Annotated in this window: 105 protein-coding genes, 3 tRNA genes and 3 pseudogenes (1 of these 111 only partly in view); 75 read left to right on the top strand and 36 right to left on the bottom strand. The window is 64.4% G+C overall.

Annotated features, from left to right (window positions below):
* On the top strand, positions 1-108 hold the 3' portion of the coding sequence (locus AruCF_RS25155; protein WP_080977324.1) for a hypothetical protein. Its footprint begins 141 nt before the window's first position; the window shows 108 of its 249 coding nt (coding positions 142-249); the start codon falls outside the window, past its left edge; its stop codon occupies positions 106-108.
* A gap of 247 nt (positions 109-355) precedes the next feature.
* Here the strand turns inward: AruCF_RS25155 and AruCF_RS25150 are convergent, their stop codons facing one another.
* Both AruCF_RS25150 and AruCF_RS25145 read right to left on the bottom strand, forming a co-directional pair.
* A complete protein-coding gene (locus AruCF_RS25150; protein WP_049071802.1) occupies positions 356-691 on the bottom strand; it encodes a virulence factor in 336 nt (111 codons plus the stop codon).
* Positions 692-1,030: 339 nt separating this feature from the next.
* A complete protein-coding gene (locus tag AruCF_RS25145; RefSeq protein WP_049071803.1) occupies positions 1,031-1,534 on the bottom strand; it encodes an ASCH domain-containing protein in 504 nt (167 codons plus the stop codon).
* Positions 1,535-1,726: 192 nt separating this feature from the next.
* On the opposite strand from AruCF_RS25145, the gene AruCF_RS25140 reads away from it, so the two are divergent.
* Both AruCF_RS25140 and AruCF_RS25135 read left to right on the top strand, forming a co-directional pair.
* Complete coding sequence (locus AruCF_RS25140; protein WP_049071804.1) at positions 1,727-1,927, top strand: hypothetical protein; 201 nt, start codon at positions 1,727-1,729, stop codon at positions 1,925-1,927.
* A gap of 47 nt (positions 1,928-1,974) precedes the next feature.
* Positions 1,975-3,174 (top strand): amidohydrolase family protein, encoded by a 1,200-nt coding sequence (locus AruCF_RS25135; RefSeq protein WP_049071805.1) that lies wholly within the window; start codon positions 1,975-1,977, stop codon positions 3,172-3,174.
* Positions 3,175-3,215: 41 nt separating this feature from the next.
* Here AruCF_RS25135 and AruCF_RS25130 read toward each other — a convergent pair whose 3' ends face one another.
* On the bottom strand, positions 3,216-4,094 hold the full coding sequence (locus AruCF_RS25130) for a LysR family transcriptional regulator (protein WP_049071807.1): 879 nt from the start codon (positions 4,092-4,094) through the stop codon (positions 3,216-3,218).
* Positions 4,095-4,252: 158 nt separating this feature from the next.
* Between AruCF_RS25130 and AruCF_RS25125 the strand changes: the two genes are divergently transcribed.
* From AruCF_RS25125 to AruCF_RS25115, 3 genes are all read left to right on the top strand, one after another.
* Positions 4,253-5,380 carry a mandelate racemase/muconate lactonizing enzyme family protein gene (locus tag AruCF_RS25125; RefSeq protein WP_049077506.1) on the top strand — a complete coding sequence of 376 codons (1,128 nt, stop codon included), beginning with the start codon at positions 4,253-4,255 and terminating at the stop codon, positions 5,378-5,380.
* A 13-nt stretch (positions 5,381-5,393) separates the two neighbouring features.
* Positions 5,394-6,302: a dihydrodipicolinate synthase family protein gene (locus AruCF_RS25120; protein WP_049071808.1), complete on the top strand. Its 909-nt coding sequence runs from the start codon at positions 5,394-5,396 to the stop codon at positions 6,300-6,302.
* An 84-nt stretch (positions 6,303-6,386) separates the two neighbouring features.
* Positions 6,387-7,367: a Bug family tripartite tricarboxylate transporter substrate binding protein gene (locus AruCF_RS25115; protein WP_083036949.1), complete on the top strand. Its 981-nt coding sequence runs from the start codon at positions 6,387-6,389 to the stop codon at positions 7,365-7,367.
* 232 nt (positions 7,368-7,599) lie between these two features.
* Here the strand turns inward: AruCF_RS25115 and AruCF_RS25110 are convergent, their stop codons facing one another.
* The 4 genes and pseudogenes from AruCF_RS25110 to AruCF_RS29340 all read right to left on the bottom strand — a co-directional run bounded on the left by AruCF_RS25110 (position 7,600) and on the right by AruCF_RS29340 (position 9,827).
* A complete protein-coding gene (locus AruCF_RS25110; protein ID WP_083036948.1) occupies positions 7,600-8,562 on the bottom strand; it encodes a tyrosine-type recombinase/integrase in 963 nt (320 codons plus the stop codon).
* 56 nt (positions 8,563-8,618) lie between these two features.
* Positions 8,619-8,732, bottom strand: a pseudogene (locus tag AruCF_RS30205) (helix-turn-helix domain-containing protein); the annotation flags it as partial.
* Between the two features lie 80 nt (positions 8,733-8,812).
* The gene (locus tag AruCF_RS29600) at positions 8,813-9,349 is read right to left on the bottom strand and encodes an HAD domain-containing protein (RefSeq protein ID WP_167385896.1); all 537 of its coding nucleotides are present in this window, start codon (positions 9,347-9,349) and stop codon (positions 8,813-8,815) included.
* 202 nt (positions 9,350-9,551) lie between these two features.
* Entirely contained in the window at positions 9,552-9,827 is a 276-nt protein-coding gene (locus AruCF_RS29340) for a hypothetical protein (protein ID WP_157130057.1), read from the bottom strand.
* A gap of 167 nt (positions 9,828-9,994) precedes the next feature.
* On the opposite strand from AruCF_RS29340, the gene AruCF_RS25095 reads away from it, so the two are divergent.
* From AruCF_RS25095 to AruCF_RS25050, 13 genes are all read left to right on the top strand, one after another.
* Complete coding sequence (locus AruCF_RS25095; protein WP_083036945.1) at positions 9,995-10,186, top strand: hypothetical protein; 192 nt, start codon at positions 9,995-9,997, stop codon at positions 10,184-10,186.
* Between the two features lie 58 nt (positions 10,187-10,244).
* Complete coding sequence (locus AruCF_RS25090) at positions 10,245-10,802, top strand: hypothetical protein (RefSeq protein WP_083036943.1); 558 nt, start codon at positions 10,245-10,247, stop codon at positions 10,800-10,802.
* 2 nt (positions 10,803-10,804) lie between these two features.
* Positions 10,805-11,701: a hypothetical protein gene (locus AruCF_RS25085; protein WP_083036942.1), complete on the top strand. Its 897-nt coding sequence runs from the start codon at positions 10,805-10,807 to the stop codon at positions 11,699-11,701.
* Positions 11,701-13,260 (top strand): hypothetical protein, encoded by a 1,560-nt coding sequence (locus AruCF_RS25080; protein WP_157130056.1) that lies wholly within the window; start codon positions 11,701-11,703, stop codon positions 13,258-13,260. The genes AruCF_RS25085 and AruCF_RS25080 overlap by 1 nt, the downstream gene beginning before the upstream one ends.
* Positions 13,260-13,694 carry a GNAT family N-acetyltransferase gene (locus tag AruCF_RS29335; RefSeq protein ID WP_157130055.1) on the top strand — a complete coding sequence of 145 codons (435 nt, stop codon included), beginning with the start codon at positions 13,260-13,262 and terminating at the stop codon, positions 13,692-13,694. Before AruCF_RS25080 ends, AruCF_RS29335 begins: the two co-directional genes overlap by 1 nt.
* On the top strand, positions 13,666-15,144 hold the full coding sequence (locus AruCF_RS25075) for a hypothetical protein (protein WP_157130054.1): 1,479 nt from the start codon (positions 13,666-13,668) through the stop codon (positions 15,142-15,144). Before AruCF_RS29335 ends, AruCF_RS25075 begins: the two co-directional genes overlap by 29 nt.
* Positions 15,144-17,576, top strand: a complete 2,433-nt coding sequence (locus tag AruCF_RS25070) for a lytic transglycosylase domain-containing protein (protein WP_083036938.1) — start codon at positions 15,144-15,146, stop codon at positions 17,574-17,576. Before AruCF_RS25075 ends, AruCF_RS25070 begins: the two co-directional genes overlap by 1 nt.
* 213 nt (positions 17,577-17,789) lie before the next feature.
* Entirely contained in the window at positions 17,790-19,028 is a 1,239-nt protein-coding gene (locus AruCF_RS29330) for a hypothetical protein (RefSeq protein WP_157130053.1), read from the top strand.
* Between the two features lie 3 nt (positions 19,029-19,031).
* A complete protein-coding gene (locus tag AruCF_RS25065) occupies positions 19,032-19,412 on the top strand; it encodes a hypothetical protein (protein ID WP_083036936.1) in 381 nt (126 codons plus the stop codon).
* A gap of 20 nt (positions 19,413-19,432) precedes the next feature.
* Positions 19,433-19,738 (top strand): hypothetical protein, encoded by a 306-nt coding sequence (locus AruCF_RS29325; RefSeq protein ID WP_157130052.1) that lies wholly within the window; start codon positions 19,433-19,435, stop codon positions 19,736-19,738.
* Positions 19,739-19,747: 9 nt separating this feature from the next.
* Entirely contained in the window at positions 19,748-20,011 is a 264-nt protein-coding gene (locus AruCF_RS29715) for a DUF7940 domain-containing protein (RefSeq protein ID WP_083036935.1), read from the top strand.
* The gene (locus AruCF_RS25055) at positions 19,983-20,447 is read left to right on the top strand and encodes a lysozyme (protein WP_083036933.1); all 465 of its coding nucleotides are present in this window, start codon (positions 19,983-19,985) and stop codon (positions 20,445-20,447) included. Before AruCF_RS29715 ends, AruCF_RS25055 begins: the two co-directional genes overlap by 29 nt.
* Positions 20,444-20,701 (top strand): hypothetical protein, encoded by a 258-nt coding sequence (locus tag AruCF_RS25050; protein ID WP_254431153.1) that lies wholly within the window; start codon positions 20,444-20,446, stop codon positions 20,699-20,701. The genes AruCF_RS25055 and AruCF_RS25050 overlap by 4 nt, the downstream gene beginning before the upstream one ends.
* 480 nt (positions 20,702-21,181) lie before the next feature.
* Here AruCF_RS25050 and AruCF_RS25040 read toward each other — a convergent pair.
* Positions 21,182-21,272 (bottom strand) — tRNA-Ser (locus AruCF_RS25040).
* 255 nt (positions 21,273-21,527) lie between these two features.
* On the opposite strand from AruCF_RS25040, the pseudogene AruCF_RS30265 reads away from it, so the two are divergent.
* The 3 genes and pseudogenes from AruCF_RS30265 to yaaA form a co-directional block, all read left to right on the top strand.
* Positions 21,528-21,674, top strand: a pseudogene (locus AruCF_RS30265) (cation:proton antiporter domain-containing protein); the annotation flags it as partial.
* Positions 21,675-22,056: 382 nt separating this feature from the next.
* Positions 22,057-22,839: a 3-hydroxybutyrate dehydrogenase gene (locus tag AruCF_RS25030; RefSeq protein ID WP_049071820.1), complete on the top strand. Its 783-nt coding sequence runs from the start codon at positions 22,057-22,059 to the stop codon at positions 22,837-22,839.
* Between the two features lie 16 nt (positions 22,840-22,855).
* Complete coding sequence (gene yaaA, locus AruCF_RS25025; RefSeq protein WP_049071823.1) at positions 22,856-23,626, top strand: peroxide stress protein YaaA; 771 nt, start codon at positions 22,856-22,858, stop codon at positions 23,624-23,626.
* A 79-nt stretch (positions 23,627-23,705) separates the two neighbouring features.
* Here the strand turns inward: yaaA and AruCF_RS25020 are convergent, their stop codons facing one another.
* Positions 23,706-25,928: an FUSC family protein gene (locus AruCF_RS25020; RefSeq protein WP_049071825.1), complete on the bottom strand. Its 2,223-nt coding sequence runs from the start codon at positions 25,926-25,928 to the stop codon at positions 23,706-23,708.
* 494 nt (positions 25,929-26,422) lie between these two features.
* Between AruCF_RS25020 and AruCF_RS25015 the strand changes: the two genes are divergently transcribed.
* From AruCF_RS25015 to pssA, 4 genes are all read left to right on the top strand, one after another.
* Positions 26,423-28,138, top strand: coding sequence for an acetolactate synthase 3 catalytic subunit (locus AruCF_RS25015; protein WP_049071827.1), 1,716 nt, complete (start codon positions 26,423-26,425; stop codon positions 28,136-28,138).
* Between the two features lie 10 nt (positions 28,139-28,148).
* Entirely contained in the window at positions 28,149-28,640 is a 492-nt protein-coding gene (gene ilvN / locus AruCF_RS25010) for an acetolactate synthase small subunit (RefSeq protein ID WP_006389117.1), read from the top strand.
* Between the two features lie 68 nt (positions 28,641-28,708).
* Positions 28,709-29,725, top strand: coding sequence for a ketol-acid reductoisomerase (gene ilvC / locus AruCF_RS25005; protein WP_049071830.1), 1,017 nt, complete (start codon positions 28,709-28,711; stop codon positions 29,723-29,725).
* Positions 29,726-29,972: 247 nt separating this feature from the next.
* The gene (gene pssA / locus AruCF_RS25000; RefSeq protein ID WP_006389119.1) at positions 29,973-30,746 is read left to right on the top strand and encodes a CDP-diacylglycerol--serine O-phosphatidyltransferase; all 774 of its coding nucleotides are present in this window, start codon (positions 29,973-29,975) and stop codon (positions 30,744-30,746) included.
* 60 nt (positions 30,747-30,806) lie between these two features.
* On the opposite strand, the gene AruCF_RS24995 is transcribed toward pssA, so the two are convergent.
* A complete protein-coding gene (locus tag AruCF_RS24995) occupies positions 30,807-31,325 on the bottom strand; it encodes a hypothetical protein (RefSeq protein WP_049071833.1) in 519 nt (172 codons plus the stop codon).
* Between the two features lie 318 nt (positions 31,326-31,643).
* On the opposite strand from AruCF_RS24995, the gene rpsO reads away from it, so the two are divergent.
* The 4 genes from rpsO (at position 31,644) to AruCF_RS24975 (ending at position 36,326) form a co-directional block, all read left to right on the top strand.
* Positions 31,644-31,913, top strand: a complete 270-nt coding sequence (rpsO, locus tag AruCF_RS24990; RefSeq protein WP_006223612.1) for a 30S ribosomal protein S15 — start codon at positions 31,644-31,646, stop codon at positions 31,911-31,913.
* A gap of 90 nt (positions 31,914-32,003) precedes the next feature.
* Complete coding sequence (gene pnp / locus AruCF_RS24985) at positions 32,004-34,160, top strand: polyribonucleotide nucleotidyltransferase (RefSeq protein WP_049071836.1); 2,157 nt, start codon at positions 32,004-32,006, stop codon at positions 34,158-34,160.
* 204 nt (positions 34,161-34,364) lie between these two features.
* Positions 34,365-35,093 carry a hypothetical protein gene (locus AruCF_RS24980; RefSeq protein WP_049071840.1) on the top strand — a complete coding sequence of 243 codons (729 nt, stop codon included), beginning with the start codon at positions 34,365-34,367 and terminating at the stop codon, positions 35,091-35,093.
* Between the two features lie 15 nt (positions 35,094-35,108).
* Complete coding sequence (locus AruCF_RS24975; RefSeq protein WP_049071842.1) at positions 35,109-36,326, top strand: threonine ammonia-lyase; 1,218 nt, start codon at positions 35,109-35,111, stop codon at positions 36,324-36,326.
* Position 36,327: 1 nt separating this feature from the next.
* On the opposite strand, the gene AruCF_RS24970 is transcribed toward AruCF_RS24975, so the two are convergent.
* The 5 genes from AruCF_RS24970 to AruCF_RS24950 form a co-directional block, all read right to left on the bottom strand.
* The gene (locus AruCF_RS24970) at positions 36,328-36,951 is read right to left on the bottom strand and encodes a PIN domain-containing protein (protein WP_372363309.1); all 624 of its coding nucleotides are present in this window, start codon (positions 36,949-36,951) and stop codon (positions 36,328-36,330) included.
* A gap of 68 nt (positions 36,952-37,019) precedes the next feature.
* Entirely contained in the window at positions 37,020-37,973 is a 954-nt protein-coding gene (locus tag AruCF_RS24965; RefSeq protein WP_049071847.1) for an alpha/beta hydrolase, read from the bottom strand.
* Positions 37,974-37,980: 7 nt separating this feature from the next.
* Entirely contained in the window at positions 37,981-40,311 is a 2,331-nt protein-coding gene (locus tag AruCF_RS24960; protein ID WP_167385894.1) for a TonB-dependent siderophore receptor, read from the bottom strand.
* A 224-nt stretch (positions 40,312-40,535) separates the two neighbouring features.
* The gene (locus AruCF_RS24955; RefSeq protein WP_049071853.1) at positions 40,536-41,468 is read right to left on the bottom strand and encodes a DUF4880 domain-containing protein; all 933 of its coding nucleotides are present in this window, start codon (positions 41,466-41,468) and stop codon (positions 40,536-40,538) included.
* Positions 41,461-41,886: an RNA polymerase sigma factor gene (locus tag AruCF_RS24950; RefSeq protein WP_167385893.1), complete on the bottom strand. Its 426-nt coding sequence runs from the start codon at positions 41,884-41,886 to the stop codon at positions 41,461-41,463. The genes AruCF_RS24955 and AruCF_RS24950 overlap by 8 nt, the downstream gene beginning before the upstream one ends.
* A 287-nt stretch (positions 41,887-42,173) precedes the next feature.
* Here AruCF_RS24950 and AruCF_RS24945 point away from each other — a divergent pair, with 287 nt between their 5' ends.
* The 10 genes from AruCF_RS24945 (at position 42,174) to AruCF_RS24905 (ending at position 48,249) form a co-directional block, all read left to right on the top strand.
* Positions 42,174-43,559, top strand: a complete 1,386-nt coding sequence (locus tag AruCF_RS24945) for a phage portal protein (RefSeq protein WP_083036926.1) — start codon at positions 42,174-42,176, stop codon at positions 43,557-43,559.
* Positions 43,549-44,319 (top strand): hypothetical protein, encoded by a 771-nt coding sequence (locus AruCF_RS24940; RefSeq protein ID WP_083036925.1) that lies wholly within the window; start codon positions 43,549-43,551, stop codon positions 44,317-44,319. The genes AruCF_RS24945 and AruCF_RS24940 overlap by 11 nt, the downstream gene beginning before the upstream one ends.
* Positions 44,316-44,690: a head-tail connector protein gene (locus tag AruCF_RS29315; protein WP_157130051.1), complete on the top strand. Its 375-nt coding sequence runs from the start codon at positions 44,316-44,318 to the stop codon at positions 44,688-44,690. The genes AruCF_RS24940 and AruCF_RS29315 overlap by 4 nt, the downstream gene beginning before the upstream one ends.
* On the top strand, positions 44,687-45,022 hold the full coding sequence (locus AruCF_RS24935) for a phage head closure protein (RefSeq protein ID WP_083036924.1): 336 nt from the start codon (positions 44,687-44,689) through the stop codon (positions 45,020-45,022). The genes AruCF_RS29315 and AruCF_RS24935 overlap by 4 nt, the downstream gene beginning before the upstream one ends.
* A gap of 34 nt (positions 45,023-45,056) precedes the next feature.
* Positions 45,057-45,515: a hypothetical protein gene (locus tag AruCF_RS24930; protein WP_157130050.1), complete on the top strand. Its 459-nt coding sequence runs from the start codon at positions 45,057-45,059 to the stop codon at positions 45,513-45,515.
* 11 nt (positions 45,516-45,526) lie between these two features.
* Positions 45,527-46,114, top strand: coding sequence for a hypothetical protein (locus AruCF_RS24925; protein WP_083036921.1), 588 nt, complete (start codon positions 45,527-45,529; stop codon positions 46,112-46,114).
* A 26-nt stretch (positions 46,115-46,140) separates the two neighbouring features.
* Positions 46,141-46,419 carry a hypothetical protein gene (locus tag AruCF_RS24920; protein WP_045952776.1) on the top strand — a complete coding sequence of 93 codons (279 nt, stop codon included), beginning with the start codon at positions 46,141-46,143 and terminating at the stop codon, positions 46,417-46,419.
* Entirely contained in the window at positions 46,416-46,907 is a 492-nt protein-coding gene (locus tag AruCF_RS24915; RefSeq protein WP_083036919.1) for a hypothetical protein, read from the top strand. Before AruCF_RS24920 ends, AruCF_RS24915 begins: the two co-directional genes overlap by 4 nt.
* The gene (locus AruCF_RS24910) at positions 46,904-47,383 is read left to right on the top strand and encodes a hypothetical protein (RefSeq protein WP_254431152.1); all 480 of its coding nucleotides are present in this window, start codon (positions 46,904-46,906) and stop codon (positions 47,381-47,383) included. The genes AruCF_RS24915 and AruCF_RS24910 overlap by 4 nt, the downstream gene beginning before the upstream one ends.
* Positions 47,384-47,706: 323 nt before the next feature.
* The gene (locus AruCF_RS24905) at positions 47,707-48,249 is read left to right on the top strand and encodes a DUF2335 domain-containing protein (RefSeq protein WP_083036916.1); all 543 of its coding nucleotides are present in this window, start codon (positions 47,707-47,709) and stop codon (positions 48,247-48,249) included.
* Positions 48,250-48,261: 12 nt separating this feature from the next.
* Here AruCF_RS24905 and AruCF_RS24900 read toward each other — a convergent pair whose 3' ends face one another.
* The 3 genes from AruCF_RS24900 to AruCF_RS24890 all read right to left on the bottom strand — a co-directional run bounded on the left by AruCF_RS24900 (position 48,262) and on the right by AruCF_RS24890 (position 50,989).
* The gene (locus AruCF_RS24900) at positions 48,262-48,480 is read right to left on the bottom strand and encodes a hypothetical protein (protein ID WP_083036915.1); all 219 of its coding nucleotides are present in this window, start codon (positions 48,478-48,480) and stop codon (positions 48,262-48,264) included.
* Between the two features lie 2 nt (positions 48,481-48,482).
* The gene (locus AruCF_RS24895) at positions 48,483-49,466 is read right to left on the bottom strand and encodes a tyrosine-type recombinase/integrase (protein WP_083036913.1); all 984 of its coding nucleotides are present in this window, start codon (positions 49,464-49,466) and stop codon (positions 48,483-48,485) included.
* Positions 49,467-50,065: 599 nt separating this feature from the next.
* Positions 50,066-50,989, bottom strand: a complete 924-nt coding sequence (locus AruCF_RS24890; protein WP_049071859.1) for a carbon-nitrogen hydrolase family protein — start codon at positions 50,987-50,989, stop codon at positions 50,066-50,068.
* An 86-nt stretch (positions 50,990-51,075) separates the two neighbouring features.
* Here AruCF_RS24890 and AruCF_RS24885 point away from each other — a divergent pair, with 86 nt between their 5' ends.
* A complete protein-coding gene (locus tag AruCF_RS24885; RefSeq protein ID WP_049071862.1) occupies positions 51,076-52,020 on the top strand; it encodes a LysR substrate-binding domain-containing protein in 945 nt (314 codons plus the stop codon).
* A 70-nt stretch (positions 52,021-52,090) separates the two neighbouring features.
* On the opposite strand, the gene AruCF_RS30055 is transcribed toward AruCF_RS24885, so the two are convergent.
* The 4 genes and pseudogenes from AruCF_RS30055 to AruCF_RS24875 form a co-directional block, all read right to left on the bottom strand.
* The gene (locus AruCF_RS30055) at positions 52,091-52,579 is read right to left on the bottom strand and encodes a tetratricopeptide repeat protein (protein ID WP_269879483.1); all 489 of its coding nucleotides are present in this window, start codon (positions 52,577-52,579) and stop codon (positions 52,091-52,093) included.
* Positions 52,580-52,618: 39 nt separating this feature from the next.
* A pseudogene (locus AruCF_RS30150) lies at positions 52,619-52,783 on the bottom strand (tetratricopeptide repeat protein); the annotation flags it as partial.
* A gap of 24 nt (positions 52,784-52,807) precedes the next feature.
* Positions 52,808-53,626 (bottom strand): tetratricopeptide repeat protein, encoded by an 819-nt coding sequence (locus tag AruCF_RS30050; RefSeq protein ID WP_235432744.1) that lies wholly within the window; start codon positions 53,624-53,626, stop codon positions 52,808-52,810.
* Between the two features lie 27 nt (positions 53,627-53,653).
* The gene (locus AruCF_RS24875; RefSeq protein ID WP_253827060.1) at positions 53,654-54,523 is read right to left on the bottom strand and encodes an RDD family protein; all 870 of its coding nucleotides are present in this window, start codon (positions 54,521-54,523) and stop codon (positions 53,654-53,656) included.
* Here AruCF_RS24875 and AruCF_RS30045 point away from each other — a divergent pair.
* From AruCF_RS30045 to AruCF_RS24850, 6 genes are all read left to right on the top strand, one after another.
* Positions 54,522-54,665, top strand: coding sequence for a hypothetical protein (locus AruCF_RS30045; RefSeq protein ID WP_236747502.1), 144 nt, complete (start codon positions 54,522-54,524; stop codon positions 54,663-54,665). The genes AruCF_RS24875 and AruCF_RS30045 overlap by 2 nt on opposite strands.
* Positions 54,666-54,860: 195 nt before the next feature.
* Positions 54,861-55,781 carry a LysR family transcriptional regulator gene (locus tag AruCF_RS24870; protein ID WP_049071864.1) on the top strand — a complete coding sequence of 307 codons (921 nt, stop codon included), beginning with the start codon at positions 54,861-54,863 and terminating at the stop codon, positions 55,779-55,781.
* Between the two features lie 162 nt (positions 55,782-55,943).
* Positions 55,944-57,167 (top strand): CaiB/BaiF CoA transferase family protein, encoded by a 1,224-nt coding sequence (locus AruCF_RS24865; RefSeq protein WP_144419081.1) that lies wholly within the window; start codon positions 55,944-55,946, stop codon positions 57,165-57,167.
* 73 nt (positions 57,168-57,240) lie between these two features.
* Positions 57,241-58,200: a Bug family tripartite tricarboxylate transporter substrate binding protein gene (locus AruCF_RS24860; RefSeq protein ID WP_049071868.1), complete on the top strand. Its 960-nt coding sequence runs from the start codon at positions 57,241-57,243 to the stop codon at positions 58,198-58,200.
* A gap of 29 nt (positions 58,201-58,229) precedes the next feature.
* A complete protein-coding gene (locus AruCF_RS24855) occupies positions 58,230-59,156 on the top strand; it encodes a hydroxymethylglutaryl-CoA lyase (protein ID WP_049071870.1) in 927 nt (308 codons plus the stop codon).
* 64 nt (positions 59,157-59,220) lie between these two features.
* Complete coding sequence (locus AruCF_RS24850) at positions 59,221-60,483, top strand: hypothetical protein (RefSeq protein WP_049071873.1); 1,263 nt, start codon at positions 59,221-59,223, stop codon at positions 60,481-60,483.
* Positions 60,484-60,572: 89 nt separating this feature from the next.
* On the opposite strand, the gene AruCF_RS24845 is transcribed toward AruCF_RS24850, so the two are convergent.
* Positions 60,573-60,660: transfer RNA gene (locus tag AruCF_RS24845), tRNA-Ser, on the bottom strand.
* A gap of 121 nt (positions 60,661-60,781) precedes the next feature.
* Between AruCF_RS24845 and AruCF_RS24840 the strand changes: the two genes are divergently transcribed.
* From AruCF_RS24840 to secG, 3 genes are all read left to right on the top strand, one after another.
* Positions 60,782-61,759: an NAD(P)H-quinone oxidoreductase gene (locus AruCF_RS24840; RefSeq protein ID WP_049071874.1), complete on the top strand. Its 978-nt coding sequence runs from the start codon at positions 60,782-60,784 to the stop codon at positions 61,757-61,759.
* A gap of 128 nt (positions 61,760-61,887) precedes the next feature.
* Entirely contained in the window at positions 61,888-62,634 is a 747-nt protein-coding gene (tpiA, locus tag AruCF_RS24835; protein WP_026382285.1) for a triose-phosphate isomerase, read from the top strand.
* Between the two features lie 21 nt (positions 62,635-62,655).
* Positions 62,656-63,150 carry a preprotein translocase subunit SecG gene (gene secG, locus AruCF_RS24830; protein WP_049071876.1) on the top strand — a complete coding sequence of 165 codons (495 nt, stop codon included), beginning with the start codon at positions 62,656-62,658 and terminating at the stop codon, positions 63,148-63,150.
* Between the two features lie 89 nt (positions 63,151-63,239).
* On the opposite strand, the gene AruCF_RS24825 is transcribed toward secG, so the two are convergent.
* Complete coding sequence (locus tag AruCF_RS24825) at positions 63,240-63,419, bottom strand: hypothetical protein (RefSeq protein ID WP_049071878.1); 180 nt, start codon at positions 63,417-63,419, stop codon at positions 63,240-63,242.
* Between the two features lie 332 nt (positions 63,420-63,751).
* Here AruCF_RS24825 and AruCF_RS24820 point away from each other — a divergent pair.
* Positions 63,752-63,836: transfer RNA gene (locus tag AruCF_RS24820), tRNA-Leu, on the top strand.
* Positions 63,837-63,978: 142 nt separating this feature from the next.
* On the top strand, positions 63,979-64,971 hold the full coding sequence (locus AruCF_RS24815; RefSeq protein ID WP_083036912.1) for a tyrosine-type recombinase/integrase: 993 nt from the start codon (positions 63,979-63,981) through the stop codon (positions 64,969-64,971).
* On the opposite strand, the gene AruCF_RS24810 is transcribed toward AruCF_RS24815, so the two are convergent.
* The gene (locus AruCF_RS24810; RefSeq protein ID WP_035199289.1) at positions 64,968-65,195 is read right to left on the bottom strand and encodes a hypothetical protein; all 228 of its coding nucleotides are present in this window, start codon (positions 65,193-65,195) and stop codon (positions 64,968-64,970) included. The genes AruCF_RS24815 and AruCF_RS24810 overlap by 4 nt on opposite strands.
* An 88-nt stretch (positions 65,196-65,283) precedes the next feature.
* Between AruCF_RS24810 and AruCF_RS24805 the strand changes: the two genes are divergently transcribed.
* The 7 genes from AruCF_RS24805 (at position 65,284) to AruCF_RS24780 (ending at position 76,976) form a co-directional block, all read left to right on the top strand.
* Positions 65,284-67,074, top strand: coding sequence for a phage tail tape measure protein (locus AruCF_RS24805; RefSeq protein ID WP_254431151.1), 1,791 nt, complete (start codon positions 65,284-65,286; stop codon positions 67,072-67,074).
* Between the two features lie 198 nt (positions 67,075-67,272).
* Positions 67,273-68,463 carry a phage/plasmid replication domain-containing protein gene (locus AruCF_RS29310; protein ID WP_144419082.1) on the top strand — a complete coding sequence of 397 codons (1,191 nt, stop codon included), beginning with the start codon at positions 67,273-67,275 and terminating at the stop codon, positions 68,461-68,463.
* A 226-nt stretch (positions 68,464-68,689) separates the two neighbouring features.
* Positions 68,690-70,183, top strand: coding sequence for a recombinase family protein (locus AruCF_RS24800; protein ID WP_144419200.1), 1,494 nt, complete (start codon positions 68,690-68,692; stop codon positions 70,181-70,183).
* The gene (locus AruCF_RS24795; RefSeq protein ID WP_049071880.1) at positions 70,180-71,076 is read left to right on the top strand and encodes a plasmid partitioning protein RepB C-terminal domain-containing protein; all 897 of its coding nucleotides are present in this window, start codon (positions 70,180-70,182) and stop codon (positions 71,074-71,076) included. The genes AruCF_RS24800 and AruCF_RS24795 overlap by 4 nt, the downstream gene beginning before the upstream one ends.
* A gap of 47 nt (positions 71,077-71,123) precedes the next feature.
* Complete coding sequence (locus tag AruCF_RS24790; protein ID WP_235432746.1) at positions 71,124-71,975, top strand: ParB/RepB/Spo0J family partition protein; 852 nt, start codon at positions 71,124-71,126, stop codon at positions 71,973-71,975.
* A gap of 616 nt (positions 71,976-72,591) precedes the next feature.
* Positions 72,592-74,610 (top strand): site-specific DNA-methyltransferase, encoded by a 2,019-nt coding sequence (locus AruCF_RS24785; RefSeq protein WP_049071886.1) that lies wholly within the window; start codon positions 72,592-72,594, stop codon positions 74,608-74,610.
* A complete protein-coding gene (locus AruCF_RS24780) occupies positions 74,607-76,976 on the top strand; it encodes a DEAD/DEAH box helicase family protein (protein ID WP_049071887.1) in 2,370 nt (789 codons plus the stop codon). The genes AruCF_RS24785 and AruCF_RS24780 overlap by 4 nt, the downstream gene beginning before the upstream one ends.
* A 140-nt stretch (positions 76,977-77,116) precedes the next feature.
* On the opposite strand, the gene AruCF_RS24775 is transcribed toward AruCF_RS24780, so the two are convergent.
* The 6 genes from AruCF_RS24775 to AruCF_RS29300 all read right to left on the bottom strand — a co-directional run bounded on the left by AruCF_RS24775 (position 77,117) and on the right by AruCF_RS29300 (position 81,809).
* Complete coding sequence (locus AruCF_RS24775; protein ID WP_080977329.1) at positions 77,117-78,088, bottom strand: site-specific integrase; 972 nt, start codon at positions 78,086-78,088, stop codon at positions 77,117-77,119.
* Between the two features lie 67 nt (positions 78,089-78,155).
* On the bottom strand, positions 78,156-78,521 hold the full coding sequence (locus AruCF_RS29305) for a hypothetical protein (RefSeq protein ID WP_144419083.1): 366 nt from the start codon (positions 78,519-78,521) through the stop codon (positions 78,156-78,158).
* A gap of 144 nt (positions 78,522-78,665) precedes the next feature.
* On the bottom strand, positions 78,666-79,436 hold the full coding sequence (gene istB, locus AruCF_RS24770; protein WP_005013542.1) for an IS21-like element helper ATPase IstB: 771 nt from the start codon (positions 79,434-79,436) through the stop codon (positions 78,666-78,668).
* Positions 79,433-80,443, bottom strand: coding sequence for an IS21 family transposase (gene istA / locus AruCF_RS24765; protein WP_049077984.1), 1,011 nt, complete (start codon positions 80,441-80,443; stop codon positions 79,433-79,435). Before istA ends, istB begins: the two co-directional genes overlap by 4 nt.
* A 449-nt stretch (positions 80,444-80,892) precedes the next feature.
* Entirely contained in the window at positions 80,893-81,258 is a 366-nt protein-coding gene (locus AruCF_RS24755) for a hypothetical protein (RefSeq protein WP_049071890.1), read from the bottom strand.
* Positions 81,259-81,302: 44 nt separating this feature from the next.
* Positions 81,303-81,809 carry a hypothetical protein gene (locus AruCF_RS29300; RefSeq protein WP_144419084.1) on the bottom strand — a complete coding sequence of 169 codons (507 nt, stop codon included), beginning with the start codon at positions 81,807-81,809 and terminating at the stop codon, positions 81,303-81,305.
* A gap of 84 nt (positions 81,810-81,893) precedes the next feature.
* Between AruCF_RS29300 and AruCF_RS24745 the strand changes: the two genes are divergently transcribed.
* Positions 81,894-82,121, top strand: coding sequence for a helix-turn-helix domain-containing protein (locus tag AruCF_RS24745; protein ID WP_049071895.1), 228 nt, complete (start codon positions 81,894-81,896; stop codon positions 82,119-82,121).
* A 2-nt stretch (positions 82,122-82,123) separates the two neighbouring features.
* Here AruCF_RS24745 and AruCF_RS24740 read toward each other — a convergent pair whose 3' ends face one another.
* Positions 82,124-82,633 (bottom strand): hypothetical protein, encoded by a 510-nt coding sequence (locus AruCF_RS24740; RefSeq protein ID WP_049071898.1) that lies wholly within the window; start codon positions 82,631-82,633, stop codon positions 82,124-82,126.
* Between the two features lie 717 nt (positions 82,634-83,350).
* On the opposite strand from AruCF_RS24740, the gene AruCF_RS24735 reads away from it, so the two are divergent.
* Positions 83,351-85,459 (top strand): PhoX family protein, encoded by a 2,109-nt coding sequence (locus tag AruCF_RS24735; protein WP_049071900.1) that lies wholly within the window; start codon positions 83,351-83,353, stop codon positions 85,457-85,459.
* Between the two features lie 144 nt (positions 85,460-85,603).
* Here AruCF_RS24735 and AruCF_RS24730 read toward each other — a convergent pair whose 3' ends face one another.
* Entirely contained in the window at positions 85,604-85,909 is a 306-nt protein-coding gene (locus AruCF_RS24730) for a hypothetical protein (protein WP_049071902.1), read from the bottom strand.
* Positions 85,910-86,430: 521 nt separating this feature from the next.
* On the opposite strand from AruCF_RS24730, the gene AruCF_RS24725 reads away from it, so the two are divergent.
* Together AruCF_RS24725 and AruCF_RS24720 are read left to right on the top strand one after the other, a co-directional pair.
* Complete coding sequence (locus AruCF_RS24725; protein ID WP_049071904.1) at positions 86,431-87,030, top strand: nitroreductase family protein; 600 nt, start codon at positions 86,431-86,433, stop codon at positions 87,028-87,030.
* Between the two features lie 207 nt (positions 87,031-87,237).
* Complete coding sequence (locus AruCF_RS24720) at positions 87,238-87,852, top strand: hypothetical protein (RefSeq protein WP_049071906.1); 615 nt, start codon at positions 87,238-87,240, stop codon at positions 87,850-87,852.
* A 14-nt stretch (positions 87,853-87,866) separates the two neighbouring features.
* Here the strand turns inward: AruCF_RS24720 and AruCF_RS24715 are convergent, their stop codons facing one another.
* Positions 87,867-88,799 carry a hypothetical protein gene (locus tag AruCF_RS24715; RefSeq protein WP_049071909.1) on the bottom strand — a complete coding sequence of 311 codons (933 nt, stop codon included), beginning with the start codon at positions 88,797-88,799 and terminating at the stop codon, positions 87,867-87,869.
* 298 nt (positions 88,800-89,097) lie between these two features.
* Here AruCF_RS24715 and proA point away from each other — a divergent pair, with 298 nt between their 5' ends.
* The 5 genes from proA (at position 89,098) to AruCF_RS24690 (ending at position 100,379) form a co-directional block, all read left to right on the top strand.
* Positions 89,098-95,085 carry an anti-phage protein ProA gene (proA, locus tag AruCF_RS24710; protein ID WP_049071910.1) on the top strand — a complete coding sequence of 1,996 codons (5,988 nt, stop codon included), beginning with the start codon at positions 89,098-89,100 and terminating at the stop codon, positions 95,083-95,085.
* Positions 95,086-95,486: 401 nt separating this feature from the next.
* Positions 95,487-96,215 (top strand): META and DUF4377 domain-containing protein, encoded by a 729-nt coding sequence (locus AruCF_RS24705; protein ID WP_049071912.1) that lies wholly within the window; start codon positions 95,487-95,489, stop codon positions 96,213-96,215.
* Between the two features lie 148 nt (positions 96,216-96,363).
* A complete protein-coding gene (locus tag AruCF_RS24700) occupies positions 96,364-96,891 on the top strand; it encodes a sigma-70 family RNA polymerase sigma factor (protein ID WP_006389156.1) in 528 nt (175 codons plus the stop codon).
* A gap of 6 nt (positions 96,892-96,897) precedes the next feature.
* On the top strand, positions 96,898-97,848 hold the full coding sequence (locus tag AruCF_RS24695) for a FecR domain-containing protein (protein ID WP_049071923.1): 951 nt from the start codon (positions 96,898-96,900) through the stop codon (positions 97,846-97,848).
* 86 nt (positions 97,849-97,934) lie between these two features.
* Positions 97,935-100,379: a TonB-dependent siderophore receptor gene (locus tag AruCF_RS24690; protein WP_049071925.1), complete on the top strand. Its 2,445-nt coding sequence runs from the start codon at positions 97,935-97,937 to the stop codon at positions 100,377-100,379.
* Between the two features lie 24 nt (positions 100,380-100,403).
* Here AruCF_RS24690 and AruCF_RS24685 read toward each other — a convergent pair whose 3' ends face one another.
* Positions 100,404-101,540, bottom strand: a complete 1,137-nt coding sequence (locus AruCF_RS24685; protein WP_302473432.1) for a M48 family metallopeptidase — start codon at positions 101,538-101,540, stop codon at positions 100,404-100,406.
* Positions 101,473-102,648, bottom strand: a complete 1,176-nt coding sequence (locus AruCF_RS24680; RefSeq protein ID WP_049071930.1) for a YjgN family protein — start codon at positions 102,646-102,648, stop codon at positions 101,473-101,475. The genes AruCF_RS24685 and AruCF_RS24680 overlap by 68 nt, the downstream gene beginning before the upstream one ends.
* A 262-nt stretch (positions 102,649-102,910) precedes the next feature.
* Between AruCF_RS24680 and AruCF_RS24675 the strand changes: the two genes are divergently transcribed.
* The 7 genes from AruCF_RS24675 (at position 102,911) to AruCF_RS24645 (ending at position 112,529) form a co-directional block, all read left to right on the top strand.
* Positions 102,911-103,966, top strand: coding sequence for a hypothetical protein (locus AruCF_RS24675; RefSeq protein WP_049071933.1), 1,056 nt, complete (start codon positions 102,911-102,913; stop codon positions 103,964-103,966).
* 185 nt (positions 103,967-104,151) lie between these two features.
* Positions 104,152-104,667 carry a sigma-70 family RNA polymerase sigma factor gene (locus tag AruCF_RS24670; protein WP_313037638.1) on the top strand — a complete coding sequence of 172 codons (516 nt, stop codon included), beginning with the start codon at positions 104,152-104,154 and terminating at the stop codon, positions 104,665-104,667.
* 40 nt (positions 104,668-104,707) lie between these two features.
* Positions 104,708-105,727 (top strand): FecR family protein, encoded by a 1,020-nt coding sequence (locus AruCF_RS24665; RefSeq protein WP_063569298.1) that lies wholly within the window; start codon positions 104,708-104,710, stop codon positions 105,725-105,727.
* Between the two features lie 212 nt (positions 105,728-105,939).
* Positions 105,940-108,783 carry a TonB-dependent receptor gene (locus tag AruCF_RS24660; protein WP_235432747.1) on the top strand — a complete coding sequence of 948 codons (2,844 nt, stop codon included), beginning with the start codon at positions 105,940-105,942 and terminating at the stop codon, positions 108,781-108,783.
* A gap of 312 nt (positions 108,784-109,095) precedes the next feature.
* Entirely contained in the window at positions 109,096-109,431 is a 336-nt protein-coding gene (locus AruCF_RS24655) for a hypothetical protein (RefSeq protein ID WP_049071942.1), read from the top strand.
* 116 nt (positions 109,432-109,547) lie between these two features.
* On the top strand, positions 109,548-112,316 hold the full coding sequence (mgtA, locus tag AruCF_RS24650) for a magnesium-translocating P-type ATPase (RefSeq protein WP_080977333.1): 2,769 nt from the start codon (positions 109,548-109,550) through the stop codon (positions 112,314-112,316).
* Positions 112,317-112,334: 18 nt separating this feature from the next.
* Positions 112,335-112,529 carry a hypothetical protein gene (locus tag AruCF_RS24645; RefSeq protein WP_049071943.1) on the top strand — a complete coding sequence of 65 codons (195 nt, stop codon included), beginning with the start codon at positions 112,335-112,337 and terminating at the stop codon, positions 112,527-112,529.
* The last annotated feature ends 249 nt before the right edge of the window (positions 112,530-112,778 follow it).

The raw sequence follows: 112,778 nt of genomic DNA, 5'->3' as shown, positions 1-112,778 counted from the left end.
CCGTTCAACAGCTTGCACGAAGCGGAACAGGAAAGCCGGCAATTGTTTGAAGAAATAAACGGCGTTCGTTTCAACGGTGAACCGGAGTTTGCGCATGCGTCCGCATAATGGTTGGTGGCGGGCGTCGAGTGCTCCGCGTCGTTGGATCGATCTTGTTCAGGAAGCGCCGCGTTGGGCCGCAGGCAAGCCCGTCACGGTGCCGCAGCAGCCGCCCGCCGTCACGGCGGGCAAACCCGTCCAGGCCCCTGTCGCCTGACGTGCCTTCCCTGGGGTACCGGAAATTACCCTGTGGAAAAAAGGCCACTCGCAAGAGTGGCCTTTGTATTTATTGCGGTGGGCTGGGAGCCCGGCGGCATCAACGGTGCCAGCCGCCGCGGCCGTGATAGTAGCCGCGATCGGGGCCGCGCCAGTGGCCATGCGGACCCCAGTAGCCGCCGCCGCGGATGTAGACCGGGGCCGGATAGACCACCGGGGGCGCCACGTAGACGGGCGCCGGACGGTAGTAGACGGGGGGCGGGGGGGCGTAGACCGGGGCCGGCGCCACATAGACGGGCGCGGGCGCGGCGTAGACCGGCGCCGGGTATACCACCCCGGGCACGCCGATCGAGATGCCGACATCCACCCGGGCCAGGGCGACGCTGGAGATCAGCAGACCCGCGGCACCTGCCCCTGCGATGAGCCATTTTTTCATTTTGCACCTGCCTGCTGCGTGACGCAGCAAAGTTGAGTATTCGTTGAGCCTATTTTCGGTCTTTTCGGATCGCCAGGGGTAAGCGGGTGGCGCTCAATAGCGACAATCCGCAACGGCGGCGGGGCGGGGCACGTATCCCATGCTGCGTCGCGGCAAGGCGGCTTCACTCTGGTAAACCCGCGCCTGAAATCGACTGAAATAAGGTGGAATGCGGTGAAGCGGGGGCGGCGAGTTACAGGCAGTCACGATCCTGGGGCCGGATTTCCCCTGACAGCAACACCGGTGCGCCAGCGCCAGTCGGTTGGCGGCCTGGCGCGGACCGGCAGGGCCGGCGGACGCCTAGGCCTGTTCCGGCTGCTGGCAGCGGAATTCGACCACCCACACCCAGGGGTTGGCGGCCCAGGCGTGCGCGCCATAGCGTTCGCACCAGGTCAGGGCAAAGGCCGTCTGCAGGGGAACGCCCGGCAACAGCGCCGACGATTGGTAAAGCGCCTGGATCCCTTCGGCGCGCGCGTCGGCGTCCGACAGTTTCTGCAGGCGCTGGATGCGCACGCCCACGATTACGGCGGTGGCGAAGGGCTTGCCGGACTCGTCTTCGAGGGTGATGCTTTCGCCCGATCTGCCATAGGGGCAGGTGACCCAGGGCGAGGTTTTCCGCAATTCGGTCGCGCCTTCGCGGGCCGGGCCCATGGCGACCCATTTACCGGAATCCGCCGCATCGGCATACCAGGCGGTCGTCAGCTTGGTGGGCTGCGGTTTGACGATGCGCCGGGTTTGCACCTTATAACCATCCAGGATGGCTTGCTTGAGCGGCTCGCTGAATTGGAGTGCTTGCCTTTTCATACTGTGTTGTTCCCCTCGCGCTCGCCGTGTTGGGCACCCGAAGTGCCACGGCCGAGTCGACGCGTGCCAACATATGGCGGGTTGTCCAAACCTCGCATGAAACAGTATGACGCGTCGCCATCGTCATGTCAGGCAAAGGGTTACTAGTGTGTCTTTTTGAATACGCCCCGGGGTTGTTTGTATACTCGGCACATGAATACTGACCTGCACGATCTCAAGCCCGGTTACTACTGGTACACCATGGCCAACGACCCGCTGGCCGTCATCCATATCCATGACGACGGCGGCGCCACGTTGATGGGCACCGACTATCGCCTCGGCGCCGAAGGCGTGGCGGACATGATCCGCCAGGGCCAGCGCTTCTTCTGGATCGAACCGCCGCAACAGGCCTGATCCGGCACTGCCGCCCGGCGCGGACGGGCGAGGCCGAGGACCTACCCATGACCGATATGTTGTTAAACGACGTTCGACTGCCCGATGGCGCGGCGGTCGACGTCGCGATATCCCGCGGCCATATCGAACGCGTCGGACCGAATCTGCAGGCGCCGGCCAATGTGGCGCGGGAGGCGGGCGCCGGCCTGTTGCTGCTGCCTGGTCTGGTCGAAGGGCACACGCACCTGGACAAGACCACCTGGGAATCCCCCTGGTATGTGAATCAGGTGGGGCCAGCGTTGACCGACCGCATCGACAACGAGCGGGCCTGGCGCGCCGCCAGCGGCCATGACGCCGCCAGCCACTCGCGCGCGTTGGCGTTGGCCTTCCTGCGCGAAGGCACGACGCGCATCCGCAGCCACGTCGACGTCGATACCGATGCCGGGCTGCGTCATCTGGAGGGCGTGCACGCCACGCGCGAGGCGCTGGCCGGCCTGATCGAGATCCAGACCGTGGCGTTTCCGCAGTCTGGGTTGCTGGGGCGGCCAGGCACGGCCGGGCTGTTGGACGAGGCCCTGGCGCAGGGCGCGGATGTGCTGGGCGGGCTGGATCCCTGCGCCATCGATCGCGACCCGGCGCAATCGCTCGACGTGCTGTTCGGCCTGGCCGACAAGCACGGCAAACCCCTCGACATTCACCTGCATGAGCCGGGCGACCTGGGCGCGTTTTCGCTCGACCTGATCCTGGACCGGGTGCAGGCGCTGGACATGCGCGGCCGCGTCGTCATCAGCCACGCCTTCTGCCTGGGCGGCGTGGACGCCAAGCGGCTGGACGGCCTGCTCAAGCGCCTGGCCGCGCTCGACGTGGCGCTGCTGACCACCGCGCCGCCGTCGCGGCCGGTGCCTGCGCTGCGCGCCTGTCGCGAGGCCGGCGTGACGCTGTTCGGCGGCAATGACGGCATCCGCGATACCTGGACCCCCTACGGCAGCCCGGACATGCTGGCGCGCGCCATGATGATCGGCTTGCGCAACGACCTGCGCCGCGACGACGAGATCGGCTGGGCTTTCGACTGTGTCAGCGAGGCCGCGGCGCGAGCCTGTGGCTTCGCGGACTATGGGCTGGCGCCCGGCGCCCGCGCCGACCTGGTGCTGGTGGCGGCCAGCGGCGTGGCCGAAGCCGTGGCGCAGCGCGCGCCGCGTCGCCTGGTGATCTCTGGCGGCAAGGTGGTGGCGCGCAACGGCCAGCTGCGGGCCGACCTGGCGGCATAAGGCGCGGCGGCCGGTGGCCGCATGCATGCCGCGCGGGCCGGTCAGCGCTCCGCCGCCGCCTGGCGTTCCGCCATCTCCACGAACACCCGCATCAATTCCGAGCGCACGCCCGAGCGCGGCCAGATCGCGCCGACGCTGCGCGCCGGACAGGGGCCCGGCAGCGGCCAGCGCCTGACCGGGGCGGATGCGCCCGTGGTGGCCCAGTCGGGCAATAGCGCCACCCCCAATCCTTCCGACACCAGCTTGGCGATCGAGTCGATGCCGTCCAGCTCGAAGCGCACGTGTGGCCGCAGGTCACGGGCGCGCAGGTAGTCGTCGGCCATGCGGCCGCCCACCACGCTGCGGTCGTAGCGGATATAGGGCTCGCGCGCGATCACCGCCAGCGGGTCGCGCACCGCCATGTCGGCCGGCGTCACCAGCACCAGCGGCTCGCGCCGCAGGTCGCGCCAGACGCAGGACTTGGGCAGCGCGAACAGCGGATGCACCAGCAGCGCGCCATCCAGTTCGCCGGCCAGCACCTTGCTGTAGAGCAGGGTGGTGGGCGCGGGTTCGATGTAGATCTCGATGTGGGGATAACGCGCCGCCCAGGTGCGCAGCACCGGCGGCATGATGCCGGTGAGCGCGGTGGGCGTGGCGCCCAGGCGCAAGGGGCCGGCCGGCAGGTCGGACTCGGTGGCGGCCGAACGCAGGTCCCGCAGGTCGCGCAGCACGTTGCGGGCGCGCTCCAGGATGCGGGTGCCGGCGGCGGTGGGCTTGACGGTGCGGCCCGAGCGGGCGATCAGCGCGCTGCCCATGTCCGCTTCCAGCGCGCGCAGGCGCTGCTGCACGGTGGCCGGCGTCAGCCCCTGGTGGCGCGCGGCCTGCGCGATGGAGCCCAGTTCCACCACGTGCACATAGGTCTGCAGGAATCTCGAATCCATCGGCGGGCGCTCATAGAAGATGTTTTTTTCATATTCTAAAGATGGATGAAGATAATTGTTTGTTTCTTTGATGGCGGCAAGAATTCGCTTGAGCGTTGCGCCGGCGCAAGGCGCGCCGGCAGCGCAACCCGCACTATTCCCGTTATCAGGAGCCAGCCGTGCCCATCATTGAATCCATCGACGTTTGCGCCGCCGCGGTGCCCTTGGACAAGGTCACCTCGTTTTCGAACCGCACCGTCTCCACCCGCCATTACGGACTGGTCAAGGTCCGCAGCGCTGATGGCGTCGAAGGCATCGGTTTCTGCTATGTCGGCAGCGCTGGCGGCGCGATCTTCGAGGCCGCCGTGCAGAGCCTGCTGGCGCCGGTGCTGCTGGGCAAGGACTCGCACGCGGTCGAAGGACTGTGGCAGGCGATGTACCAGGAAGCATTGCTGCAGGGGCGCCAGGGCACGGTGATGCGCGCGCTCAGCGCGCTCGACATCGCGCTGTGGGACCTGAACGCCAAGACGGCGGGGCTGCCGCTGCACAAGTTCCTGGGCGCGGTCGAGCTGGAGTCGGTGTCTGCCTACGCCAGCGGCGGTTACTACCTGGACGGCAAGACGCCGCAGCACCTGGGCGAGGAAATGGCCAGCTACGTGGCCAAGGGCTTTGGCGCCGTCAAGATGAAGACCGGGCGCCTGTCGCCGCGCGAGGAAGAGGCGCGGCTGAAGGCGGCGCGCGAGGCCGTCGGGCCGGACGTCGAGTTGATGATGGACTGCAACAACGCCTGGCAGGACGTGACCCAGGCCATGCAGTACATCCGCCGCTTCGAGCAGTACGAGCCGTACTTCATCGAGGAGCCGTTCGGCCCCGATGACATCGACAGCCACGCCAAGCTGGCGCGCCTGACGCACCTGCCCATCGCCACCGCCGAGATCGGCTATGGCCGCTGGTATCACAAGGAGCTGCTGGACAAGGGCGCGGCCGGCATCCTGCAGACCGACGCCGCGGTGTGCGGCGGCATCACCGAATGGAAGCGCATCGCGGCGACCGCCGCCAGCTACGGCGTGGTGGTGTGCCCGCACTGGTTCCACGACGTGCATGCGCCGCTGGTGGCCGCCACGCCCAATGCGCGTTATGTTGAATTTTTCTGGGACGACCAGGTCCTGAATTTCCGCAAGCTGGTGGACCGCCAACTGACCCACAAGCAGGGCCGCGTGGTGCTGCACCAGGAGCCGGGGCTGGGATTCGGTTTCGATGAACGCATGGTCGAACGCTACGGCAAGTGGACCCGCGTCGGCCGCTGACAGGAGAGTCTTCATGAGCACACGCGCCGCTGACCGGCCGCAAGGCGTCTATTCCCCGGTCCTCACGCCCTTCAACGCGGACCTGTCGCCCAGCGCGCCGCGCTTCGTCGGGCATTGCCGCGCCCTGCTGGAACAGGGCGCGGGGCTGGCGATCTTCGGCACCAACTCCGAGGCCAATTCGCTCAGCGTGGCGGAAAAGCGCCATCTGCTGGATGCCTTGCTGGATGCCGGCCTGCCGGCCGCGCGCATGATGCCGGGCACCGGCGCCTGCGCGCTGCCCGATGCGGTCGAGCTGACCCGTCACGCGGTCGAGGCCGGCTGCGGCGGGGTGCTCATGCTGCCGCCGTTCTACTACAAGGGCGTCAGCGACGAGGGCCTGTTCCGCGCCTTCGCGCACGTGATCGAACGGGTCGCCGACGAGCGCCTGCGCATCTACCTGTATCACATCCCGCCGGTGTCGGGCGTGCCGATCAGCCTGGGCCTGATCGACCGGCTGCTGGGCGAATTTCCCGGCATCGTCGCCGGCATCAAGGACAGTTCCGGCGACTGGAACAACACCGCGGCCATGCTGCGCGACTTCCAGCCGCGCGGCTTCGACGTGTTCGCCGGCACCGAAACGGTGTTGCTGGAAACCATGCGGGCCGGCGGCGCGGGCTGCATCACCGCCACCGGCAACGTCAATGCCGGTCCGATCGTCGCGCTGTACCGGTCGTGGCGCGAGGCCGGCGCCGAGGACCGGCAGCGCGCCTTGAACGAGACCCGCGCCATCTTCCAGTCGTACCCGATGATCCCGGCCATGAAAGCCGCGATCGCGCAGCGGCGCAACGATCCGGTGTGGGCCACGGTCCGGCCGCCGCTGGTGGAGCTGGACGCCGCGCAGTCAGCGCAGCTGGCCCAGCGGCTGGCGGCCCCCGCGGCCTGACCGCGTCAGCAGGCCCAGCCGGCCGCGGCGGGCAAGGCTTACCAACAGTCGCCGGGCATGGACCCGGCGCGCGAGGAGACAACCATGCAACGTAGGGAATTCATTACCGGCGCCGCGGCGCTGGGGGCGGCGCTCGTCCTGCCGTCGGCCAGGGCGCAGCAACCGCTGCCGCCGGGCCCGGTCAAGATCGTGGTGGGATTTCCGGCGGGCGGCGGCACCGATGTGCTGGCGCGCCTGCTGGGCCAGAAGCTGGGCGTGATGTGGGGCATTCCGGTGATCGTCGAGAACCGCGCCGGCGCGGCCGGCATCATCGCCGCCGAGCAGGTGGCGCGCCAGCCGCCCGATGGCAACACGCTGCTGATGGCGCACGTCAACAGCCACGGCATCGCGCCCGGCCTGCAGCCCAGGCTGGCCTATTCGGCCGAGCGCGATTTCTCGCCCATCGCGCTGGTGGGCAAGACGCCGACGCTGCTGATCGGCGGCGCGGCGCAGCTGGCCAAGACCCTGCCCGAGCTGGTGGCGCTGTGCCGCGCGCAGCCCGGCAAGATCATCTTCGGCTCGGCCGGCAGCGGGTCGGCGCAGCACCTGGCGCTGGAGATCTTCAAGGCCCGCGCCGGCATCGACGTGCTGCACGTGCCCTACAAGGGCTCGGCGCCGCTGATGAACGACCTGCTGGGCGGCCACGTGCAGTATTGCTTCGAGGGCATGACCACGGCCACGCCGCTGATCCAGTCCGGCAAGGTGCTGGCGCTGGCGCAGACGCTGCGGCAGCGTTCCAGGAGCCAGCCCGACGTGCCGACGGTGGCCGAGCAGGGCTACCCCGGGTTCGAGGCCAGCATCTGGTTCGGCATGGTGGGGTCGGCGAAAATGCCCGTCGACATGGTCGCGCGCATGAACCAGGACATCGACCGCGTCCTGGCCATGGCCGACGTGCAGGACAAGCTGGCGCAGGTCGGCGCGGAAGACGGCGGCGGCAGCGTGCAGCGCTTCGCCGACTTCATGCGCGACGAGCAGCGCAAGTACGCCAAGACCATCCAGGACGCGAAGATCGTGGCCGAGGGGTAGGGACAGGACTTGCGGCAAGAAGGCAAAGAAAAAGGCCAATCCCGGGGGATTGGCCTTTTTTGAATACTGGCGGAGAGGGTGGGATTCGAACCCACGGTACGGGGATACCGTACGCCTGATTTCGAGTCGCATATGCGGCAGGCGCAAGAGGATTCCTCATAGGGGAAATTCAGTGCGGTGATCGCACGGAGTGCCCGGATTGCGCCCTGTCGGTCAAAAATCCCCCCACCACTCAAGCCCGCTTTTTCTGACCCATCTTGGCAATTGCATCGGTCAGCCTGGACTGGTCCAAGTGAGCATACCGCTTAGTGCTGCGCGGGTCCTTGTGGCCCAGAATAGCACCCACGGTGAACAGATCCACATCGGCATTAATTAACGCTGACGCAGTGCTATGCCGTAGCGAGTGGAACGTGACGTGCCCCAAGCCTACCTTCGCACGGCTCACCCTTGACCACTTCTGGATGGTCGACTTTGCGGCCTCGATGGGCCAGCCGTGGCGGTCCATGTAGCGCTTGAGCGTTGGGTGGATAGGCACGCGCTTGATGGCATCCCCATTCTTGGTGTCATAGACGACCAGGCTATCTCCCTCGATCCTGGCGCGCAGCAACTCGGATAGCCGCATGCCCGTGAAGAACCCGGCCACCATGGCCTGGCGTGCGCCCTTGTTGCGGCAGTGGCGGAGTTGGCCTAAGACCTGCTCAAATGTCACGTAGACATGGCGCTCATTGCGAACCGTGGGGACCTGCACACGGGCGCCCGGGTCGTGCTCTCCCTGGTTGTGCTTCTTCCATGCCCAGCGGCCAGCAGCGCGCAGCAGCGAGATTTCGTACTTGATGCTGGCCGGGGCTTTCGCCTGCTTTGCCACTTCCGAGCATATCTCGGGCAACTCATCCAAGAACTTGCCCTGGTAGTAGCCATAGAGCGATGAAAACACCCGCATGACCTCTTTGTAGGTCTTCAGGTGCTTCTTATCCTCCAGGTACAACTCAATCGCCCGTTCTACCGTTGCCCGATCACGCGCAACGCCGGTCGCGACGGCGTAGAGGCGTGCGGATTCCTTCCGGTCATAGGCGTCTGCTTCGGCTCGAGTCCATGCTTTCGGAAGACGGCTACGAGTCCGGACCCTTTTACCCTCGATGGTGCGGTCGAATTCAAAGATGAACTGACCGCGTTTTGTGTCGCGATGGATCGACATGATTGCCTGTACTCCAGCAGATCAGTAAGTTCAAAAGAGATACGCCGACCTACTCGATAGCATGGTATCGGGCCATCAGGGGCGGCGAGATCATAGACACTCCGGGGGGAAACCCCTAGGAGGCGAGCGGCCTCCAGCGCCGAGATCGGTTCTGATACGGGTTGATCCATATCGCCTCCAAAACAAAGCCCGCGCTAGGCGGGCATCCAATACTTGCGTGTGGTCGCAAGAACCTTTTCAATAGCTGCGGTCATTTCAGTAACTGCTTTGCATCCTGGTAGTTCTGGTAGGTCAGGCCGATGGCTGGGTCCACCTTGATAAAGTGGGATAACTGTTCGGGCAGCATGTCGGAGTCATCGTCAATGATGACAAACTTCTCTACGCCTGGATGCTCATTCAGCCACTGCTGAATCTGTGGACCGCGTTCGCCGCCACCGCCCGGCGTTGCGCTACTAATGACGTAGCCCAGAAAGTCGCCAAGTTCCGTGGCACGCTCCTGATCCATGCCAATCCGCCAGTTGGAACTAAGAACCACATGAGCTTCAGTTTCGGCCACCAAACGGGCCATTAGTTTGACGGCCACCTGGTCAAACTTATCCCAGGCGCCGTCCATGTTCCTGTTTCGAGGCCAGGGGCAACCGCCAAATGCCACAGCGGATCGGGTGCTGTTCAGCACCCCATCAATGTCTTTGGGATAGCGGTGCAGCGTGTTGCGGCGCATGTTCTCGGCGAAGCTGATGCACTCGACCTTGTCCGCCGTGATGAGGTCGACGTCGGCGGTGCGCATCCCGGGCTTGAACACGACGATATGGCCAGCAGGCACCGGGCCGTTCTCTTTGACCCATACGAGTTCATGGACACCACGCCAGCGCTTGCTGTTGCTGCCTGGTGCGTCTCCGATCTTCCGCTGCAGCGTGCCGTCCTTGGTGACGCGGTAGCTTCCGACGGGCTGCCATGTGTGCGGGCGGCTTCCGGGCTTGAATCGCGTTTCAACGCTCTTCCCCCCCGGGCTGGAACGACACTCCCTTGTTCCACGGCTCGTGGCCCTTCGGGAACCGGCAGGCCTCTCCGCGCGTTCCGTCGAAGCGGCCGGCATCCGGGCTGGAGAGATAGGCGTTGGATTTCTTCAGCCCCAGGCGCTGCGCCAACTGATAGATCGACGATTCCGAACGCCCGACCGCAGCGGCGATCACCTTGGTCGGGGTGGTCGGGTAGAACTTCGCCACGGCGGCTTCTTCCGCCGGCGTCCACTTTTTGCGCGCCATTCACCCCTCCTGCTGCTGAGAGGCGGAATGAGCGGCGCGGTCCAGGCGGTCGATTTCGGCCAGGATCAGGGCGCCAGCTTTGACCAGCATTTCGCGTGCGGTTCCTTCCTTGAATGTGCCGGGCTTCCATGGCCAGACGTTGAGGGACGACCACTGGAGTGCGTCTGATGCCTATCGAGGTTGTGTCGCGGGTGACCGTGGTCAACCTAGGCGCCAACGCGCTGCTTGTTTATCCGGGCACGGGTGTGCAGATCAACGCCCTGACCGCGACGACTGGCGGATTTTCGGTCCCCGCCGGCAAGGTTGCCGATTTCATCGGTGTTTCGCCGACCCAATGGGTTGCCCTCCTGGGCGCCTGATCTACCGGGGGCTTCGGCCCCCGTTCTTTTTTGAGGCAAACCCTCAAAGGACATAGCAATGAACTTCACGCAGGAAGACCACGCATTTGTCGAGTTCTATATGGATCCGGTGGAATTGACCTACGAAACGGAGGCCCAGGGCCATCCCGTATACAAGGAGGTCGAGCACATCAAGATCATGACCCCGGGCGACCCGCACAACATTATCGAGCGGCGCGCAACGGATGCCGACAAGGTGAAGTATCCGCGTGCATGGGAACGTTTCCTGCGTACCGAACACACTGCGCATGATGGCCTGCCGCTAGAGCAATGGCCGCAGATCAACCGCGCACAGGTCAAGGAAGCCAAATACTTCGAAGTCCATACCGTCGAGCAGATGTCTGGGTTGGCGGATTCCCATCTAGGCAAGATGCCTCCTGGGTTTCGTGAGCTGCGCAGCAAGGCTCAGGCCTATTTGAAAGCCGCGAACGACACTGCCGCGGCGACCGCTCAGGCTGCCGAAGCGGAACGCCTGCGCGCAGAAGTGGCCGACGTTCGCGCCCAACTGGCCGAAATGCAGAAGCAATACGGCGAACCGGCCAAGCGTGGGCCTGGCCGTCCCCCGAAGGCTGAGTGAACATGACCCTTCTCGAACTGATCCGGCAGGCATGCCAAGAAATGGCATTGAGCGTGCCTACTGCGGTGGTGTCTTCGGCAGACCCGCAAACGGTGCAAATGTTCGCCTTGTTGAATCGGTTCGGGATGGATCTTTGCCGTCAGGATGATTGGCAGCGACTGAATCGTGAATACATCATGACGACGGTCGCACAGCAACAAAATGCAACCATCGTCAATGGCAGTCCCGTAATTACGGTGGCGTCTACTTCCGGCATGAACACGAATTGGGGGATCGACGGCACGGGGATCGCGCCATTTGCCCAGATCGTAAGTGTGGATTCGCCTACTCAGGTGACCATGAACATGCCCGCGCAGGCGAGCGGGACATATCTGCTCAACTTTGCCCAAGTTCAATACCCGCTCCCCTCCGATTGGAAGAAGCAGATCCCGCAGACTGAATGGGATCGTACCAATCGTTGGCCCATGATGGGTCCTCAAACGCCTCAGGCGTGGCAATCGTTCAAGTCTGGGATTGTCTACGCCGGCCCGCGTGAGCGCTTCCGAATTCTTGGCCAAACGATGGCGGTTAATCCGCCGCCGCCTAACGGACTGACGTTCGCATGGGAGTACATCAGCAACGCGTTTGTTACGAGCGCTTCCGGAGCAAGGAAAAGCAGCTTTACAGCAGACGATGATACGTGTGTCTTCGACGATTCGCTGATGGTGCAAGGACTGAAAGTCAAGTTCAAACAGGCCAAGGGGCTGGATGTTTCTTTTGAGCTTTCAGAATTCAACGTTCTGCTGGAGCAATGCAAGGCTCAGGATCGTTCCGCCGCGAAATTGAACTTGTCGCCGGCTGATATCACGGTCCTGCTGACAACCAACAACATTCAAGACGGCAACTGGCCGGCAAGCTGATGATCTCGCCCCAGCGTAAACGCGCCATCGGCTACCAGACGGCCGGATCTGTCTCGTTGCCTGCGCCGGTAGGTGGCCTCAATGACCGTGACCCTTTGGCAGCTATGCCAGTCACGGATGCAGTGATCCTTGAGAACTGGTGGCCATTACCCGGAAAGCTGGAGGTCCGCCGGGGATATACGGATTGGGTGACCGGGTTTTCGAATGCTGTAGAAAGCCTGTTCGAATACTCACCACCCAATGGGATCAACCGCATATTTGCGGCATCTTCGGGCGCCATCTACGATGTGACGAACCCCGGGGTGCATGGCGCGCCTTTGGTGTCTGGCCTAACTAGCAACCGTTGGCAGGACGCGCAGATCACCACCCCCGGCGGCAACTTCCTGTATTTGTTCAATGGGGTTGACAAGCCGCTGCTATACAACGGCACGACCTGGGCGTCTATTGATGGGGGCAGTTCACCGATTGCCATTACTGGGGTAACCACGACCCTATTGGTGCAAGGCTGCGTTTTCAAGAATCGCCTATTTATGGTCGAGCGCGATTCTATGCGCGTTTGGTACTTGCCTGTAAACCAAGTTGGTGGGGCAGCTACAAGCCTTGATCTGGGGGCAATTTTCCAGCGCGGCGGGTGGGTGGTCGGCATGTTCACCTGGACGATTGATGCGGGTAATGGGGCTGATGACCATGCCGCCTTTATCTCCAGCAATGGTGAGGTTGCCGTCTATTCTGGCACTGATCCTTCCACAGCGGCGAACTGGAGCCTTATCGGTCTTTTCTATCTTGGTAAGCCTGTCGGGCGCCGGTGTGCTATCAAGTATGGCGGTGACCTGCTGGTGTTGTGTGAGCCTGGCGTGATGCCGATGAGTAAGGCATTGCTTACTAGCTCCATTGATAGGCGCGCCTCGATCTCTGACAAGATCCAGAACAGCATCAACGAGGCCATCGCGTCTTACAGCGCAAATTTCGGTTGGGAGTTGTGCCTCTTCCCGGAACAAAATGCGCTGATTGTCAATATTCCGGCTGGTATGGGCGCGAACTATCAATTCGCGCAAAACACCTTCACTGGGGCCTGGACAAAATTTACCGGATGGGACGCGCAGACGTTCAAGAATACGTCGCAAGGGCTGTTTTACGGCACTTCCACCGCGGTGAGGCGGGCGTGGGTAGGAAACATTGACGGCTCAAGCATGATCGTTGGTGACGCGCTTCAGTCCTTTCAGGATTTTGGCGCATCGGCCCAGAATAAGTACTTCACCATGGTGCGCCCGTATGTGCAGACCAATGGAAATCCGTCAGTTTTGTACTCGGTGAACGGAGACTATCTGCCATCGGACCCCACCGGCACGCTCAATTTCGCGCCGCCAGGTGGCATGGTGTGGGGGTCAATGGTATGGGGCGCGATGACTTGGGGCGGCCAGTTCGTTCAGAACTCGAATTGGAACACGGTTGGTGGCATCTATAGGTCTGCTGCTATCCGGCTAAAGGCTCAAAGCAATTCGTCGATTGTCGAATGGGCTTCGACAAGCTACGTATACCAACAAGGTGGCCTCCTGTAATGCTCTTTGCAGACGATTCTGTGATCGGGCCATGGGTATGCGAGCGGATCGGAGGGAATTGGCCGCAGGGGCGTGGGAAAGCGATCGGGCGTATCAAGGATGGTCGAATCGTTGGCGGGATTCTTTACGAGGACTTCAACGGCGCCAACATCATGTGCCATATCGCGGGAGAAGGATCTCATTGGCTAAACCGTGAGTTCCTGTGGGCAATCTTTCACTATCCATTTGAGTACCTGGGCGCAAGTAGGATGACAGCGCCAGTAGCGAGTGTTAACCAAGCATGCCGGCGCTTTGTGGAGCATCTAGGGTTTACGCAGGAATGCGTAATGGAAGATGCCCACCCGCAGGGCGACATCATCATCTATAGGCTTAAAGCGGAAGATTGCCGCTGGTTGGAGTTAAAGAATGGGCAAAGGATCGTCGAGCACGCCTGAGGTGCCTGATTACGTCGCGGCGGCCAAGGCCACGTCTCAAGGGAATCTTGACCTGGCCAAGTACGCCACGCAGGCGAACCGGGTAAACCAGATTACGCCCTGGGGTTCGCTGACCTGGAGCAATGGTCGCACCTTTAACCAAAGTGCCTACGACCAAGCCATGGACGCATGGCGCAGTCAAGGTGGCACTAACTCAGCGGTCGGGCGCGACACCAGCCCATATGGATACCAGCAGGCCGGCATGCATAACGGGACCGGTCTGTCTTACGTGGACTGGGCGCGCCAGCAACAGCAAACCGCCGGAGCGGGGGCTGGTGGCATGCCGAATCCCCAGGACTACTATTCTGGAGACGGGGATAACTGGACTCAGACGGTATCGCTATCCCCCCAAATGCAAGCTCTGTTCGATCAGAACATGAAGCTTCAGCAAGGATTGTTCGGTGCCCAACCGACTCAGCAGCCTGTGACCGGCGGCCAGCCGCAAGTGCCGTTGCTTCCTGGCCGTTCGGCGCAGGAGTCTTTCACTATTGCTCAGGGCATGGGCTTGCCGGCATATCTCAAGCTGGCGGCGGAGCAGGGCTTTCAGAAGCCTATGGTGGTTGGTGAAGGCGGAACGGTCTACAACCCCAATACGCGTCAAGCAGAGTTTTCGGCCGCTAAGAACGGAATTCAAACTATGTACGGCCCTAATGGGCCTGTCGCCGGCATGGTGCCTGGTTATGGTGCTGCGAATGCGGCCATCCAAGGTATGGAAGCCGGGGCTACTGAAGGCGCCAAAGCAGCGTTTGACCTGGTTGAAGTACCGAACGGCAGCGGCGGGAAGATCCTCATGCCGCGTGCGCAGGCTGCTGCGATGCTTGGCGGCCAGAACCAGGCACCCGTTCAATCGCCTAATCCTGGCCAGCAGGCGGGTGCTCCGGGGGCGCTCGGCACCACTATCAGCCCGCAGATGCAAGAAGCTCGTTCCGCGCTGCCAAAGATCGAGCAGCAGGCCAATCAGCTGCGTGATGTCATCACGAAGACGCTTAATCACCCGGGCTTGAACTACTCGGTAGGAGTTTGGGGGAACGCACCCACGATCCCTGGAACTCCTCAGGCGGATGTTCGGGCGCTTCAGGATCAGATCCAGGGGGCCACGTTCTTGCAGGCGTTCGAGAGTCTCAAAGGTGGGGGCGCTATTACTGAACCAGAGGGTAAGAAGGCCACTGATGCCATCGCTAGGCTTTCCCGCGCTCAATCACCAACCGCCTATCGTGAAGCACTTCAAGATCTGATGCAGGTTTTGGATGTAGGTGTGGCACGCGCGTATAAATCGGCGGGCATGCAGCAACCGGGCGCGCAACCGGATAAGCAGGATATGGCTATGCCAAAGTCCGCACAGGACTATGCCGCGCTGCCTTCTGGCGCCATGTTCCGTGCCCCTGATGGCTCGATCCGGAGGAAGCCGTAATGGCCAATGAATGGTGGGCATCCGCGCCTCAGGTCGATCCTTTTGAGGCTGCGCTTACGCTGGAAGGCGTTGACCCGAAGCGAGCAGCCATTGCCAGATCCATTTACCAGCAAGAATCCGGCTCGGGAAGGAACACGACCACCTCCAATGCGGGCGCCGTCGGAGGGATGCAGATCATCCCCGCGACGTTTAGCCGCATGGCTGACAAGGGCTGGAACATCAACGACCCTCTGGATAATGCACGGGCAGGCGTCCGGTATGTGTCAAAACTCTATGACATGGCGGAGGGCGATCCTCGTCTTACTGCGGTGGGCTATTACGGTGGCGAAGGCGCGATCCCGAAAGCGAAAGAGGGAATCGCTGTTTCCGACCCGCGCAACCCTAATGCCCCAAACACGCTGCAATATGGTGATCAGGTGGCGGCCAGGATTCCGCAGGAAGCTGGTGACTCATGGTGGGCAAATGCGCCAGTGGTAGAAGAAGGCGCAGCTACTACCAGCCGAGGCCCGGATGGCGTTCTGCGGATCGAGATGGGCGGTACAAATCCGCCATCTCCGGCGCCGGAGCAATCCGCGCTTGCGAACCTCAAGGAAGGCGCCACCCAAGGCTTTGGAGATATGTTCGCGGGGGTGGGCCAGAATGCTGTCCATGAGGGCGCTAGAACCCTTGGCTACATAGATCAGCTGTTTGGGACTAACTTGGCTGATCGAGTCAAACCGGAGGTGGCCGCGCGAGATGCTGAAGTCGCTATTCGAGAACAGCAGTACCAGGATAAAACGCCAGGGTCCATCGCTGCCGGCATTGGCCGTGTAGGGGGAAATATCGCTGCTGGCTTTGCGGGAGGTCCTGGAGCACTTTCTGGGCCGATGACAACGGCTGCCAAGCTCGGGGCTACTCTCATGCCCAACTTGCCCAGGACGGGCGCATTCCTTGGCTCTACGCTGGGCAGCGCCGCTCTTGGCGGTGCATACGGCGCTTCGGCCCCCGTTACTTCGGGTGAGTACTATGACCAGGCCAGGCGCAATGCATTGGCCGGCGCACTCGTCGGTGGTGTGACGCCGGCACTTGGTCAAGTCGTTGGCGGGGCTGCAAACTATCTGAAGCGCAATGTCCAGGCCGCAGTGGCTCCCTTCACCGAAAGCGGGCGCCAGAAGATTGCTGAGAACCTTCTGACCCGAGCGGCCGAAAGCGGCCCACAACGGGCACGCACGCAGCAGTTTGTCGCCGGTGTTGAGCCGACCATGGCCGAAATTACCGGGAATTCCCGGGTCGCGAATCTGCAACGTACTGTGCGTGATTTGGAACCCGCGCCATTTGTGGCACGGGAAGAAGCCAACGCAATTGCGCGCCAGGATGCGCTCAGCGCCATTCGCGGTACATCTGATGATCTGGCTGCTGCCAAGCTAGCACGAGACGCCACGGCGGCGAATGACTATCTGAGTACCCATGTTGGCATCCCTGTTGGCAACACCGAGTATGCCTCTTTGCGTAAAACGCCAGCATTCCAAAGTGCATTTGCTGAGGCGGAACGTATGGCAAAGAATGCAGGTGGATCCGTCGAAACTAAAGTTGTGAACCGTACCAATCTGAACCGTGGCGGTCAGGCTGGCAAACCGGAAACCTACGTTTCTGGGGTGGGGTTGCAGCGCATCAAAATGGCGCTTGATGACCAGATCAATACGGCTTCCAGGGCTGGAGAGCGGGGTAAAGCAGCAAATATTCTCCAGATCAAGGACAAGTTGCTACAGCTGATGGACCGGGAGATTCCTGGTTACGCCGAAGCTCGCAATGCCTATACCGCGGCGTCTAAAGAAATCGACGCCATGGAGTTCATCCAAAAGCTTGGCCTCACGGATGCGCAAGGCAACGTCACGCTCGCAAAGGTTCAAAACGCCCTTCGAAAGATTGAACAGGAGCGCATGAAGCCTGGGGTGAACCAGGCCAAGGCTGTCACTTCCCGACAGATGGAGGTGTTGACCAATCTCCGGGACGATTTGTTGCGCGCCGGGCAAACACAGGCCGGCCGTTCGCTTGGCAGCAATACGGCGCAGAACTTGGCCATGCAGAACATGATGGAGAGCGCGCTACCGGGACGTGCGGCGGATGTTGCAGGCTCAGCTGGACCGGCTACGCTGATTGGAAGCGGCTTGGGGTTCGTGGGTGGCGGGTTGCCGGGCGCTGGCGGCGGCTTTGTGGTCGGCAGAGGAATCGACACCGCTTTGTCGAGGCTGATGCGTGGCAGCAACGAAGATATCCGAAACCGGCTCGCGCAGCTACTGCTGAATGAAGGCGGATCAGGGCTTGCGACTCTCAATCGTGCAGCCAGTGCGCCGCGACCACTCCCTGGACTCAGTCGAAACCAAGGGCTCCTCTACCCAGCCTTCACCGTTGGGGGCGCGATAGAGGGGCTCGGTGCGAACGGTGGGCGGTGATTGAGGCTCGTCTTTAGCGCGCTTGTCTTTCAAGTCTGCGCGCAGGCAATCGATGAGCACCTTGATAACTAGGGCGCCACCAAAAAGGGAGAACTCCCAGATATGGTCGAGAACAAACTGTAGAACGTTCATGGGCTGATCGATTAGTCGTCCGTAGGTCAAAAGTATAGCCACTCCTCAACCGGGTGGCTTTTTTCATTTAGAGGTGTGTGAATGCCACGCAACGGAACCGGCGGCTATAGCCTGCCGAACAATTCTTGGAATCCGGCAGTTAACGGGAATGCGGCGACGGCCGCCGACTGGCAGACGCTGGCGAACGACATTCAGGCCGCGATTCAGCAGTCCGTATCGTCCGATGGCCAAACCCCCATGACGGGCAGTCTCAAGATGGGTGGCTATGCCATTACCCAGTTGGGTGCGCCGACGGGTACCGGGCAATCACTACGTTGGGAACAGCTGATCAAGGGAAGTGATATCGCATCGGCATCCTTGATCACGATTCCCAATGAAGGATCGCTTTTCGATGTCACCGGTACGACGACCATCAACACACTTGATGGCTCAGCCCCTGGACGTACGGTCACGCTTCGTTTTACCGGAACTGTCACCCTTACCAATTCAGCCAGCCTTGTGCTGCCCAACGGCAAGAACCTAATCGCGTATCCCAACGAAACATATGTGTTTTGCCAAGTTACGCCTGGGGTCTGGCAATTTTGCGGCGGCACTTTCATGCTTCCGTCAAAGTTCCGCCAAGGTGGAGTGATCACCACGACCACGAATACAGCCACTGTGGCAGCTGGAGCGTGGCGTAGTTCAGCGAACGACACTAATTTGGTGCTCACCTCTGCGATGACAAAAACGCTCCAAACTAGCGGAGCGTGGGCAGCTGGGTCCGGCAACAACGGGCTATTCTCCGGCGCCGCAGCAGTTTCCACCTGGTATCACGTCTTCGTTATTCGAAACACTACGACTGGCGCGGTGGATGTCGGGTTCGATACCTCCCCGACCGCCGCAAACATTCCGTCCGGATATGTTGCCTATCGACGCGTGGGAGCGATCTTCAACCAGGCCGGAGGCACGATCCGTTCATTCCTCCAGGATGGGAACCTATTCCGGAACACGGCCCCGATTATCAACCTGAATAATAACGGGCTGGGCGCTCCTAACACTGTGGTGGTGTCTTGCCCGACCGGCGTTCGATGCTTGGCTAACCTGACCGCAGTCGTAGCGACCCAAGCCACCTATGGAACGGCATTTGTATATGCCACCGATGAGTCCGATCGTACGTCGGATTCGGTGGCAAGCGCATTTGGCGGCGCCGGCTTCCTGACTGCTGGCCACATATCCGTCCTGACCAACACGTCGGCGCAGGTCATGATGCGTGGCACCGGTTCCATCCCATCGGGAGCCTTTCTCAGCACCAACTCGTATGTTGACTTTATTGGAGATTGAGCAATGCCTTATATCGATCCTACGGGAGTCAACCCCGGGTGGTCAGACGATGAGCAGCCGGGTATGGGCTTGACGCAATGGTCCGATGAAATTCCCACTATTGATGTGTTTGTCTTCTCTTGTCGCGAGTTCCGAGCACGCGTAACGGCAGAAGAGCAAGCGGCCATCCGTGCGGCGGCGATGACGGATATGGAAGTGGGTTTGGTCTACGACGACTTCCAAAGCGCCCAGGCGGTCGATCTGCGTCATCCTGACGTTATTGCGGGCCTTTCGTTGTTTGTTAGCAAGGGACTTCTTACCGAAGCGCGCAAACAAGAATTGCTAAAGCCGGACGTTGTAAAGGATCTGGCTGAGCTGATGGCGCGTCAGAAGCAGCTTGCATAGGCCCGGGCAAAGGAATGCATATGGAACAGCCCTATGGTGATCTGGTAAGCCGTGTTTCGGTTTTGGAGCGTCGCGTAGACCGCTTGTATGCATGGGGCGCAGCAGCCTTTTTCACAGGCTCCCTATTGAGTGGTGGCTATATCTGGTTTGGCAATCGGAGCGTGAACCAATTGGACCAGGTGATCAGTTCTGTCAATTCGGTGCAAACAGACGTCCTGCTTATCAAGAAGGACGCGGATCGCAAAGATCGGGAATGGAGTCTCATCCGGCAAATGGTGAAAAAAGGGGGGGCACCCGATGTATCAAAAACTCTCAACGATGAGTAGGTTTCAACGATGCGATTGATCCCCAACTGGCGCCGTTGTTGGCGCATGACTTCGGTCCAGATCCAGACGCTAGCGCTGGCCTTTTTCTCTTATCTGACGGCGGTCCCTGATGCAGCAATTCAACTTTGGAGCATTCTTCCGGTCGATATTCGCGAATCCATTCCGCCGGGGTACGTCAAGTGGTTCGGAATCGCCCTCATCGCCCTCGGCATCGTTGCCCGCGTCATCCACCAGCCCAAGCTCAGTGAGCCAAAGCGGCCTGAAGATACTTAAGCACTACGAGGGCGGCCGGCTGGAGGCGTATCAGGACATCGTAGGTATCTGGACGATTGGGTACGGCGATACGGAGAACGTCCAGCCGGGCATGGTTATCACGCAGGCCGAGGCGGAAGAACGTCTGCAAAAGCGGTTGGCAAGGGACTTTGAGCCATCCGTATGTCAGTGCTTGACCCGCGCAGCTACGCAGTACCAGTTCGATGCGATGGTCTGCTTGGCCTACAACATCGGCGCTGTTGCCTTCGCTAATTCCACCTTGGTGCGCCTGTTCAATGCGGGCGACATTCAACTAGCTGCCGACCAATTCCCGCGCTGGGACAAGGCCGGAGGGAAGTCCGTCAAGGGGCTGCGGCGCCGTCGTGCTGCTGAGCGCGCTCTATACCTTGGCGAACCGGTCGATAAGGCAATCTCTATTGGGGATAAGACGCCATGATCCAAATGCTATTAGGCGAATTCTGGCCGTATCTGGCCGGAGGTGTTGCCATTGTCCTGGCCTATTTTGGCGTGCGCCTCAAAGGCAAGTCAGACGGCCGCCAGGAAGTGCAGAACCAGATCAACAAGCAGGCGGTAGAGTCCGCCAAGGAAGCCCGTGATGTTCAAGCTAAGATCGATCGTATGCCCGATGGTGGTTCTATGGCTGAGCTTCGTCGCAAGTGGATGCGCAAGCCGGGAACCGGTGGGCAATGAATTTTGCGTGGTGTCCAGCCCGATCTACATCGCCGAGGGTGACTTTCTGACTCAGCGCACGGCGGATAAGGTGCTGGCTCACAATGAGCTTGGTGAAAGGCTTTGCGATTGGCCAGGGGCTGACGACTAGCGCTTGAGCGGGAATACGGCAGTAGCCACGTACTCGCGGTCACTGGACAACTTGATTTCGTCATCTGCTCCAGGCTCGCGCATCCAGTGACTGCACCCCTCATCCGGGAAGGATGGGGCGATCGGGAAGTGCGGTTCGTAGCGGCAGACCGGGCGGCGCCCCTCGTCGGTCGTCTCGCCGTGGAAGTGCGTGCAGACCCAGCAGCCGCCAGGGTGGATAGGGGCGGTGAAGTAGGACATAGCTGTATGAATATACAGCTGGCACAAAAGCCGGGCAAAATTTCCCCCACCAGCCCAAAAGCAAAAGGCCCCTTTCGGGGCCTCTGCAAAGCACGTAAGTGCTTGAAATACTGGCGGAGAGGGTGGGATTCGAACCCACGGTACGGGGATACCGTACGCCTGATTTCGAGTCAGGTACATTCGACCACTCTGCCACCTCTCCGTGGCTGGATTCCGCAACGGTGAAATTCCAGTGGCCGGTGTCAGGGCGAACCCATCAGCGGTTCCTGGTTTCCCACGATCAGATTCCTGGTCGGAAGAATCTGCGTTGTCGGAGCAGCGAAGCCCGCAATTCTACAGCAAAAAAACTTTTGTGTAAAGCCTTTCGCTGTTGGGCGCTTCAGACGGTTTCCCCGGCTTCCCCCATGGGTAATCTTTGCGCAGAATCGGACTGTCTCGAACCGCACGCTTCGCGCCGATGAATCTGATCCTCATCCTGTTGCTGGCCGCCGTCCTGTGCGTGCCGCTGACCCAGCGGCTGGGGCTGGGCGCGATCCCGGGCTACCTGCTGGCCGGCGTGCTGGTGGGGCCGTCGTGCCTGAAGCTGGTGACCGACGTGGGCGACATGGTCAACCGCCTGATGGACCTGGATCAGCGCGACGTGCTGGCGGTGGTGGTGGCGGTGTCGATGGGCGTGGTGCCGATTCTGATCAAGCTGCTCGAGCGCGTGCCGGAGCGGCTGGGGGGCATGGCGGACCTGCCGGCGCCGGCGCCCGCCGAGACGGCGCAGGACCGGTCGGATTCCGCGCCGCCGCCGCGCCAGGCGGAGCCGCCGGATTCGCCGTCGCCGCGTCCTTGACCCCGCGCCGCGTGGGGGCATGGCATGATGGGCGCCTTGCCGGGCAGCTACACTTGACACTGTTTTTCAGCCCGTGTTTCGCCCACGGCGCCGGCCGGTGTGTTCCGGCCGCCGTCCGCCTTCCGCGCCCCGCCACAGGAGAACATCTATGCTCAAAGGAAAAGTCGCAGTCGTCACCGGTTCCACCAGCGGGATCGGCCTGGGTATCGCCACCGCGCTGGCCGCGCAGGGCGCCGATATCGTCCTGAACGGCTTCGGCGACGCCGCCGAGATCGAAAAGGTGCGAGCCGGCCTGGCGGCCCAGCATGGCGTCAAGGTGCTGTATGACGGCGCCGACCTGTCCAAGGGCGAAGCCGTGCGCGGCCTGGTCGACAACGCGGTGCGCCAGATGGGCCGCATCGACATCCTGGTCAACAACGCCGGCATCCAGCACACCGCGCTGATCGAGGACTTTCCCACCGAAAAATGGGATGCCATCCTGGCGCTGAACCTGTCGGCCGTGTTCCATGGCACCGCCGCCGCGCTGCCGCACATGAAGAAGCAGGGCTTCGGCCGCATCATCAACATCGCCTCGGCCCACGGCCTGGTGGCCTCGGCCAACAAGTCGGCCTACGTCGCCGCCAAGCACGGCGTGGTGGGCTTCACCAAGGTGACCGCGCTGGAAACCGCCGGCCAGGGCATCACCGCCAACGCCATCTGCCCGGGCTGGGTGCGCACCCCGCTGGTCGAAAAGCAGATCTCGGCGCTGGCCGAAAAGAACGGCGTCGACCAGGAAACCGCCGCGCGCGAACTGCTCAGCGAAAAGCAGCCGTCGCTGCAGTTCGTCACGCCTGAACAACTGGGCGGCACGGCCGTCTTCCTGGCCTCCGATGCCGCCGCGCAAATCACCGGCACCACCGTCTCCGTCGATGGCGGCTGGACGGCGCGCTGATCAAAGGAACCTCCGAATGCTGTTTCTGCTTTCCCCCGCCAAGAAGCTGGACTACGACTCGCCGGTGCACGTCGAGACGCACACCCAGCCTTTGTTCGTGGACCAGGCCGCCGGCCTGATCAAGGTCCTGAAGACCAAGACCGCGGACGACATCGCCGAACTGATGAGCCTGAGCCCGGCATTGTCCGAGCTCAATGTGCAGCGCTATGCGCATTGGAAGCGCACCTTCACGCAGGCCAATTCGCGCCAGGCCGTGCTGGCCTTCAACGGCGACGTCTACGAGGGCCTGGAGGCTTCGACCCTGTCGGCCAAGCAACTGGACTGGGCTCAGGAACACGTGGCCATCCTCAGCGGCCTGTACGGCGTGCTGCGGCCGCTCGACCTGATGCAGCCGTACCGCCTGGAAATGGGCACGCGCCTGGAAACGCCCAAGGGCAAGAACCTGTACGAGTATTGGGGCAGCGGCATCGCCGAGTACCTGAACGAGCGCCAGGCCGGGCAGAAGGCGCCGGTCATCGTCAACCTGGCTTCCGAAGAGTATTTCAAGTCGGTCGACCTGAAGACGCTCAAGGCGCGCGTGGTGCAGTGCGTGTTCCAGGACTGGAAGAACGGCGCCTGGAAGATCATCAGCTTTCACGCCAAGCGCGCGCGCGGCCTGATGGCGCGCTACGCCATCCTGCACAAGGTGTCCAAGCCCGAGGGCCTGCACGGCTTCGACCTGGAAGGCTACAAGTATGACGCCTCGGCCTCGACCGAGGACAAGCTGGTGTTCCGCCGCAAGCTCTGAACGGGACGCGGGTGCCACGCCAGGCCGGCCTCGAAAGGGCCGGCTTTTTTTGCGCCCGGGCGAAGCGCGGCGGCTCGATTCAGGCCGGCGCCGCGACCGGCGGCGCGTGCTGCGGATCGGCCAGCGCCAGCAGTTCCTGGCGGATCATGTGCGCGGCCTTGATCATTTGCTTGACGGGATAGACCAGCGCCGCCTGCTCGCCTTCGGTGTCGAACTGGGTCGGCAGGTCGGCGGGGGGCTGCGCGCGGTTCTCGTCGAGCAGGTCGACCATGCCGGCCAGCGCCCGCTGCACCGCCTCGGGCGTAGCCGGCAGCGCGGCCAGGATGGGAATGGCGGCGGTGATCTGCGAGGCCAGCACGTGGTTCTGGATCAGCAGGTTGTTCAGTTCGGGCACGCTGACCTGGTGCGACTTGGGCTCGCTCATCATGCGGTAGAAGGCCTCGGCGAAATTGCTGAAGGCGATGTGCACGTTCTTGCGCGCCAGGCGCCAGGCCAGATCGGCGTCGGTGACCGCCGGGGTGGCGTCGGCGGCCGCGCCCACCGGGGCGCCATGCGCCTGCATCGCTTCCACGTAGCGCATGCCGGCCATCAGGTACTCGCGGTTGGCGCGGGTGGCGGCCGCCGCCAGCGGCTTGAGGTAGCGCGCCTCCCACCAGGGCAGGATGTAGCTGCACACCAGCGCCAGCGCGCAGCCGATCAGCGTGTCGATGGCGCGTTCGCCGATCACCGCCATCGACACCGTGCCGGGCGAGACGAAGTGGAACACCAGCACCACGAACAGGGTATTGAAGATGGCGCTGGCCATGTAGTTCAGCTGCACCATGCTGTTGCCCATGATGCAGGCGCCCAGCAGCACCGCGAACAGGATGGCGGGCTTGTCGGTGACGTTGAACAGCAGCAGCGCGCAGATGCAGCCGATCAGCGTGCCCATCAGGCGCCAGCCATTGCGCTGGCGGGTCAGCGCGAAGCCCGGCTTCATGATGATGACGATGGTCAGCATGATCCAGTAGTTGTGCGCCGAGAACGCCGGCGACAGCCAGCGGCTGGCCAGCGTCATGGCGATGGCGGCCGCCGCCGTCACGCGCAGGGCGTAGCGAAAGTGCGGCGAGTCCAGGCGCAGGTTGCTGGTCAGCAGGCCGACCCGGAATTCCTGGCGCGAGATGAAGCGCGTCAGCGATTTGTTGATGCGCAGCACGTCGGTGGGCTTGGCGTGCGGCGAGGCGGCGGTGTGGTCGGCCAGCCGGTCGACGATGCGGGCCGAGTTGCGCAGCCGCCGCAGCACCTGCACGATCAGCGCCAGCATCTCGGGCTCGCGTTCGCCCAGGCCCTGTTGCTTGAGCTGCTCGATCTCGTATTCGATGGCGCGCAGTTCGGCCTTGGCGCTGCTGCGGTATTGCACCTTGCGGCCGCGCGACACGTCCAGCGCGATGCGGTTCAGCTCCAGCGACATCTTCACCAGCGCGTCGCGCATGAACATCAGGCAATCGTTGCCGGCCAGCGCGCGCCGCAGCGCGGCGTAGTCGGTGTGGGTGGCCACCAGCGTGTCCAGCAGCTGCAACATGTCGACGAACATGTTCCAGATCATCACGCGCTGGCGGTCGCCCAGGCCCTTGCCACGGGGCAGGGCGCGCAGCACCATGTCGCGCGCGGCCTGGTGCTTTTCGGTCATGACCGACTGCCGCTGGATCAGGTTGCGGTAGGCCTCGTCCAGGTCGGCGGTCTCATCGTAGAAGGCGGCGCGCGCGGCGACGTAGTCGGCCGTGGCGAACAGCGCCACCGACATCGCCTGTTGTTCCTCGCGCAGCCAGAACAAGCGTGAAAATCCCAGACTGAATGCCACGTAGAACAACGCGCCGCCCAGCGTCGCGGCGGCGTGCGCCAGCACCTCGTGCGGTTCCAGCGGCGAATGCATGGTCAACGTCATCAGCAGCAGGCCGGCAAAGCCGATCAGGCCGCCGCGCTTGCCGAACACCGTGAACATCGAATAGACGAAGCACTGCGCGATGACCACCAGCCAGATCAGCACCGGGTTGGTCGAGGCCAGGCCGGTGATGATGACGGTCAGCGTGCCCAGCGCGGCGCCACCCAGCATCTCGTTGGTGCGGTGCCGCTGCGGCCCGCCGGGCTGGTCGATGATGGCCAGGCATTGCGCCCCGAAGGTGGCCACCAGGCCGGTGGTGTAGTGACCGAACAAGCCGCCCAGCACCAGAACCGGCAGCAGCATGCCGACGCCCTGCCGCACCCCGCCGAAGAAGTAGTGGCTGTAGAGAAAGCGGCGAATGCTGGCAATGCGCAGATCCATGGGCGGCGGGACTCGAATCCGGGTGACGCGTCAAGTATAGAGAGGCCGGTCGCGTTTTAGGGGCCAGATGGTTACCAGACTTTCCCGCATGGCGCGGCGCGACTTCCGTGCAACGTCCGCGAAACCTCGATTTGCTACGTTTGACGCAACGCGGTAAATTGCTCCACTTGCGCCGGTCTGCCTATCCGAAACCGGCGCGATGAGGCGGATGGTCAGGGTCACCTCCCAGCCATCCTGCAGCAGACCTATTTGCCGTTGGCCGCGCCACAAGCGTGTGTTGCCAAGGCTTCCATTTCGACCTCCAGCGTCCCCCAGGGGCGTTTGCACTGCGTTCTGTCGAACGTATGTCGGGTCGGCAGGGTGTCCGGGTGGCGTGGCTCCGTGAGCCGCTAAGCGCCGGATCATGTTGCCGTAGCCGGCATGGGTTCCGTTGCCGCCGTATCCGGGCGCGCAGCAGTCAGGGTTGCAGGGCCGGTTTTGAAAGGAATGACAACATGGAAATGAATGGCGCCGATATCGTCGTGCGCTGCCTGGCCGATGAAGGCGTGGAACACGTTTTCGGCTACCCTGGCGGCGCGGTGCTCTACATCTACGACGCGATTTTCAAGCAGGACAAATTCCAGCATATCCTGGTTCGTCACGAGCAAGCCGCCGTGCACGCGGCCGATGCCTATTCGCGCTCGTCGCAAAAGGTCGGCGTCTGCATCGTGACCAGCGGTCCGGGCGTGACCAATGCCGTCACCGGCATCGCCACCGCCTACATGGACTCCATCCCCATGGTCATCATCAGCGGGCAGGTGCCCACTGCGGCCATTGGCGAGGACGCCTTCCAGGAATGCGACACCGTCGGCATCACCCGTCCCTGCGTCAAGCACAACTTCCTGGTGCGTGACGTCAAGGACCTGGCCGAAACCATGCGCCGCGCGTTCTACATCGCGCGCACCGGCCGTCCCGGTCCGGTGCTGGTGGACATCCCCAAGGACATCACCGTCGCGCAGTGCAAGTACACCCCGCCCAAGGGCGAGATCTCGATGCGTTCCTACGCGCCCGTCAACAAGGGCCACCAGGGGCAGATCAAGAAAGCCGTGCAGATGCTGCTGGCCGCCGAGCGGCCGATGATCTACACCGGCGGCGGGGTCATCCTGTCGAACGCCGCGCCCGAGCTGAACAAGCTCGTGTCGCAACTGGGCGCGCCCTGCACCAGCACCCTGATGGGCCTGGGCGGCTTCCCGGCCAGCAGCGGCCAGTTCGTGGGCATGCCCGGCATGCACGGCACTTACGAGGCCAACATGGCGATGCAGCACTGCGACGTGCTGCTGGCCATCGGCGCCCGTTTCGACGACCGCGTGATCGGCAATCCCAAGCACTTCGCCCAGAACGCCCGCAAGATTATCCATATCGATATCGACCCGTCGTCGATCTCCAAGCGCGTGCGCGTGGACGTCCCGATCGTCGGCAACGTCAAGGATGTGCTGGCCGACCTGAGCGCGCAGTACGAGGCCGCCTCGGCCGAGCACAAGCCGGCTTCCATCGCCAAGTGGTGGGAGCAGGTCGAGACCTGGCGCGGCAAGGAATGCCTGAAGTTCGCCAATTCGGACGAGGTCATCAAGCCGCAGTACGTGGTGGAAAAGCTCTGGGAAGTGACCGGCGGCGACGCCTTCGTCACCTCCGACGTGGGCCAGCACCAGATGTGGGCCGCGCAGTACTACAAGTTCGACAAGCCGCGCCGCTGGATCAACTCCGGCGGCCTCGGCACCATGGGGGTGGGCCTGCCGTACGCCATGGGCGTGCAGATGGCCAATCCGGGTCATGACATCGCCGTGATCACCGGCGAGGCCTCGATCCAGATGAACATCCAGGAACTGTCGACCTGCGCCCAGTACCGCCTGACGCCCAAGATCGTCTGCCTGAACAACCGCTTCCTGGGCATGGTGCGGCAGTGGCAGCAGATCGACTATGGCTCGCGCTATTCCGAGTCGTACATGGATTCGCTGCCCGACTTCGTCAAGGTGGCCGAGGCCTACGGCCACGTGGGCCTGCGCATCGAGCGCCCGGCCGACGTCGAGCCGGCGCTGCGCGAAGCGTTCAAGAAGCACAAGGAGCGCCTGGTCTTCCTGGACTTCATCACCGACCGCACCGAAAACGTGTGGCCGATGGTCAAGGCCGGCCGCGGGCTGACCGAAATGCTGCTCGGCTCTGAAGACCTGTAAGGAGGCCACCATGAAGCACGTGATTTCCGTCCTCCTCGAGAACGAGCCCGGCGCGCTGTCGCGCGTGGTCGGCCTGTTCTCGGCGCGGGGCTACAACATCGAGACCCTGACCGTGGCGCCCACCGAGGACGCCACGCTGTCGCGCATGACCATCGTCACGACCGGCTCGGACGAGGTCATCGAGCAGATCACCAAGCACCTGAACCGCCTGGTGGACGTGGTCAAGGTCGTGGACCTGACCGAAGGCGCGCACATCGAGCGCGAGCTGATGCTCGTGAAGGTGCGCGCGGTCGGCAAGGAACGCGAGGAAATGAAGCGCATGGCGGATATCTTCCGCGGGCGCATCATCGATGTGACCGACAAGTCCTACACCATCGAATTGACCGGGGTGCAGGAAAAAGTACAGGCCTTCCTGGAAGCCCTGGACCGCAGTGCCATCCTGGAAACCGTGCGCACCGGCGTGTCCGGCATCGGCCGCGGTGAACGGATTCTGAAGCTTTGACCGGCCTTCCAGGCCAAGCCGCACCCTACATACGAACCAACGAATATCCAAGATATCTGGAGCACCCCATGAAAGTTTTCTACGACAAAGACTGCGATCTCTCCCTCATCAAAGGCAAGACCGTTGCCATCATCGGCTACGGCTCGCAAGGCCACGCCCACGCCCAGAACCTGAATGACTCGGGCGTGAAGGTCATCGTCGGCCTGCGCAAGGGCGGCGCTTCGTGGGACAAGGCCGCCAACGCCGGCCTGCAGGTCAAGGAAGTGGCGGAAGCCGTCAAGTCGGCCGACATCGTCATGATGCTGCTGCCCGACGAGAACATCGCTTCGGTCTACAACAAGGAAGTGCACGCCAACATCAAGGCGGGCGCCGCCCTGGCCTTCGCCCATGGCTTCAACGTCCACTACGGCCAGGTCGTGCCGCGTGAAGACATCGACGTCATCATGATCGCCCCGAAGGCCCCCGGCCACACGGTGCGCAACACCTACAAGCAGGGTGGCGGCGTGCCCCACCTGGTGGCCGTGTACCAGGACAAGTCGGGCGCCGCGCGCGACGTGGCCCTGTCGTACGCCAGCGCCAACGGCGGCGGCCGTGCCGGCATCATCGAAACCAACTTCCGTGAAGAAACCGAAACCGACCTGTTCGGCGAACAGGCCGTGCTGTGCGGCGGCACCGTCGAACTGATCAAGGCCGGTTTCGACACGCTGGTGGAAGCTGGCTACGCGCCCGAAATGGCGTACTTCGAGTGCCTGCACGAACTGAAGCTGATCGTCGACCTGATCTACGAAGGCGGCATCGCCAACATGAACTACTCGATCTCGAACAACGCCGAATTCGGCGAGTACGAGACCGGCCCGAAGATCGTCACCGACGAAACCCGCAAGGCCATGCGCCAGTGCCTGACGGACATCCAGACCGGCGAATACGCCAAGAAGTTCATCCTGGAAAACGCCGCCGGCGCCCCGACGCTGACCTCGCGCCGCCGCATCAACGCGGAATCGCAGATCGAAGTGGTGGGCGGCAAGCTGCGCGCCATGATGCCCTGGATCGCCGCCAACAAGCTGGTGGACAAGTCCAAGAACTGATTCCGGGTTTCGATTCCGGGTCCGCGCGGGGTTTGCGCCCCGCGCGCGCCGGCCGAAAGCGGCATGCCTGGCGAGGGCATGCCGTTTTTATTTGCGCGGAAAGTGCGCGAAGGCGGGCGCGCCGCCGGGGCGCGGGCGGGCTTTGCGCGCCGGCGGGGCCGGATTGCGGCGGGCATGGCCCTTGCTGCGGCCCGTTGTGGGGCCAGATGAGTTAACCTTTCAATGTCTGTCGTAAGTAATTGAGACCATGCCCAATTTTTCCATGCGCGATTCCGAGAACCGCCACCGAAGCATCTACCTGCTGCCCAACGCATTCACCACCGCGGCGTTGTTCGCGGGGTTCTATGCCGTGGTGCAGGCCATGAACAACCGCTTCGAGGTCGCCGCCATCGCCATTTTCGTGGCCATGGTGCTGGACGGCATGGACGGCCGGGTGGCCCGCCTGACCAACACCCAATCGGCCTTCGGCGAGCAATACGATTCGCTGTCCGACATGACCTCGTTCGGCGTGGCGCCAGCGCTGGTGATGTACGAATGGATCCTGAACGACCTGGGCCGCTGGGGCTGGCTGGCGGCGTTCGTCTACGTGGCCGGGGCCGCGCTGCGCCTGGCGCGCTTCAATACCAATATCGCGGTGGTCGACAAGCGCTATTTCCAGGGGCTGCCGAGCCCGGCGGCCGCCGCATTGGTGGCCGGTTTCGTGTGGCTGGCCGTCGACAACAAGCTGCCGATCCACGACAGCGTGATGGCCTGGGTCGCGTTCACGCTGACCATGTACGCCGGCATCACCATGGTGTCCAACGCGCCGTTCTTCAGCGGCAAGAGTTTCGCCCTGGGCCGCAGCGTGCCGTTCTGGGGCATCCTGCTGGTGGTGGCGGTGTTCGTGTTCGTTTCCAGCGATCCCCCGGTGGTGCTGTTCGGCCTGTTCGTGCTGTACGGCTTTTCGGGCTGGGTCATCTGGGCCTGGCGCTGGAACCGCGCCCGCCGGTTGCAGCAGGAGCGACGCGGCCAGTCGTCCTGAGCGCGACGCCCGCCAAACAAAAAAACCCGCCTGATGAAGGCGGGTTTTTTCGTGGTGGATTCAGCGCCACATGAAGCGGTCATCGTCGTACATCGGGTCCGGACCGGGGTGGAAGTGGGTCAGCGAATTGCCGTCGCGGCCCATGTAGACGTACATCAGCGAATTCCAGACGCCGTTTTCCTTGTAGCGATACGACCACACGACTTCGCGCTTTTCGCCCAGGCCGGCTTCCTCGATGCGGGCGGGCGGCCCGAATTCGCAGCGCACCCGGTCGGGGCCCCATTGGCCCTGTTCCAGCACCTTGAAGTGGGCGTCGGTCAGTAGCGGCATGACGCGGTCGACGCGGCCGTCTGCGCCGACGTTGGCGCCCCAGGCATACTGGCCCATGGGTTGCTGCGTCCAGATCACGCGGCGGCCGCCGTTGGCTTGCGGGCATTCGAAGTTGGGGCGGCCGAACTGGGCCTGGACGTCGGCCAGCGGGGTGCCGGGGGCGACCTGGGCAAGATTGGCACAGGCGGCCAGGCCGGCCAGGGCCGCGGCGGCCAGGGTGGTGCGGGCAATTCTGTAATAATTTGACATATTTTGGCTCCTGTTGCTTCCCGCGAGGGCGGCGGCGCGATGCCCGGCGGCGGGCCGGTGGCGTCACTGGGGTAATTCTAGCGAATCGGCTATAATCGTCAGGCTTTATCAAGTGTATTGATTTTGCAAGATGCTTTGCGCCGGCAACGGGGCTGGGCTGGACATGCGGCAAACGGGGCGCCAAGCCTTGTCTTGCGGCATTTCCAGGGTAGCGCCTGAGCAGCAGTGAGAACGCAATAACGCTTATCGCCGGCCGCGATTTTTTTCCAAACCACGTCAGGGCGCCTCGGCCCTGTCGCATGTCCGAAGAGGTCATCAATGTCTGTAGCTGACATCAAGAAATCCGATATCGTTGCGCAGTTCCAACGCGCTCAAGGCGATACCGGCTCCCCCGAAGTCCAGGTGGCTCTGCTCACCGCCCGTATCAACGAACTGACCGGTCACTTCAAAGAACACATGAAGGACCATCACTCGCGCCGCGGTCTGCTGCGTATGGTCAGCCGTCGCCGCAAGCTGCTCGACTATCTCAAGGGCCGCAATCCCGATTCGTACCGCGCACTGATCGAAAAACTCGGTCTGCGCAAGTGATCGACGGGGCTGGCTCCCCATGACGCAACCGTGGTCGGTGCGACGCATGTCGCGACGGCCACGGTTTTTCATTTGTAAGGAATAATCGTCATGTTCAATAAAGTGACTAAATCGTTCCAGTACGGCCAGCACACGGTCGTCCTGGAAACCGGCGAAATTGCTCGCCAGGCCTCCGGCGCCGTGGTGGTGTCGATCGAGGACACCGTCGTCCTGGCCACTGTCGTGGCCTCCAAGAAGGCCAAGCCGGGCCAGACGTTCTTCCCGCTGACCGTCGACTACATCGAAAAGACCTACGCCGCCGGCCGCATCCCCGGTGGTTTCTTCAAGCGCGAAGGCAAGCCGTCCGAGAAGGAAACGCTGACCTCGCGCCTGATCGACCGTCCCCTGCGTCCGCTGTTCCCCGAAGACTTCTACAACGAAGTCCAGGTGGTCATCCACACGCTGTCGGTCAATCCTGAAATCGACCCCGACATCCCCGCGATGATCGGCGCCTCGGCCGCGCTGGCCATCTCCGGCATCCCCTTCAATGGCCCGATCGGCGCCGCCCGCGTGGGCTACATCGATGGCCAGTACGCCATCAACCCGACCGCGTCGCAGCTGAAGTCCTCGAAGCTGGACCTGGTGGTCGCCGGCACCGAAAACGCCGTGCTGATGGTGGAATCGGAAGCTGACCAGCTGTCCGAGGAAATCATGCTGGGCGGCGTGGTCTACGGCCACGAGCAGATGCAGGCCGTCATCAACGCCATCCACGAACTGGTCAAGGACGCCGGCAAGCCCGATTGGGACTGGCAGCCGCCCGCCAAGGACGAGGCCCTGATCGCCGCCGTCACGTCGGCCGCCCAGGAAGGCCTGAACGCCGCCTACCAGATCCGCGAAAAGCAGGCCCGCACCACCAAGCTGCGTGAAGTCTACGCCGACGTGTCGGCCAAGCTGAACGCCGCCGCCGCCGAGAAGGGCGAGCCGGCGCCGGACGCCGTCACCGTCGACAATATCCTGTTCTCGCTGGAATCGGCCATCGTCCGTGGTCAGATCCTGAATGGCGAACCGCGTATCGACGGTCGCGACACCCGCACCGTGCGTCCCATCAGCGTGCGCCTGGGCGTGCTGCCGCGCGCGCACGGCAGCGCCCTGTTCACCCGTGGTGAAACCCAGGCGCTGGTCGTGGCCACGCTGGGCACCAAGCAGGACGAGCAGATCATCGACGCGCTCATGGGCGAGTACCGCGATCGCTTCATGCTGCACTACAACATGCCTCCGTTCGCCACCGGCGAAACCGGTCGCATCGGCGTGCCCAAGCGCCGCGAAATCGGCCACGGCCGCCTGGCCAAGCGCGCGCTGATCCCGCTGCTGCCGGCCCCGGAAGACTTCCAGTACACCATCCGCATCGTGTCGGAAATCACCGAGTCCAACGGCTCGTCGTCGATGGCTTCGGTCTGCGGCGGCTCGCTGGCCATGATGGACGCCGGCGTGCCGGTCAAGGATCACGTGGCCGGCGTGGCCATGGGCCTGATCCTGGACGGCGGCAAGTTCGCCGTGCTGACCGACATCCTGGGTGACGAAGATCACCTGGGCGACATGGACTTCAAGGTCGCGGGCACCGAAAACGGCGTCACCGCGCTGCAGATGGACATCAAGATCCAGGGCATCACCAAGGAAATCATGCAAGTGGCGCTGGCGCAAGCCCGCGAAGGCCGCCTGCACATCCTGGGCAAGATGAAGGAAGCGCTGGACGGTTCGCGCGGCGAGCTGTCGGCTTTCGCCCCGCGCATGCTGACCATCAAGATCAACCCCGAGAAGATCCGTGACGTGATCGGCAAGGGCGGCGCCACCATCCGCGCGCTGACCGAGGAAACCGGCACCCAGATCGACATCTCCGACGACGGCACGATCGTGATCGCCAGCGTCGACGAAGCGCAGGCCAAGGAAGCCCAGCGCCGCATCGTCGAGCTGACCGCCGACGTCGAAGTGGGCCAGGTCTACGAGGGCTCGGTGCTGCGCCTGCTGGACTTCGGCGCCATCGTGCAAGTGCTGCCGGGCCGCGACGGCCTGCTGCACATCTCGGAAATCGCCAACTACCGCATCGCCAACATCAACGATGTGCTGAAGGTCGGCCAGCAAGTCCGCGTCAAGGTCATCGAGGCCGACGACAAGGGCCGCCTGCGCCTGTCCATCAAGGCCATCGGTGGCATCGAGCAGCAGCAGCCCGCCGCCGAAGCCGCCCCGCAAGCGGAACCGCAAGCCGAATAAGGCCTGCCTTTCCTGCTGGAGCAAACGGCGCCGCGAGGCGCCGTTTTTTTTCCCGGGCGCGGCGCTGATTCATCTCCTTTCGTCTTTGAATCCCCGGTATCTCCCATCTTCGCGCGGCTTACGGTAAAGTCTTGCGCGTGACACGAGCGCCGGCGCGGCGCAAGCCGGCAAGGCGCCAACAGGGGGGATTCGGATGGATCGAGCATGACGCGAGGGCGAGGATTCGCCGCGGCGGCGGCCGTGCTGGCGGGGACGCTGCTGGCGGGATGCATGTCCGCTCCGGGACCGGGCCAGGGCTCGCCCAAGGGCGAGGGCATGTCGGCCGACCAACTGGTGCAGACCGATTTCAACCGTACCGTCACCCTGGAAGTGCGCGACAACCTCGCCAGCCTCTATAGCCTGCTGGACAAGCTCTACCGGCGCAATCCGCGTGAATGGCGCAAGACCGGCGCGCCGGATCACGCCACAGCGGTGGCGCGGGTCAAGCATGCGATCGAGGTGCGCATCCCGCCCGCCGACCTGGCCGGCCTGCATGACATCCAGATCCTGGCGGTGTCGCTCGATCCCAACTACAGCGGCGACCGGGTCGGGGCCTTCATCTACGGCCTGGCCGACACCATCATTGCCGCCCACAACGGCAAGACCCGCCTGTACGCCACCGACGCGCTGGACGGGCAGCGGGTCTACAATGCCGCACGGAACGTCGAGGCGGCGGCCTGGCTGCTGGCGTCGCGCCGCAACAACCAGGGCGAACCGCTGCTGCTGGCCAACGAGATGTCGCCGCAGGCCACCAACCTCAGTTTCGAGCGCGAGTTCGGCGCCATCATCGGCCGGCTCGACCTGATCGCCAACCTGCTTGGCGAGAACTCGCGGCGCATCGGCATCAACTATGCGCAAGGGCTTTTGCTGTTCAATTTCCTGCCGGTGCGCTAACAGGATTTTTCCACCGTGATCGATATCGCTTCCATCCAGACCGCCCGCGAGAACCTGCGCGGCCAGGTGCTCAAGACCCCGTTCACCCTGTCGCGCACGCTGTCCGACATCTTCGGCGCCGAGATCTGGCTGAAATTCGAGAACCTGCAGTTCACCGCCAGCTTCAAGGAACGTGGCGCGCTCAACCGCATGCTGACGCTGTCGGACGAGGAACGCCGCGCGGGCGTGATCGCCGTGTCGGCCGGCAACCACGCGCAGGGCGTGGCCTACCATGCGCAGCGCATGGGCGTGCCCGCCGTGATCGTGATGCCGCGCTTCACGCCCACGGTGAAGGTCGCCAACACGCGCCGCTTCGGCGCCGAGGTGGTGCTGGCCGGAGATACCTTCGACGACGCCAAGGCGCATGGCTACGAGCTGGCCAAGCAGCGCGGGCTGATCATGATCCATCCCTACGACGACGAGGCCGTGATCTCGGGCCAGGGCACTGTGGCGCTGGAGATGCTGGAAGACCAGCCGCAACTGGACACGCTGGTGATCGCCATCGGCGGTGGCGGGCTGATTTCGGGCATTGCCACCGCGGCCAAGGCGCTCAAGCCGGGCATCGAGATCATCGGGGTGCAGACCGAACGGTTTCCCGCCATGTACGCCGCGGTCAAGGGGGTGTCGATGCCCAATGGCCAATACACCATCGCCGAAGGCATCGCGGTCAAGTCGCCGGGTGGCTTGACGCAGCCGATCGTCAGCCAACTGGTCGATCACATCGAGCTGGTCAGCGAGGCCGACATCGAGCACGCCATTGTGGTGCTGCTGGAAATCGAGAAGACCGTGGTGGAAGGCGCGGGCGCTGCCGGCCTGGCGGCGCTGCTGCGCGCGCAGGAGGCCGGCAGCGAGCAATTCAAGGGCAAGCGCATCGGCCTGGTGCTGACCGGCGGCAACATCGACCCCTTGATGCTGGGCGAGTTGATCGAGCGCGGCATGGTGCGCGCCGGCCGCCTGGCCCGCATCCGCGTCGACCTGCGCGACTTGCCGGGCGCGCTGGCCCACGCCACCAAGCTGATCGCCGACGCCCAGGCCAATATCACTGAGGTGCATCACCAGCGCGCGTTCACCTCATTGCCGGTGCGCAACGTGGAAGTGGATTTCGTGCTGCAGACGCGCGGCCCGGAGCATATCCAGGAAGTGATCGACATCCTGAACGCGGCCGGTTTCGCGGCCAGCAACCACGATCATTGAGTCAGGCGCGGCCCAGTTCCGGGTCGCGTCCCACCTGGTTCTTCAGCCGGTACAGCCGCTCGCGATGCAAGGTCGCGGCCAGCGGTTCGGGCTCGCGCCCCAGCGCCACGTAGTCCGCCGGAATCTGCGCGATGGCCTCGCGCATGCGGTCTGCGCCGTCCTGCCACCATTGCGCCAGCATGCGGTCCGGGTTGTACACGTCCAGACCCTGCCGGCGCAGCTCCGAGCGATTGAAATCCTTCAGGTTCCAGGTCAGCACCTGCACCACGGGCGTTTGCGCCAGGCCGCAGCGCGCGCGGCGCGCCAGGCCGGCGGCGATGACGTGGAAGTCCTTGGGGTCGCTGTAACGCAGCGCGGCTTCGTAGACCTGGGTGTCGTGCTCGGCGGCCCGCGGAAAGCGGGCGTTCATCTCGGCCCAGAACTCGGCCATCACCTCGGGCGGGATGTCCCAGATGCGGCAGGCGTTGCGGCGCCATTCCTCGCCGATGCGTTCGGTCCAGACGGGCTGGAACACGCCGGCCTCGGCCAGGCGCAGCAGCAGGCGGCGCAGGATGCCGGACATGAGGACGCAGGCGTCCAGGACGATGAAGGGCGGGGGGGCGGTCGGAGTGGTCAAGGCTGGCAGTGTGTTCGCAGCGGCCGGGACGCGGCCACGACCGTGCAGTGTAAGCGCATCCGCCGGAACTCCAGGCTTCACGGCTGCATCGCGACCTCCAGCGCGCGTTCCAGCGATGCCCGGATCATCTCGCCATGGCCGAACTGCGGGAAGGCTTCATAGCTGGCGTCGGCGCCCGCGAACCTCAGGCCCTGGGCCATTTCGCGCACGGCGGCGCGCGGATCCTCGCCCGCCGTGGGCACCGCACCGCCGGGCAGGGGACGGTTGGGATCGCGCGGCTTGGTGCCGACCAGGATGGCCACCCGCTTGCCAGCAGCCTTGCGGGCGTCAAACCGCCTCCATTCCTCGACCAACGCGCCGTCGTGCCACCAGGCCGAAGGGTCGCCGACGATGTAGCGGGCGAAGGCCTGCGGCTGCGTGAAGAGCACGTGCAGCGTGAAGAGCCCGCCGTACGAATGGCCCCACAGGTATTCGCGTTGCGGGTCGATGGCGGCGCGTTCGCGCACCAGCGGTTTCACTTTGGCGCGGATGAACTCCAGGAAAACGTCCGCGCCGCCGCCGACGCGGCCGCGCACCACGGGGTCGGGCACGGGCTTGCCATTCACGAATACCGGCGGCGTGTAGTCATAGGCCCGCGATACGACGTCGTTGCGGGTATCGACGTCGTAGCCCAGCGCCACCAGCACCGGCGTGCGGCCCCGTCCCAGCGTGTCCAGATCGGCTGGAGTCAGCGTGGCCAGGGCGGCGTTGCCGTCCAGCATGTAGAGCACCGGGCTGCCCCCACTGTCGGGCGCCTTTCTGGGGATGGCGATCTGAATGCGGTAGTGGCGCTTGCCGTCGTCCGAATCCAGATTGTGCGTTTCGTACCGGTACACCGCCGAGGGGTGGTCGGCCACGGTTTCTCCCAGCAACTGCATGCCGGGGCGCGGCGGGGCGTCGGGCGCCGCCGCGGGCGCTTGCGCTTGCGCCGCCGTGGCCAGGATGCACGCCAGCACGGCGGCGGAAATCGGACGCGGGATCTTGTTTTTCATGGAAGGCCTACCAGGTGTAGTTCAGGTTCGCCGAGATATTGCGCCGCGCACCGTAGTAGCAACTGGCGCTGCCCGAGCAGCTTGCCAGATATTCCTTGTCGGTCAGGTTGCTGGCGTTGAGGGAGAATTTCAGGCCCTTCAGGCTGGGAGAGAGCGCGCCCAGATCGTAGCGGATGGCGGCGTCGATCAGATTCACCGACGGGCTGCGGTACGCGTTGGCGGTGTCGCCGTAGCTGCTGCCGATATGGCGCAGGCCCGCGCCCAGGCTCAGGCCCGGGGCGATCTCCTGGGGCAGGCGATAGTCCGCCCACAGGTTGTAGCTGTGGCGCGGCACGCGCGGCAGTTCGTTGCCCTGCTCCGTGCCATTGCTCTTGGTGACTTCGCTGCGCATCAGCGTCGCCGAGGCGACGACCGTGATGTGGTCGGTCAGCGCGAAGTTTCCTTCCAGCTCCAGGCCGCGGACGCGGCCTTCGCCGGTCTGGACCTGGCACTGGCTGCCGTTGCACAGATGTGTGGGGTCCGGGTCTGGCGTGGTGATGTTCTGCTGCTTGATCTCATACGCGGAGAACGTGATCATGCTGCGCGAACCCGGCGGCTGGTACTTGATGCCGATCTCGGCCTGTTTGCCTTCGGTGGGTTTGAAGGGCCGATCCTCGTAGCCGACCCCGTTTACCGGTTCGAACGAGGTGGCATAGCTGGCGTAGGGCGCCAGGCCGTTCTCGAACAGGTAGACCGCGCCGGCGCGCCATGTGGTGGCTTCGTCGTCGTAATGCGTCTTGGCGCCGGTGGCGCGCACCAGCGAGTTGTCCCGCGACCAGTCGTGGCGCACGCCCAGCGTGGCGGCCCACTGGCCCCAGCGGATCTGGTCCTGCGCGTAGATGCCGGTCTGCTCGCTGTCGCTGCGCCGGGTGGGCGTCATGGCGCCCATGACGACGGGGCTGCCGTAGACCGGGTCGAAGACGTCGAGCGATGAAGCCCTGCCTGACGCCTGCGCCACGCGGATGGTCTGGGTGCGATAGTCCAGGCCCGTGAGCAGGGTGTGTTCGGTCTGGCCCAGGCCGAAATCGACTTGGGCGTTGTTGTCGACCGTGAAGCCTTCCGAACGGATCTGGTTGCTGGACGCCGTGCGCCGCAGCGTGCGGCCGTCGGCCTGCAGGTCGCCCTGGCGCGAGACGCCTGCGTTGTCGGTATCCACTCGCATGTAGCGAAGTTTCTGGCTGACCTTCACCTGGTCGGTCAGGGCATGGCTGAATTCATAGCCGATGGCGTATTGCGTGCGATCGTAGCGGTTGAAGCCAGGTTCGCCCAGGAAGCGGCCAGAACCGAAGCGGCCATGGTCCGTCGCATAATAGGTGCCGTGGGAAGGCAGGAACTGGTAGGTGCTGCGGCCGCGGTCCTGCTGATAGTTGGCCAGCAGGGTCACCGAGGTGCGGGCTGACGGCCGCCAAGTCAGGCTGGGTGCCAGCATCACGCGGTTCAGCTTGACGTAGTCGACCTGGGTGTCGGAGTGGTAGGCGGTGCCCACCACGCGGTACAGCCATTTGCCGGATTCGTCCACCGGCCCGCTGACGTCGGCGTTCAGGCGCGCCAGACCGTAGTTGTCGGTGCCGACCCCGATCTCGCCGCGCGCGTAATCGGTGGGCCGCTTGCTCACCGCGTTGACGAGCCCCCCGGGCGCGATCTGGCCGTACAGCACCGACGAGGGGCCGCGCAGTATTTCGACCCGCTCCAGGCCGAAGCCGTCGAACTGGGTGGCCGAGGCGGTGGCGCCGCTGCTGCTGCCCGGCGGACGCAGGCCGTCCAGGTAGAGGTTGTTGGCGAAGCTGCCCGTGCGGAAGCCGCGCACGGAAATCTCGTCGACGCGGCTGTCCACGCCATACGAGCCGACCGACACGCCGGCGCTGTAGCGCAGGGCTTCGGCAGTGTTCTTCGCTCCTATCAGGTCCATCAGTTCGCGGTTGACCACGGACACGGATTGCGCGGTCTCGATGAGCGGCGTGCCGGTCTTGGTGCCCACACTGCTGTCGAGCGCCAGCGGGCCGATGTCGCCCATGCCCTGGCCGGTCACCGTCACGCTGGGCAGCAGGGCCGGGCCTGCGCCCATGGGTTCGGGCGCGCGTTCGATGCGGTATCCCTCGCCATTGGCGTTGGGCACCGCGCGCAGATCGCTGCCTCGCAGCAACTGCCGCAGCGCGTCCGTCACCGATCCCTGCAGGTGCATGGCAGGCGCCTGCTTGCCTGCCGTGAGCGGCGGGGCGCTGATGATTGTGGTGCGAGCGGCTTGGCCCAGCCGCAGGAGCGCGTCCTGCAAGGACAACGCCGGCAGCGTGATATCCACGGTGGCGTTTTCCGCTGCCCGCGCGGGCGGCGTCGCGGCGAGCGCGACGGCGCATAGAAGCAGGCAAAGCGTGGCTGGCTTGAGGCGGCGGATTCGGCCGCCCTCGGGAGGGAATCGTTGGGACATCGGTATGGGTTCTTCGGTTGGGACCCGCGCAGCGGGTTTCAACTTGTCCTAACGAGCGGACGCCGGGGATCTGCCTAATACTTACATTTTGTTTCTCATCATGCCGGTTCCACGCGAACCCAGTAGCGCGTGCGGTATCGCACCCGCAGGCCCAGCGTGATGGCCAGCGCCTGCAGAACCTGATCCGTGTCCTTGAGGCGAAAACTGCCGTTCACGCGCAGGGCGGCCACGCGCTCGTCGCACTGGATCAGGCCCGGCCGATAGCGCGCCAATTCTTCGGCAAACGCCTCCAGCGGCATATCCTCAGCGATCAACATGCCGTGCACCCAGGCGAACTCGCGCCCGGCCCAGCCTGTTTCGTGCTCGATGCGGTGCGCCGAGAAGCGGCGCACGTCGCCAGCGTGCAGGGTCAGGCCGAGATCGCCTCGGGTGGTGAGAACGGCCTGCCCCGCATCGAGCGCCACGCGGGTCAATTGGCCTTGCGTGCGCACCACCAGGTGAGCGCGCGCCGGCACGATACAGCCGCCGCGCGTCAGCACGCGCAGCGCCGAGTCCGCGGCGCGGGTATCCAGCATGATCTCGCCGTCGTGCAGTTCGATGTCCAGGCGGCTTCCGTCCTGCCTCAGGTCCAGCGCAGTGCCGGTATTCATCATCAGCGTCACCGCGTCGTTCAGCGTCAGGCTGCGCTGTTCGCCGGTGGCGCTGCGGTAGGCCGCGAGCCAGCCCGCCTCCCGGGCCTGGCGATAGAGCAGCGGGCCGCCCACTGCAATGCCGGCGCCGGCCGCCAGCAACTTGAGCGTGCGCCGGCGCGTGTGGTGAAAGTCGATGGCACCGAGCGCTGCGGCAGCGGCATCGCCGCTTGCGGGCACGGCATCCTGCAATAGTTCGAAGCGCCGCCAGACCTTGGCGTGCGCGGGCGAAGCTTCGTACCAGCGCTGCCAGGCCTGCCGCGTGGCGGCGCTGCCGTCCTGTTCCAGGCGCACCAGCCAGCCCGCGGCCTGCGCGACTACGTCGGATGGGCGTTTAGACATCGAGCGCGTGATAAAGGCGTTGCCAACCCTGGACCATGTCTTTCTGCACCATGTTGACCGTGATTTGCAGGCGGTCCGCGATCGCTTCGTAGGGCAGGCCCTGGAGGCGCGCCAGCAGGAACACCTCGCGCATGCGCCACGGCATGCGGTCCAGCGCCGCGCACACGGCCAGCAGTTGCTGCGACACCTGGGCCAGCATTTCGGGCGACGGCGAGAGTGGCTCGGGCTGTTGCGCCAACGCGGCCAGGTAAGCGGCCTCCAGCTCACGGCGCCGGTGGCGGTCGATCAGCAGGCGGCGGGCGATGGCGGCCAGATAGCCGCGGTTCCAGCCGCGTGGTTCCAGGTAGGTCTGGCGCAGCAGGCGTTCGAAGGTGTCCTGCACCAGATCCCAGGCGTCGGCCGGGTGCCCACGCCTCAAACGCCGCCCGCTCATCGGCTACAGGGGCGCGCAGCTTGGACAGCAGGGCACGGGCAAAGCGGATGTGACGATTCCAGCCGGGGGCCTGGGGGCTGTCCTTGCATGCTTCATCCCAAAGCGCTTGGATTTCGTCGTCCGTCAGCACGCGCTGGGTGATGTCGTCTTGTTGGGTCATGCTATCTCCAGTTCGTATTGGTGCTGCACGCACTCGCCCGTGATCGCGGTGTGAAGGTGCATCACAAGGCCGGTGCGGACAAGGTGCGCGCGGCCCTGCGAGAGGCCGCCGAGTGAAGATTCTCGGGTTCACCTTCGGGCGTCAGAAGGCGATGGAGACCGTGGGCGGCACGTGGCGCAACGCCTGGCGGATTGTCAGTGAGCCGTTCACTGGCGCGTGGCAGCGCAATATCGAGGAAAAGCAGGGCGACCTGATCACCTATCCGACGCTGTATGCGTGCATTTACCGCATCTCGTCGGACATCGGGAAGCTGCCGTTTTCGCTACGCAGCCGAGATGCTAACGGCGTGTGGACCGAAGTCAGCAATCCGGCGTATGACCCGGTGCTTCGCAAGCCCAACGGGTTTCAGACGCCTGCCCAGTTCCGTGAGTACTGGATCATCACCAAGCTGACCCAAGGCAACGCCTACATTCTGAAGCGTCGTGACGGTCGCGGGGTGGTGACGGAACTGTACGTGCTGGATCCTGAACGCGTGTTGCCGATGGTGTCGGATTCGGGTGCGGTGTTCTACCAGTTGCAGACCGACAAGCTGAACAGCTTGCCGGAAGGATACCCTGCTGAGAATCTGATTGTTCCCGCGAGCGAGATCATCCACGACCGCTGCATGACGGTGCACCATCCTTTGATCGGTGTCCCGCCGCTTGCCGCGGCCCATTGGCCCGCGCTGAAGAACATGAAGATCATGCGGTCGGCGACGGAGTTCTTCGCGAACAACGCTCAGCCTGGTGGCCTCCTGACCGCGCCTGCGGGCATGAAAGAGGAAGACGCCAAGGCAGTTCAAGAGTATTGGAATAAGGAATTCTCGGACGGGAAGTCCGGAAAGGTGGCCATCATCGGCGCCGACATGAAGTTCACCCCATTCGCCATGAAGAGCATCGATGCTCAGATGATTGAGCAGATGCGCTATAGCGACGAGCAGATCTGCCAGCCGTTCGGGATCCCGCCGTTCAAGGTCGGGATTGGAACGATCCCTTCCGGTCTCGGTGTCGACGGCGTGAACCTCATGTACTACAGCGATGCGCTGCAGGCTCCGATCCAACACATGGAAGACCTGCTGGACGATGGCCTGAAGGTTACACGCCCGTTGGGAATTGAGCTGGATACGGAGCCCCTGCTGCGCATGGACGAAGCCAAGAAGGCCGACATCAACACGAAGCTGGTAGGCGCCATGATCAAGACGCCTGACGAGGGTCGCCGGCCCTTCAACTTGGCGCCGACTGCTGGCGGTAACACGCTATGGGGCCAGAACCAGGACTATCCGTTGGGCATGCTTGCAGACCGTAAAGAGTGGGACCCCGCCATGCAACCCACGGCCACGGCCACGCCTGATCCTGCACCTGCGCCTGACCTTGATCTTGAAGAATTGCGCGCCTTTGCAGGTACCCACAAGGCTATCGCCGCAATGAAGAAAGCCCTGGAGCCTACCTATGTCGTTTGACCCTGAACTGTTCGGCCAAGCCATGGGCGACGCGATCATCAAGGCCGTGCAGCCGCTCAAGGACGAGATAGCGCGCTTGAAAGCCCAGCTCGCAGAGCTGCCGCGCCCCCTGGCCGGCAAGGATGGCACCGATGGCCGCGACGGCAAGGATTGCGACATGGAGGCCGTCAAGAAGATGATTGACGAGGCCGTGAAGTCCATCCCGGTCGTCCATGGCAAGGATGGGGCGGATGGGAAGGACGGCGAGCCCGGCGCTAAGGGTGAAGACGGTCAGAAGGGTGCAGACGGCCTTGGGATGGCCGGAGCGATGATCGATCGCGAAGGCGCATTGCTCGTCACGATGAGCAATGGAGAGGTGAAGAATCTTGGGCCGGTGGTCGGCTCGAATGGGCGCGACGGCAGTGATGGTAAAGACGGCGTCGACGGTCTTGGCTTGGAGGCGTTCGAGCTGGAATACCTGGACGAAACTCACGAGGTTCGGATCAAGGCGTCCTGCGCCGGCCGAGTGAAGGAGATCCGCTATCCGGCAGGCGGTATTCGTCCTGGAGGCTACTGGCGGGAAGGCACGAAGGCTAAGGCTGGCGAGGCGTGGGTCCATGATGGTTCGCTGTGGATCGCCAAGAAGGACACGCCTGCCAAGCCTGAAACGGCTGGTGAAGACTGGGTAATCGCGGCTCGTAAGGGGCGGGATGGTGAGCGTGGCCCGAAAGGCAAGGACGCCATCCCTGAAGCCCCTATCAAGCTGAAGGATCAGGCATGAGCCTCGTTAGCATCGAGGAAGCTCGGATGCATCTGCGGGTTGACTCGCAGGATGATGATCCGTGGTTCGTTACCTGGATTCCAGCAGTAGAGAACGCGGTCTTCACGTGGCTGAAGGATTCATGGCGAGCCTATGAGCCTTCAGGCGATATCGATAGCGCCGGCAACCCAATCCCCGCAGAAGACTCCAACGGAGACCCGATTCCGAAGTTTGCGGTCAAAGCCGCGGTCCTCGTCGAACTGGCCCAGCAATATCGTTACCGTGACGGGTCCGACGCCGGCGCTGTCCCCTCCCATTGGGGATATGGATTCGTGCTTGGCGCTGGCGCCACCAGTCTGTTGTCAGGTCTGCGAAAGAGTACCGTTCAATGAGCTTGGAAGCCGGCCGACTTCGCCATCGGGTTGCCATTGAGCGTTTCGAAGTGACGCAGGATCCAGTCACCGGCGCTGTCACCGAAAGCTGGACGGAGATCGCCAAGGTGTGGGCCGCCGTCGAGCCGCTGTCTGCTCGAGAGTTTGTGCAGTCGGCGGCGGCACAGTCGGAGGTCACTGCGCGCATTACCATTCGAACCCGCGAGATCCTGGCCACCGACCGCATCATCCATCGTGGCGTGGCCTACAACATCCGGGGCGTACTTGCCGACAAGGATAGCGGGCTGGAATACATCACCCTGCCGGTCGGCACCGGTGTGAACGAGGGTTGATTTGGATTTTGTGTTGCTGGCCCCGGGCCCGAGCATGAACCGTGACCTGGCCGAATCCCTGCGCGGCGAACGCGTCGGGGTCGTCAGCAATGTGTTCGAACTGGCCCCGTGGGCTGACTTCCTGGCCGCGAATGACCGGGCTTGGTGGCGAGCCTACCCAGAGGCGATGAGCTTTGCGGGGCGCAGGTTTTCGAGCAGTGAGTTTCCTGGCGTGGAGCGCTGCCGCCCAGGCAACACGCAGTGGGCGAGCGGTGTCCTTGCGCTGCAGGTGGCGGTGAACCTTGGCGCTACCCGGATTCGGCTGTACGGATTCGACATGCATGGGTCGCATTATTTCGGTGAATATACCAACGGCCTGGTCAACACGAAGCCTCATCGGCGAGCGGTGCACCTGCAGCAGTTCCGAGACTGGGCGCGCGCCAACCCGAGTGTCGAGGTCGTCAACTGTACGCCTGGGTCGGCTTTGGACTGCTTCCGAGTGGAGGCAGCTTGATAGTACGAGGTATGAAGGGGCTGGGGGACAACATCTACCAGCGAGCCTTCGTGAAGCGATTGCAGGGGCCGGTGTACCTTGAGACGCCATGGCCGGAGCTGTACGAAGACCTGCCCGGGGTGAAGTTCGTGAAGGCGGAAACGCCGTTACGGACGCAAGCCAAGAATATGGCGCTGCAGCAGGATGCGCGCTGGGAAAATCCGCCTCGGGGGTCGGTGGTGACGGTTCAGTACGGCACGGCTGGGATTGTGACCGGGATGCGCCGATGCTTCGGCGTGGCGCCTGGGTCGTTCGACCTGCCGGATTTTGGGCCTTCGCCGGTATCGGGGCGGTACATCGTCGTCCGGCCGGCAACGGTGCGGGCAGAGTGGATTGCGGAAGCGCGCAACCCGCTGACCATGTACATCGCTGAAGCTGCCGAGGCTGCGCGAGCGGCAGGCTACCGGGTGATCTCGGTGGCGGATCTGGAGGCGGGTAAGGAGTGGGCGGTAGGGAAGCTGCCGCCCGCCGACGAGATCTATCACGCTGGCGAGTTCAATGTGCGCCAGCTTATGGCCTTGGTGCGTAACGCCAACGCGGTGATAGGCGGAATCGGCTGACCGCGTGCGCGGCAAAGGGGTGTGACATGGACAGCACCATTTACCTGACGCTCTGGGCCGTGCTGGCCTTCGTGAGCTGGCTCATCGTCGCAGGCGGCGCAGTGCTGGCGGTCTTCTCCCGCGCCATCAAGGACACCACTTTCGAGCGGATCGGCCTGGCCGCCGTCAGCCTGACCGCCACCGGCGCCGCGTGCCGGATCTTCATGGCCGGCTGGGCCAGCGCCGGCGATGCCGCGCTTGCCGCGTCGGCCGCCTTCTACGTTGCCGCCGTGACGGCAAAGCACATCAGGAAACCCACGCTATGACCCTGGATACCATCGTTGCCGACGCAATCACCCCGGCGCTGGCGTTGCTGCCGGCCGGAATGGACACGCCGGGTGCGCGCGTCATGCTGCTGGCGATCGGCCTGCAGGAAAGCCGGTTCGTGCACCGGCGCCAGATCGGCGGGCCGGCCCGCGGCTTCTGGCAGTTCGAGAAGGGCACCCGCGCGAGCCGCGGCGGCGTGTGGGGCGTGTACCTGCACCAAGCCAGTAAGGACCGCCTGGCGGCGCTGTGCAAGGCCCGCAGCGTGTCCTGCGACCCGGACGCGATCTACTCGGCGCTGGAGTATGACGACGTGCTGGCCGCCGGCGTGGCGCGGCTGCTGCTGTGGACTGACCCGAAGGCGCTGCCGGCCGTGGGTGATGCGGACGCAGCCTGGGCGCTGTACCTGCGCACCTGGCGGCCGGGCAAGCCGCATCCGGAAACCTGGCCTGACCTGTACCGCCAGGCTGCCGCGCAGGTGCAGCCGTGAACCCGTTCCTGCGCATGGCGCTGCCCTGGATAGGCGGCGCGGCAGTGGTGATGGCGCTGGGCGCGGGCGTGGTGCTGTACGGTGCCCACCGGGAAGCCACCGGCGTCACCAAGGAGCGCGCCCGCGCTGAGGCCGCGCAGCGCGCCATCACCGAAGCCTACCAACTGGAGAAAGATCGTGCTGATGCCCAATACCGTGGTGCCGTCCTGGCGCGCGAGGCTGCGAAAGCTGGCCTGGCTGCTGCCCGTGCTGACCTTGACCGCGTGCTCCGCGCCGCCGGCCGTGATCCCGCGAATCCCCGAGCCGGCCGCCGACCTGATGAAGCCGGCCCCGACTGGATCGGAGGTTTTGCAGCGTGCTACGCGGAATATGGAGACCTGGCTGCCGACGCCGCAGGATGGGCCGACCAGGTGAACGGCCTGCAGGGCTACATTCGCGGTCTACAGGCCGGCTCGGGGCGCGGCCTCGGTAGGTGAGTGCGACCCCGATTTTCTCGGGAAGGGCGCGAAAAATATGAGCATCTGCTATATTTGGCTCGTTGTGAGGCAGTTTTCGTGCAATGCGGATCCCTCGGAACACATCGGCACACCTATGAAAAAGCGTAGCAGAAAGGCTTTCTGGGGCGGTTTTTGGGGCGGCATAGCTGCTCCGCTGGCGCTGTTTTCTAACTACTCAGCCCCGACTGTCCAGGAACCTCAGATCAATCCCCTGTATCGCCCGGCGCGTTCGTCCAATGACGCGCTGCGTAGCGACGTGCGCCGGATCGGCGACGACTTTGGCCGTTCGATAGCGCGTCGCAATGGCTCGCGGTAAGCCGTCTCACCGCCCCAGCACCGCTCCATCTCCGCGCCCCACTGGGCTGCCGCAGGCCTCGGAAGCGGTTGGCCGCCAGCTTATGCAGGCAGAGTTTCATCATGGGCCTTTGCCTCATCCTGAGGTCCTGCGCCAATACGATCAGCTTTCCCCCGGTGCTGCCGACCGGATTATCACTATGGCTGAAGGCGAGGCAGCTCACCGCCGCGAGATGGAACGGCAACAGCTCGAATCAGACGTAGCGCATCGCAAGACCCTGACCGCCATAGAACAGCGTCGCATCGATGGCGTTTTTTCCAGCGATAAAACCGGCCAGATTCTCGGCGCGGTGGTTTCGTGCATTGCTCTACTCGCGGCTGCAGCAACCGCCATTGTGGGCCTGATCTACGGCGTCACGTCCCGCTGGTACTGGGCCATTCCCGTCGCCTTGGTGTCGCTCCCTGTTCTTGGGATGGTCCAGGCGATCCGGCGAAGGGTCGAGCCTACGCGCGGTGAAAAGGCCGCGAGTAAGCCGAAACCTGACGCGTAGGCCCGATAGGCCCTAGACCGCGTCCGCCCGCTGGGCCAGCCAGAACCAATGCATATGCTTGGCGCGCCTGGCCTTCTGGCGCCGGAACGTGATGCGCACCAGGCCGGAGTGGCCGGCGTCGATCTCGACCGGGTAGTCGCGGTCCTCGGCGGTGGCCGCCGGCGGCAGGGTGAGGGCGGCCCGGGCCACGTACTGGCCGGGCACCTGCTCCAGGATTCCATTGTCGTCCATGGTCAATCCAGTTTGTTGGCGATCTCGGTGGCGCTCTCGCGGTAGTAGATCATGAGACTGCGCGGGTCTCGGTGGCCGACCATCTTGGCCAGCTCCAGCAGTTCCAGCTTCTTGGACAGGCGCGTGATCGCGGTGGCGCGGGCGTCGTGGAACGTGGGCCCGTCGACCTTTGCCAGCGTCTTACCCTGCCGGAAATAGGCGTCGCGCAGGCCGGCGTTCACTGTGAACACCTGTTCCGGGTGTATCCCCTTCATCGCCTCAAGCAGCGCTACGGCGCGCCGGGATAGCGGCACATCGCGGGCATCTCCATTCTTGGATCTGGGCAGGTGCAGCATGCGCCGCTCCAGGTGGACGTGCTTCCATTCCAGCGTCAGGATCTCCCCCGAGCGCATGGCCGTTTCCAGGGCCAGCAGGAACGCCACCGCGGTCTGCTCGCGCTTGTCCTTGGGCGCGCCGTCGGTGTAGCCCAGTGCGGAAACGATATCCTCGATCTGCTTGTCGGTGAAGATGATCTTGCGCGCGGGGTTGTCCTTCGGCTTGATGACGTCGGGCCAGGGGTCGTGATCCACGTACCGCCACTCTCCCAGCTTCGCCCGGGTCCAGATGGCGCGCAGCAGGCCTATCTCGCGCAGCACTGTGGCGCCTTGAACCTCGGTCAGGCGTCGATCGCGCCAGTCGGCCAGCTCGGCCGGGCCGATATCCTGCATCACCAGCTTGGCCACCTTGTCCTTCTTGATGGAGGCAATCCTGGCCTTTTCCCACCTGGCGCCGGCCTTCTCCGGGCTGACCTCGTCGGCATACCGCTGCATGACGTCGGCCAGGGTCCAGCGCGTCACCTTGCCGGCGCGGGCATTCGCCAGTTCCAGCTCGCGGCGGTTGGCCCAGTCCATGGCCTCGCGCTTGGTGGCGAAGGTGGCGCTTTCACGGTGTCCATTGCGGGCGACTTCGGCCCGCCAGGACGTGCCGCGCTTTCGGAATGTGGGCATGGCGTAATCTCGGGCGTAGGAATGGCGTACGAGATTAGCAAAAATTGTGGTTTAGTGTGGTTTGGTGTGGCGTAACGAGTTCTGGTCGGCACCCAGAATCGTCTATGGAGGTGGCGTTGCGTGGCGTAATGCGGCGTGGTGTGGCGCACCGGGGTGGTGCCCGAGACCGGAATCGAACCGGTACGGCCTTGCGGCCGAGGGATTTTCGTACCACTTCGGCTTTCGCCGCCGGCGCGTCAAGCGCCGTTCGTGGTCTGGAGCACGCCTTCACCATAGCCTTGCGGCCTTAGGTGCCCGCCGTCTGCTCTCTACACCTTCCCGGTTCTTTCGATCCGGGCTTGGCTCGGCGTTGGCTCGGAACAAGTCCAGGGCATTCGCCGAGTTTGACGGGCTACACCTCTGGAGTTTCCTCCGGAGGGCTCAAATGGATTCAAGTCCCTTGTGTCTACCAATTTCACCACTCGGGCATTGGGGTTCCGACAGGAAACCGCAATGGGATACCTGGGTGTGCGGCGCGAGCGCGCAGCGGTATCCGGCGGGCGTGACTATACCACTCGCGGGCAGGCGGCCCGTCATGCAAGGCCGCCCCTGTGGAAAACTCAGCCGATGAAACGCACCGTCTGGCGGGCGCGTTCGTCCACCTCCAGGGTGAAGACGTCGGGCCGCGCGTAGTGCCCGACCACGTCGAAGTCGTAGCGCGCGCGCACCAGTTCGTCGACATCGATGGTCGCCGTCAGCAGGCCGGTCTGGCCGTGCAGCGGGCCTGCCAGGACGTCGCCCAGCGGCCCGACGATGAGCGAGCCGCCGTTGATGAGCGGGCGTTGCGGATCCCAGCCGGGCACGTCCAGGCCCAGTTCGGCGGGCGAGGGCTGCACCTGGCAGGCGCTGATGACGAAGCAGCGGCCTTCGTGGGCGATGTGGCGCATCGAGCATTGCCAGATGTCGCGTTCGTCGACGGTGGGCGCGCACCAGATCTGCACGCCCTTGGCGTACATGGCGGTGCGCAGCAGCGGCATGTGGTTTTCCCAGCAGATGGCGCCGCCGACGCGGCCCGCGGCCGTTTCCAGCACGGGCAGGGTCGAGCCGTCGCCCTGGCCCCAGATCAGCCGTTCGGTGCCGGTGGGCATCAGCTTGCGGTGCCTGGCGGCCAGGCCGGCGGCCGGATCGAAGTACAGCGCGGTGCAGTACAGCGTGCTGCCGGTGCGTTCGATCACGCCGATCACCAGGCTGGCGCCGGTGCGTTGCGACAGCGCGGCCAGCGCGTCGGTCTCGGGGCCGGGCACGTCGATGGCGTTCTGGTAGTAGCGGGCGTAGGCCTCGCGGCCTTCGGGCAGGCGGTAGCCCAGGCGGGTGCCGAAGATCTCGCCCTTGGGGTAGCCGCCCAGCAGGGCCTCGGGCATGACCACCAGCGCGGCGCCCGAGGCGCTGATCTCGGCCTCGAAGGCCAGGATCCGTTCCAGGGTGGCGTCCTTGCCTTCGGGCGAGGCGCCGATCTGCAGCGCGGCGACGGTGGTGGCGGTCATGGGGGTTCCTTTTTCACTGGGGAGTCGATGCGTCCTAGTGTCGGGGGCGGCCTAAAATCAATCAATCCTGCCTGGCGATAAATGATATGAACCAGATCGATATCGAGTCGACCGACCTGAACCTGCTCAAGGTGTTCGAGGCGATCTACGACGAGGGCGGCGCGGGCCGCGCCGCGCTGCGCCTGGGGGTGACCCAGTCGGCGGTCAGCGCGGCGCTGGCGCGGCTGCGCGTGCTCTATGCCGACCCGCTGTTCGTGCGCACCGGGCGTGGTCTGTCGCCCAGCCTGCGGGCGCGCGAGCTGCGGCCGATCATTGGCGAGGCGCTGGACAAGTGCCGGCAGAGCCTGTCGCTGGCCCGGCCGGGCGCGGCGGGATTCGGCGGCCGCTCGGTCACGCTGGGCCTGTCCGACGATTTCGAGATCGCGCTTGGGCGCGAGGCGATCGCGGCGCTGGCCGTGGCGGCGCCGGGACTGAGATTGATCTTCCGCCAGACCCACAGCCGCGTGGCCGCCGACATGCTGATGGCGCGCGAGGTCGATCTGGTGATCGCATCCGGCGGCCTGACCGCGCCGGCGTTGCAGCGCGTGACCGTGGGACAGGGGGGCTATGCCTGCCTGGTGGATCCGGCCAGCCTGGCGCCGGGCCAGGATGCGTTGTCGGTGGAGGATTTCACCCGGCGTCCGCACGTGCTGGTGTCGTCGGGCGGCTTCATCGGCGTGGTCGATGAAGTGCTGCATGGCCTGGGCCTGAGCCGCCGGGTGCTGGCGTCCACCACGCATTTCTCGGCGTTGGCGTTTCTGTTGCGCGGCGGCGATGCGCTGGCCACCCTGCCGGCGCATGCGGCGCGCGGGCTGGCGGCGGTCGCCGGACTGCGGCGGCTGCCGTGCCCGATTGCCATGCCGGACTACGCTATCGAAATGGGCTGGCGCGCCGATGCGCTGCGCGACGAGGCGGTGGCGGTGGCGCGCCGCTGCCTGTTGGGCTTGCTGCAGGGCTACGGTTGGGTGACCGCGCCGGCGCTGCCCGAGTGATCGCCGGCATCGTCCCGGCCACGCCATTGCGGCCGCCGGCCCATCCGGCGCGGCACGCCATCCTCGATGTCTACTTGCGGCCGAACAATCGCCCCAGCAGGCTGCGCGGCGCGTTGGCCTGCCGTTCCGCCGCGAGGGCTCTTTCCAATGACAGCGCCTGGTATTGCGGCTTGCCGTTCTGCTGGTAGGCCGCGGCGGCCTGGCGGAATGCCGAAGCGGATGCCGCATGGCGTGCCATGGCGCCGTAGATCTCGCCGCGCGAGAACAGGGTCCAGCTGCGGAACTCCGGGTCCATCGCGATCAGGCAGTCACAGGCCGCCAGGGCTTCGTCGTGGCGGCCCGCGGCGATCAGCGCGTTGACGGCGTCGGCCTGCAGCCTGCTGTCGTCGGGCCAGCGTTGCAGCGCGCGTTCGGCATCGGCCACCGCCTCCGGGCCGCGGCCCAGGTGGGTCAAGGCGTCGATGCGCACGCGGCGCCATTTGAGCCAATCGGGGTCCAGCGCGATCGCCACTTCGGACAGGGGCAGGGCTTCCTCGTAGCGTTCCAGGCGGGCGAGCATGTCGGCGGCGTTGCCGGGCAGGAAATCTTCGTCCGGCGCCAGTTCGTAGCCGCGCAGGTAGTACGCCAGGGCCTGCTCCCACTCGCCCTGGTCGCGTTGCGCGTTGCCGGCCACGAACAGCAATTGGGTATCGTCGCTGGTCAGCGGATCGAGCTCGCGCAGGGCTTCTTGCGCCAGCTCGGGGTGGCCGCTGCGCACATACTCGCGGGCCTGCTCCTTGCGGCCTTCTCAGCCGTTGTCCGACAGGGCGTCCAGCTTCTGCCACAGGGGAGCGGCCTCGCTGGCCCGGCCCAGGCGGTGCAGCGAGCGGGCCTTGCCCTCCAGCGGCCAGTCCCAGTCGGGCTCGCGGCGCAGCAGGCTGGTCCATTCTTCCACCGCGTCGGCATCGCGGCCCAGCGCCTGCAGGCATGAGGCCCGGTTGTGCTGGATGGCGTTTTCCTCGCCCAGGATCGCCCGCGCCCGGTCGAACAGGGCGATGGCCCGATGCAGGTCGCCCAGGCGGCGATAGGTGTTGCCGGCGTCGTACATGAAGCGGCCGTTGTCCGGGGCGAGCGCGATCGCGCGTTCGAAGTAGGGCACGGCTTCTTTGTGGCGCCCGGCATTGGCCAGGTTGGACGCGATGTAGCAATGCGGCGCGCCGGCCTGCGGGCGCCGCTGGATCGCGCGGGTCCAGCAGTCGATGGCATCCTGCAGGCGGCCGTCGTTGATCAACAGGTAGGCTTCGGCCAGCAGCAGCCCGAAATGTCCGGAAGTACGCTGGCAGGCGTCGCGCAGCAGGCGCCAGGCCGCTTGCGGGTTGCCCTCGTCATAGCGCGCGGTGACCTGCACGGCGATGGCGTCCGGGCAGTGGGGATCGAGCGTCAGCGCCCGCGCCAGATCGGCGTCGCGCGCGGCCGCGGCGCCGCGCCTGGCATGGCAGCGGGCGCGCAATGCCCACATCTCGGCGGCGTTGGGCTGCTCGCGCAGCCCTTGGTCGCACAGCGCGAGCATGCGCGTCGTGTCGCCGGCGTCTTCGGCGCGCAGGATGGATTCGATCAGATTGGACATGCGGATTCCTTGGGCGGCGGGCAGGCATCAGGGGGCGGCGGCGCCGGCGGCGTGGCGGCAGCCGTAATGGCGGTCGCTCACGGCGATGTCGTCGCTGCCGCATTGCCAGCGGCGGATGCCGCCGCCTTTGCGTTCGGCGCGCAGCTCGGGCAGGTAGACCAGGTGCTTGCCCGCCAGGGGCGAGGCGTCATTGGCATCGGCGGGGCCGGCAATGGTGAAGCGCAGCACGCCATTGACCGGGTTCAGCTCCAGGTTGGAAAAGCCGCTGGAGGCCAGCGATTCGCGCGTCACGCCCAGGTCCTGCAAGGTCGCGGCGAACTTGCCGGTGCCGCGGTAGTGGTTTTCCGCCAGCATCCGGACCGGCTGCGATACCCGATCCAGGTGCCGCACGTCGGCCACCACGGGGTTGTCGGCATCGCGCGGACCGAGCGTCAGCGCGGCCAGCACGAAACCGGCCAGCACCAGCACTACCGCGCCCGCGGCGAACAGCAGGAACTTGCCGGCGCCGGTGATCGAGCGCGTCTGGCTCACGGCCGCCAGGATCGCGCGCGGATCGGCCCGGCTCGAAACGACGTAAGTGCCCGCGGCCCAGTTGTGCATGGCGCGTTCGCCGAACATGGCCTGCTGGATATGGTGGAACACGCCGGGCAGGGCCAGGTTCAGGGGGAACTTCATCAGATGCCGCCACAGGGACCGCAACAGGCCGGGGCTCTGCCCGTCGCGCTTGACCACGCGCTGCTTGAACAACAGCTTGCCGGGCGAGCCGGCGCCCCACGCGTCCATCAAGGCGGGCAGCAGCAGGCCCAGCAGACCGGCCGCCAGGGTGAGCGCCTGGGGGCAGGGCTGTTCCCGCAATGCCTGGTAGCTCAGGGACGTGGCCCAGGAGAAGGCGAACATGGCCGCGATCATGGCGGCTGCGTCGGCCCCGCTCGCCGCCAGCCGCGACCAGATGCCGGGGATCACGGGCACGTTGGCGTGCGCCGCGCGCGGGGCCGCTGGCGCGGGCAAGGGCGCGTGGCAGCTGAAGCATTGGGTATGAGAGGCCGGATTCTGCCAATTGCACTGGGGGCACTGCATGATGCGCGTCTTATTCTGGTTGCCGTTCAAACGGAGAGCGTCCTGCGTCGCGCGGGTGGCCGCGCGATGGCCAGGCGCAGTGTATCGGACCCGTGTGGGTCTTGCTGGGGAAAACCCCGATCCCTGCCGCCCCGCGCAACGCGGGACACTTGCCGCCATGAAGCGTCCGTTGCCCGCCCCGTCCCATTCGCGCGATATCGATCCGGTTTCCCTGCGCCTGTTCCTGGCGGCGCTGGAAGAAGGCAGCCTGGCGCGCGCCGCGGCGCGCGAGAACATCGTGCCCTCGGCGGTCAGCAAACGCATGATCGAGATGGAAGAGGTCCTGGGCGTGCCGCTGCTGGCGCGCGACGTCAAGGGCGTGCAGGCCACGCCCGCCGGCCAGGCGCTGGCCGAGCATGCGCGGCGGGTATTGCAGCAGATGGAGCGCATGCACCGCGAGATGGCGGCCTTTGCCACCGGGGTGCGGGGGCGCATCCGGCTGGCGGCCAGCGTGGCGGCGCTGTCGGGTGACCTGCCGGCGCAGATCCAGTCGTTTCGCCGCGCCTACCCACAGATCGAGATCGCGCTGGAGGAAAGCACCACGCAGCAGGTCTTCCAGGAGGTGCTGCAGGGCCGCGCCGATGTGGCCGTGGGCTCGGACTTCGGCCACGATGGCCTGCGGGTGTTTCCTTGCGGCTATTGCGAACTGGCGGCGGTGGTGCCGGGACAGCACCTGCTGGCCGACAGCGAGATCCTGGACTATGCGCAGTTGCTGCCCTATGAGCAGATCGAGCTGAACCGCGATAACGGCATCAGCGCGGTGTTCGAGCAGGCGGCGCGCGAGGCCGGCGTGACGCGCCGCATCAGCGCTCGTGTCAGTTCGCACGAGACCATCTGCAATCTGGTGGCGCGCGGCATGGGCGTGGCGGTGGTGCCCATGTATCTGAAGCCGCGCCACGCCAGCCCGGATATCCGCTTCATCGCCCTGTCCGGGCCCTGGGCGGGCACGCCGTTGTGCATCGCGGTGCGCGAACTGGACGCGCTGCCACCCGCCGCGCGCGCCCTGTTGGCGCACCTGGGCGCGGCGCCGTGGCCCTAGCCTCGCGTTCCTAGGGCTAACCCGGACGTTCCGAAACGAGAATGCCCCGGTGCTGAAAGAGCGCTTTTCCCGCGCCCCCGCGCCCGCGATGATGGCTGCGTACCGCTCGGGCCCCTGGCGCCCGGGCCTTCGATCCACGGCGCAGGCCAGAGGAAAATGTCGATGACCGCAGCACCGGCTTCCCCCTTCATGAACCAGGACGAGCTGCCCTTGCGCGGCATCAAGGTGCTGGAACTGTCCCACATGATCATGGGACCGGCCGCCGGCCTGGCGCTGGCCGACCTGGGCGCCGAGGTGATCAAGCTGGAGCCGATCGACGGCGACCGCACCCGTCGCCTGAAGGGTTCGGGCAGCGGCTACTTTCCCGTTTTCAACCGCAACAAGCAGAGCCTGTCGATCGACCTGAAATCGGCCGAGGGCCAGGCGCTGGCGCGGCAGCTGGCGTTGCAGGCGGACATGGTGGTCGAGAATTTCCGCGACGGCGGCCTGGCGCAGTACGGGCTGGACTACGCCTCGTTGTCGGCCGAGAACCCGCGGCTGATCTATGTGTCGCTCAAGGGCTTCCTGTCCGGCCCCTACAAGCACCGCACCGCGCTGGATGAGGTGGTGCAGATGATGGGCGGACTGGCCTACATCAATGGCGGCGCGGACACGCCGCAGCGCGTGGCGGCGTCGGTCAACGACATCCTGGGCGGCACCTTCGGCGTGGTGGGCGCGCTGGCCGCGCTGCACGATCGGCATGTCACCGGGCGCGGCCGCCATGTGCGCTCGGGCCTGTTCGAGAACAACCTGCTGCTGGTGGCACAGTTCATCGCGCAGTACCAGCTGACCGGCGCCGCGCCCAAACCCTTCGGCGCCGAGCGCAAGCCGCCCTGGGGCGTGTACGACGTGTTCGAGACCGCCGATGGGCGGGTGTTCGTGGCCGTGGTGGGCGATGCCCAATGGCGCAATTTCGCGCAGAAATTCCTGCCGCCGGAATGGGCCGCCGATCCGCGCCTGGCCACCGCCGTGGACCGCGAGGCGGCGCGTTCCTGGCTGGTGCCGGGCGTGGGCGCGATCCTCAAGACCTGGAAGACCGACGAATTGTGCGCGGCGCTCGAGGCCGCCAATCTGTCGTACGGGCCGATCCGCCAGCCGCACGACCTGCTGCACGACGAGCACCTGAATGCCGGCGGCGCGCTGCTGGCCACGGCCCTGCCGGACGGCGGCGAAATCGCCGCGGCGGCGCTGCCGATCGAATTCGATGGCCTGAAAGCCGGCAAGCGCTTCGATCCGCCGGCCCAGGGGCGGGATACCAAAGCCATCCTGCGAGGCCTGGGGCTGGATGCCGCGCGCATCGAGGCCCTGCGCGCCGCGGGCGTGGTGCATTGCGAGGACAAGGCATGAACCGGCCGTAGAGCCGGTCCCCGTCGAGGCGGCGCCAGACCGCCAAGACATACACCAAAGAGGAGACTTTCCGATGATCCGCAGACTCTTGGCGGTGGCCGCGATGGCCGTCGCATGCGTGGCGCACGCGCAGGACTATCCCAGCAAGCCCATCCGCATCATCATCCCGTCCACGCCGGGCGGCGGCACCGATTACATCGGGCGCCTGATGGGCAACAAGCTGCACGAACTGAACGGCTGGTCGGTGGTGCCCGAGAACAAGCCGGGCGCGGGTACGGCGCTGGGACTGGCCGAGGCGGCGCGCGCGCCGGCGCAGGGCTATGACCTGGTGATCGGGCAGTCTGACAACGTCACGCTGATTCCGCTGTTGATGAAGGTGGCCTACGATCCGGTCAAGGATCTGGTGCCGGTGGCGCTGGTGGCCACCACGCCGATGGTGCTGCTGGTGTCCGACAGCTCGCCGTACAAGACCCTGCCGGAAGTGATCGAGGCCGCGCGCAAGGCGCCCAACACGCTGTCCTACGGCACCTCGGGCACGGGCGGCGGCGTGCATATCGCCATGGAAATGCTGCAGCACGAGGCCGGCTTCAAGATGCAGCACGTGCCGTACAAGGGCTCGGCGCCGGCGCTGGCCGACCTGATGGGCGGGCACCTGCAGTTCGCCGGTTCGTCGATCTCGTCGGCGGCCTCGTTGATCAAAGCGGGCAAGGTGCGCGCGCTGGCGGTGACTTCGCCCAAGCGCAATCCCGCGCTGCCCGACGTGCCGACCGTGGCCGAGCTGGGCTACAAGGATTTCAGCGTGGTGACCTACTACGGCGTGCTGGCGCCGGCCAAGACGCCGGCCGCGGTGGTGGCGCGCCTGAATGCCGATTTCAACAAGCTGCTGGCGCGCCCGGATGTGCGCGATGCGCTGGCCTCGCAGGGGCTGGAGGCCGATCCGGTGTCGTCGGAGCAGTTCGCCGCGCTGATCCGCTCGGACATCGGCAAGGCGCGCCAGACCATCGCCACCGCGGGCATCGTGGTGCAGCAATAGCGGGCGGCGCATTCGACCAGGAAAACGACATGGACCAGGCAGTGAGATTGTGCGAGGTGGGCCCGCGCGACGGGTTGCAGATGGCGCGCGGCATGATGGCCGCCGCCGACAAGCTGCGCTGGATACGGCAGCTGGCGGCCGCGGGCCTGCGCGAGATCGAGGTGGGCAGTTTCGTGTCGCCGCGCCTGGTGCCGCAGATGGCCGATACGGCGCGGGTGCTGCCGGAGGCTTTGGGCATCGATGGCCTGACCGTGTGCGCGCTGGCCTGCAACCTGAAGGGCGCCATCGCGGCGTATGAGGCGGGCGCGCACGTGGTCGCGATTCCCGTTTCGGTCAGCGACACGCACAGTCATGCCAATGTCGGCAAGGGCACGGACGCGCAGGTCGAGGCCGTGGCCGCGATTGCCGATTGGCTGCGGGCGCAGGCGCGGCCGGTGCGGCTGGACGTGGCGGTGGCCACGGCCTTCGGCTGCTCGATGGAAGGGGCGGTGCCGGTGCGCCGCGTGGCCCAGGTGGCCGCGGCGGTGATGCGCGCCGGCGCCGACGAGATCGCGCTGGCCGACACCGTTGGCTATGCCCATCCGGCGGGCGTGCGCGAGGCCGTGCGCGCCGCCCAGGATGCCGTCGGCGCGCGGCTGGTGAAGCTGCACCTGCACGACACCATGGGGCTGGGCCTGGCCAATGCGCTGGCCGGCCTGGATGAAGGCATCCGCGCGTTCGACGCCTGCCTGGGCGGGCTGGGCGGTTGCCCGTTCGCGCCGGGGGCGTCGGGCAATATCGTCACCGAGGATCTGGTGTTCATGCTGGAAAGCATGGGCTACCGCACTGGCGTCGACCTGCCGAGGCTGCTGGCCGCGCGCGCCTTGCTGGCGGCGTCGTTGCCGCAGGAGACTTTGCGCAGCGGCGTGGCGGCGGCGGGCATTCCCAAGACCTACGCCGCGTCCCCGGCCGCCTGAGCCACGGCCCGCGCCGGCGGTATTATGTGCCGTCCCCGTTCTGGCGGCTGGCCGCCGCGCGCCCATGGCTCTCGCTTCCACTGCGCTTCTCGATCGTCTGCTTGCCGATGGCGTCATCCGCCCGGATCATTACGAGGCCGCGCGCCAGCGGCTGGGCGACGCCACGGCGCAATCCTGGGCCTCGCTGGGCGAGGCGCTGTTCTGGCTGGTGGATGAGGGCATTGTGTCCGACGCGGATCTCGGGGCCATCGGCGAGCTGTCGGTGACCGAGGGCGCCTTTGCCGGCAATGCCACGCGCCGCCAGGCGCTGGCCGAGATGGATGCGCTGATGCAGCGCAAACTTGAAGAATACGAACGGCAGATCCGGCGGGCGGCCCTGAAGGCGGCCTTTCCCGGCCCACGTTGGGCCTGGCGCGGCGGCGCTCTCATCGCGGTGGCGGCCGTTGCATGGTACCTGTTCGCGCCGGCCTCGCCGCCGCGGTGCGATGACGCCGACGTGCAGAAGACGCTGCGCGCCAGCCTGTTCACTTCGCGCATCCAGCAGATGTCCCGCAATCCGCTGGCCGGCGGCGCCACGCCCGCCGATCTGTACCTGGCGACGTTTTCGGATGTGCAGGAGGTCGGTTACCTCAAGCCGGAGCGCTCGCGCGGATGCATCGCCACGCTCAAGGCCGGCGAGGCCAGCTCCGTCCTGGCCTACACCATCGGCCCGAATGACAAGGGCGAGATGATGATCGCCGGCGCGGATCCGCGCGTGGTCCGGGCCCGTTACGGCCAGCTCGGTGCCGATGGCAAGCCGCGCGCCGTCGGCCAGCCGGCGGGCGCGGCGCGACTGGCCGCCGCCTTCGAGCAGGGCGCGGCGGCTTTCGACGAGCTGACCCGGGGCGCGGCGCGCAAGGCCGCGTACGACCGGCAGCGCGAGCGCATGGGCCTGCCGCCGGAAACCGATACGCGCACCGTGCGCAATGTGCAGCCGCTGGGAGACTGCAAGGACCTTGGCGGCGGCCGGTGGTCATGCCGCCTGCAGGGCGAGTACCGCGACCGGCTGATGTCCGCCATCGGCCGCGCCGACTGGCAGGTGTTCGAAGGTGATTTCGAGTTCTTGCGGGAGGGCGACGCTTGGCGCGTGGGCGAGCCCTTCACGCGCCAATACATGGATGCGGTCGTGCGCGGCCGGGTCGCCGAATTGAAAGGTGACGAGGCGGCCGCGCGGCTCGAGCAGATCCAGCGTCAGCGGTCGGATGCGGTGGCGCCATCGACGGACGCGGCGCCGGCCGCGGCAGGTGGCCGCGAGCATCGCGGTGATGGCGCCGTGATCAACCAATGACGCGGGTCCGGGCCCTGGGGCGTGACGCGATTGAGGCCGCCGCCCGCCGATTGGGGGCCATGGCGCAAAAAAGGGGGCGGACGGATTCCTGGCGGAAGCGGTGAGATTCGAACTCACGAACGGTTGCCCGTTGCCGGTTTTCAAGACCGGTGCAATCGACCACTCTGCCACGCTTCCTGGTCCCGCACTGTACTGCGGAGGCGGCAATCCGGCCGCCAGGCAAACACTCTACCCGACGACAACGCGACTTGCCGTAAAGGGCGCAATAATAATCCATTTGCTGCGAAGGAGGCACGCGATGCACTGTGTAGAAATCTCCCGCCCCGGCGGCCCCGAGGTCCTGGTTCCCGCCGAACGCCCCACGCCCGAGGCCGGCAAGGGCGAAGTGCTGATCAAGGTCAGCGCCGCGGGCGTCAACCGTCCCGACGTGTTCCAGCGCAAGGGCAACTATGCGCCGCCCCCCGGGGCGTCCGACCTGCCGGGCCTGGAAGTGGCCGGTGAAATCGTCGGCGGCGACCTGGCCGGCAGCGGCCTGGCGCTGGGCGACAAGGTGTGCGCGCTGGTCGCGGGCGGCGGCTACGCCGAATACTGCGTCGCGCCGGCCGCCCAGTGCCTGCCGATTCCCAAGGGCCTGTCCGATATCGAAGCCGCCGGCCTGCCGGAAACCTACTTTACGGTCTGGAGTAATGTGTTCGACCGCGGCCGCCTGGCCGATGGCGAGATCCTGCTGGTGCACGGCGGCGCCAGCGGCATCGGCACCACGGCCATCCAGCTGGCCCGCGCCCTGGGCAACACGGTCTACGCCACCGTGGGCAGCGATGACCGCGCCCGCGCGGTCGAGGCCCTGGGCGCCGCGCGCGGCATCAATTACAAGACGCAGGACTTCGTCAAGGAAGTAAAGGACGCCACCGGCGGCCGCGGCGTCGACGTGATCCTGGACATGGTGGCCGGCGATTACATCGCCCGCGACATGCAGTGCCTGGCCGACGACGGCCGCATCGTCATCATCGCCCAGCTGGGCGGCGCGCAGGCCAATGTCGATACCAGCCAGGTCATGCGCCGCCGCCTGACCATCACCGGCTCCACCCTGCGGCCGCGCCCGGTGGCCTTCAAGGGCGCCATCGCCCGGGCGCTGCGCGAGCGCGCCTGGCCTCTGCTGGAGCAGGGCGCGATCAAGCCGATCGTGCACGCCACCTTCCCGCTGGCCCAGGCCGCCCAGGCCCACGCCATGATGGAAGGAGGCGAGAACATCGGCAAAATCATCCTGACCGTGTAAGAATCGCGCGGCGTTCGGCGCGGCGCCGCGCAACAGGATACAATCACGGGTTTCGCCTGGAATTATTTCCAGGCCAGCCCGTGGGCGGGTGCTTTTCCCCCGGGTTCACCCACTCTGACATTTGCGCCATGACTTCAGTCGAACACCGCGCCCGCCTCGTGCTGGGCAACTGGAAGATGCACGGCAACCTGGCCGAGAATGCCGCGTTGCTGACCGAACTGCGCGCCGCGGATGCCGCCAGCCATTGCGAAATCGGCGTCTGCGTTCCGTTTCCGTACCTGGCGCAGGCCGCGTCGGCCCTGACCGGCAGCGCCGTGTCGTGGGGCGCGCAGGACGTCAGCGCCCACGACAAGGGCGCCTACACGGGCGAAGTCGCCGGCGCCATGCTCAAGGAATTCGGCTGCCGTTATGCGCTGGCCGGCCACTCCGAGCGCCGCGTGCTGCACGGTGAAACCGACCAGATGGTCGCCGACAAGGCGCGTGCGGCCCTGGCCGCCGGCCTGACCCCGGTGGTGTGCGTGGGCGAGTCCCTGGCCGACCGCGAGGCCGGCAACACGCTGGCCGTGATCGAGCGCCAGCTCAAGCCGGTGCTGGCGCTGGGCGCCGAGGCCGTCTCGCGCATGGTGCTGGCCTACGAGCCCGTCTGGGCCATCGGCACCGGCCGCACCGCCAGCCCCGAGCAGGCGCAGGAAGTCCACGGCGCCATCCGCGCCGCCCTGGCCGCGCTGGGCGCGGCCCAGGTGCAGGTTTTGTACGGCGGCAGCGTCAAAGCTGCCAATGCCGCCAGTTTGTTCGCCATGACTGATATCGACGGAGCCCTGGTCGGCGGCGCGTCGCTCGTGGCCGAAGAATTTTTGCGAATCGCCGCCATCTAAGTTTCCGTTCCGGAGTCTGTAATGCCCTTGATGCTCAAACTTCTGCTGGCCGTCCAAGTGATCTCGGCGCTGGCTATCATCGTGCTGGTCCTGCTGCAGCAGGGCAAAGGCGCCGACATGGGGTCCGCGTTCGGCAGCGGCTCGTCGGGCAGCCTGTTCGGCGCCACCGGCGCGGCCAACTTCCTGTCGCGCGCCACCAAGTGGGCCGCGGTGGTCTTCTTTGCCTCCACGGCCGGCCTGGCCTATGTCAGCCACAAGGGCACCAGCGGCCCCGCCGTCGACTCCGGCGTGATGCAGAACTTCCCGGCCGACCGTTCCGTGCCGCAGGTGCCGGGCGCCGCGCCCGCCCCGCAGGGCGCCGGTGCGTCGTCGGTGCCGGGCGCCTCGTCCGTGCCGGGCGCGGCCTCGTCGGTGCCTGGCGCCGGTTCGGCCCCGGCTGCCAAGCCGGCGGACGCCTCGGTGCCGTCGGCGCCGGCCGCTTCGGGCGACAAGCCGGCTGAAACGCCGGCCAAGTAAGCCTCGACAGCATGAGAAAGGCCGGCGGATCGCCGGCCTTTTTTCTTGGTGGCGCCGCAGCGGCGCCGGTTGGCGGGGCGAGGATGCGTTCAGGCGCCCGGCAGCATGTGGCGCGCCGACACCGCCAGGATGCGTTCAGCGGATTCGCGCAGCTGGCGCGCTTCGCGGTAGGCCCGCAACGACAAGACGGCGTCGTAGCGGCGCGAACTGCGCGGGCCGGCGAGCAGCGTGGGGCGACGAGCCAGAATGGGGGAGATCAGACGTTGCATGGTGGAACCTTTCTACGGGCCTGAGGCCCTGTTGTGTATGGCTGGCATCGTAAGCCGGCCAGGCATGCGCGCCAACGAATTCCCTTTCATATGAATATCCGGAGGAAATTCCCCGGGAACAACCCCGGGTGTGCGCATGAGGATGCCAGTATTGCCGGGCGACATGACAGATTGATGCCAGCGGCCGTCGCGCTTGTAAGGGCTTGTTGCCCGAGCGGGAAGGGCGTGTCCGGCAGCGGCGGGGTGAGCGACGTGCCGGGACGAATTGACGCGAAGCGGCAATTGCGTGGTAGAATGTTCGACTTTCCAGGAAAGCACTGCTTTTCTGAGAAGCCGACGTGGTGAAATTGGTAGACACGCTATCTTGAGGGGGTAGTGGCGAAAGCTGTGCGAGTTCGAGTCTCGCCGTCGGCACCAAGTATTTGAAAACCGTTGAACTCATATAATCAATAACGTTCAATTTCAACGGGTTGCGGGAATGGGCTGAAATCCGTTGACTGCGAAAAATCAACTTTTCGCAGTCAACGGCCCCAAATTGGCCCCAGGCAATGCCCCACACATGGCGAGCATCCAGAAGACAGCGAAAGGCTACCGGGCACAGGTCAAAACCCTTGGCGTCAGAGACAGCCAAGTGTTTCCCACGCGGCGCGAGGCCGTCGAGTGGGGCGCCCGCCGCGAGCTCCAGATCAAGGAAGGCAAGACTAAGCACCCAGGAGAGCTCCACACGCTCCTGGAGGCGCTACGGCGCTATGCCGAGGAGGTCTCCCCCACTAAACGCGGTGAGCGCTGGGAGGCCGTCCGCCTGGCCGCGTTTGAAAAGCCCAGCTATCGACTACCGTTGGATCTGCCCATCGTCGACGTCACGCCACAGCACGTTGCAGACTTTCGAGATGTTCGCGGGGCGAAACTCAAAGACTCATCGGTGTTGCGAGAGCTAACACTCCTCTCGTCCGTTTTTGAAACGGCGCGCCTGGAGTGGGGGTGGGTGAAGCACAATCCTTGCAAGGATATTCGCAAGCCGCGCGAAGGCAAACACCGTGAGCGCGTGATTCTCTGGTGGGAGCTGCGGAAGATTTTCCGCAAGATGGGGCATCGGCCGCGCGCCCAGCGTATCGAGACGGTAAGTCAGGCCGTGGCGCTTGCGACGTTGACGGCGCTGCGTACCGGGATGCGTGCCGGCGAGCTATGCAGCTTGACCTGGTCGGCAGTGTACGAGGCGCACGCGCACCTGCCGGTAACCAAGAATGGAGAATCGCGAAACGTGCCGTTGTCTCGGCGCGCGCTCGAGCTTCTTGAGAGAGCAAAGGGGTGGGATGACGAGCGGGTGCTGGGCCTGACCACGGCCACGCTTGATGCCTTGTTCCGAAAGTACCGGGCTCGAGCGGGCCTCGAGGGCTTCACCTTCCACGATACGCGGCACACCGCGGCGACCATGTTGGCCAAGAAATTGCACATCCTGGATCTGTGCAAGATGTTTGGTTGGAAGGACCCCAAAATGGCGATGGTCTACTACAACCCGCACGCGTCGACCATCGCCGCCCTGCTTAACTAATTGAGCTTGAGATAGCGCCGGATCTCGGCGCCGGTGATGCGGCCATCCACGACGTTGATCTTGCCCTCGAGGATGCGCTTCTGCAGCGTGTTGTAGCTGATGCCCAGGCGTGCGCATGCGTCTTTGAGGTGGTACAGCGTTAGATCCTCAAACGCGATGTGCGCGCCACGTCGAGCCGCCTCCTCGAGCAGTTCTCGGAGCTGGGCTTCATGCAGCGTGACCATTGCCGCCTCCGGTTTCATCGTTTGCGCTGGCCAGGACGCGGAACTCAATCACCCATACCCAGGGATTGGCCCTCCAGGAGTCGGCGCCGTGGAGCTGCCCCCACAGGTGTTGATATGCGCGTTTGTACCCATGGAGCCGCTCGCGGACTGTGGGGCCTTCGCCGCGCCGTTCATTGCAGGTGCGAAGGCTGCGATTGAATTCGAGTCCGCTATGGCGGACGTCCGGAAGGTCGTCGATTTTGACAGCCCAGCGCAGTTCAAGCAGATGGGCGACGACGTGATCCGTATGTCGACTCGGTTGCCGATGGCGGCGAAGGACATCGCGGCGATCGTCGCAGCCGGCGGGCAAGCGGGCCTAGCCCGAGGCGAGCTTACCCGATTTGCCGAAGACGCAGTAAAGATGGGTGTTGCCTTTGACAGTACGGCGGAGGAGTCGGGCGCGATGATGGCCAAATGGCGAACGTCGTTCCGACTGACGCAAGATCAGGTTGTGGGCCTGGCTGACAAGATCAACTACCTGAGCAACAACGGCCCGGCATCGGCTAAGCAAATCGCCTCGATCGTCACGCGCATTGGACCGCTGGGCGAAGTTGCAGGTCTGGCGTCAGGTCAGATAGCGGCAATGGGAGCCACCCTTGCGGGCATGGGCGTGCAGGAGGAAGTGGCCGCAACCGGCATGAAGAATTTCATGCTCACGCTAACGTCCGGGGCGTCTGCTACCAAACAGCAACAGCAGGTTTTCAAGGCGTTGCGTATGGACGCCAAGAAGGTCGCGGTCGACATGCAAAAGGACGCCCAGGGGACGATTGTTCGCATCCTTACGGCCATCAGCAAGGTTGACAAGACCAAGCAGGCCTCCGTGCTGCAGACGCTGTTCGGGCGCGAGTCGATTGGCGCGATCGCGCCGATGTTGAACAACCTGGATCTTCTTAAGAAGAACTTCGCGAACGTCGGTGACGAGACCAAGTATGCCGGCTCAATGAGCAAGGAGTACGAGGCTCGGGCGGCAACGACTGCGAACAACATCCAGCTGTTGCAAAACCGAGTGGTAGCGGCCGGCAACGCGATCGGGTCAATTCTGCTCCCGCCCATCAATGGATTTATTGGTGCGGTAGGGCCGATGATTGACCAGATCGCGGTGCTTATCCAGGCCAACCCGTGGCTGGTCAAAGGGATTCTCGGCGCTGCGCTGGCGTTTGGTGCAATCCGAGTCGCGATGGTCGGCGCCGCTGTTGCGATGCGAGTGCTCAATGCTGTCGTGGGAATGAGTCCGCTTGGTCTTGTTGTTCGAGGTATGGCGCTGGCTGCTGGCTTTTTGCTTGCGAACTGGGAGACGGTCGGCCCGTGGTTCCGCGAGCTTTGGACCAACATTGCCGCGTGGGGTGATTCCGCGTGGAAGGGGATTCAGGGTGTTTGGTCGACCGTGAGCGGTTTTTTTGACGGTCTCTGGACATCGCTTGTGACGGGCGCGGAAGGCGCGTGGGAGGGACTCAAGGGGGCATTTCTAAACGCCACTCCGCTCGGCCTGGTTATGAAGAACTGGGAGCCTTTGGTGGACTGGTTTAAGGGCCTTTGGGAGAGGGTGAAAGGTTACATCGAGCCGATCACTGGCGGCTTGCAATGGCTCAAGGAGAAGTTCGGCGGCATCTTTGGAGGAGGCGACAAGCCGGCCGCGGCGCCGGCGCAGAGTGTCGCGTCTTATGAGGCTGCGCGGGCCGGTGGCGGCGCTGCGGGAATGGCGCTGGGTGCAGCTGCGCAGCAACCTGCCAAGCTGGACGGTGACCTTCGGATCCGCTTCGAGGGAGCGCCGCCCGGGATGCGCGTCGAGCAGGCGCAGACAAATCAATCAGGGCTGAGCGTTACGCCGTCGGTCGGCTAATCCACTCGCTTATGAGGTGATGGGCCAAGCGCAGAACTGATAGATCGAGTGGCAATTGGTGGACCTGCGGGGCAGCAGTAGTGTGATCTATCAAGTTCTGCTCATATGGTATGCAGTGCGAATAGTGCACTAAGTAACTGCTGCGAATTTCGTTGTGATCAAAACAGCTAACAACTGCACGGTGAAACAGGAAGAGTGATGACAGATTCGATTTCTTTGTATTGTCCGGTACGGCCGCCAACAGATGATGTTGGCCGACTGCCCTACAGTGGGCAGATCGGCTTCGACCAAGATGGAGTGTTGGGACGAGTTCGAGGAGAGGCTGTTAGGGTGCCTTCGCCCTACACCAAGGCCGAGTTTAAGATTCGTTCTCACCTTGATCAAAGTCGGCGACTTTGTGGCTATATCGTGGAGCTAAATCCGCCTGCCTGCCTCATTGGGCACAACTTGCTGCTAGCGAATAGCGCTTACCGTGGCAGTGTGGCGGCGTTCGAGCTTCTGTTGAAGTGGTTGGAACAGGCAGGGGTTGAATCAGATGCATTGAGCCGATTGTCTTTTGACACAGTGCGGATTTCTTCCGTGACACCCACGTTTTTGGTCGATTGCGGGAGTCACGAATCAGCCCTTGGAGTCCTAAAGCAATTTGAGGATCACGCAGTTGCTGTGCTCAATGGGAAGAACAGTCTTGTTCCTGAGGGAAAGAGAGATCCGGTTGTCTACTCCGTAGGAAGTGGGTCTGCCCCAACGGTGTACATAAAGCAGCGGGAATTTCAGATCAAGGCATACGTGAAGACGAATAGAGTGCCGGCCAAGTCCCATCGAGAGTTTCCGTCTAAACGCGTGGAAGAACTGGTCATCTCTAAGGCTAAAAGCTATCTTCGCGTCGAAGTGGAGCTCTTTGGCAAGTGGCTAAACCAGAACTCTCTCGAGCGTCCTCACGAATGGGTGACCACCCGCGCAGGAGAGGACACGGGGGCCGATCCCTATGCTTGCGTCTTTCAACTCGTTCGAAAAGTACTTAGGTTGGATGAGAAGTTCCGCCACAGAACTCCACGTTCGGTCGATTTGATGCAACTCGGTGCTGCTGATCGAGATCTGGTTTCCGCCCATTTAGTGGGGGCTGATTTGCGTACTCACCAGAGTGTTTTATTGAAGGGATGTAGGTTGCAGCAACAAAAGTACTTTTCCGCCCTTCGGGCTAGGATTCTCAAGAGACTCCGAATCGATATCGATATGCCGTGGAGAATTCAGTCCCGCATGGTGTCTCCCGACTTGCCATTCTTGCTGTCGTATCCGGGGATGTTCGAGCCGCCTGCGATGTTGGCTGACTACGTTTTCTGCAGGCAAAACGCTGCTCTAATGTCTCGTACTGCATTAGTTGGTCGTTAACGGTCTCTTGATGTAGATTGCGATACGACCTATTGGCTCGCCCGTTCGCGAGATGTTCGAATTTTTCTCGACGCTGGGCGATGTGTCATCAAACAGTCGCAATCGCTATGTACTTTTTCGTGATTGCACGCTATCCAGGTGGAGTCGCCAGGTGTCCGATCATGGAGAGGAAGTCGTTGCCGCACGACAGCAGGGCGTCGAAATACCGGTAGCCCAGTACGTTCGTATGTCTACGGACCACCAGCAGTATTCAACGGACAATCAGGCTGCGGCCATAGCGATCTATGCGGCGCAGCATGGAATGCGGATTGTTAAGACATACGAGGATTCAGGAAAAAGTGGCCTGAATCTCAAAGGCCGAAGCGGATTGCAGGCGCTTCTGCGAGACGTCAAGCAGCCCTCTCCCGGCTTCGAGGCTGTGCTGGTTTATGACGTCAGTCGGTGGGGGCGATTTCCCGATCCGGACGAAGCGGCCACCTACGCATACACCTGTAAGAGCCATGGCGTCGAGGTGATCTATTGTGCTGAGCCGTTTCGAAACGATGGTTCTCTACCGTCAACGGTGCTTGTCAACCTCAAGCGAAGCATGTCGGCAGAATTCAGCCGGGAATTGGGCGTTAAAGTGTTCAGTGGCGCTTGTACTTTGGTTCGCCACGGCTACCGTCAGGGAGGCCCGGCCGGCTTCGGACTACGCAGGCAACTGATTGACGAGCAGCACAATGTCAAAGGGCTGCTATCCCGCGGCGAAAAGAAGAGCATTCAGACCGACCGTGTCGTACTTGTGCCAGGCCCCTCCGACGAAGTGGCTGCTGTACTACGTATCTACCGCATGTTCTTGGAAGGCGGTATGCCGGAGCGTGTCATAGCATCTGTTCTAAACCGCGAAGGTACGATGTCTGATACTGGCAGGCCGTGGACGCGAGGCACGATCCATCAGATTTTAACGAACGAGAAATATATAGGGAACAACGTCTACAACCGGTCTTCCTTCAAGCTGAAGATGGAGCACGTGCGCAATCCACCAGCTCAATGGGTTCGTTGTGATGGCGCTTTTGAGGGTATCGTCCCGGCTGCGATTTTTACGCAGGTGCAAGCCGTGATCGCTGCTCGGTCGCGTCATTTAGATGACGGGCAGATGCTGGATATTCTTCGCCAGGCCCTGACGCGATACGGCACTCTCTCTGGCATCCTAATTGATGAGGATGAGGAGGCTCCTTCAAGCTCTGCATATCGCAGCCGGTTTGGTAGCCTGCTCCGGGCATATAGCCTCATCGGCTATACCCCCCGACGCGACTACGCTTATCTCGAAATCAACCGGGCTTTGCGACGTAGGCATCCCGAACTGATGGGCGAAATCTCCGCCGGCATATCACGTGCGGGGGGCTGGGCAGTACGCAGCCATGAGACCGACCTGTTGACAGTCAATGGGGAATTCACAACTTCATTGGTTATCGCCCGTTGCAAACCTACAGCAGCAGGGATGTATCGTTGGATGGTCCGATTTGATGCAGGGCTATATCCCGACATCACGGTAGTTGCACGCATGGCTCCGTCCAATATTCATGCCCGCGATTTCTACATTCTTCCAGCAATCGACTTCTCGGCCGAGAATCTTCCAACACTTGAAAACAACGGATTTAATCTGGATGCATACCGGGTGGATACGCTGGACAGTTTCTATCTGTTAGCTGGGCGCACGCCCCTTTTGGAGGCAGCATGACGAAACCACCGTCGCAGGTCGAGATGATTCCAATCGCCGAGATAACTATTGCCAATCCTCGAGTGCGAAATCAAAAAATACACAAGACTATTACCGAAAGCATCGAACAAGTCGGCCTGAAACGCCCCATCACAGTTCGAAGGGTTGCTCCAGAGGAAGGGCCACTTCCTTACGCCTTGATCTGCGGTCAAGGACGATTGGAATCATGCACATTGCTGGGCCAGATGGAGATCGCGGCACTTGTGCTGGACGTTGACGAAGAGACCGGCCACGTCATGAGTATCGTGGAGAACGTAGCACGTCGCACGCCAAGGGCAGTAGAAACCATGGAGCAGGTCCGCGTGCTCAAGCAACGCGGCTATAACGACGCAGAAATCGGAGCCAAGCTTGGTTGTACAGCATCGTGGGTCAACCATGTTGCCAACCTTCTCGAACGAGGTGAAAAGCGCCTGTTGGCGGCTGCGGAAGCTGGGCATATTCCGCTACATCTAGCAGTGAGCATTTCGCGGGCCAATGACAGCGACGCCCAGCAACTACTGCTTGATGCGTATGAGAGCGGCGAACTCAAAGGCCGTAAGGTAACCGTTGTGCGCAGGATACTTGAGCAGCGCGCCCGTAGCGGGAAGCAGGGAAAGAACGCTTTTACGAAGGCCCCCGCCCGGAAGCCCATGACACCGGATGAGCTTACAAAGCTATATAAACGGGAGGTCGAAATGCACAGACGGATTCAGAAAAAGTCGGAGTTCGTGCAGCAGTCGCTTGTTTTATCCCGACAGATTTTCAAGGAGCTGTTTGCAAACAAGGACTTCTGTGCTTTGCTGAAGCGCGAAAAGCTTACCAGCGTTCCACAACCATTGGCTGACTTGCTGCCACGCGGAGGGTTGGGCCGATGACGAGGGTTCATCGGCAGTCAATTCGCCTCGGATTCGAGCGGGATTGCGTGAACATTCCCCTTGAAAAAATTCTCTTTCCCGTCCATCTACCCGCAGGCATTAAAGAATCCGTCGCCTATAAACAAATCCTCAGTTCGGTGACGGCAATTGGCTTGGTTGAGCCCGTTGTGGTGGCCGTCAGCCGCGGTGGGGGAGGCATGTTCATCGCTTTGGACGGGCGCATGAGAGTAGAAGCGCTGCGTGATTTGGGCAAGGAGCATGCATTGTGCCTAATTTCGACTGATGATGAGGGCTACACTTACAACAAATGGGTTAATCGCCTTTCCGTGGTGCAAGCTCATCGCATGATCGTACGTGCTGCCGAGCGCGGCGTTTCTATCGAACAATTGGCGAATGCGCTTGATGTATCTCCAGGGGCCATCCGCGCACGATTCAGGCTGTTGGACGGCATTTGCAGCGAGGCCGTAGCGATTTTGGCGGACAAGCCAGCGACGTATGGCATGTTTCGCATTCTTAGGCAAATGAAACCCTTCCGCCAAATTGACGTAGCTCAGGCCATGGCTAACCTGGGCAATTATTCGATCAAGCTGGCCACCGCTATGTTGCAAAACACTCCGACAGACCAACTCGTGGAGATAGCAGCGGGCAAGGCCAGGTCGAGTACTCCCTCCGATACGCTTCAACGCCTGGAGCGCGAGCTTGCCGCCATGCAGGCTGACACCCGACTTCTCGAAGAAGGCTATGGGCCTGCCAGCCTGCAACTAGAGATCATCAAGACTCACATCGGGGCCACGTTGATAGAGAATGCAGCGGTCGTGCGGTGGCTAGCCAAGAACCACCCTGAATACTTACAGCAACTCCAGCGCATTGCTGACATCAAGGAACTGCCAACACGGTAACTTAGCGGAACTTGTAAGGAGTGTAGGCAGTCAAGTACGCGTATTGACCCGTGTGCACGAGATGTCTGTGGTCGAGTTCGATTTCCATGGGCTAGGTAGCCATCTCGCGCGTTCAGCGATGGGAGAAACACGCCTTACGTGATACTCCATGCAGTTAACAAAAGCGATCGGTCGTTGTCGCTGACTAGCGATAATGGTGTGTTTTCGCTGCATAATACTTGGCTTCGAGAAATATGACATCGGCAGCATATACCTGCCTCCTAGTCAGTCTGAACCACATGAAGTACTCATTGCTGGCTGTTTCCTTGACTACGCTGACGAGAACATGTGGGGGCAGGGCCGGCGTCCGCTTCGCCGAAGCGGACCTCCTGGGCGGGGTGGCGTAGGGCGGCTTTGGCTCTTGAGATCTGCGCGCCTCTAGTCTAGGACGAAGCGACAAGCGCTCGCTCATCTGTAGCGCCTCAAATGCTGGTAGTCTTATCGCTGATTTGCGCTAAAATACTGGATAAATGAACAGTATTCAGTGGGCCATGGCTAGGGCGTTCGCCCGTGCCGTGGCTTTTGTCATGAACGGCAGCGGTCACAGGATGGCCGCTCCTCAGAAAGAGATTCCCAGATGGCATACGAGCAGATGACACGCGGAGATTTGATCCGCTTGCTCGAACAGTACGATGTTGAGCGCGCGGAGGCCGGCAAGGATGGCATCATCATGTCGTACACGGGCCGTACGGCACCCTGGCAGATCATTCGCCAGGTCAAGCCTAAACTCACGAAGATCAATCAACGCGCCTCGGTGGGAGAAGGGCAAGCCCAGGGTCAGAACATCATCATGGACGGCGAGAATCTGTCTGGCATGGTGACTCTCTACAAGTACCGCGGCCAAGTTGATCTGATCCTTACGGATCCCCCCTACAACACGGGCGAGGACTTTCGCTACAACGACAAGTGGGACAAGGACCCTAACGATCCCGAATTGGGTGAACTGGTGCCGAAAGAGGACGGTTCGCGCCATTCCAAGTGGCTACGGTTCATGACGCCGAGGCTATGGATGATGCGCGACATGCTGAAGCCAGGTGGCGTCATCGCGATCTGTATCGACCACCGCGAATTGTTTCGTCTGGGCATGCTCATGGACGAGATTTTTCGTGAAGAGAATCGCGTTGGCATCATCAACTGGCAAAAGGCCTATTCCCCCAAGAGTGATACGGGCGGCAACAAGGGGGGGCTATCTACGGCCACTGAGTACGTGCTGGTCTATGCCAAGGAGTTGGAGAAAACGAAGACCAGGTTGTTGGAGCGCACTGCAGCGATGGATGCGCGATACCAGACAACAGTCGACGGTGACCCGCACGAATGGAAGTCAGGCGATGCTTCCGGTCCTAACGCCTCCACCCATCAAAAAATGGTCTACGGCATCCAAAGCCCGTTCAATGGCAAGATTTTTTATCCGCCCGAGGGGCGCTGTTGGGCAAACGAGAAGCGGAGCATGAAGGCGTGGCTCGAGCAATGGGGCTCCGACTACCAAGAGAAGTGGATTGACGACGGCAATGAGGTTACCGAGAAGGCGTCTGGAAACACCGTACAAGTGAGGGCGTTGGTCTTAAAAGGGACGAAGTTTGAGAATGGTGTCTGCGTGTCTAGCGACACCATTCTGGCTCGGGCGCGTGCCAGTGCGCAGGAGAAGCTGGCGGCGGGTACTTGGCCACAACTCTATTTTGGTCAGTCGGGTGAGACTGGCCCGCAGTTGAAGCGCTATCTCAAAGACGTGAAAAAGGGCAAGATGCCCATGACGTACTGGGCCGACGAAGACTATGACATTCCGTTGGAAATCGGTACCCAATCGTGGGATCACGAGGAGTCAGGCCACAGCCAAACCGGCGTGACGGAACTGGATGCAGTTGTCGGCAAGGGCCACAATTTCAAGACGGTTAAGCCATTGAGGCTTATGTCGAAAATAGTTCAACTCTGGTGCAAGCCTGATGGCATCGTTCTAGATCCATTTGCTGGTTCTGGGACGACGGGCCATGCCGTGTTGGAGTTGAATAAGGTAAGCGGGGCATCGCGTCGCTTTATCCTCATTGAGCAGGGCAATGACGCGAAAGGCGATCACTACGCCAAGTCGTTGACGGCAGATCGTGTGCGCCGCGTGGTCAAAGGCGACTGGAAGTCGGGGCGACGGGAACCGCTGGGTGGTGGTTTCCAGTTCATTGAGTTGAAGCGCCAACAAGTGGATGCGGCGGCGGTGAATGCTTTGCAGCGGGAGGAAATGATCGACCTGCTCTTGACGAGTCATTGGGAAAAATCCGACCGCGCCAAGATTTCACTCACGCGCTTTATGCCGGAGTCAGAGAGCCGCCGCTTCCTCTTCGCCACTAATGCGCGCAACGAGGGTTTCTTCTTGATTTGGGACGGGGCTGAAAAACCGTCAGACCTGGACCGAGGGACATTCAAAGCTATCGTCGAAGAGGCCAAGAAACATGGCCTTATGGATCGGTATCATGTCTACGCATCGGTGGCGACCTATTCAGGGCGCACTGTGGAGTTCTACAAGATACCCGATCGGGTGTTGGAGCACATTGGCTTCAACACGCGGGCAGACGCATACAACAACGATAGTGAGAACGAACAGGGATGAAAGAGATCAAGTTCCAGAATGACGCGGCGGTTCAGATTGCGCGCCGTTACGCGTTCTTCGCTAATCATGAGCAACGTGGCTACACCCGTAGGTCCGCCGATCCATTCTTTCAAGCCCTTGGCGCTCTGACCGGAGCCGGCAAGACGCCGATTCTCGCGGAGACGGTGACTCTGATCCGAAACGAACTTCGGGGTGAACCTATTGTGCTTTGGATGTCCAAAGCGCGATCGGTGGTGACGCAAACTTTTAACAATTTCAACGGGGGGAAGTATGCTCCGTTGATCGAAGGCTTTCAGGTTTGTGCCATCAAGGATTTGCACCCGAAGATGGTCGAGGACGGCGGGACGCCGCTTCTGGTATTGACGACTACGGGCCTGTTTAACAACAAGGATCAGGCAGAAGGCGACTTGCGGGTATATCGCGCAGCTCAGGACAGCCAAGGCGGAAAGTCGATGTGGCAACGCCTTATCGACCGTCATGATGGACAGCATCGGCGCCCACTTATTATTGTCTATGATGAAGCACACAACCTGTCCGAACAGCAGACAGAGATTTTGCGAGAATTGCAGCCGGAGGCGTGGTTGTTGGCGAGTGCCACCATCAAGTTGCCAGCGAAATTCCACGATCTGGTGATTCAGCCGACCAAAAGTTGGGTGGCTCGATGCGCGAGCGATGCAGAAGCATTTGAGTCGTTAAACGCAGCCAAGAGCGGTGCGCCCGATGCTGACGCCTGGATGACTACCTTGGTGGACAGTCAAAAGGTAGTGGACGCAGAGTTGGTCAAGAAGGCTATCAATTTCGATGGCACCACTGCGCCCATGGAAACTTGCCTTGACAGCCTGATGGAGCGCCTTGATGTGATTCAGAAGGAAATTGCAGATCGAGGGTTGCGCATTAAGCCCAAGGCGATCTATGTCTGCAAGACCAATATTGCGGATGATGGGTTACCCGACGATCCAACTAAGCCGTTTAATCTGCGGCAAGCTCCTCCCATTCGTATTTGGCGCTATTTGGTGGAATCCAAAGGCATTGCGCCCTCTAGCATCGCCATCTATTCCGATCTCAAGTTCTCGGATGGCAATAAGCCTGACGAGGTGGTGCATTTCTCGAAGGGCGATGACGACTTCGATAGGTTCCATGAGGGCGGCTTTCAGCACATCATCTTCAACTTGTCGTTGCAGGAAGGCTGGGACGATCCGGAGTGCTACCTAGCCTACGTTGACAAGTCTATGGGCTCATCGACCCAGGTTCAACAAGTCATCGGGCGAGTGTTGCGTCAACCGCATGCGACGCACTACAACAGCGAGGTGTTGAACGCTGCTCATTTCTTCTTACGCGTCGACAAAAAAAGCGTGTTTACGCAGGCGCTTGATCTGGTAAAAGCGAAGCTAGACCAGGAAGGCGCGCCCATTTCTATATCGTCTTCCTTCTCCAGTGGTACGAGCCCCGCCGCCGCGGAAGTTCTTCCTCGAGATGATGTATCTGCCTCCATTCATAGCATCTACGTGCTTAAGGAAGAGGCCAAGGCGGTGGCAGATCAACTATTGAGTCAGTTCTCCACCTACATCGAGGGAAGCGTCGATGCCATCGGCACTGCCGAAAGTACGAGAGCAGTAATCGACGTGACAGACAAGACAGGGGCAACTGGAGAACCGGACTGGATAGACGGGGGGCAAACCAATCCGGTTCGATTGCGTTGGCTATTATCTCTGGCTGTACGTTCTTGTGCTCCGCAAGCCAGTAAGATCATCGTCGCTAGTGACCCGAAGTTCGACGTCCGTGTTCAGGTTCGTAGCAATGCTGAAGTTGCCGTGAGAGAACTGGCCGAGAAGATCGCAGCTGCCTACTATGAGCACTCTGAATTGATCTATGAGGATAGCGATCCGTTTGTCTTCGGTCCCATGCGGGTAGTAAAGGAAGGAGCGATGAGCTTCACCAATAGTCTCTATCCACATTACGGAAAGATGGGAGCCGAAGAGGCGGCGTTCGCCCGTGGATTGGATGCAGCGAACGTGACCTGGCATCGCAACCCGGTGTCAGGCGGCTACTCCATCCCTTTGTTGACGCCAGGAGACACGGCAAATTTCTTCCCAGATTTCTTGGCATGGAAGGGCAATAAGGTCTATGCCATAGACACCAAGGGCAGACATCTGTTGACTGATGCACTGCTGCGCAAGATGTTCGACATCAGCGATGGGGAGAAGAACCGCATTCACGTGCGTTTTGTCGTGAAAGGTAAACAGGATTCACTCAACGGTCGGACCCTATCAAAAGAGGGATACACAATCTGGCGGGTAAAGAACAATCAAACGGTGGCTGTCTACAAGGACACCATGGCGAAGACTGTGGCTGAGTGTTTAAAGTAGTTCAACCTTGGCGAGAGATTACCGCGTTGGCCTAGGGTACGTTCTTCGAACGAGCTATTCATATATAAGGTCCTGCCATTGCTCGGCAAAGTTACGTGAAGGGCGTTGATAGCCTCAGGGGGCAAAGCATCAATCTATTATTAAAGCAGAGAAGGAATTCTTCGTCTTTCCAACGGGCGGATGTACCGCGCTAACGTGGCCGTGGACCGGTGCCCGGTCTGTTGCTGAATCTGAAATGGTTGTAACCCAGCCATCGCGGCGGCAGTGACATATCCTGCGCGCAAGCTATGGCCTGCGACGAGAGTCGCATCTAAGCCAGCCCGCCGATATGCGGCCTTGACAATCAGCGCTACAGACTGGCTGGTAAGTGCGCGGTCGCTGATAGTGTCGTGACGGGTGACACGTCGAAATACATACCCGAAGTCTATGCCAGCTAACGCCTTCCACTGTTCCAACGCGGCGACCGGGCATCTAGTGCCTTTGGCTCTTGGAATGAAGATGATTCTTCCTGCGCCTTCTTGATCCGTCTTGGAACGGTGGAGCATAATCTCAATGCCTTCATTGATCATCGAAATGTCTTCGCACCGAATGGCGACTAGTTCTGAGCGCCGGAATGCACCGGCGAAGCCGATTAGCAAAACGGCTCTGTCCCGTGCAGCCTTCATTGGCTTTTGTTGATCAATCAAAGCAAGCAGTTCCAATAGCTCGTCCTTGACGAGCGCTCGGACGCGACGCTGCGCGGTCCCTAAGGTTCTACGTATGCCCTGCATTGTCTGACGTACGATGACGTGGACAGCTGGCGACGTCAGGTTTCGATCCTGATGGGCACGGTGGATCCCGACGAGCCGCCGTTCTATGGTCGCTACAGCCAAAGTTGCCGCTAGCTTTGCCAAATATGCGGATAGCTGTTGCGGCGTCGCCGGCAGCTTTCCACCGTTCGCCAAAAAATGAGCTAGATCAGCCGCATAGGCTTTCTTCGTCGCGGCCGATCGGGCAGCATCAATGTAATGCTCTGCCGTCATCGACACGGCAGTATTCGCGGGAACGCTTCGAGAGGGCTTGGAGGCATTAGTCTTTGATGCCGTGGCGGAAATTTTGCTGGTGGTTTTCATGGTCGGAATGAAGTCCTCGTGGATAGTGCCCGATTGACGTCGGGAAGCTGGGCGAAGGGGAGCCAGGTCATGGGGCGTAATCAGCCAGATGGGATCGACAAGCGATAGAGAGCTCGTGGATATACAGGAGTACCTGCCCTAGATCGGCAAGTAGCGCACCAACACTTGCAATCGACTGTCGTAGCGCGGCGGCATCGCCTGCATCATTCAGTGGGACACAGGCGAGAAGCACGCCAAGCCCCGCGATGCCTTGATGCAGGCAATCGAGCGTGAGGTCTAGTTGTGAGGCCAATGCCAGCAGGACTTCAGGATCTGCCTCTGCGAAGTCGATACGAGGATCTGCAGTCTTTGGCAACAGGCAGAGCATTGAGCAAAGGTCACGCAATGGGGCCCGATGCGTAGCTGATTTGCCAGAATTTTGGTTCGAGCCCACGTTCAATATTCCTTTGGCAGCAGGAGCGTCGTAGCGGACCTGTCGGCCTCGGTGATGATCCATAGCTGTCAACGCCGGTTGAAAATTGACCCACTTTCGTCGGAATCGTCGGAGTAAAACTGACCCACCCCGGCGTTCAAAAACCTAGTTCCTGATCTTGATGTTTCCTGCTTTGCGCTTGTCCTTGAGCCGGTAGCTTTCCCCGGCAATCTGCACGATATGGGCGTGGTGCAGCAGGCGGTCGAGCAAGGCGGCGGTCAGCGTCTGATCCTCAGAGAAGCACGAGGCCCACTGGCTGAAGGGCAGATTGCTGGTGACGATGATGCTGGTACGCTCGTAGCGCTGGGCCACCACGTTGAAGAACAGGTTTGCTTCCTCGCGCCCGAAGGGCAGATAGCCAATCTCATCGATCACCAGCAGGCGCGGCCCGATGATGGCGCGGTTGAAGTACTGCTGCAGCCGGTCCTGTTTATGGGCAGTGGCCAACTGCATCATCAGGTCGGCGGCAGTCAGAAACCGGGTCTTGATGCCCGCCATGACGGCACGGTACGCCAATGCCTGCGCCAGGTGGCTCTTGCCCACGCCGCTGGGTCCCAGGAATACCACGTTCTCAGCCCGTTCGATAAAGCTCAGGGCCGCCAGTTCCTGGATCTGGGCACGCGGCGCACCACTGGCAAAGGCGAAGTCATAGTCTTCGATGGTCTTGACCGAGGGCAGCGTGGCGATCTTCATCAGGGCGGCGCGCTGGCGTTCGATCCGGGCGTCGTTCTCAATACCCAGAAGGCGCTCCAGGAAGTCGCCATGGCTGGCGTCTTCGCGGGCGCACTGCTGGGCCATGGCGGGCCACTCGCTGCCGATACGCTCCAGCTTCAGGACATCGCAGATCTGTTCGATGCGGTTGTGTTGAAGGTTCATGCTCGCACCTCCAGCAACTCGTTATAGACCGACAGCGGGTGCTGGAAGCTCTCTCGCGGCACAGGCCGGTGAGACGTGGCTGGCACCAACATGCCGTGTTGCGCAGGCAACTGCAGTAGCGCCAGGCGCTCTTCCTGCAACCGCTTAGCGGGTCTCTCCCGAGTGGTGCCATGCAGCCGCTGATCGGCCACCTCCGTGAGCCAGCGACCGACGTGCGCGTTGGCTGCCGTCACATCGAAGCGCAGGCCAGCCTGCTTGAGGGTCGCGGCCAACGGGACACAGAAACTGCCCTTCAGGTATCCGTTGAAGCGTTCGACCTTGCCCTTGGTCTTGGCGCGATAAGGCTGGCACACACGCGGGGTGAAGCCGAACTCCTGGGCGACGGCCAACAGCCCGTTGTGCCAGCGATGCTGGCCGGGGCCGTAGGCATCGCGCTCGGTGATGATGGCGCCCGCGTTGTCGAACAACACGTGCTGGGGTACGCCGCCGAAGTAGATGAAGGCCTGACGCAGACATCCGAACCAAGTGTCGGCGCGCTCATCGGTGGTGAACCGCACCCAGCTCGAACGGCTGTATCCCAGCGTGGCGACAAAGGCCATCAAGGGATCACGGCCGCGCCGGATGTGGGTGAAGTCGGCCTGCATCTGCTTGCCAGGCGGCGTCTCAAAACGAACGACCGGTTCAGGCTCCTGGTGCTTGTAGCCGCCAAGAAACTCCTTGAGCTGCGTTACACCACCGGGGTAGTCCAGCTCTTGAATCTCCCGCAGCAGCACGGCTGCTGGAATCCAGTGCGGCCGGGCCGCCTCGATGCGCCCGTGCAGATAGTCCTTGTACGGATCCAGCTTGGTGGTCCGTGCCTCGCGGGGCTTGTACTGCTGGGCATCAGCCTCACGCAGATACCGCCTGATCGTGTTGCGTGAGCAGCCCAGCTGCTTGGCCATCTCCCGAATGCTGACGCCGCGACGCGCCATTACCTTGATCTCCACTGCTTGCTCCTGAGTCAACATTGTCGGCGGCCAAAAGGCCGCCATCATTGCCCAGGTGGGTCAGATTTACTCCGACGCGGTGGGTCAGTATTACATCGGCGCTGACACATAGCCGCTCGCCCGCTACTTCATACGAGGATATGACGCGGTTGCCATGTATAGCCGCTGCCTCGTTGGCCAAGGCATCCTCGGGTTGCACGTCGTCCCAATCGCCAGACCGGTGGCGCAACAGCATCTGGAATGGGTTCAGGTTCGCGCGCTGTAATAGGTTCAACGCGCCCGGAGTCGCCACGACTTGACCAAGTGAAATGGGTAGACCGCGGCGCTGCGTAGTCGAGGAAGTGTCACGGTGAGATGCTTGCATGGGCTTTCGCTTTTGATTGGCAAGAAGGCGTTGTTGGGCATCAGAAATGCAAAAGAGCCAAGGTGTGTGGCCTTGGCTCCTGCGGGGGGGCTGCTAGTCGAGAGGGTTACTTCAGGCCGTACTTGCCTGCCATAGAACCGGCAGCGTTCATGCCGCAGTAGCTGTCGCATCCCTTCGTGGTCACTTGAACGGCGCGATTGGAGAAGTTCAACAGCACAACGCACTGGTCTGCCGGGTCTTCCGACGTCCAGGCAGCTCGGGTCCCGTCAATGGGACGAGCAAATAACGGCTCGTCTTCTCCCAGGCTGCATGCATGGGCTCCCACATTGGTGTTGAAGGCGAACTGGACGCCCTGCTGAGATTCTTTGACGATCAGCTCGCCGCCTTGTTTGATGTATTTGCCCGTGACTCCCGCAAGGGCGGCCGGGCTAGAAAGCGCTAGAAGTAGTGCCAACGCGTACGAACGCATCATCAGTTCCTTAGAGAGTTGGGATGAAACACAGAACGGGTGGATAGTTAGCGGCCCGGCATGACGAATTCTTCCTGGGGGCGTCCGAGTAGTCGCCAGCCTTGTTCGGACTGGATCAGTAGCACCGCCCCTCGCAGGACGGTTTGTCGCGTTTGCGGGTTCACTGCGCCTGCCATGCCTGCGACAACATTGCCCATCTCACCCATGCAAGGCTTGTTGCGAGGGTCGTCAACGAATCCGCGAACGCTTGCGTAAGTACTGCGGGCGAAGTCTTCACGGATCGTCAGGGTGGCTTCGTAATCGAGTTGGTACTTGTCGCCCCGCTGGACGCTGTCGATCTTCCTGGCGTTCGAAATGGTCCACAAAGGGCAGCCAGAGAATCGACCTTCAAGGAAGTTCTTGGCTTCCGCATTGCCTGGTGCCGCCGCACCGCAGCCTGTCGTGAGAAGGGCCGCAAATATTCCTACGAGAGTGAGGGTCGCATTGCGTGCGCGGTGTCTGCTGAAAGTTTGTCGTTTGGTCTGCATATCGAGGTTAAGAGTCAAAAATAACACTTTGAGTTTGGTTGCGAGGCTAAATGTACCAAAACCAAACCCAAAGTGTGTGGAGTGAGGGGGAGGGATAAGAAAAACTGCGGCATGTCTAACCCAACGCAAAAGTGTGATGCGCAGGTGTTGTTTGCCGCGAACATGCGCCGCATTCGCAAACAAAAGCAGCTAACTCAGGAGCAGGTGGCTGAAAGGGCGGGCCTGCATCCGAACTACGTGTCTTCTGTGGAACGCGGGGAACGCAATCTATCGATCGCCAACATCGAACGCATCGCCGCCGCACTCGATGTCACGATGGCGGAGCTGGTCACCCCCTAGCTCTACTTGCCGGCGGCGCTTTTCGTGGCCATGGGATGCACGCCGATGTACCAGGCCGCGCCAAGCGGCTTGAGGTCAGTTCGGACATGCGCGGACGTCTCGATCCAGTATGCAGGGTCAACCATGTAGGCAATGGTGGTCTTTGGCGCGTGGCTCGCCGACGCTCGGTGGAACAGCACGTGACGGCCGATTTCCTTGTCGGGGTCATAGTCCACCATCAGGATGGCCAGATCCGGGACATCCGCCAGCTTGCTTACCTCTTTGTAGACCGTGGCAACCCAGCCATAGTGCGCCAGAAGTCCGGCAATCAGGTCTTCGGTGATCCAGTAGGGACCATGCGAGGGATGCTTGAACCGGTTCACTGCGAGCTCGCGGACCTCCGCAAGCGGCTTCCCTGTGATGCTTGCGATGCACGCGAAGGCACAATCGAAGTCGCCGTTCTGCGCGACGCGAGCGAAGGCGGGTTGGAAGCCCTCTGCGGTCGAGGTTACGGTGCTGGGTATGTTGGACATGACACATTCCTTCGTTTCAGGTGCGCGCAACGAGGCCGCCCAGGGACATCAGGGGCACTCAATGGACAATCGGGGAGAGGCGGAAAGCGCAGATCGCTGTTGAAGCAGTCGTCTTTCTGGCAGCGTTGCGGCGCTGGTTGAGGGGCGCGCCGAGGGCTAAGCTCTGGCGTGCTAAAACCAGCTTAGGGGTGGCTGCCGTGTCGGATCAACAACAAAATAACTTTGGCAGTTGGCAACTAGAGGGCGGTGTTGTCTTGAAGAAGTCGGCCCTGTAGCGGGTCGCTCTGGCAACGAGGAGGCGGCCAGACAGCCAAATTTGAGTATGTTTTTGAGTAGGTTTTGCCGATAACCGGAGAAATTTACCTATGTAGTTCGAGTTTCGCCGTCGCACCAGGAATTCCTCGTGAAACGCCCGCTGAAACGCAAGTTCCAGCGGGCGTTTTGCATGGGCGCTCCATATATGGCCCCGGTGTGGCCTGCCCCAACGTCGCTGGCGCATGGCGCTAGGCGCTAGGCGCTTGGCGCTTGGCGCTTGGCGCTTGGCGCTTGGCCGATCCTTGCGCGCGAGCCCGCCTCCTGCTTTACCCCTCCTGCTTTACCTTTCCTTCACCAACCTTTCATTTAGCTGTTATTCCCACGTCATGTTGGGGAACGATCATGCCGCCAGGCTGGATCGCGGGTGAACCGGCCAGAACATCGAAAATGACAGGAAATCTGATGAGCGTTTCGGACCAGGACGACATTCCGTCCAACCCCTCCACGGCACCGCATTTCAATGAAGTGGTGCGACGCGCGGTGTCGCGTCGCGGTTTTCTCAAGGCTGGCCTGGGGGCTGGCGCCGTCGGCTTCATGGGCGCGGGCCTGACCGCCTGTGGCGGGGATGACAACGATGACGATTCCCCCGCCGGCGAAAATCCCGGCGCCACCAACCCCGGCGGCGAAACGCCCGCCAAGCCGGTGGAACTCAATTTCAAGGCCGTGCCCATCAGCACCGCCGACACCGTGGTGGTGCCCGAGGGCTACCAGTTCGCCGTGATCAGCCGCTGGGGCGATCCGCTGTTCGCCGGCGCGCCGGCCTTCAAGGCCGATGCCAGCAACGGCGGCGACGACCAGGCCCGCCAGCTGGGCTACAACCATGACGGCCTGCATTTCTTCCCGATCGACGGCACCGATAGCGTCAATGGCAGCAGCGTGGAAGGCCTGATGGTCACCAACCACGAATACACCACGCCCGAGTACTTCTATCCCGTCGGCGTGCAGCCCGGCAACGCGCAGTGGAACCTGGACTGGGTGCGCAAGTCACAACACGCGCACGGCGTGTCGGTGCGCCATCTGCGCCTGGCCAACGGCAAGTGGGAAGCGGTGCTGGATTCGCCCTTCAACCGCAGCGTCAATGCCAACGTCGCCATGCAACTGGTGGGACCGGCCGCTGGCAACCGCCTGGTGCGCACCAACGCCGACCCGTCGGGCACGCGTTGCTTCGGCACCTTCGGCAATTGCGGCAACGGCTACACGCTGTGGAACACCTACCTGACGTGCGAAGAGAACTTCACCGACTACTTCGGCGTCGGCACGGCCGACCCGGCCACGGTGAACTATCCCGACGCCGAATACCAGGCGCACATGGAGCGCTACAAGGGCTCGGGCAAGACCTCCAGCAGCTCGTACCGCTGGGATCACTACGACAACCGCTTCAACTGGGCGATGGAGCCCAACGAATACAACCGTTGCGGCTGGGTGGTGGAGATCGATCCGTTCGATCCGAACTCCACGCCCAAGAAGCTGACCGCGCTGGGCCGCTTCAAGCACGAGAACGCGGCGATGACGCTGGCCGATGACAAGCGCGTGGTGGTCTACATGGGCGACGACCAGGTCAGCGAGTACATCTACAAGTTCGTGTCCGACGGCAAGTACGACCCGGCCCGCCCGGCGCTGAACCGCCTGCTGCTGGACAAGGGCACGCTGTACGTCGCGCGCTTCCTGGACGGCGCCGCGCAGGGCGATGCCATGGGCGTGGGCGAGTGGATCCCGCTCAAGCTCGACACGCCGGCGCTGGCCGGCGGCACCCTGGGCGCGCTGTTCAACCAGGACATGGGCGAACTGCTGGTCAAGACCCGCCAGGCCGCCGATGCGGTGGGCGCGACGCCGATGGACCGGCCCGAGTGGATCACCACCCACCCGACCACCCGCGAAGCCTACGTCACGCTGACCAACAACAGCTCGCGCGGCAGCAGCAGCGCGCGCTATCCGGGCGGCCCCCAACATCCGGGCGCCAACGATGCCAACCCCCGCACCGGCAACCAGTACGGCCAGATCGTGCGCTGGCGCGAGAAGAACGGCGACCCGGCGTCGCTGACGTTCGAGTGGGACATCTTCGTGCTGGCCGGCAACCCGACGCTGTATCCGCGCACCGACCTGCGCAGCGGCTCGGCCAACGTCACGGCGGACAACACCTTCAACAGCCCGGATGGCTTGGCTTTCGACAAGCGCGGCCTGCTGTGGATCGAGACGGACGGCAACTACTCCAACACCGGCGCCTACGCCGGCCAGGGTAACAACCAGATGCTGGTGGCCAATCCGGCCACCAAGGAAATCCGCCGCTTCATGACGGGGCCCATCGGGTGCGAAGTGACCGGCCTGACCTGGACGCCGGACCAGAAGTACCTGTTCATCAACATCCAGCACCCGGGCGAAGGTCCGAGCGTGACGGATGCGCAGAACAATCCGCTGATGGCATCCAAGTGGCCCGACGACGCCACCGCCACGCGGCCGCGCCCGGCCACGGTGGTGATCTGGAAGCAGGACGGCAGCGCCGTCGGCACCTGACGACGATGCGCCGGATGGCGGCGGGCCGCGTGCCCGCCATCATCGTGGCACAGGCGTGAATGGCCGGCACCTTGCGTGCCGGCTTCTTTTTTTTGGGGCGGCGCGCTGCCGGGCGTGCGTGGGAAAAGCGCCGTCCGCCTGCCGTCAATGCAGGTTGTGGCCGAAGGCAATGGCCGCGGCCACGAAGGTCGCGGCGCCGATGCCGGCCAGCCAGTAGGCCCGCCGGGCCGCCATCGCCTCATTGCGGCCGAACGCCACCAGCAGTGCGATCAGCGACCAGATGCCGGTGAAGGCGAGCAGGGCGAGGGTGTAGACGAAACCGGACAGGTCGTAGCCCCCGCCGCCGATGGACGGATATTCCGGGCTGCGCGGCCAGAGCAGGGCCACGTGCGGCACGGTGACCAGCGCGAACACGGCCAGCCAGATCAGGAATCGGCGGTCTTTCAGCATGGGGGGCTCCGGATGGGGGAAACCGTAGTCTGACACCATTTGCGCCGGATCCGGCGCCGCCGTCGGCGCGGCCGCGACTCACACGGCGGCCGGCGCTTCGCCCTGGTAGGCGTGGTGCAGCAGCACAATGAAGTTTTCGGCCTTGGGCAAGACCGCGTGCACCACCCGGCGGACGGCCATGCCGGGGGGCCAGGGAGTTCATCACCGGGGTGGGGCACGGGGCGGCGCGGGAAAGGCTGCGCTTGCGCGCACTATCCGGGATCGCGCGAGGTCCGGGAAACGAATGTTGCTTAAGGGATCTTCAAGCGGAGCTTGAAGATCTGCGTCGTGGCGCGGGGGCGCGGCGCCGACGTATCGCTGCACCGGGTCGGGCATTCGAGGTCATTGGCTACAAAACTGGAACAGTTTGTTCCGGGAAAAATCGCCGTTTTTGGCCCGGGGGCGGTGGTCGCCCGCGATGGCGGCCAGTAGAATTTGCTCACTCCCTACCCCTCTATCTACCAGTCGAAAGGCATATCCTCATGAGCAACGCATACCTCGACGCACTGAAGAAGCGCCGCACGCAGTATTCGCTGGGCCGCAACCTGTCCGCCTCGAAAGAGGAACTGGCGTCCCTGATCCAGGAAGCGATCAAGCACAGCCCCTCGTCGTTCAATTCGCAGAGCTCGCGCGCCGTGATCCTGTTCGGCGCCGAAAGCGACAAGCTGTGGAACCTGGCCATCGAGGAAGTGCGCAAGGTCGCTCCGGCCGAGAGCTTCCCCCAGACCGAAGCCAAGCTCAAGAGCTTTGCCGCTGGCGTGGGCACCGTGCTGTTCTTTGAAGACCAGGACGTGGTGCGCAGCCTGCAAGAGAAATTCGCGCTGTACGCCGACAACTTCCCGGTGTGGTCGGAACAGGCGGGCGGCATGGCCCAGCTGTCGGTCTGGACCGCGCTGGCCAACGCCGGCGTGGGCGCCAGCCTGCAGCACTACAACCCGCTGATCGACGCCGCCGTGGCGCGTGAATGGAATGTGCCCGCCAGCTGGAAGCTGCGCGCGCAGATGCCGTTCGGCTCCAATGAAAACGGCTTTGGCGAAAAGGCCTTCATGGACGACGCCGAGCGCTTCCGCGTGTTCGGCTGATCCGGCGGGCGCCAGGCGCGCCCGGCTTCGGACCGCAAGACCCGCACATCCCGTTCACGGGATCTGCGGGTTTTTTCATGCAATGCGCCCGTCCGGCATGGATCGGGAAAACCCGCGGGCCCTGCGGACACGCCAGCGGCCTGGGGCCTGTCGGGGCTGCGGACAGGCATAATCCCAGGTTTTGTCCGTATCCAGAAAGGCCCCGCCGTGACCGACGCCGTCCCCATCAGCCAAGCCGACTACGACCTGCCCCTAGAAACGCTGGAGGCCCATCTGCTGGCGCAGCGCCAGCGCGCCGCCGACGTGGTCAACGCGGCCACGCGCACCTGGACCTGGATCCGCCATGGGTCGTTCCTGGCGTCCATCGTCATCGTCGGCATCGAGAAGCTGACCACCGGCAAGGTGGGCGCCCACACCGCCGTGTTCGCCAGCGTGATGCTGTTGATGGCGCTGAGCTTCATCGCCGCCGCCAAGACGCGCCGCATCATCAAGGGCCTGGGCAACGGCCAGCCCACGCCCAAGTGGGTGCTCAAGCGCATGATCCGCAAGACCATCTTCAAGGGCGCCGCCAGCCTGAAGGGATCGGCGCGTTTTTATGCGGACCGCTTCGTGCTGGATCAGAATGGCAGCCATTTCGAGTCCGCCTACGAGAACGACAAGATCGAATTGATCGCGCTGACGCCGGATTATCTGCAGATCATTCCGGTGCAGCGCCCGGACGTGCCGGACGAGGTGTATTTCATTCCGCTGGCGCAGGTCGGCCAGCCCGAGGAACTGCTGAAGTTCCTGGGCGGCAAGCCGAACTACGTGGATGCGGCCTGAGGGCCGGCGCGGGTCTACTCGTAGGCCCGCTTCTGCGTTGACCACTTGAACGTGCGCTTCCACTTGCCGCCCTGCTGGCGCAACTGGATGTCGAAGTAACCACCCGTCTTGCCCGGCAGCATCACCAGCGCGTTGCTGGCGTCGGATTCGTCGTGTTCGCGCGTGCCGTCCGGGTTCCAGTCGCCGGCGATGCTCTTGACGAACGACATGGGCTGGGCGAACACCACTTCCAGGGCCGCGCCCTCGATGCGGAACAGGTACAGCGCCTCGAAGTCGGCGCCGCCGCCGGCGTAGCCTTCGCTCCAGCCGGCGCGCAGGCCGAAGGCGGTGGCGTCGGGGGAGATGCGGTAGGGCGCCAGGTCGAAGCGCTTCCAGCTTTCGGGCGTGGACAGCATCGGCGCGCCGGCATCCTGCATCGCCAGGTCCATGGGCGGGTCGATGTCGGTGTCGCTCCAGTCGGTCGGCGTCGTCACCGGCGCCTCGGTGCGGGCCACCAGCCGGGGCGCCGCGCCGGGCGCCGATTCGAATACCCCGACCCACACTTCATTCTTGTCCTGGTCGCGCGACAGGTTGGCGCAATCGCCGCCGCCGAACTGCTTGAGCCGTTCCGCGCGTTCGGCGCTGGCCGCCAGGCACACCAGCGCGACATAGGATCCGGGGCGCTGCGGCCAGGCCTTGGCGCCGGCCACGAGCAGGCGCTTGGGATTCTGGCCAGGCGCCAGCTGCCGCAGCAGGAAAGCGTCGCTGAAGCCCGGCGGCAGTGGCGCGCCCAGGCCGTCGGGCCGGGGCGCGCCGCTCATCTGGCTGTCGTACATCTTGCGGGCGTCCTGCGTCTTGATGGCGCCGGGCACCTGGTCCAGGGATTGCACCCGGGTGTCGGCGCGCGCCATCGGGGCGTGCAGGGCAAGGGCCAGCGGGCAGAGCAGCAAAGCGGCGCGGATACGCATCGGCGTGGCCCGGCGGCGAGCCGGGCGGTAGTGGGATTGCGCGATTATCGCTGAACGCCGCTGACACGCCCCCGTCGGCTTCAGTCTGTTTTCCAGCTCCCCCTTCTTGAAGATCGCGCGGCCCTCGGCGCAGGCCAGGTAATCGACCAAGGCCTGCGCCCGCGGGTTGGCAGGGGGGGCGTGGCGCGCGAGCGGCGCGGCTTCCGCCTGCTGTGAACGTGGGGGGCGGCCGCGAATATTCCTTCGATTCGGTCTATAGTCCCTGCCCAATGGCGATGAACCGAGCAGAGAGCGATCGATGGACAAGCGACTAGAGCTGGAACCCGCGGCGATTCAGGAGGGTGCGGCGCATGCCACCGGGCCGGCCAGCCCGGCCCCGGGCACGCCGGACGCGGTCGCGATCGAGATCGAGGCCGATCCGACGCTGGGCTACGCGTCGATCCAGAACGCGGTGCCGGTCCTGCGCTCGCTGCGACTGACCAACCGCTCGCAGGAGACGTTCGAGGACGTCGAGGTCCACATCCGTTGCAATCCGGCCTTCGCGCAGCCCGTGCGGCTGCGCTTCGACGCGCTGGTGCCGGGCGAAATCCGCCGCATCGCGCCGCTGGACCTGGCGCCCGACCATGCCTACCTGGCCGAGCTGCAGGAGGCCCAGCGCGCCGCCATCGAGGTGACGGCGCTGGCCGGCGGGCGCGAAGTGGGCCGGGCCGCGCAGCCCGTGGCGGTGCTGGCCTATGACCAGTGGGCCGGCACGCGCGCCCTGCCGGAACTGCTGGCCGCGTTCTCCATGCCCAACAACCCGGCCGTGGATGGCTTGATCGGCAAGGCCGCCCGGCTGCTGCGCGAGCAGCACAACGACCTGACCATGAACGGCTACCAATCCAAGAGCCGCGACGTGGTCTGGAAACAGGTGTCGGCGATCTACAGCACGCTGGCGGCCGAATCGCTGCATTACGCCGAGCCGCCCGCGTCGTTCGGCGTCGACGGCCAGAAGATCCGCACGCCCGATCGCATCCTGGAGGCCCGCGTGGCCACCTGCCTGGATCTGGCCATGCTGTTCTCGTCCTGCCTGGAGCAGGCCGGGCTGCGTCCCGTGATCCTGATGAAGGAAGGCCACGCCTGGGTGGGGGTGTGGCTGCATCCGGCCTGCTTCGCCGACCCGCTGACCGATGACGTGCAGGCCGTGCGCAAGCGCGTGGACAGCGGCGAGTTCCTGGCGTTCGAAACCACGGGCATCGCCCAGCATCCGAATTTCCGGCCGTCGCTGCGGCTGGCGTTGGAACAGGGCGCGGCCCACCTGCGTGAAGACGACGCTTTCCGCTATGCCATCGACGTGCATCGCGCGCGCGAATTGCAGATCAAGCCGCTGCCGTCGCGCGCCGGCGCCACGGCGCCGGAGGGGGCCGACGCCGCCGAGGCGCCCGCCGCGATCGAGCCGACGCCCGACCTGCCGCCGCTGGACCCGGAATTCGTCATCAGCCTGGAGCCGGCCGACGACAGCCCCGAGGGCCGCCTGGCCAAATGGAAGTCGCGCCTGCTGGACCTGACGCTGCGCAACCGCCTGCTGAATTTCAAGAACACCAAGTCGACGCTGCCGCTGGTGGCGCCCGACCTGGCCCGCCTGGAAGACGCCATTGCCGATGGCAGCGAGTTCCGCATCCGTCCGTTGCCGGCGGCCTTGATGGAGGGCGGCGATCCGCGCGTGGCGCAGGTGCATGTCGACCGTGGCGGCCGCGCGCCGCTGGACGACATGGCGCTGGAGGCCCTGGGCAACCAGGAGCTGATCGCGCGCGTGCCGCAGGAGGCGCTGGATGCCAACCTGCTGACCCTCTTCGGCGCCGCCCGCACCGGCCTGGAGGAGGGCGGCGCCAATACGCTGTACCTGGCGATGGGCATGTTGCGCTGGACCGAGCATCCCGCCGCCGAGAGCGCCCACCTGGCGCCGCTGATCCTGATGCCGGTGTCGCTGCAGCGCCAGTCGGTGCGCAGCGGTTTCCGGCTGCTGCGGCATGACGATGAGACCATCATCAATCCGACCTTGTTGCAGATGCTGCGCAACAACTACGAGTTGCGCATCCCCGGCCTGGACGTGCTGCCGACCGACGACAAGGGCGTGGATGTGGCGCGAGTGCTGCAGGCGTTCCGACTGGCGGTGCGCGAGATCGCCGGTTGGGAAGTGCTGGAGCAGGTGCATCTGGGGATCTTCTCGTTCACCAAGTACCTGATGTGGAAGGACCTGCAGGACCGCAGCGGCCAGCTCAAGGCCAACCGCGTGGTGCGGCACCTGATCGACCATCCCGGCCAGGCCTTCGCACAGGAGCCCTGGGATCCGCGTTTCGAGCGCCTGGACGACAGCTACCGGCCGCAGGACCTGTTGACGCCGCTGTTGTCGGATTCTTCGCAATTGAAGGCGATCTGCGCGGTCGACGCCGGCCGCGACCTGGTGCTGGAAGGTCCGCCCGGCACCGGCAAGAGCCAGACCATCACCAACCTGATCGCGCACCTGCTGGCGCGCGGCAAGACCGTGCTGTTCGTGTCGGAAAAAATGGCGGCGCTGGAGGTGGTTCACCGGCGCCTGGCCAACATCGGGCTGGCGCCGTTCTGCCTGGAGCTGCATTCGTCCAAGGCGCGCAAATCCGAAGTGCTGCAGCAGCTTGGCCGGGCGCTGGAACTGGGCGGCCAGCGCACCAGCGAGGAGTGGAACCGCGAGGCCGAACGCCTGGGCGTGTTGCGCCAGGAGCTGAACGGACTGGTCGAAGCGCTGCATCAGCGCCACGCCAACGGCCTGACGGTCTATGACGCCATCGGCACCTGCATCCAGCACGCTGGCCGGGAGGCGTCGCCGATGTACTGGCCCGATGCCCAGGCGCACGACGAGAAGGACCTGGAGCGGCTGCGCGAGGCGGCGCGGCGCATGTCGACGTTGTCCGGGGAGCTGGGGGCGCTGCACGGCCACGCGCTGGCGCACATCGGCATGACCGAGTGGAGCCCGAGCTGGCAGGACGCGCTGCTGGCGGCGGCTCAGGCGCTGGACCAGGCGGTGGACGCGTTCAAGACCTGCGTGGAGGCCGCCGGCGAGGAACTGGGCGTGCCGGCCGCGGGCTTGAGCCTGGACGCCTACGCGCGCCTGGACACGCTGATCGACGTCCTGCTGGCCGCGCCGCAGGTGCCCACCGGCCTGGCCGCGCAGGCGCATGACCCGGCCGCGCGCCTGCGGGTGCAGGCCCTGGCCCGCCATGGCCTGGCGCGCAATGCGCATTGGGCCGAGGTCGGCGCGCAATGGCAGGCGCGGCTGGCCGACCTGGACGCGGCGGCGCTGCGGGCGCAATGGCAGGCCGCCTGCGCCGCCTGGTGGCCCAAGTCGGTCTTCGCCAGGCGTGGGGTGCGCAAACGCCTGGCGGCGCTGCGCGTCGATGCGCGCCGTCCGGACGACGCCGCCATTGCCGCGATGCTGGAACCGCTGGCGCGGGTCAACGCCGAGGACCGCGAACTGGCGGCGCTCAAGGCCGATGCCGAGCGCCTGTTGCAGCATGACTATGCCGGGCTGGACACGGATTGGGAGCAGGTCGGGCGCCACGAGCAGTGGGCCGAACATTTTGCCGAGGCGGTCGCGCTGATGGCCGGCGACCCGGCCATGGCGTCCGCGCTGCGCACGCGCCTGCAGCCGTTGGTGGGCGAGAACCGCGCCTTGCTGCAGCCGGGCGCCGCGCTCGGCCAGCGCCTGCTCGACGCCCGCAACGCGTGGCGCGGGCTGCGCGATCAACTGGCCGTGGTGGAGGCGCTGGCGCATCCCGCCGCGCCGTTGGCGGGCCTGCCGCAGGACAGCGGCGCGCTCGAACGCCTCCAGGGCGTGCTGGCCGGATGGCGGCTCAACAGACAGAGCCTGATGCCGTGGTGCGTCTGGCGCCAGGCACGCGAACAGGCGGTCGGCATGCAGTTGCAGGGGCTTGTGGCCACGCTGGAGGCGGGGCGCGTGCCGCTGGCCGGGGTCGAGGCGCATTTCGAATTCAGTTATCGCAACTGGTGGGTCAAGAAGGTCATTGACCGGTCGCCGTTGCTGCGTTCGTTTTCCAGCGCCGACCACGATCGCAAGATCCGCGAGTTCCGCCTGGCCGACGACCGCTTCCAGCAGCTCACCTCGGCCTATATCGCGGCATTGCTGGCCGGCAAGGTGCCTGCCAACAACGCCGTCCTGGTCAGTCCCGACAGTGAGCTGGGCCTGTTGCGCCGCGAATTGCAGAAGAAGACGCGCCACGTGCCGGTGCGCCAGCTGATGCAGCGCCTGCCTTCGCTGCTGCCGCGCCTCAAGCCCTGCCTGTTGATGTCGCCGCTGTCTGTCGCGCAATACCTGGATGCCGGTCACTCGCAGTTCGACGTGGTGGTGTTCGACGAAGCCTCGCAGATTCCGGTGTGGGATTCGATCGGCGCCATCGCGCGCGGCCAGCAACTGGTGGTGGTGGGCGATACCAAGCAGCTGCCGCCCACCAGTTTCTTCAGCAAGTCCGCCAACGATGACGACGGCGCCGGCGACGATGGCCAGGTGGAAGACCTGGAGAGCATCCTGGACGAATGCCTGGGCGCCGACATGAACCGCCTGCGGCTGCAGTGGCATTACCGCAGTCGCCACGAAAGCCTGATCACGTTCAGCAACGTGACCTACTACGATTCGCAGCTGATCACCTTCCCGTCGCCGGTCACCGACGACGTGGCGGTGCGGCTGGAACGCGTGGCCGGCGTCTACGACCGCGGCGGCAGCCGCAGCAACCGCGCCGAGGCCGAGGCCATCGTCCAGGGTATCGAGCAGCATTACCTGGACCCGGCGCGCCGCCGCCAGAGCCTGGGCGTGGTGACGTTCAACCAGCCGCAGCAGTCGCTCATCGAAACCCTGCTGGACGCGCGCCGGCGCGCCAATGCCGCCCTGGACAAGGCGATTTCGGCGCAGGCGCGCGAGCCGTTGTTCATCAAGAACCTGGAGAACGTGCAGGGCGATGAACGCGACGTGATCTATTTCTCGATCACCTACGGCCCCGACGCGGCCGGCAAGATGACGATGAACTTCGGCCCGCTCAATGGCGAGGGCGGCCATCGCCGCCTGAACGTGGCGATCTCGCGGGCCCGCGAAGGCGTGGTGATCTACAGCACGCTGCTGCCGCAGCAGATCGACCTGTCGCGCGTGCGCGCCGCCGGCGTGCGCGACCTGAAGCATTACCTGGAGTTTGCGTTGAAGGGGCCGCGCGCGCTGGTGGAACAGTCGCTGCCCACCGGCCGCGAACCCGACAGCCCCTTCGAGGCGCAGGTCATCAAGGTGCTGCGCGAGCGCGGCTGGGTGGTGCATCCGCAGGTCGGCTGCTCGGGCTACCGCATCGACATGGGCGTGGTGGATCCGCGCGCGCCCGGCCGCTACCTGCTGGGCATCGAGTGCGATGGCCGCGCCTACCACGCCGGCGCCACCGCGCGCGACCGCGACCGGCTGCGGCAAGTGGTGCTGGAAGGCCTGGGGTGGCGCCTGCACCGGATCTGGTCGACCGACTGGTGGATTAATCCCGAACGCGAAGTGGAAAAGCTGCTGGCGCGCCTGGAGGCGGAACTGGCGCGCGAGGAGGAGGAGGCCGCGCCGGAGCCGGAAGTCGCGCCCGAGGCGCCGGACGCCGCGGACGACGACGTGGCATTCAGCATCACCACCGAGGGCGAGGCGCAGCCGCGCCAGGCCGATCCGGCAGGCGCGCCGGCGGGCGGCATCGCGACCTACGCGGTGGCCGCGCTGCCAGCGGGCGATGCGCAGGCGTTCTACGTCCAGGCCAGCAACGCGCGGCTGAGCGCCGAATTGCGCCAGGTGATCGAGACCGAAGGCCCCTTGCCGGAAAGCGTGCTGCATCGCCGGGTGGCGCGGGCCTGGGGCCTGGAGCGCACCGGCACGCGCATCGTCGAGCGCCTGCGGCAGCTGACACCGGCAGACATCGGCCGCACGCAAGAAGGCGAGGTCACGTTCCTCTGGCCCGCGGGCACGCGGGCGGCGGACTGGGCGGGTTTTCGCGGCGCCGGCGACGATGAGGCCTCGCGCCGCCGCGTCGACGACGTCTGCCTGGAGGAGCTGGCCAACGGCGTGTTGCGGGTGCTGGCCATGACCGGCAACGCCCCGCGCGCGGATGTGATCAAGTCGGTCTGCCGCCTGCTGGGCCAGTCGCGCACCCCGGCGGACGCCGAGGCGCGGCTGGGCCAGGCGCTGGCGGCGCTGCTGGCGCAAGGCCGGGTGCGCGAGGACGCTGGCATGCTGCGGGTGGATTGAGGCACCGCGGCGTGCCTCGGGCAAGAACGCCGCAAAACGCTGCATCACTGTGTGCAATGTTGCGGTTGGCGCGACGCGTAAGTGTCAGTCTGTAATCACCCGGCGGGACACGAGCGGCCCGCGCCGCGCCCTGCCATTCGTGGCGCCGCCGCAGGAGCGGCGCGGGGCGGACGCAGCCTTTGGTGTCAGCTTGCGTTCAGTCGGACGGCAAGATTTTGATACGTCCGAGGGCAGGACTCGCCTATTTCGTCCATGGCGCGGACGTAGAATCGCGGTTTTCATCAGTGCCACACGGCTGATAGGAACAAACCATGAAAAAGACAATTCTCCTGGCGTCGGTCTGCGCCGCCTTGCTGCAGGCTTGCGCACCGGTTTCCCACACTGGCGAAGGATCTTCCACCATGTCCACCTCTTCCTCGACGCCCGCCGCCAACGCATTGAGCCTGCCGGCCTACTACTGGCGCCTGGTGTCGGCCACCGAGGCCTCGGGCAAGTCCATCCCCGCGCTGCAGAAGGGCGTTGAGCAGCCCCTGCGCCTGTCGTTCACGGCCGACGCGCTGAACGTGCGCGGCGGCTGCAACACGCAGTTCGGCGGCTACACCTACAAGGACGGCGTGCTGCGCGTGGCCAATCTGGCCTCGACCATGAAGGCCTGCGAGCCGGCCCTGATGCAACTGGATGCCGAGATCGGCCAGCGCCTGAAGGGCGACCTGCGCGCCACGCTCGGTGGCGAATCCACCGAACCGACCCTGGAACTGGTGGCGCAGGACGGCAGCGTGCTGAAGTTCGTCGGCGAGCCGACGCCGGAAACCCTGTACGGCAGCGCCGGCGAAATCATGTTCCTGGAAGTGGCGCCCAAGCGCGTCGATTGCAGCCATCCCATGATTCCGCGCTACCAGTGCCTGATGGTGCGCGAGCGCCGCTACAACGAGGCCGGCGTGCAACTGCCGCCGCAGGAAGACTGGCACCCGCTGTACCAGTCGATCGAAGGTTACGATCACCGTGATGGCGTGCGCACCGTGCTGCGCGTCAAGCGCTACGACTGGAAGAACCCGCCGGCCGACGCGCCCTCGAAGGTGTACGTGCTGGACATGGTGGTCGAGCAGGACGCCTCGGGCAAGAAGAAGTAAACGCCGGCCGCGCCCATCCGGGCGCGGCGCCTCAAGCGGCTCCTCGCGCGCCCCGGTCGCGGAAAGGGAAGGCGGCGGATTGAATGCCTTCATCAATAATGATTACAATTCCCATTCCCGAAATTCACAAGGCGCTGACGCGACGGCCATGTCGTCCACGGAATCCCTGGAGCACCGCGAGCTGGGCAGGCTCTATCGCGACCATCACGGCTGGCTGCGCGGCTGGCTGCTGCGGCGCCTGAACGTGCCGGCCGAGGCCGCCGACCTGGCCCAGGACACCTTCCTGCGGCTGCTGGCCTCGCCGGCGTCGATGGCGCAATTGCAGGGCGTGCGGCAGCCGCGCAGCTTCCTGGCCACGGTGGCGCAGCGCACGCTGGTCGACCACATCCGCCGCCAGGTGCTCGAACGCGCCTGGCTCGAAACCCTGGCGCAGCAGCCCGAGGCCAGCGCCATATCGCCCGAGACCCGGGCCATCCTGCTCGAGACCATCCGCGAGATCGACGCCATGCTGCACGGCCTGGGCGACAAGGTGCGGCGCGCCTTCCTGATGTCCCAGCTGGAAGGGGCCAGCTACGCCGAGATCGCCGCCCGCCTGGGTGTGACGGTCAGCTCCATCAAGAAGTACATGGCGCGCGCCACCGAGCATTGCCTGGTGTACGCGCTGGCCCGGCAGTAGGCGGCCATGGCGGACAAGACCATCGCCGCGGCGGCGCAATGGTACGCGCGGCTCTGCGCGGACGACGTCAGCGCGGCCGACGTGGCGGCGCATGGGCGCTGGCTGGCGGCCGATCCCGAACATGCGCGCATCTGGAGGCAGGTGGAACGGTTGCGCGGCACGCTGGGAGCCGCGCCGGCGCGCCTGGCTGCCGACACGCTCAATCGTGCCGACCAGCATTTCTCGCGCCGCCGCGCCGCATTGCGCAACGGACTGGGCGCGGTGGCGCTGCTGGGCGCCGGCGGGCTGGCGGCCTGGCGCACCCTGCCGATGGAGCGGATGCTGGCCGACTACCGCACCGGGGCGGGCGAGCGCCGCGAACTGCGGTTGGCGGACGGCACCTTGCTCTGGCTGGACAGCGCCAGCGCGGTCGACGTGACCGTCGACGCCGGCCAGCGGCGCATCTTCGTGCATGCCGGCGAGATCCTGGTCGATACCGACAACGTCCGTCCCGGCCTGCCGCCCTTGCGCGTGCTCACCGCGCACGGCGCGGTGCGGCCCTTGGGCACGCGTTTCATCGTCACGCGGCAGGATGACCTGACGCGGGTCGCGGTGCTGCGCCATGCGGTGGCGCTGGAACCCGCGACGGGCGGCGCGCCCGTGATCCTGAAGGCGGGCGAGCAGGGCACGCTGGCGCCGGCGGGGGCGCAGGCGGCCGGCGCCATCACCGGCGAGCCCGACGCCTGGACGCGGGGCCTGCTGGTGGTCGACAACTGGCGCTTGGACGACTTCATCGCCCGGCTCGACCGTTATCGGCCCGGGCTGCTGCGATGCGACGATGCCGTGGCGGCGCTGCGCCTGTCGGGGGCGTTTCCCGTCGACGACACCGACCAGGCGCTGGCCGCCGTGACGCGTGCGCTGCCCGTGAACATCGCGCGCTTTACCCGTTATTACGTCCGCATCGTCGCCCGCCACTGATTTTTTTCGCTCGGCATTGTCCTTTTTCCGCACTCGTCCGACTTAGCAGGGATTACGTCGGATCTGCCACACGGAAACCTGAGTCCATGCCTTCTGTACCCTTGCTTCGTCACTCCGCCAAACTCGCGCCCCTGGCGCGCGCCCTTGTCATCGCATTGACCACCCTGGGCGCCACGCCGTCCGCGCAGGCGCAGGCCGTTCCTGGCGTGCAGGCGTCGCGCCACTACGAGGTGCCGCCCGGCCCGCTGGGCCTGGCGCTGAGCCGGTTCGCCGCCCAGGCCGGGGTGGTGCTGTCGTTCGACGCCACGCTCACCCAGGGCCGCCAGAGCGCCGGCCTGCGGGGCGACTATGGCGTGGCCGCGGGCCTGGCGGCGATGCTGTCGGGCACCGGGCTGGAGGCCGTCAACCAGGGCGGCAACCGCTATGGCCTGCGCGCCGCCAATGCGCAGACCCTGGCGCCGGTCGAAGTGCTGGGCGCGCGCGAACCCGTCCCGAGCGAAGGCACCGATTCGTACACGGTCGGCGTGTCGAACACCGCCACCCGGCTGCCGATGACGCTGCGCGAGACGCCGCAGTCGGTCTCGGTGATGACGCGCCAGCGGCTCACCGACCAGGGCCTGAACACGCTGGAAGACGCCATCGTCAACACCCCGGGCCTGACCTTCAAGAAGAAGGGCTCGGCCGACGACAACGAGAAGGGCCTGTATGCGCGCGGCATGGAAATCACCAACATGCAGGTCGACGGCGTGCCGACCCACAAGGACTTCAATGCCCTGGGGCTGGACACGGCGCTGTATGACCGCATCGAAGTGGTGCGCGGTTCCACCGGCCTGCTGAGCGGCGCGGGCAACCCGGCCGCCTCCATCAACCTGGTGCGCAAGCGGCCGACCCGCGAGTTCGAGGCCGGCGTCGGCGCCAGCATCGGGTCATGGGACTACAAGCGCACCGAGTTCGACCTGGGCAGCCCGCTGGATGCGTCGGGCAAGCTGCGCGGGCGGCTGGTGGGCGCCTGGCAGGAGGGCGGCTCGTTCATCGACCGCGTCAAGCAGGATTCGCAGCTGCTGTATGGCGTCATCGAGGCGGACCTGACCGAACGCACCCTGCTGACCCTGGGCGCGGAATACCAGCGCAAGAAGTGCACGGCGTGCTCGTACTTCGGCTTTCCCGCGTACTACGCCGATGGTTCCAAGACCGATTTTCGGCAACGGTTCAATTCCGCCACCAACTGGAGCCGCCAGGAACGCACGCGCTACAACGTCTTCGCCACGCTCGACCACGAGTTCTCGTCATCATGGAAGGGGTCGCTGACGCTGTCGCGCACCGGCGACGACAATGACCGCACCTATGGCTGGTTCAGCAGCAACGGCTGGGCCAATCCGCAGACCGGGCAGGGCGCCTCGGTCTGGGTCGCCAAATGGCCGATCCCCAAGACCCAGAACGCGCTGGACGCCAGCCTCAGCGGCGCCTTCGACGCGCTGGGCCGCCGCCACGACCTGGTGCTGGGCGTGAGCCTGTCGCGCACCCGGGGCGACTACGATACCTATCCGCTATGGACCGCGCCCGGCTATGACCCGGTCATCCCGGACGTGCGCGCCTGGGATGGCGACATGCCGCAACCGCAGTGGCAAGCCACCGGCAAGCGCTACTACACCGAGAAGCAGAACGCGGTCTATGGCGCACTGCGCCTGCGGCCGACCGACGCGCTGTCGGTGATCCTGGGCTCGCGCGTCACCTGGTGGGACCAGCAGGCCTCCTACACCTACAACGATGGCTCGGCCTATCCGGACAACATGCGCGAGCAGGGCGTGTACACGCCGTATGCCGGCGTGGTCTACGACCTGACGCCGACGCTGTCCGCCTATGCCAGCTACACCAGCATCTTCCTGCCGCAACAGGCCCAGACCGTGTCGGGCAGCGGCATTGCGCCGATCAAGGGCAATACCTACGAGATCGGCCTGAAGAGCGCCTGGCTGGACGGCCGCCTGAACGGCGCGCTGGCGCTGTTCCGCACCCGCCAGGACAACTACGCCATGCTGGACGGCGACAAGCTGGCCCCCAATGGCGACAACGCCTATGTCGCCGCCAACGGCGCGGTGCTGCGCGGCGTCGAAGCCGAGCTCAGCGGCGAGCTCGCGCCCGGTTGGCAAATGCAGTTGTCGTACGCCTACGTCGACCGCCGCCTGCCGACGGGCTTCTCGACCCAGGTCGGGCTGCCGCGCCACATCGCCAAGCTGTACACCACCTACCGCCTGTCGGGCGACTGGAGCGCCCTGACCGTCGGCGGCGGCGTGCGCTGGGAAAGCCAGAGCGGCTTCACCAGCCGCGGCCCCGGCGGGCAGCAATTCGATTCCTCGCAGAGCAGCTATGCGCTGGTCGACCTGATGGCGCGTTACCAGTTCAACCGCCAATGGTCGGCCACGCTGAACCTGAACAACGTGCTGGACAAGAAGTACTACGCCAGCACCAACGTCTACAGCAATTACTACGGGGCGCCGTTCAGTGCGATGCTGGGGGTGAATTACCGGTATTGATCGGCTTGTCTTGCAATACGCGAGTTATCGGCCTTCCAGCATCAGGCGCGTGCGTTCTTCGGTCGATGGATGGCTGGAAAGCCAGTTCGGGGTGGTGCCAGCCACTCTGGACTGCGCCGCCAGGTCTTGCAGCAGCTTTGCCAGCAACGCAGGGTCCTTGCCGGTCTTGCGCATGAGCGCGACGGCGGTGGCGTCGGCATCCCGCTCGAAATCGCGAGAGTAGGACAGGTCCAGCAGCCCCGTGCCCAGCACGCTGGCTTGGTGCAGCAGGCTGGAGGCATCACCGGTCAAGAACAGCGCCACGGTCGACAGGCCCGCCAGGCGGCCAAGACGGCGTATGCCGTGGCGGTGCTGGATGTGGCCGAGTTCATGGGCCAACACGCCCGCAAGGGCCTGGGCTGTTCCGGCCAGGCGCGCCAGTTCGTCCGTGACGATGACGGGGCCGCCCGGCAGCGCCATCGCGTTGGCGCCCACCAACGGGCCGCCTTGGCGGAACAACAACTGCGGCGGCGTCGCGCCCAGGTCGGCGTGTACCACGAGTTCATCGAATACGGCCTGGATGGCCCGCCGGGTGTCGGGGGCGAGTTGGCTAGGGCGCAGCACGAGGCGATCGAGCGTATGCAGGACGTTGGCGCCGATGCGCGCTTCGGTGGCGGGGGGAACGGTGCGTGCAAGGCTGTCGCCCAGCCAGGGAATGGTCCAGCGCAGGCTGACGACGAACGCCAGGGTAGCCAAAGCCGCCAGTCCAAGCGCGGCCAGATTGAGGCGTTCCAGGCGATGCAGCAGCTGGCTGCGGCGGCCGAGCAGGCGTTCCAGGCGGTCGACCTGATCGTTGTCATCGGTTTCGAAGACGCTGTCGTCGGGCAGCGTGGCACGCCGGGCTGTCGTGCCGATACGGCTGGACCATCGCAGCACGCCGGCCGGCAGCGTGCGGCGCGCCTGGCCGTGCAGCAACGACACGGAGCCATCCGCCTGCCATTGCAGGCTCGCCGGATGGCTGGCCGCGCTGCCGGCGGCGTAGAGCCGGCCGTGGATGATGACCGATACGGCGTCGCCTGGCGACGCCGGGGAGCCCGCCGGCTCATCCGGGTGGTCAGAGGGCCGAGACACCGTCAAAACCTTCGAGCTGGCTGAACTCGGCACCGAAGGCGCCGGGGACATGGGCCAGTTGCCGTGACACGAATTCATCCAGGCCAGGCGCCGCCAGCACGGTGATGCGCTGCGTCACGTAGCGATACTGGCGCACGCGCGCCCAGGGGTAGGCCAGCCCCAGCGTCAATATGCTGGCCGCGATGCCGGACAGGGTGATCCAGGTGTAGCGCCAGGGCGCCACGGCGCTGTGCAACCGGTGCCTGCCTTGTAGCGTGCATCGGTTGAGAATTTCATTGTGGGCGCAGGCGCCGTAGTACAACGCGGCTACGATCAGCGCGGCGTAGAGTGTCGCGAGCAGAACGGGGAAAACGGAGAGGAACATGTGCGGTCCGGCCGAAGGATGGCGATGCGACGGGTCGGTAAGCCCCCGCAGCATTTCGGTAAACGAGAACTCGGGATTTGCGGCCTGACCGACCCATTGCGCGGCCAACATTCCGACCAGGCAGACGACTATGAATATGCCCATGCCGCGCAGCAATCCGGCATACAGGATCGCCAGGCGAGGGGCGCTGAAGAAGGCGGCGTAGCCGTAACGGTGGCCTCCCGCCACATAGCTGGCACGTTGTTGCGTGGCCAGCGGGGTCAGCAGCCCGAGCGTGAAGATAGAGAGCAGCGGCAGACATACGAAGACGAGCAGCGCGCGTCCGTAGCTGCCCTGAAAGCCGAACCGCACGTTGCTCCAGGAGGTCATGTACGCGCGGAAACCCAGGCTGGCATTGACCAGCCATGGTACGGCCAGCAGGATGAAGATCGATAGCAGCCGTTCGGCACGCGGCCATACCGCGCCGATGAGCGAGACAGCGGCGATGATTGCAATGGCGAGCAGGCGCCCTTTGAATATCTGCCCGCCCGTGGCGTGATAGTCGAACCCGGCGCCTGCCAGGTAGGTGTGGCCGCGGAACCAGCGCATCGTCCTGACCTTGGCCCAGGCCGACCAGATGCCCAAGGTGCATAGCGTCAACAGGACATTCACCGCCCACACGCCAAAGTAATCACGCGCGCGGCCGCGGAACTGCAGCGGCAGCGCTTGTGACGCTTCGTCGGGCGCCGATGGGAAGGGGGGCGTGCCGCTGGCAGCGTGGGTGCCCGCAGGGGCGGGGGAGGGAAATTGCGACATCGGACTATCTCGGGAATGGCTAACGAAGGGCTTCGCGGATCGTAGCGATGCAGGCATCGGCGATGCCATCGGATAGGTCTGCTATTGGGACGCGGTCCTCGCGGTTTAGGATAGGTCCGCTACGTTGCCCGGGGCTGGACGCGCCATTCAGTACACTTGCCGGTGCGATGATCTCCGGGCGGTTGCCTCCCGCAAGGCGCGCCGCAGCCACGCGGGCGGGGCGTCCGCCCTTGCGCCAACGATATTCCACGGATTCCCTGCCATGCCCGCTGCCCACCCCACGCTTGCCACCGCGCTGCGCACCCCGGTCGTCTCCGCCGACGACGCGGAAACACTAGACGGCTTTTTCAAGCGGCCTGAGGTGCGCGCGTTTTACGAAGATGCCTTGGCGTCCGCGCACACCGCCGCCAGCCTGCGGTTCTGCGCCGAACTGCTGCCGTCCCTGCACCCCAGCCGGGCAGCGGCGCTGGCGCTGATGTGCGGCTCGCTGGTGGAGGACGGCGCCGATCCCGTGCTGCTGTTCCCCGCGTTGCAGGCGTTGCTGGGCCCGTGGTTGCGGACCCTGCGGCCGTATTGCGCGCTGGAGGTCGAGGATGACGACGACGAGGTCGAGGAGGCCGACCGCCTGGCCTGGAAAGACGCGGTGGCGCGGCTTGAAGCCATTCCCGAGGACCGGCGCTGGGAACTCGATGCGCAGGTCGCCGCCATCGACACCCTGGTGCTGCCGATGATGGCCATGCTGATGCGCGACCAGCGCAATCACCAGGCCTTCGTCGCCGACGCAGAACTGATGGACCTCCTGTACGCCATGACCACGCTCAACGACAACCTGCCGTTCGAGCAACTGCATTACCTGTGGCTGGCCTCGCGCATCAGTTACGAGGAAGAACTCGTGGTGGTGTTGCCTACCTCCGGCACGGGCTTCGTGGCGCGGGCGCATGGCATCAACAACAATTTCCACGCCTTCACGCTGTTGCAGAACCTGATGCGCGACCACGTCCAGGCCCTGGGCGTGCGCCGCGAGATCGCCGCGCGCGAGCCCGACGCCGAGCGCGACAGCGCCGATTTCCAGTGGTTGCAGGCCGATGCCTATGCGAATGGCGCGCTCGTCAACGACATGCGTTTCGCCTGGGGCGAGGCGGCGCTGCGCGACAACCTGGCCAGGCACGGCAAGCGCATGCTGATCGCGCTGGAGACCGAGGACGGCATGCAGCGCAACTGGTCGGGCTTCAACGGCGCGATCCACGACGCGCAGCAACCGTCGATGACGTTCGTGCGTTATCTGACAGCGGATGAGGTAGCGGCGTACCTGACCTGAGCGGCGGACAGCGGGCCGCGCGGACGGAGGGCGACGAGGCGGGCGGCACGACGCGGTGCAACAGATGAGCAACGGATGTTTCTCTTGTCTTGCGCAGCGCTTTTCGTCCACATAGCATTGAAACTCATTTTTATTTGAGTTCCTCAAGACGCTCGCCGGTCGCTCGCGTCGGAATGAAGTGGATCGTGACTGCAGCCTATCCCCTGGTCTCGGCCGTCAAGGCGCTCTATGTCGACCATCACGGTTGGCTCACTTCCTGGCTGCGCCGCCGGTTGGGATGTCCGGAGCAGGCGGCGGATCTGGCCCATGACACTTTCCTGCGGCTGCTGACGGCCAGGGTTCCTCCCGCCGAACTGGTCGAGCCGCGGGCCTGGCTGACCACGGCCGCGCGCCGGCTGATGCTCGACCGCCTGCGGCGCCAGCGCGTCGAACAGGCCTATCTCGAAGCCATGACGCTGGCGGCGGATGCCTTGCCGCAAGGGGCGCCATCACCCGAGGCGCTGATGAGCGCGATACAGGCGGTGGAGCAGCTGGCAGCCGCGCTGGCTGCGCTGGCGCCGAAAGGGCGCGAGGCGTTCCTGTTGCATTACCTGGAAGACCACAGCCAGTTGGTGGTGGCCGAGCGTCTCGGAATCTCCGTGCGGATGGTGCAGAAGTATCTGGCGCAGGGGCTGCTGCGTTGTCACCGGGTGCTGGCCTGATGATGGCCGGGCGATCCGGTCGCCAACCGGAAGCCGCCGCATGAGGCGCGTGCCGATTCCCGATGCCATCGCCGAACAGGCCGCCCGGTGGGTCGCGCGTCTGAGTTCTGACGACGCGGCCGAGCGCGAGGCTGTGCAGCGCGAACTGGAGGCGTGGACGCGGCAGAGCCCCGTGCACGAGGCGGCGGCGCGGGGTATGCGACTGGTGGTGGACCGGATGCAGGATCTGCGCGGCTCGGCCGCGCAATCGGGGGCGCCAGCGCGGGCGGGATTCGAAGCGGCGTTTGCGCATGTGGGCAAGCGCCGCGCGAGCCGGATGCTGTTCATGATCGGTGCGGCGTTGCTCGTGGGCGCGGCGGGCTGGATGACACTGCGGGTGTATCCCGCGGCCTATCTGATGGCGGATGTGCGCAGTGGGACCGGCGAGTGGCGCGTCCTGCTGCTGGAGGACGGCTCGCGCGTCACCCTGGCGGGTGACAGTGCCGTAAACCTGAGATTCGACCGCCAGCGCCGGGAACTGGACTTGGTGCAGGGACAGGCGCTGATCGAGGTGGCGAAGGACGCGCTGCGCCCGTTCGCGGTGCGCACGCGCGAGGCGCGGCTGACCGCGCTGGGTACGCGCTTCGCGGTGGATCGGCATGATGGCGTGACGAAGCTGGCAATGATCGAATCGCGCGTGCGGGTGGAGGCGGCCGGCCCGACACCGACGCGAGCGCTGGTGGTGCGCGCCGGGCAGCGCGTGGCGGTTACGGCACAGGGCGTCGGGCCGATTGCGGCGGTCGATCCCGGCCAGGTGGAGGACGCCTGGAGATTCCATCAGTTGGCGGTGCGGGACCAGCCGCTGGCGGACGTGCTGGAGGAGCTGAATCGGCACCGGTCCGGCCGCATTTTCTATGACGAGGCCGCCTTGGCGGGGATCCGCATGACGGTGGTGTTGCCATTGGACGATACCGACCGGGCGTTGCGATTGCTGGCCGAGAGCGTACCCGGCCTGACGCTGCGGTTCGCCTCGTCCTATTTCGTGTGGGTGGGGCGGACCGGAGGCGAAGCGGTCCGCTAGTCCAAAAAAATGCCCCGCGATGGCTGGTTCGTGTTTTGGAGCCTGGCGCGTCATGTCTTCTGAATGGCGATGATCCGGGACGTATCGATAGGTCCCGGCGCCCGAGCTGAGGACCACGATCATGCACAAGCTCCACCCGGCAGGCCCGCGCCGCCGTTTCCGATTTTCACCGCCGCGGCAACCCCGCGGCCTGCCCCCCCGCTGCCCGCCTGGTGCTGGCCGGGTTGGGCGCTTCGGTCGCGCTGGTCGCCCAGGCGCAGCACCTCGACAGGCAATACGACATTCCCGCCGGCTCGCTGGCGGACGTCTTGAGCCGCTATGCGCAACAGTCCGACACTGCGTTGTCGCTGCTTGCCGAGCAGGTGGCCGGTCGCCAGAGTCCGGGGCTGCATGGCCGCTACGCGCTGGAAGAAGGCTTCGCGGCGCTGTTGCGCGGTACCGGCCTGCAGGCCCGGCGCGGCGCGTCAGGCTATGTGCTGGTGGTGTCTCCGGGAGCCTTGACCCTGGCGCCGGTCGAAATCGAGGGCGATGCGGTGGCCGGGAAAGAGGTCTACACCGCGCCGCGATCATCCGTGTATCTGTCGAGCCAGGACCTCGACCGATTCGGCAGGGTGTCGGTCGGCGACCTGTTGACCGGCATCCCGGGCGTGCAGGTCGGCGACAGCCGCAACGGCGGCGCGCTGGACGTCAACATCCGCGGCATCCAGGGGCAGAGCCGGGTCGCGGTGCGGGTCGACGGCTCCGAGCAGGCGCTGGACGTGTACCGCGGATACGGGGGCACGGCCCAGCGCAGCTATATCGACCCGGACCTGATCAGCGACGTGACCGTCAACAAAGGTCCTTCCGTGACGTCCGGCGCCATCGGCGGGTCGGTGGAGATGCGCACGCTGGGCGTGCGGGACATCCTGACGGAAGGCAGCCGGGTCGGCCTGCGTCTGAAGGGCGAGTTATGGAACAACGGCGTGGCGCCGCCGCATCGCGGCGTCGCTCCGCCGCCGTCCTCCACCGGCGAGCCCTCGGCGAATGATCTGAGAGCCGTTCCGCACGATAGCCATGGCAGCCTGTTCGGGTCGCGCGCGAAATCGGGCAGCCTGGCCTTTGCCTATGCCAACGACCGCCTCGACTTCGTGGCGGCCTACGCGCACCGCACTCAGGGCAACTACTTCTCGGGCAAGAAGGGGCGAGAGCGTTATCGCATGTATTACCCGGGTGGTCGCTACGAGAGGAACAGCGTGGCCAAGTCCTACAATCCTGGCGAAGAAGTGTTGAATTCGTCGGCCGAAACCGAGTCGACGCTGTTGAAACTGACGCTGCGACCCGCCGAAGGCCACACGCTGGAACTGGGCTATCGCCGCTACGACGGCAAAATCGGCGAAATCATGCCGTCGGACATCATCCGGTCCGGGACGGCGGGCATCACGCAGTATCCGCTGGGCGAAACCGGTATCGACACCTATACGGCGCGCTACCTGTTCCAGCCGGCGGACAATCCGCTGCTGGACCTGGGCGTGAACCTGTGGATGACGGATGCCAAGACCAGCCAATTGACCTCGGTGTGGGCGCCGGCGTCCCAGGCCTACGTGACGGACCGCCGATGGACCCGTCAGGCCGACCGCCGCATCGGCGGCGATCTGGCCAACACCTCGCGGTGGCGCACGGCGCGCGGCGATGTCAGCCTCAACCTGGGCGGCTCATTCCAGGTCGAGGATCTCCGGCCGCAGCGCGGCGTGGTGACGACGCAGCAGGACATCGACGGCAACCGCGTGCTGCGGGATGCCTCGCGCCGGGAGTTCAGCCTGAACGGCAAGCTGGAATACCGGCCGGTGGCGCCGCTGATTTTGTGGGGCGGCGGCCGCTACAGCCATTTCGACGTCAGGGACCGTGGCGTGTATTCCACCGCCATCCGCGAATCGCGCTCCTATCGCCCCATCATGGTGAAAAAGCCGGGTGAGTGGTGGTGGCCGGGCAACTTCGGTTACCAGACGTGGTGGCCGGACGAGCAAGGTCTGTACACGGACGCCACCGACCCGCGCCTGCATAACGGCATCGTGTACCAGGACAGCAACCGCCCCGAAGTCGGCGTGCCGTACGACGACTTCGGCGCGGGCTCGACCCGCGTCTATGACGAAGATGTGAAAGAGGTCGTCACCGGCTATGCGCATGCTCCCAGGCTGCGCAGCCGCGGCGGCGGCTTTGCCCCGTCGGCGGGCCTGAACCTCGAACTGGTCCCGGACACTTTCGTCTATGCCTCGTACACCCAGGGGCTGCGGTTGCCATCCCTGTTCGAGACCAGCCTGGGCACGATGAGCCTGTCACCGGGCAAGGGCCTCAAGCCAGAGCGTTCCAATAGTTGGGAATTCGGCGCCAGCACGGTGCGTGCCAACCTGTTGGCCGATGGCGACACGGTCGCCGCCAAGGTGGTCTATTTCAACAACAGCATCAAGAACTACATCGTGCGCTACTACGACTATGACGGCGTGGAGGAGCTGACCGAAAAGGCGTTGCGGATGCGGAACACCGACCGCTACAAGACCAGTGGATTGGAATTCCAGTCGCACTATGACGCCGGGCGGGTGTTCGCCGATCTGGCGGCCACGTATTACCTGAAAACCGAGACCTGCGATGCCGCCTTCGCGCAGCACTTGCGTGACAACCCCAGCGCTCTGCGGCATACGGAAAACACGCCGACGTGCACCCCTGGCAGTTTCATGGGTTCGTATACCAACGCTCAGAATCCGCCCAGGCTGGCCTTGAGCCTGACCGCCGGTCTGCGCTTCTTCAATGAAACGCTGACGCTGGGCGGCCGCATGGCCTACACCTCGGGCCCCACGGTCAAGGCCGACCAGCCGTGGCAGGAAACGCCGACGACGAAGCAGCTCGTGTACCACCCCGTGACGCTGTTCGACCTGTACATGACCTACCGGCTGCGCGAACGGGTGATGGTGAGCCTCTCGGTGCAAAACCTGACGAACCGCTATTACCTGGATCCGCTGGCGCAGAGTTTCATGCCGGCGCCGGGCCGGACGGTCCGGATCGGCATGCAGACGCGCTTCTGAGCGCGCACGGCGTCGGTGGGCGGGCAGCCTGCATGGCCTGCCTGCCCGAGCCGATCGCTATACCAAGGTATACATCCCATGATCTGTTCGGAACACAGGCGCAGACCTACACTGCCGCCTGTTGCCACCCTATAGGAGCCCGCCGTGGAAGACGACGGAAGTACCAGAACCCACGGCGCACGCCGGGTCTAGCGGGTCTGCACGTTTTTTCTGCCAGCCGCCACGCCCGTCCGGATCGACCCGGAGCCGCGACGGCTTGCATGCGCCACCTGAACCCCTGCGGGCGGAATCGCCTGTTCCCAGGAGACGCGCATGCTGTCCCATATCCTGTCCCCCAACCCCGTGCGCCGCGCGGCCCCCGCGCCGGCCTTCATCAACCTGACTTTCTACGGCAGCCCCGCCGTGCTGGCCCTGATCCGCAAGCGGCTCTACGAGGAGCTGCGGCAGCGTGCCGAGACCGTGACGGACGTGCGCTATTCGGCGGACGGCGAGCAAGCCTGCACCGCCGTCTGCCTGCGCAGCGACAGCGGCAATCCGTGGCCCGTGATCACCTGGCTCAGCGACCTGTGCCGCGATCTGGGCGTGCAGACGCTGCGCGTCGGCGTGGCCCCGGCGCCACGGGTGCAGGCGGCGCCGGTCCCGCATTGATTCCGCCTTACCCGATTCTCAATATCCACCAAGCCCGCGCGGGCCGTGGACGGGGGCTGCTCGCGTCTTGACGGGGCGGCTCCCGTTGGCGGCGCGCGCGGGCGGGAGCAGCGAACATGAAACCAATCCAGGAAGCCTCCCTGCCGGCCCCGCGGGGTCCGCGCGGCGAGAAAGCGCCCGCCGCCGCGACGGCGGGCAAGGCCCGCGCCATGCCTGTGGCGCGCCACGCCGGGCTGTCGGTGCATGACAGCCTGCAGGCCCTGCAAGCGCACCGCGATGGTCTGACCGAGGCCGAGGTGGCGGCGCGCCGCGCCATTGATGGCCTGAACGAAGTGGCGCATGACAAGCCGGCGCCAGCCTGGCTGCAATTACTACGCGCTTTCCGCAATCCCTTCGTGCTGGTGCTGCTGGGGCTGGCGGCGGTGTCGTACTTCACCGACATCCAGTTCGCCGCGCCCGCCGACCGCGACTGGACCGGCATCGTCATCATGTTGACCATGGTGACCATCAGCGGGCTGCTGCGTTTCATCCAGGAGTACCGCTCCGGCCGCGCGGCGGAAAAACTCAAGTCGATGGTGCGCAGCACCGCCACCGTGTTGCGGCGGGGCAGCGTGTCAGGCGAACCGGCGCGGCGCGAGCTGCCGATGAACGAACTGGTGCCCGGCGACATCGTCGAACTGCAGGCAGGCGACATGATCCCGGCAGACATCCGCCTGCTGCAATCGCGCGACCTGTTCATCAGCCAGGCCATCCTGACGGGCGAGGCGCTGCCGGTCGAGAAGTACGACACGCTGGGCAGTGTCAGCGCCAAGCGCGCCGAGGCCCAGGCAGGCGAGAACGCCGAGCTGCTGGACCTGGCCAACATCTGTTTCATGGGCACCAACGTGGTCAGCGGCACCGCCACGGCGGTGGTGGTGGGCACCGGCCCGAATACCTATTTCGGTTCGCTGGCCAGGAATGTGGTGTCGACCAAGCGGGTCGAGACCAGCTTCGACCGCGGCGTCAACAGCGTGTCGTGGCTGCTCATCAAGTTCATGCTGGTCATGGTGCCGATCGTGTTCGTCATCAACGGCGTGACCAAGGGCGACTGGGTTACCGCGCTGACCTTCGCGCTGGCCGTGGCGGTGGGGCTGACGCCGGAGATGCTGCCCATGATCGTCTCGGCCAATCTGGCCAAGGGCGCGGTGGCGATGGCGCGGCGCAAGGTGGTGGTCAAGCGACTGAATTCGGTGCAGAACTTCGGCGCCATGGACGTGCTGTGCACCGACAAGACCGGCACCTTGACGCAGGACCGCATCATCCTGGAACACCACTTCAACGTCGATGGCGAGGTCGACGACGAGGTGCTGCGGCTGGGCTGGCTCAACAGCGCCAACCAGAGCGGCCAGCGCAACCTGATGGACCGCGCCATCCTGGCGCGCGCGCGCGAACTGCGCGGCTGGGAACGCAGCGCGATGCACGAGAAGGTCGATGAGATCCCGTTCGACTTCGTGCGCCGGCGCCTGTCGGTGGTGGTGCGCAGCGTCGATGGCGGTCTGGAGATGATCACCAAGGGCGCGGTCGAGGAAATGCTGGCGGTCAGCACCGGCGTGGTCATCGATGGCCAGGAGCGGCCGCTGGACGCGGCCATGCGCAGGCGTCTGCTGCGCAGCGCCGAGGCGTACAACCAGGACGGATTCCGCGTGCTGCTGGTGGCCTCGCGCCGCCTGGAGGACACCGGCCGCACGCAGTTCCAGGCCGGCGATGAAAGCGGGCTGGTGCTGCGGGGATTCCTGACCTTCCTGGATCCGCCCAAGGATTCGGCGCAGGCGGCGATCCGCGCGCTCAATGACTATGGCGTGGCGGTCAAGGTGCTGACCGGCGACAACCCCATCGTCGCCGCCAAGGTCTGCCGCGACGTGGGCCTGGACCTGGGCAACGATGACGCTCGCATCCTGCTGGGGGCCGACATCGAGCGGATGGATGACGTGGCGCTGTGCCGGCGCGTCGAAAGCGTGGTGCTGTTCGCCAAGCTGACGCCGCTGCAGAAGTCGCGGGTGGTCAAGGCGCTGCAGGCCAACGGCCACACCGTGGGCTTCCTGGGCGATGGCATCAACGATGCCCCCGCGCTGCGCGACGCCGACGTCGGCATTTCGGTGGACAGCGGCGCCGACATCGCCAAGGAAACCGCCGATATCGTGCTGCTGGAAAAGGACCTGATGGTGCTGGAACAGGGCGTCATCAAGGGCCGCGAGACCTTCGGCAACATCCTCAAGTACCTGAACATGACCGCCAGTTCGAACTTCGGCAACGTGTTTTCGGTGCTGGTGGCCTCGGCCTGGCTGCCGTGGGAGCCGATGCTGTCGCTGCAGCTGCTGATCCAGAACCTGGTGTACGACGTCTCGCAGCTGACCCTGCCGTGGGACCGCATGGACGACGAGTTCCTGAAGAAGCCGCGCAAGTGGGAAGCGGGCAACATCCAGCGCTTCATGCTGTGGCTGGGACCGACCTCGTCGGTGTTCGACATCACCACGTATTTCCTGATGTGGACGGTGTTCGGCGCGGGCGCGGCCTATGCCCTGCACGGCGGCGACGGCGGCCAGACCATCATGAATTCGGGCTGGTTCATCGAGGGCCTGGTATCGCAGACCTTCGTGGTGCACATGCTGCGCACCCGCAAGATCCCGTTCCTGCAGAGCACGGCGTCGCTGCCGGTGCTGTTGTCGACCACCGCCGCGATCGCGCTGGCGTGCTGGCTGCCGTTCTCGCCGATCGCCGAGTCGATCGGGTTCGTGGCCCTGCCGCCGATCTACTTCGGCTGGCTGGCGCTGACCATCCTGGGCTACATCGCGCTGACGCAGCAGGTCAAGACCTTCTACATCCGCCGCTACGGCCGCTGGTACTGACATGCCGGGAGAGACGACATGGAAAAAGCGTTCGAGGAAATGCGCAAGTTTTCGCGGGACATGCACGCCTACGAGATCGAACGGGCCGCCTTGCGCCGGCCCGGACAGACGCCGGACCTTCCGGACGGTCCGCTGATCCCGCTGCGGCTGCTGCTGCCGATGCTGCTGGCGTGGACGTTGGGCGTGGGCGGGATCCTGTGTTTCCTGCCCTGACGGCGGGAAGGAGAATCGGGCGGCCGGGCGCCGCCCGATCGCCTCAGGCGATGCCGTGCAGCGCCTGGATCACGCCGAGCGCGATCCAGATGCCGACGAGCACGGCGCCGCGGACGATCCAGAGGGCCTTGATGGACGGTTTCATGGGGAGGCTGCCGGTAGGCGTTGGCGGGACGGCGCGGCCTGCGGACGCGTCGCTGGGGGACCCGAAAATTATAGGAACCGGCCCCCGCGCGGGCGAGGCGCCAT

Origin of the sequence: Achromobacter ruhlandii, from assembly GCF_002082135.1 — a bacterium.
Classification (GTDB): domain Bacteria; phylum Pseudomonadota; class Gammaproteobacteria; order Burkholderiales; family Burkholderiaceae_B; genus Achromobacter; species Achromobacter ruhlandii.
The sequence above is the reverse complement of the archived record's forward strand: the minus strand, read 5'-3'. Positions and strand labels throughout refer to the sequence as shown.

Excerpts from the sequence above, each read along its gene's own strand:
- AruCF_RS25150 (WP_049071802.1), bottom strand. The coding sequence starts at position 691 with ATGAAAAAATGGCTCATCGCAGGGGCAGGTGCCGCGGGTCTGCTGATC.
- AruCF_RS25145 (WP_049071803.1), bottom strand. The coding sequence starts at position 1,534 with ATGAAAAGGCAAGCACTCCAATTCAGCGAGCCGCTCAAGCAAGCCATC.
- AruCF_RS25140 (WP_049071804.1), top strand. The coding sequence starts at position 1,727 with ATGAATACTGACCTGCACGATCTCAAGCCCGGTTACTACTGGTACACC.
- AruCF_RS25135 (WP_049071805.1), top strand. The coding sequence starts at position 1,975 with ATGACCGATATGTTGTTAAACGACGTTCGACTGCCCGATGGCGCGGCG.
- AruCF_RS25130 (WP_049071807.1), bottom strand. The coding sequence starts at position 4,094 with ATGGATTCGAGATTCCTGCAGACCTATGTGCACGTGGTGGAACTGGGC.
- AruCF_RS25120 (WP_049071808.1), top strand. The coding sequence starts at position 5,394 with ATGAGCACACGCGCCGCTGACCGGCCGCAAGGCGTCTATTCCCCGGTC.
- AruCF_RS25115 (WP_083036949.1), top strand. The coding sequence starts at position 6,387 with ATGCAACGTAGGGAATTCATTACCGGCGCCGCGGCGCTGGGGGCGGCG.
- AruCF_RS25110 (WP_083036948.1), bottom strand. The coding sequence starts at position 8,562 with ATGTCGATCCATCGCGACACAAAACGCGGTCAGTTCATCTTTGAATTC.
- AruCF_RS29600 (WP_167385896.1), bottom strand. The coding sequence starts at position 9,349 with ATGCGCACCGCCGACGTCGACCTCATCACGGCGGACAAGGTCGAGTGC.
- AruCF_RS29340 (WP_157130057.1), bottom strand. The coding sequence starts at position 9,827 with ATGGCGCGCAAAAAGTGGACGCCGGCGGAAGAAGCCGCCGTGGCGAAG.
- AruCF_RS25095 (WP_083036945.1), top strand. The coding sequence starts at position 9,995 with ATGCCTATCGAGGTTGTGTCGCGGGTGACCGTGGTCAACCTAGGCGCC.
- AruCF_RS25090 (WP_083036943.1), top strand. The coding sequence starts at position 10,245 with ATGAACTTCACGCAGGAAGACCACGCATTTGTCGAGTTCTATATGGAT.
- AruCF_RS25085 (WP_083036942.1), top strand. The coding sequence starts at position 10,805 with ATGACCCTTCTCGAACTGATCCGGCAGGCATGCCAAGAAATGGCATTG.
- AruCF_RS25080 (WP_157130056.1), top strand. The coding sequence starts at position 11,701 with ATGATCTCGCCCCAGCGTAAACGCGCCATCGGCTACCAGACGGCCGGA.
- AruCF_RS29335 (WP_157130055.1), top strand. The coding sequence starts at position 13,260 with ATGCTCTTTGCAGACGATTCTGTGATCGGGCCATGGGTATGCGAGCGG.
- AruCF_RS25075 (WP_157130054.1), top strand. The coding sequence starts at position 13,666 with ATGGGCAAAGGATCGTCGAGCACGCCTGAGGTGCCTGATTACGTCGCG.
- AruCF_RS25070 (WP_083036938.1), top strand. The coding sequence starts at position 15,144 with ATGGCCAATGAATGGTGGGCATCCGCGCCTCAGGTCGATCCTTTTGAG.
- AruCF_RS29330 (WP_157130053.1), top strand. The coding sequence starts at position 17,790 with ATGCCACGCAACGGAACCGGCGGCTATAGCCTGCCGAACAATTCTTGG.
- AruCF_RS25065 (WP_083036936.1), top strand. The coding sequence starts at position 19,032 with ATGCCTTATATCGATCCTACGGGAGTCAACCCCGGGTGGTCAGACGAT.
- AruCF_RS29325 (WP_157130052.1), top strand. The coding sequence starts at position 19,433 with ATGGAACAGCCCTATGGTGATCTGGTAAGCCGTGTTTCGGTTTTGGAG.
- AruCF_RS29715 (WP_083036935.1), top strand. The coding sequence starts at position 19,748 with ATGCGATTGATCCCCAACTGGCGCCGTTGTTGGCGCATGACTTCGGTC.
- AruCF_RS25050 (WP_254431153.1), top strand. The coding sequence starts at position 20,444 with ATGATCCAAATGCTATTAGGCGAATTCTGGCCGTATCTGGCCGGAGGT.
- AruCF_RS25030 (WP_049071820.1), top strand. The coding sequence starts at position 22,057 with ATGCTCAAAGGAAAAGTCGCAGTCGTCACCGGTTCCACCAGCGGGATC.
- yaaA (WP_049071823.1), top strand. The coding sequence starts at position 22,856 with ATGCTGTTTCTGCTTTCCCCCGCCAAGAAGCTGGACTACGACTCGCCG.
- AruCF_RS25020 (WP_049071825.1), bottom strand. The coding sequence starts at position 25,928 with ATGGATCTGCGCATTGCCAGCATTCGCCGCTTTCTCTACAGCCACTAC.
- AruCF_RS25015 (WP_049071827.1), top strand. The coding sequence starts at position 26,423 with ATGGAAATGAATGGCGCCGATATCGTCGTGCGCTGCCTGGCCGATGAA.
- ilvN (WP_006389117.1), top strand. The coding sequence starts at position 28,149 with ATGAAGCACGTGATTTCCGTCCTCCTCGAGAACGAGCCCGGCGCGCTG.
- ilvC (WP_049071830.1), top strand. The coding sequence starts at position 28,709 with ATGAAAGTTTTCTACGACAAAGACTGCGATCTCTCCCTCATCAAAGGC.
- pssA (WP_006389119.1), top strand. The coding sequence starts at position 29,973 with ATGCCCAATTTTTCCATGCGCGATTCCGAGAACCGCCACCGAAGCATC.
- AruCF_RS24995 (WP_049071833.1), bottom strand. The coding sequence starts at position 31,325 with ATGTCAAATTATTACAGAATTGCCCGCACCACCCTGGCCGCCGCGGCC.
- rpsO (WP_006223612.1), top strand. The coding sequence starts at position 31,644 with ATGTCTGTAGCTGACATCAAGAAATCCGATATCGTTGCGCAGTTCCAA.
- pnp (WP_049071836.1), top strand. The coding sequence starts at position 32,004 with ATGTTCAATAAAGTGACTAAATCGTTCCAGTACGGCCAGCACACGGTC.
- AruCF_RS24980 (WP_049071840.1), top strand. The coding sequence starts at position 34,365 with ATGACGCGAGGGCGAGGATTCGCCGCGGCGGCGGCCGTGCTGGCGGGG.
- AruCF_RS24965 (WP_049071847.1), bottom strand. The coding sequence starts at position 37,973 with ATGAAAAACAAGATCCCGCGTCCGATTTCCGCCGCCGTGCTGGCGTGC.
- AruCF_RS24955 (WP_049071853.1), bottom strand. The coding sequence starts at position 41,468 with ATGTCTAAACGCCCATCCGACGTAGTCGCGCAGGCCGCGGGCTGGCTG.
- AruCF_RS24940 (WP_083036925.1), top strand. The coding sequence starts at position 43,549 with ATGTCGTTTGACCCTGAACTGTTCGGCCAAGCCATGGGCGACGCGATC.
- AruCF_RS29315 (WP_157130051.1), top strand. The coding sequence starts at position 44,316 with ATGAGCCTCGTTAGCATCGAGGAAGCTCGGATGCATCTGCGGGTTGAC.
- AruCF_RS24935 (WP_083036924.1), top strand. The coding sequence starts at position 44,687 with ATGAGCTTGGAAGCCGGCCGACTTCGCCATCGGGTTGCCATTGAGCGT.
- AruCF_RS24930 (WP_157130050.1), top strand. The coding sequence starts at position 45,057 with ATGAACCGTGACCTGGCCGAATCCCTGCGCGGCGAACGCGTCGGGGTC.
- AruCF_RS24925 (WP_083036921.1), top strand. The coding sequence starts at position 45,527 with ATGAAGGGGCTGGGGGACAACATCTACCAGCGAGCCTTCGTGAAGCGA.
- AruCF_RS24920 (WP_045952776.1), top strand. The coding sequence starts at position 46,141 with ATGGACAGCACCATTTACCTGACGCTCTGGGCCGTGCTGGCCTTCGTG.
- AruCF_RS24915 (WP_083036919.1), top strand. The coding sequence starts at position 46,416 with ATGACCCTGGATACCATCGTTGCCGACGCAATCACCCCGGCGCTGGCG.
- AruCF_RS24905 (WP_083036916.1), top strand. The coding sequence starts at position 47,707 with ATGGCTCGCGGTAAGCCGTCTCACCGCCCCAGCACCGCTCCATCTCCG.
- AruCF_RS24900 (WP_083036915.1), bottom strand. The coding sequence starts at position 48,480 with ATGGACGACAATGGAATCCTGGAGCAGGTGCCCGGCCAGTACGTGGCC.
- AruCF_RS24895 (WP_083036913.1), bottom strand. The coding sequence starts at position 49,466 with ATGCCCACATTCCGAAAGCGCGGCACGTCCTGGCGGGCCGAAGTCGCC.
- AruCF_RS24890 (WP_049071859.1), bottom strand. The coding sequence starts at position 50,989 with ATGACCGCCACCACCGTCGCCGCGCTGCAGATCGGCGCCTCGCCCGAA.
- AruCF_RS24885 (WP_049071862.1), top strand. The coding sequence starts at position 51,076 with ATGAACCAGATCGATATCGAGTCGACCGACCTGAACCTGCTCAAGGTG.
- AruCF_RS30055 (WP_269879483.1), bottom strand. The coding sequence starts at position 52,579 with ATGCTCGCCCGCCTGGAACGCTACGAGGAAGCCCTGCCCCTGTCCGAA.
- AruCF_RS30050 (WP_235432744.1), bottom strand. The coding sequence starts at position 53,626 with ATGTCCAATCTGATCGAATCCATCCTGCGCGCCGAAGACGCCGGCGAC.
- AruCF_RS30045 (WP_236747502.1), top strand. The coding sequence starts at position 54,522 with ATGGCCGCGATCATGGCGGCTGCGTCGGCCCCGCTCGCCGCCAGCCGC.
- AruCF_RS24875 (WP_253827060.1), bottom strand. The coding sequence starts at position 54,523 with ATGTTCGCCTTCTCCTGGGCCACGTCCCTGAGCTACCAGGCATTGCGG.
- AruCF_RS24870 (WP_049071864.1), top strand. The coding sequence starts at position 54,861 with ATGAAGCGTCCGTTGCCCGCCCCGTCCCATTCGCGCGATATCGATCCG.
- AruCF_RS24865 (WP_144419081.1), top strand. The coding sequence starts at position 55,944 with ATGACCGCAGCACCGGCTTCCCCCTTCATGAACCAGGACGAGCTGCCC.
- AruCF_RS24860 (WP_049071868.1), top strand. The coding sequence starts at position 57,241 with ATGATCCGCAGACTCTTGGCGGTGGCCGCGATGGCCGTCGCATGCGTG.
- AruCF_RS24855 (WP_049071870.1), top strand. The coding sequence starts at position 58,230 with ATGGACCAGGCAGTGAGATTGTGCGAGGTGGGCCCGCGCGACGGGTTG.
- AruCF_RS24850 (WP_049071873.1), top strand. The coding sequence starts at position 59,221 with ATGGCTCTCGCTTCCACTGCGCTTCTCGATCGTCTGCTTGCCGATGGC.
- AruCF_RS24840 (WP_049071874.1), top strand. The coding sequence starts at position 60,782 with ATGCACTGTGTAGAAATCTCCCGCCCCGGCGGCCCCGAGGTCCTGGTT.
- tpiA (WP_026382285.1), top strand. The coding sequence starts at position 61,888 with ATGACTTCAGTCGAACACCGCGCCCGCCTCGTGCTGGGCAACTGGAAG.
- secG (WP_049071876.1), top strand. The coding sequence starts at position 62,656 with ATGCCCTTGATGCTCAAACTTCTGCTGGCCGTCCAAGTGATCTCGGCG.
- AruCF_RS24825 (WP_049071878.1), bottom strand. The coding sequence starts at position 63,419 with ATGCAACGTCTGATCTCCCCCATTCTGGCTCGTCGCCCCACGCTGCTC.
- AruCF_RS24815 (WP_083036912.1), top strand. The coding sequence starts at position 63,979 with ATGGCGAGCATCCAGAAGACAGCGAAAGGCTACCGGGCACAGGTCAAA.
- AruCF_RS24810 (WP_035199289.1), bottom strand. The coding sequence starts at position 65,195 with ATGGTCACGCTGCATGAAGCCCAGCTCCGAGAACTGCTCGAGGAGGCG.
- AruCF_RS29310 (WP_144419082.1), top strand. The coding sequence starts at position 67,273 with ATGACAGATTCGATTTCTTTGTATTGTCCGGTACGGCCGCCAACAGAT.
- AruCF_RS24800 (WP_144419200.1), top strand. The coding sequence starts at position 68,690 with ATGTCTACGGACCACCAGCAGTATTCAACGGACAATCAGGCTGCGGCC.
- AruCF_RS24795 (WP_049071880.1), top strand. The coding sequence starts at position 70,180 with ATGACGAAACCACCGTCGCAGGTCGAGATGATTCCAATCGCCGAGATA.
- AruCF_RS24785 (WP_049071886.1), top strand. The coding sequence starts at position 72,592 with ATGGCATACGAGCAGATGACACGCGGAGATTTGATCCGCTTGCTCGAA.
- AruCF_RS24780 (WP_049071887.1), top strand. The coding sequence starts at position 74,607 with ATGAAAGAGATCAAGTTCCAGAATGACGCGGCGGTTCAGATTGCGCGC.
- AruCF_RS24775 (WP_080977329.1), bottom strand. The coding sequence starts at position 78,088 with ATGAAAACCACCAGCAAAATTTCCGCCACGGCATCAAAGACTAATGCC.
- istB (WP_005013542.1), bottom strand. The coding sequence starts at position 79,436 with ATGAACCTTCAACACAACCGCATCGAACAGATCTGCGATGTCCTGAAG.
- istA (WP_049077984.1), bottom strand. The coding sequence starts at position 80,443 with ATGTTGACTCAGGAGCAAGCAGTGGAGATCAAGGTAATGGCGCGTCGC.
- AruCF_RS24755 (WP_049071890.1), bottom strand. The coding sequence starts at position 81,258 with ATGATGCGTTCGTACGCGTTGGCACTACTTCTAGCGCTTTCTAGCCCG.
- AruCF_RS24745 (WP_049071895.1), top strand. The coding sequence starts at position 81,894 with ATGTCTAACCCAACGCAAAAGTGTGATGCGCAGGTGTTGTTTGCCGCG.
- AruCF_RS24740 (WP_049071898.1), bottom strand. The coding sequence starts at position 82,633 with ATGTCCAACATACCCAGCACCGTAACCTCGACCGCAGAGGGCTTCCAA.
- AruCF_RS24735 (WP_049071900.1), top strand. The coding sequence starts at position 83,351 with ATGAGCGTTTCGGACCAGGACGACATTCCGTCCAACCCCTCCACGGCA.
- AruCF_RS24730 (WP_049071902.1), bottom strand. The coding sequence starts at position 85,909 with ATGCTGAAAGACCGCCGATTCCTGATCTGGCTGGCCGTGTTCGCGCTG.
- AruCF_RS24725 (WP_049071904.1), top strand. The coding sequence starts at position 86,431 with ATGAGCAACGCATACCTCGACGCACTGAAGAAGCGCCGCACGCAGTAT.
- AruCF_RS24715 (WP_049071909.1), bottom strand. The coding sequence starts at position 88,799 with ATGCGTATCCGCGCCGCTTTGCTGCTCTGCCCGCTGGCCCTTGCCCTG.
- proA (WP_049071910.1), top strand. The coding sequence starts at position 89,098 with ATGGACAAGCGACTAGAGCTGGAACCCGCGGCGATTCAGGAGGGTGCG.
- AruCF_RS24705 (WP_049071912.1), top strand. The coding sequence starts at position 95,487 with ATGTCCACCTCTTCCTCGACGCCCGCCGCCAACGCATTGAGCCTGCCG.
- AruCF_RS24700 (WP_006389156.1), top strand. The coding sequence starts at position 96,364 with ATGTCGTCCACGGAATCCCTGGAGCACCGCGAGCTGGGCAGGCTCTAT.
- AruCF_RS24695 (WP_049071923.1), top strand. The coding sequence starts at position 96,898 with ATGGCGGACAAGACCATCGCCGCGGCGGCGCAATGGTACGCGCGGCTC.
- AruCF_RS24690 (WP_049071925.1), top strand. The coding sequence starts at position 97,935 with ATGCCTTCTGTACCCTTGCTTCGTCACTCCGCCAAACTCGCGCCCCTG.
- AruCF_RS24685 (WP_302473432.1), bottom strand. The coding sequence starts at position 101,540 with ATGTCCCCGGCGCCTTCGGTGCCGAGTTCAGCCAGCTCGAAGGTTTTG.
- AruCF_RS24680 (WP_049071930.1), bottom strand. The coding sequence starts at position 102,648 with ATGTCGCAATTTCCCTCCCCCGCCCCTGCGGGCACCCACGCTGCCAGC.
- AruCF_RS24675 (WP_049071933.1), top strand. The coding sequence starts at position 102,911 with ATGCCCGCTGCCCACCCCACGCTTGCCACCGCGCTGCGCACCCCGGTC.
- AruCF_RS24665 (WP_063569298.1), top strand. The coding sequence starts at position 104,708 with ATGAGGCGCGTGCCGATTCCCGATGCCATCGCCGAACAGGCCGCCCGG.
- AruCF_RS24655 (WP_049071942.1), top strand. The coding sequence starts at position 109,096 with ATGCTGTCCCATATCCTGTCCCCCAACCCCGTGCGCCGCGCGGCCCCC.
- mgtA (WP_080977333.1), top strand. The coding sequence starts at position 109,548 with ATGAAACCAATCCAGGAAGCCTCCCTGCCGGCCCCGCGGGGTCCGCGC.
- AruCF_RS24645 (WP_049071943.1), top strand. The coding sequence starts at position 112,335 with ATGGAAAAAGCGTTCGAGGAAATGCGCAAGTTTTCGCGGGACATGCAC.